This is a genomic window from Nesterenkonia sp. LB17, from assembly GCF_022565915.1.
Classification (GTDB): Bacteria; Actinomycetota; Actinomycetes; order Actinomycetales; family Micrococcaceae; genus Nesterenkonia.
On sequence record NZ_JAJOYX010000002.1, the window covers coordinates 173,015 to 285,309 of the forward strand.

Genomic DNA, 112,295 nt, shown 5'->3' on the forward strand with positions numbered 1-112,295 from the left:
GGCTGGGACTCCTTCGGCCTGCCCGCCGAGAACGCCGCGATCAAGAACGACGCCCACCCCGCGGACTGGACCTACGCCAACATCGAGACCCAGGCGGCCTCCTTCAAGCGCTACGGGATCAGCACCGACTGGACCCGCCGGCTGCACACCTCGGATGAGTCCTACTACCGCTGGACCCAGTGGCTGTTCCTGCAGTTCTACAACAAGGGCCTGGCGTACAAGAAGGACTCCCCGGTCAACTGGTGCCCGAAGGACCAGACCGTGCTGGCCAACGAGCAGGTCGTCGACGGCGCCTGCGAACGCTGCGGCACCGCGGTCATCAAGAAGTCGCTGAACCAGTGGTACTTCAAGATCACCGACTACGCCGACCGGCTCCTCGAAGACATGGACGAGCTCAAGGGCCACTGGCCTGACCGGGTGCTCTCCATGCAGCGCAACTGGATCGGCCGCTCCACCGGCGCCTCGGTGCGCTTCGACATCACCTCCGCTCAGGGCGCCGCCGAGCACCCGCCGGTGGAGGTCTTCACCACCCGCCCCGACACCCTCTACGGGGTCACCTTCATGGTGGTCGCCGCCGATGCCGACCTGGCCATGGAGCTGGTCACCGAGGAGAAGCGGGCAGAGCTGGAGGCCTACCGGCAGGCGCTGGGCAGCGTCTCCGACATCGAGCGCCAGTCCGCCGAGCGGGAACGCACCGGCGTCTTCCTGGGCCGCCACGCGATCCACCCGGTCACCGGTGAAGAGCTGCCGCTGTGGGCCTCTGACTACGTGCTCGCCGACTACGGCACCGGCGCCGTGATGGGCGTGCCCGCCCACGACCAGCGCGACCTGGAGTTCGCCCGCACCATGGGGCTCAAGGTCCGCGTGGTGGTCGACACCGGCGCGGAGGACCCGGCCGAGACCGGGGTCGCCACCGCCGGTGAGGGCACCGCGATCAACTCCCCGGCATGGGAGGGCCTGAACAAGGACGCCGCGATCGCCCGTGCCATCGAGGTGCTCGCGGAGAAGTCCGTGGGCGAGGCCAAGGTCAACTACCGACTGCGCGACTGGCTGCTCTCGCGGCAGCGCTTCTGGGGCGCCCCGATCCCGATCATCCACTGCGCCGGCTGCGGCGAGGTCCCGGTCCCGGAGGACCAGCTGCCGGTGAAGCTGCCGACCGGCATGCGCGGCGAGCAGCTGGCGCCCAAGGGCAAGTCCCCGCTGGCCGGTGCCACCGACTGGGTCAACGTGGACTGCCCGTCCTGCGGCGGCGCCGCCACCCGGGACACCGACACCATGGACACCTTCGTGGACTCCTCCTGGTACTACCTGCGCTATATCGACCCGAACAACGACGCCGAGATCTTCCCCAGCGAAGAGATCAACAAGTGGCTGCCGGTCGATCAGTATGTGGGCGGCGTCGAACACGCCATCCTGCACCTGCTCTACTCCCGGTTCTTCACCAAGGTGCTCTTCGACCTGAACCTGGTGAACTTCACGGAGCCGTTCAAGGCGCTGCTGAACCAGGGCCAGGTGCTCAACGGGGGCAGGGCCATGTCGAAGTCCCTGGGCAACGGGGTGAACCTCGGCGAGCAGCTCGACATCTACGGGGTCGACGCCATTCGGCTGACCATGGTCTTCGCCTCCCCGCCGGAGGACGACGTGGACTGGGCCGACGTGTCACCCTTCGGCTCGGCGAAGTTCCTGGCCCGCGCCTGGCGGCTCGCCCAGGACGTCAGCTCCGACGCCGGGTCTGACCCTGCGAGCGGGACCAAGGCGCTGCGTACGGTCACCCACCGGACCATCCAGGACGCCGCGCAGCTGATCGAGGACAAGAAGTTCAACGTGGTGATCGCCCGGACCATGGAGCTGGTCAACGCCGCCCGCAAGGAGATCGACGCGGGCGCCGGCGCGGCTGATCCTGCCGTGCGCGAGGCCGCAGAGGTCACCGCGCAGATCCTCTCCCTGGTCGCGCCCTACACCGCCGAGGATATGTGGGCGATGCTCGGCCACGCCCCCTCGGTGGCGAACTCCGGCTGGCCCGCCGTGGATGAATCGCTGCTGGTCCAGGACACCGTCACCGCGGTGGTCCAGGTCAAGGGCAAGCTGCGCGACAAGCTGGAGGTCGCCGCAGACATCACCGAGTCGGATCTCGAGGCGCAGGCGCTCGCGCTGCCCCGGATCCAGAAGTACATCGCCGACGGCGGCGGGGTGCGCAAGGTGATCGTGCGCGCACCGAAGCTGGTCAACGTCGTGACCGGCTGATGACCGACCGGCCCGCGGAACGCTGCCAGCAGAGTCTGGCCCGATGGCGCAGCGCCATCGAGGCCGACCTGCTCGCGCGGCGCGCCGCGGTGCCGGGGCGCAAGCCGAATCTGCGCCGCAAGAAGGGGCGCATCGCGGTGGTCACCGACTCCTCCTGTTCGCTTCCGGTGGACCGCCGGACCCAGGAGGTGCTGCTGGGCCAGATCGGGGCGAACATCATCTCGGTGCCGATCCCGGTGATGATCGGTGAGCAGATCTACCCGGAGACCAGCGAGGAGCTGGACCGGGACCTCCCGCTTGCCCTGGCTCAGGGGACCACGGTGCGGACCTCACGGCCCTCGCCGGGACGACTGCTGGAGTCCTATCAGTCGCTGCAGGACCAGGGCTACGCCGGGGTGGTGTCCATCCACCTCTCCGCGAAGCTCTCCGGCACCGCGGAGGCCGCCCGGCTGGCCGCCGGTCAGTTGGACTTCCCGGTCACGGTCGTCGATTCCCGCCAGGCCGGGCTGGGCCTCGGGCACAGCGTGATCGACGCGGCGATGACCGCGCAGCTCGGCGGCTCGCTGGCGAGGGTGGCCGCAGCCGCGACGACCAGCGCCGAGCGGGCAGAATCGTTGTTCGTGCTGCCCAACCTGGACCAGCTGCGCCGCGGCGGCCGGATCAACGCGATGTCCACGCTGATCGGGGGACTGCTCTGGGTGAAACCGCTGCTGCAGCTCATCGAGGGCGAGATCCAGCCGGTGGAGCGCCCACGCACCATGCCGCGCGCCCTGGAGCGACTCCATGCCCGGGTCGCGCAGCACGCCCACGGCATGGACGCCCCGCGGCTGGGGGTCCACGGATTCGGCAATCCAGCACAGGCCCTGGAACTCGCCGAAGCTCTGGCCCCGCTCTCGGCGGCCCCGGTGCCGGTGGTGGATCTTCCTCCCGCCCTGGGCGCCCACCTCGGGCTCGGAGCGCTTGCGGTGTCGTTGAATCCCGCCCTGCCCGCCGGCTCCTGACGCTGCGGAGGGGACCGTTCCGCAGAACGGTTTTCCCCAACTCCTGCCTGACGACGACGCCGCGGCCCGCTGCGCACAGCAGGTTCTCCACCGCGCAGCAGAGCTGAGAACGGCTCTAGCGTGGCCTCCATGGAGGTCTGGGCCGAGGATCAGCTGACACGGCGCGAGCGGCTGCGCGCGGAGCGCGAACTTGAACACGCCGCCCCGGCACGGATCCGGCTGAAGCTCGCCGGATTGCTGGTGATCGTCATCGCGCTGCTGACCTGGCTGGCCGTGTCCTGGCTCAGCAGCACCAGCCCGGCGGGGGCGCCCGTGCCGGAACCTCCGCCGCTGCAGGGGGTGGCGCAGACCGGAGGCGGCCCCACGGAGATGTCAGGGCAGGCCGAGGGGCCAGCGCCCCCGAACCCCTCCGGTGCCCCCGCCGACCCAGGGTCGGCAGATACGCAGCAGGGTGCCGCGGAATCGATTCCAGTCGTGGTCCATGTGGGCGGAGCGGTCGCGTCCCCGGGCGTGGTGGAGCTCCCCTCTGGTGCGCGCGTGCATGAGGCGATCGAGGCCGCAGGTGGGATGACCTCGAAGGCGGATCCGGGTGGTCTGAATCTGGCCGCTCCGGTCCAGGACGGCACGGTGATCTGGGTGCCGACGCCGGAGGAGCTCGAGGCCGGGACGGGTCCACCGACCGCCGGGCAGGACCCCGCCGGCCCGCCAGGGACGGCACCCGGCGCCGAAGCTGGCACAGGAGCGGGCGCGGCACCTGGATCGGCGGCCGGAGCAGCGCCTGGGTCGGGCACCGGAGACCTGATCAACCTCAACACCGCCGATGCCACGGCTCTCCAGGAGCTGCCCGGAATCGGTCCGGCGCTCTCGGAGCGGATCATCAGCCACCGCGAGACCAACGGCCCCTTCGGCTCGTTGGAGGAGCTCGCCGGAGTCAGCGGCATCGGGCCGGTGATTCTGGCGGATGTAGAAGGTCTGGTGACCTGGTGACCACCGCGAGACCGCTGGATCTGCGGCTGCTTCCCGCCGCGCTGACGGCCTGGGCCGCAGCCCTGCTGGCGGTGCATCTTCCCTGGCAACCAACGTTGCAGCTGGGATGGTGCTTGCTCGGCGCAGGAGTGCTGCTGACCATGATCGCCTCGCTGCTGAATCGACTCGTGACCGCTCCAGTAGCGCTGCATGTGCTGCTCTGCTGCGTCCTGGCGGGAGTCGTCGTTCTCCAGGCCGGGACAGATGCCCGAGCGCACCAGATGAGCGGATGGGCGCAGGCGGTGGCGGGTGACACACCGGTGATGGTGACGCTGCGGATCTCTGGGCAGCCCGAGATCCTGGCCACCCCGGGGTTCGACGGTGCCGACCGGGTCATGGCCCACGCGATGGTGGAGGCGGCGACCATGCCGGGGGAGCAGCGCCCGGTCCCCGTGGACGCCCCGGTGGTGATCATCCAGGACGCCGCAGCGCAGTCGGATCCTGAGACCGGAGAAGAAGCTGCGGGGGAGTCCGGTGAACGCCCTGCCCGGGGGTCCGGCGCGAGGTCCGCAGCGGAGGTGCTGCCCCTGATCACGGGTCAGCGCTACCAGGGACTGGTGAAGCTCAACCCGACCGACCCAGGTCAGCGCGAGACCGCAGTGGCCTTCCCCTTCGGTGGGGCCCTGGAGCGGCTTCGCGCAGATGGTCGCGCCGAGTTCACACAGATCTTCAACGGGCTGCGCTCTGCCACGGCGGACGCATCGTCACACGCCGTCGGCGACGCCCCCGGGCTGCTGCCGGGGCTGATCCTCGGTGACCGGACACACCAGGAAGAGGAGCTCAGCGAGGCGATGCGCGCCGCCGGACTGAGCCACCTGACCGCGGTGAGCGGCGCCAACTGCGCTTTGGTCATGGGTGCGCTGATGGGGCTCGTGCGTCTGGTGCGGGCTCCGCGATGGACGACTGTTCCGGTCGCGGTCATCGGACTGGTGCTCTTCGTGCTGCTGGTGCACCCCGAACCCAGTGTGATCCGTGCCGGGGTGATGGGCAGCATCGCGGCGGTGTCGCTCTTCGCCGGGCGCGGACGGGCGGCGTTTTCGCTGCTCTGCCTCTGCGTGCTCGGCCTGCTGGTCTTTGATCCGTTCTACGCGACAGAGCCGGCGTTCCAGCTTTCCGCGGCCGCCACGGCGGGGATCGTGGTGATCGGGACCCGGATCCGGGAGCGGCTGGAAACGTTCCTGCCGGCGATTCTCGCGGCACCGCTGGCCCTGGCGTTCTCCGCGCAGCTCTTCGTCACCCCCGTGCTGCTGCCGCTCTCGGCCGCAGTCAACACCTACGCGGTGCCCGCCAATGTGCTGGCCGCCCCGTTCGTGCCGTTCATCACCGTGCCGGGTACCTTAGCTGCGGTGATCTCCACGACCCTGCCCTGGGTCGCGGTGCCGATCCTGTGGTGCTGCGGGTTGGCGGCGGCCTGTCTCGGGATGATCGGCAGGGTCGCGGCGGGGCTTCCGCAGGCCGCTGCTCCGTGGCCGGAGGGTTGGGTGGGCTGGGGTCTGGTGGTGCTCTATATCTTCGCCGCACTTGTGCTGGCCTGGGGGCTGGTGGATCGGTTCCGCCGTTGGCATGTGGTCCTCTTGGCGGTAGCTGCGGCGGCGATGCTGGCCCTGGTGCTGCCGGTGACGGCGCTGGTGCCTTCACGTGGGGTTGATCAGTGGCGGGTGGCGTTGTGTGATGTGGGGCAGGGCGACATGCTGGTGGTCCGCACCCAAGAGTCCGCCGGCGTGGTGGTGGATACGGGGGAGGACCCGCTGCTGGCAGATGAGTGCCTCAGGAAGCTGGGGGTGGAGACGGTCGAGGCGCTGCTGCTCACTCATGAACACCGCGACCATTACGGCGGGACCCCAGGGGTCATTGAGGACCGTGCGCCGGGGCTGATCCTGCATGCCGGCAGCACCGGCTGGGACGTGGAAGCCGAAGTGGAATCGGTCGGAGAGCTGCCCCCGAGCATCCCGGTGCATCGGCCCCAGGTCGGGGAGAGCTTCGAGTTCACCCGGGGGCTCAGTGTGCGGCTGACCATATGGGCCGCCGAGGCGCATCACGCCGAGGCCAATGACAACTCGCTCGTGGCGCTCATCGAAACCGTGGACCCTGATCTGCCGGAAGGGACGGTCGGGTCCGTCGATGAGCCGCTGCGGGTGTTGACACTGGGGGATCTCGAGGAGGAGGTGGCTGCCTCGTGGCTGCGCCGGACGGGAGCCCCTGAAGGTGTTCATCTGCTCAAGGTCGCTCATCATGGGGCGGCCAACGGCGGCACCGAGGTGCTGGAGGCCACCCGGCCGGCGCTGGCGTTGATCGGGGTGGGGGAGGACAACACCTATGGGCACCCGTCTGCGGAGATCATCCGCACGTTGGAGGCACTTGGCGCCGCGGTCTACCGCACTGATCTGCACGGGACGGTGGTGTTCACCTTGGATGCTGGTGGCTTGGACGCGACTGCTGTTCCTTGATTCGAGCCGAGATCGGATGGGCTTGGGAAGCCTTCGGATCTGCACCTTCCTGCGCCCTGTGATCCCGTTGAGCTGAATCCCCAGTGGTCCTGCGGACGAATCGATGTTTGATGCCCCCACCAATCTTGGGGTCTGCTCAGCCTTGTCTGCAGCGCTTCCCGAATGGGTGAGGGTCTGTGAGCCGGGGCCGATCACGGACGTTTCCGCAGTGGGCCGAGTTCAGCGCCGGACACCGGCCAGGTGGGTGCCGGCCGGCCTCTCTGATGAATGGACAAGTCTTCTGAAAGACACACGAAGCCGAGGGTCATTGGGTGTACGAGTAGCACGCGGTGGACGCTTGCGACGTCATGAGTCTCGGCTTGGCCTCGCGGCGGGCAGGCCGCCCTGTGGGCTGAGTCGCTGACGCCGGCGATGACCGGCCCCGCCATTGGAAGGAAGGTTGCTCACCTCGCCTTCGGTCGCGTCTGCTCCGACGTCCTAGGGGACTCAGATCCGGCGGCCCCCGCGGCCATCAACCTGGGTACCAGCACGGGGAGTACAACGTCCAGGGACTCGGTAAAAATCAGGTGCTCGTCGCTGTCGATGACGAGCAACTCTTTGTTCGGGGCCTCGATCCGTTGGAACACCTGGCGGGTATAGGAGATGTCGAACAACGGGTCGCCGGTCGCGGCGATGACGACGACAGGGCAGCGCGCCGGGCCGGGCAGCTCGCTGGTCATCATCTCGGCCAGCAGGCTGAGGGGGTAGGAGCGCAGACCGAGGGGGTCGGTGTAGAACCGTTTGATGACCTCGGGGTTGCCACAGACCCGACGCGCGTCAAGGTAGGCGTCGAACGGCACGGGTGCCCCGGGAGCGACCCGGCCCAGGACGCCGATGCCCCGCCTTAGGGCGCCGTACACCGGGGACAACCAGGTCGGTGCCCGGGTGACCCCGAGAGTGGCGGGCAGAGCCGGGTCCAGGACGTTGTGAGCGAACACAGCTGCCACGCCGGGTGCGCGAGCTGCCACTGCCAGAGCCAGCACTCCGCCTTGAGAGGATCCGAGCACCATGACGGGTGCACCCGCGTACTGGCTGTGCATCCATGTGATGGCGTCCACAGCGTTCATAATGAGGTCACCGAAGGTCAGGTGTCGGCGGTGAAGCCGGGGGCTCTTCCCGTGCCCGGCCGGGTGAAGCCCAACGACGGTGACACCGGCGCGGTTCACTGCGTCCAGGAACTCCTCGTAGAACAGCGGGTGAGTCATCGTCCCAGGAAGGAAGAGAACCGCGGGCGCACCGGGCCCTGCGTCCCAGACCGACAGCGCGACCGGGAGCCCACCGGAGTCGATGAGGACTTCGCGGTACGCCTCAGTGCGCTGAACTGCATTCAGGCTGCGTTGTTCTGCTGTGCGCATCTGACACCTTTTCCACATTGGCGCTCCGCCCCTTCGGGTCGACGCGAGCCACCAGCGGCGCTACCCACTGCAGCGCCTCCTCGTACCGACCTTGGAGTGAGCAGCGTTGCCGAGGTGTCAGGCCGAGCAAGCCCGTGAGCAGGCGCCGTTCATCGGCCGTGCCGACCCGCCAACCACTTCCGGAGCCGAGGCTACCAAGTCAGCAAGGCGCCCGGCTAGAACCCACGGGAAGGTGACCTCCACCGAAGTCAACCGGCCTCGGTTCCCTGCAACAGCCTCGGACCGGTGCCGGATACCGGCCGGGTCTCTGACCGACGGGCTCACCGGATGTCCGTCGGCGGGCACGAGGTCCACGTCCTGAGTCAGTACCGCTCCGGCACGTCGTAATTGACATCGGTGATCGTCAGCCGGATGTAGGAGAAGTCACCGTTCTCGCGGGAGTAGGCCGCCTCGCCTTCGGTTGGTACGCGGACGCCGTCGAACTCTCCATAAGCATTCATCGGCGTCGACCACGGCAACACCGCCCCGTAGTCACGGTCGTACCGATCAGCGATCATGTTCGTGGGCCGACCCTCCCGGTCGAAGAAGAAGGTGGCCGTGCCACTGACGCCGCAGTAGGACATGGTGGCCCGGGCGGCGCCGTCGTCGATGGGGTCCCAGGTGATCTCGGGGATCAAGGAGCCGGCTGGGAACCACAGGATCTCGTTCAGGTACCGCAGCAGGTCGCCCTCGTCCATCTCGGGCCCGGCATCACGGGCCACCGGAACCAGACCCAGCACGCGCATCTCCAGCGCGCCGCGACCGTCGAGATAACTGTCCTTCCCGATCACCGGTAAGCCCGGTGCGATGCGGGTGTTGGCCTTCCAGACGAAGGCCGGCGGCTGCGTCGAGTAGTACTCCTCGGCGGTGAACGGGAGCCAGCCGAGGTCACCCACGAGCAGCTCGCCTTCCTGCTGCAGCCGGACCGTGGAGGGGATCGGCTTGCCGACCACCCCGGACCACCGCAGCCAGCGTTGAACAGGCCCGGGGAGGCCCACGAGGTCTTCCTGGCACACTAGATCGAAGGTGACCGCAGCACCGGGCTCCAGCACCTCGTCGATCTGGCCGTTGATCCGTCGCTCGAAGGTGTACCTGCCGAGGCCGATGACCGATGCCCCCACCAGGACGACAAGGGTCAGGCCGCCGTAGACCATCAGCGTGCGGTTGTGGATTCTGGCCACCCGTCTCACCTCTCATCGAGCCAGTGCGGGACGGACCCAGGACCTCCGTCACTGACGGTACTCAAGTTACCGCGCCAGACGCGCTTCGGGCGATCCGCTGCACGCTTGACCCTGCGATGAGATGCGGTGGGCGACCGGGCCAGCGGGGCCGGGGAGACGGTGGTGATCAGGGCGTCCAGGTGGGTCGATGTCACGAACTGGGAACCGTGCGGTCCGTCAGGGTGCGCCCACCCATGTCGTCTGTGCGCGGTCTGACCAAAGGCCCTTCACGGCGCGAGGAGAGATCCTTATGATCCAGAGCCAAGGGCTCGCGCCTGGCGCTGAGGATTCGACCGCGGAAGGGGTTGTCATGAAGGGAGCGTGGTGGTGGGTGACCGCGGCGATCATTGGGTTCCATGGCCTGATCCACCTTCTCGGCGCGGTCAAGGGATTCGGTTGGGCCGACGTAGAGGCGCTGAGCTCCTCCATCTCAGTCCTGGCTGCAGCGTTCTGGTTGCTCGCGGCCACACTTGTCATTGCGTCGGCCGTGACGCTCGCCCTTGGTCCACCTCGCTGGTGGGCGGCGCTTGCGGCGCCCGCTGCGATCGTTTCGCAAGTCATGGTCATCTCTTCCTGGTCGGACGCCAAGGCAGGCACCGCCGCCAACGTCGTCCTCCTTGGTGCCGCCATCTGGACAACTGCCTCGCAGGGGTCACGCGGACTGGGGGCAGGAGGCCGGCCCCGCACTCGGCGCGTCACAAGAACAGGTGCTCCCAAAAGCTGAATCCGTGCCGGTCGTCAAGTAACACACACGGCCGTTCAGTGTGTTTGCGAGCAGCGCCGCGGCGGGCCGATGCCAGGTTGTGGCGGGTCGCCGGTCGGAACGCTCTGGGCTAGGTCCCAGCCCGTACGTGGGTTACCCGTCGCCGGCCGTCGTTCACTCGCAGTACGCCACGGCCCCGGACGTGCTGAGGTAAGCACTCGTGCCCGCGATGGCGCTCGCCGTCGCACCGGCGGTCAGGGGCAGCTGTGGCGCGCCCCGATGGAGGGGGTGCGCGGGGCTGGTCAGCATGTGCCACCCCTTAGACGGGTGATCTCGCCGTGGACCCATCTTGGGGACCAGGTCTCGTGCCGTCGGCTCGTAGGGTGCGGCCTTGGAGGAAGGCGAGCGTGGCGATCGGTAGCGACATCACGGCGCTGGTGAGGCTGACGATGCCCGCGAGGGGGCCCGTCCCTGCGGCGTACAGCACGAATGCCGCGATGGAGAGCGCACCCATCCCCGTGAGCCAACCAGCCAACCAGCGTCGACCGTGTTCGGCCAGGAGGCTGGCCAGGAGCAGTGCGGCGGCACCAAGGAGTGCGTAGCCGGCGAGGTCGATGGCGTAGGGGATGGACTCGACGTCGTGGAAGTACCATTGCGCGGCGGTTGTGGGGTCGCGGTCGACGAGGTCGGGGAAGAACGTGTACTGGGAGGTGTAGGCGAGCGTCGCGAACGCGACGTAGGCGCCCAGGAGCACACCGGCTGTCGACCGGCGCACCGAGGACGGGGGTACGCCCGCCGCGGCTGCCAGAAGCAGCACGATGGAGACGAACGCGGGTGCGAGCAGCGAGGCACCGACGAACCCCCACTGGTATAGCGCGCGGCCCTGCTCGAAGTCGTACATTCCCTCGAGCAGCCGCGGCGGTGGGGAAGAGGCGAACACCAGGCCCATCATCGAGGCTGCAACCACATAGACGGCGCTCGCTACGACCAGGCCCGTGCCGACCCGGCGCCCCCAGGCAGCGCCTTCGTGCTGCTCGCGGGCCGAAGTTGTGTGCGGTGGGTTCATGGTTCCTCCCTGGTCCTGTGTCCGGACCGCACGTTCACGAGTTCCGGAACCATCGCGATGTCCACCCGGAGCTCGTGGGTGCGGCGCGATCCAGCGTCGCCAGCCAGCGGTGGCTCATCGGCCACCGGCGGAATATCGGTAACCGGAACAGCGCCGTGAGCAGCGGGCGGCGCTGCCGTGTGCGCCACGCTCCGACCCGATCGAGCGTGAGCGTCACCCGGTCCTCGGTACGTTCGAGTTCGCAGCGTCCGCGCAGTTCGGGGCTGCCGTCGGCGTGCAGCGCGATGGTCCCCTTGAAGCACGCAGGCGGGGACCGACGGCGAGGGGCCGCGCAGTGGCGGATCCAGCCGAACCCCGGCAGCCAACAGTCCGGCGGTGGCCGGTACGAGCACGGCCATGACGACCGACACAGCGGTCGACGGCTGGCCGTCCCGGACACCATGAGCTGGCGGCGTGGAAGCGCCTACGACTGAGGCGACGTGGGGCTTGCGCTGCCGTTTCGGCCCCTCAGTGACCCACATATCAGTCATGGCAATCCTCCATCTTCGCGCCCCGCATCCTGGGCGACTTCGACTGACACGACCACCGTACGACGGCGCACAGACGACCACTAGTGGCGAAGGCCCGACCAGAAGTGACCAAAGGCCCTGTCGTGCGGACCGAGACGAGGCGCATGCTGAGATCGGCTGTCACCTTGACCGAAGGAACGCCGACCCCTTACCTGAAGGTCCGCGACACCGCCATGCACAGCCTCGGGATCGGCACCACTCACGACATGAGGTCTGTCATCTCCGGCATCTTTCTGGCCTCTTGGCGCTTCCGCGGCTACACACCGAAGGAGAAACTGAACCTGTGGCGCGGCCGAGTGTTCTCGCGGGGCTTCGGACTGTGGGACCAGTTCATCAGGACCGACTTACGCAGCACCGTCCCAGCACTGCAGATCCCGGTGTACTTCCTCGAAGGCAAATACGACTACACCTGTGCCACCTCTCTGGCGAGGGACTACTTCGAGCAGCTGCGAGCCCCTGTCAAGGGCTTCTACGTCTTCGACGACTCGGCACACAGCCCTCTTCTGGAGGAGCCCCGCAAAGCCCATCGCGTCGTCGAGCACGACGTACTCACCGGCACAACGGCCCTCGCAGATGGCAACGGTGCCTGAAGAGATGACTCTCGGCCGAGATGGGGCCATGCCCCTGTGGGGGAGTTGCCGACGGCCGGGTCCATGGTGACGAGCCAGAAGGTCGCGGGGGCCGATGCCGGTCCAGCTACCGGTCCTCACCGCTGCGATCGGTCGCGGGGAAAGAGTCTTGCGCGGCCGACCAACCGAGTGCTTGACTAGTTTCACAAGCCGCTAGAGAGTGAGGCGTCGTGTACGCCCGCATGGTCCTCCGAGATTACCGTCGCAACCGCGGGGTCACCCTGATCCTCGTTCTGCTGATGATGCTCGCAGTGGTGCTGGCGACCGCGAGCGCCGGGACCCTGGTCCGGCTGGTCGGAGCGTCGGACAGTCTGATGACCCAGGCCGATGCTCCCCACGTGGCGCAGCTGCATGCGGGCCTCCACGACCAGGAGCAGCTTGACGCCTGGGTGGCCGGCCGGGAAGAGGTGGCCGACCACCAGACCATGCTGCTGCTGGGCATCGGTGGGTCGGACCTGTTCTTCGACGGGGTGGCCCAGACCGACAACATCCAGCAGAACTCGCTGGTGGTGCCGAACCAGGAGCGGGACCTGCTGCTCGACCTGGACAACGAGCCGATCCTCGAGGTGGAGCCGGGCACTATCGTGCTGCCGGTCATCTACCAGGTGGAGGCGGGGCTGGATGTGGGAGACCCCGTGCGGATCACCGGTTCGGACGGCTTCGCCACCGAGCTGGTGATCGCCGGCTTCGCCCGCGACTCGATCATGAACCCTGCGGTGACCAGCTCCAAGCGGCTGGCGGTGTCACCGTCAGACCTGGAGGAGGTGCGTGCGCACACCGGGCAGGTGGAGCAGCTCATCGAATTCTGGCTGCACGACCCCGAAAGCCAGAGTGCGACCTTCCAGAAGGCCTACCAGGACTCGGGGATGCCGGCGGCGGGTCAGATGGTGGACGCCGCAGCGTTCCGCATGTTCACCATGGTCGGTGACGGGATGGTGGCTGCTGTCATCATCCTCGTGGCTGCGCTGCTGCTGGTCGTGGGGATGCTGTGCCTGCGGTTCTCGTTCCTGACCGCGGCCGAACAGGACTACCGCGAGATCGGGGTCCTGAAGGCCATCGGTGCCCCCGGGCGCGGCATCAAACGGATCTACCTGACCAAGTACGCGCTCCTGGCGGGGGTCGCCACGGTGCTGGGCCTGCCCGTCGGGTTGGTGCTGACGCCTGTGCTCACCCGCAACATCACCCGCTACATGGGCTCGGTCCCCAGCGTCTGGAACTGGGTGGTCCCCGTATTGGCCGCACTGGCGGTGCTGACCCTGCTCGTGCTGTTCGTGGTCCTGCTGCTGCGCCGCTTCGACAAGATCAGCGCCGTGGCCGCGCTCAGCGCGGGGTCCGCCGGCGGGCGGTCCAGGTCGAGTATGCGGCTGCACCGCTCGAGGATGCCGGTGCAGCTCCGCCTCGGTGTGATGGACGTCGTGAGCCGCGCGCCGACCTACCTGCTGCTCTTCCTCGTCTTCGCCGTGAGCACCTTCATCATCATCGTGCCTATCAGTTCGGCCGCGACGGCCAGTGCCCCCGGTTTCGTCAACTACATGGGTACCGGCCAGGTCGACATGCGCATTGAGCTGCGGCAGGCGGACCCCGCCTCGGCGGAGCAGTTCGCACGGATCGTCGAGCGGCTGGAGTCCGACCCCGAGGTGAGCGCCGTCGCCCCGATGGTCACCACCCGCAACGACACCATCGACAAGGACGGGAACACAGCGAGCCTCTACGTGGAGAACGGGAACCACACCCTGCTCCCGCTGACGTATGCCGAGGGTCGGGCACCGGTCGACGGCACCGAGATCGCGCTGTCACTGCTCGCGATGAACCAGACCGGGCGCCAGGTCGGTGACACCCTCCCGGTCCAGGTAGGAACCCAGGAACGGGAGCTGGCGGTCGTCGGGAGTTACCAGGACATCACCAACGGGGGGACGACGTCGAAGTCCGTGCTGCCCACCGGTGAGGGCGAGGTCATGTGGTACATGGCCGGTGTCGAGCTGGTGCCAGGCACCGATGCCGGTGACAAGGCCGCCGCCTTCGCCGACGAGTTCGCCCCGGCCACGGTCGCGGACATCGAGCAATGGCGGATCCAGACCCTGGGCCCGATCGCCGAGCAGATCACCATCACCGCGCTCGTCTCCGCCGCCGTGGCGCTGGCCCTGGCCGCTCTGATGACCGCCCTGTTCGTGCGGATGCTCCTGGCCCGCGACGCCGGCCAGATCGCCGTGCAGCGCGCGGTCGGTGCCGACGACGCCGGTCTGCGGCGGCAGTACCTCACCCGGATGCTGCTGGTGCTCCTGATCGGCGTCGTCGTCGGGACCGTGGCGGCCACCACCCTGGGCCAGGGGATGTTCAACCTCATGTTCGAGTTCGTCTACGGCGGCATCGAGTCGCTCGGACAGGGCACCAGCCGCATCGACTTCATGGTCAACCCCCTCCTCACCTACCTGGCCCTGCCCGCCGCCCTGCTCGCGACCGTGGCCCTCACCACCAGCGCCAGCTCCCGCTCCATCTCCGAGGCCAGCATCTCCACCCTCACCACCGAATAGGCGACCGCGATGAACACCGACACCCCCCTCCTGCAGGCGACCGGACTGACCAGGTCCTTCTCCGGACGGACCGTGCTGCACAGCGTGGACCTGCAGGTCCGCGCCGGCGAGTACCTGTCCGTGATGGGACCCTCGGGGTCGGGCAAGTCCACCCTGCTCTACACCATCAGTGGCATGGACACCATGAGCGCCGGCACCGTCACCTTCTCCGGTCAGGACCTGGCCTCGATGAAGCAGAAGGACCTGGCCCGCCTGCGGTTGACCAGCATGGGGTTCATCTTCCAGCACGTCCACCTGCTGAAGAATCTGTGCCTGCTCGACAACATCATCCTGCCGGCCTACCTTGCCGGACTTGCACCACGCACCGAGCTCAACGACCGCGCACTGGCGCTCATGCACCGGACCGGTGTCGCGGACCTGGCCGACCGCGACGTCTCGCAGGCCTCCGGCGGACAGCTGCAGCGCATCGGCATCTGCCGCGCCCTGATCAACTCCCCCACCATCCTGTTCGGCGACGAACCCACCGGCGCGCTCGACTCCGCGGCAGCCACCGAGATCATGGACATCCTCACCGAGCTCAACGACGACGGCATGACCCTCATGATCGTGACCCACGACCCCCGGGTCGCCGCCCGCACCGAGCGCGTCCTGTCCATGGTCGACGGCCGGATCATCGGTGACCGACGGCAGGGGCGGTACGACGGCACCCACCTCGACCAGCGGCAGACCGACCTGAGCCAATGGCTGATGGCTGGCGAACCGGTCCGCGCCCGATGAGACAGATCTTGACAACCGACAGGGCGTCCGCGGGAAGAGCTGTGAGGGTCGCGGCCAGACCTGGGGCACTGTTCGCCGGGGTGGGGAGGTCATGACCGTCCGAGTGTCTCGGTTCTGGCTGAGGGTGCTGACCGCGGTCGCCGCCGCGCTGCTGTTGATGGTGCCAGCGCCGACATCTGTCGCCGTGTCGCAGGGAGGGGTGCGTGACACTGCGGATGAGGTTGCGCGCTCGATCGAGCGCGCTGAGGACGTCCTGGGCGAACAGCTGGAGGAGGTCGGCATCCCCGGAGGTGCTGTGGCGGTTGTCTCTGGTGGACGGGTGCACGCTCGGGGTGTGGGTGATGCCGGTGCGGGTCGTGCGGCGACTGGGGCCACCCCGTTCGTGATCGGGTCGGCGAGCAAGTCGTTCACCGCGTTGGCGGTTCTGCAGCTGGTCGACTCTGGTGAGGTCGAGCTCGACGCGCCGGTTCGTGAGTATGTGCCAGAGTTCGAGCTGGCGCCGGGGGAGCCCGTCGACGAGATCACGGTGCGTCACTTGCTGCAGCAGACCAGCGGTCTGGACGACCTGACGGGCGGGCCGTTGCTGGCGTCTGCCGCGGACGGGACGCCGGAGGAGGCGGTCGCCGAAGTGTCCGGGGCGGTGCTGGTGTCATCGCCGGGGGAGCGGTGGGCGTACGCCAACGTCAACTTCGTGCTTGCCGGGCTTGTGGTCGAGCGGGTTTCCGGTCTGACCTATGGGGACTACGTCCAACTGCGAATCTTCGACCCGCTGGAGATGACTCACAGCCACGTCGCCTCCGCGCCGGCGGCGGCCGACGGGTTGAGCAGCGGGCACCGATTCTGGTTCGGACTGCCGGTGGCGACCGACCCCACCCAGCGGCAGGCGACCCTGGCGGCCGGTTATCTCATCTCGTCGGCCAAGGACCTCGGCCGGTACCTTGCGATGTACCTCGCCGGTGGGCTCGCTGCGGACGGCACCCGGATCGTGTCCGCCGAGGCACTGGAGACCATGCTCGCGCCGGCCATGGACGCCCACCTCGGCCCGTGGGCCGACGGGCAGGCCTCGCAGTACGCGATGGGTTGGTTCCGTGGCGGCCCGTGGGGAGACGACGTGGTCTTCCACCCCGGGAACACCCCGGACACTTCGACTCTGCTGCTCTTCTCACCGGCCGAGGACGTCGCGGTCGCGACCGTGGTCAACGCCTCCAACGAGAGCCCCGTGCCCGGGAACCCGTTCATCTCCGACCGTGTGACGCGCAACGTCGCCCACGCCGCCCTGGGCCAGCCTGTCCTGGAGCTGCCGTCCTTTCAGCGCTTCTACCTGTTGTTCGACCTCGCGGTGCTCATTCCCCTCGGTCTCGCCCTGTGGGGGCTGCTGCGAGCCTCCCGGGCCGTGGGCACCTCCAGCCGTGAACGACGCCGGGTATGGCGGGGAGTCGGGGTCGCGACCAGGACGGTGACGGCTGCGGCCCTGGTGCTCCTACTGATGACCCTCGGCTGGGCCAGCGCGTGGACCTGGGCCCCCGACCTCGCTCTCGTGGTTGCTGCCCTGGCGGTCATCCTCTTCCTCACGGCCGTGCTGCGGCTCCTCCCACTCCTCCGACGCCGTGATGACGCGCACGCAGCGGCCGGACCGGCTTCACGGGATCGACTGCCTGCCCGCCAAGGACCTCGCTCATGACGATGGCGTGCGATCACGCTCCTGGCGGCGAGTTCCAGACGTGGGGCGAAGAGCCGACAAGACTCCGCTACGAGCACGAGAACGACCCCGCGCGCCAGGCAGGTCGGCGAGATGAGCACGTCCCGGCGTCCAGCGTGTCAGTCGACGATCACCTCCCGAGGTGGACGGCGAAGGCTGTACGGCGCCCTGGAACCGTGTCCGAACCGGACCAGGAGCTGTGGCTCCTCAGTGATGTGAAGGAGGGCCCTGAGTTCGTCGCGCAGCGCAGGCACCTCGATTGGCTGGTTCAGGAACGCCGAGCGGATGTCGAGGAGCTCGGCCTGCAGGGCGAACCGCTCGTAAGCGCGACCGGTCTCGACCCATGCCTCCTTGGTGTCGGTGGAGGCGAGGAATATCGCCACCCCTGCGGAGGACGCCAGCCGGGCGCTGTCAGCCTTGGCTTGCGCGGCCGCGTTGATCAGCACAGGAGCCATGGTCTTGCCGATCGCCGTGGGCAGCGGTGGTTGCCGGTTCACCCGGCCCGTCAGACCATCACGTTGCCTCAGGGCCGCCGCTGGGTTGAACCTGAGCCAGCTGAGCAGCTCTTCGCGGAAGGCCCCGTCAGTCAGTTGCGCAAGGTTTCCCCGCTCGACCAGTTCAGACACGGCGGAGATCTCGGCTGTCTCGGTGAGAATCAGGCAACGCACCTCTCGACCGGTGCCGGCTCCCATAAGGAGGGCGATATGCTCGGGAATGACCGGAGTCCCGTCATACATCCCCCTGTTGCATTGGCGGGTGACCAACGCCCTCGACAGCTCCGTCGCCGGTACACCAGGCGCCGCATCTATCGAAACCACCACCGCGTCGGCTACGTCGTCGTAGTTCACCGTCGCGGCATAGCCCTGGAGCGAAGCGGCATGTACCAGGTTTTCTGCGGCACAGCCCAGGCTTCGGTACAGGTGTGCGTCTGCTGGATCCACCACTGGGCATCGGCGGGTGCGGTCGGGTTGGATCGAGATGAATTGCTCACCGACGCGGAAACGCCATGGTTGAGTGTTATGGCTGGAGGCGGCGAGCGTGGCCAGGCGGACCAGCTCCAGATTGTCACGGTTTCCAACGCGACCAGGTTGCCGCGACATGGCCGCGACGCGATCATAGGTAACGGACTTGAACATCGCGGCCCACCCTTCGCCGTAAACGTGACCGAGCCTGCGGTTCCATCCTGCCTAGACCGGTGGGAGCGTCGCAAGGGCGGACAAGCTGGGCTCAGCCACGAGCTTGTTGACACCGCGCGATGGGCGGGCGGCCTCCGATGCCGCTGTGTCGGCGCTGGACTCTTCTATGTCTGTCAAGCAACGTCCGTGAGTCCTTTAGCCCGCCGTCCGGCAACGTAGGTGCGCGTCTGGGGGCCGTGGGCCATGAGAGTAACGGTGGCCATGTGAAGTGCGCGATTGAGTCTTCGGTCGCCTCCGCGATTCAGCCTATGGCGAGTGGTGTTGCCTGATGGCGCAGGGATGGCAACCGCCGCGGTCACCGGGCCTGTACCAGCCTGGTCCAGCAGTGCAGCGACCTTGCTGCAATGAGAGGCAAGGGTTCTCGCAGAGGGTCTCCAGCGGATGAACCAGAGAACCCTGCCACTGCTAGTTCGCAGAACTAGGAGGAGTAGGAGGAGCGTCTAGGCATGACCAGGTCAGAATTTCTCGGCATCTGAATCACTCAGGGAGCGTTGGCTCTGGGAGCCCTCATCGCGCAAGTCATCGTGGTTCCACGCATCGCCGCGGGCCTCGCCGAGGAGTACCCGCAGGTGGCACACCTGGAATCCCCTTGCTTGGCTGCCGTGACGGTTGCAATCGTGGGATTCGAGGTTGCACTGCTGGCGGGCTGGATGCTGGTCACGGGAGCCGTGGCGCAAGAACGCTTCGGCGGGTCGAGTGCGGTGGTGGGCGAACGGCATGACGGCGTCGCTGGGCATTGCGTTCCCTTCCCACGACGGTCCACGAACCTGTCTCGTGAGCAGTATGAGCTTCACCGCCATCTGGGGTGTGTAGCGCACCCCGCAGATATCCGTCGGGGACCGAATCGTCATGGACCCCATGCAATGGCGATCGCTACGGACCGGAGACCGTATAGGACAGGGATCCGTCGAGACCGTCTTTCCTCCAGCGGGGGCGACATCCAGCGATGCGAACAGACCACCGTTTACCGCTGTGATGATGCGCCAGACCGATGTGGCCGCCGGCAGATTGAGCAGACTAGGGTGAGGCCATGTCTGCACCTCAATCCGGTTCGTGGCAACGCCTGAGGGCGATGTCGGTCCATGCCTATACCGCGCTGGGTGTGGTCCTTGCGCTGCTGATGGTGCACATGTCCTATGCCGGTGAAGTCGAGGTCGTGCTGTGGCTCTTCCTCGCCGCAATGATCATCGACGGCTCTGACGGTTTTCTGGCACGCCGATTCCGCGTCAAGGAGGTGGTGCCGGGCTTCGACGGTGCGCTGCTGGACAACATCATCGACTACATCACCTACGCCTTTGCACCGATGGTGCTTCTGTGGAGCGCAGGCTATCTGCCGGGCGGCTGGCTCGGCGGCGTTGTGGCCTCCGTGCCTCTGCTCGCGTCCTGCTATCAGTTCTGCCGCAGCGACGCGAAGACCGACGACCACTTCTTCGTAGGGTTCCCCAGCTACTGGAACATTGCGGCGTTCTACCTCATCGTGCTCGGCGCCAGCACTGCCGCGACCACCACCGCGCTGCTTGTCCTGACAGTGCTCGTCTTCGTTCCGATCAAATACGTCTACCCCTCCCGAACCGAGACCGCGTGGTGGTTGACCATGACGCTCACCATGCTGTGGCTGGGCCTGTACGCGCTGATTCTTGTGCAGTACCCCTCACCGAGCCTGTGGCTGATCGCCTTGTCCGGCGGCTACATGCTCTACTACGCAGCCCTGAGCCTGCGCCTGACGCTGAATCGACGAAATCAGATCGGGGGCGCGGCGGACTCAGCCAGTGCGGCGGACAGCTCCTCAGCTGTGGGTGGCAATGTGGCTGTTCGGCACTGCACGCACTGTGCTGCAGAACTCTGATCAATCGGGGGCGTACCGCGGCACTTGCATGAACTGGTAGACGTAGGCCGGGCGTTCCATCGTCGGGCTGCTGACATCCTGGCCTACTTCGAGAGGCCGGGGACTTCCAACCGGCCCACAGTCATCAACGGCAGGCTCGAGTACCTGCGGGCACGGGCTCTGCGGATCCGGAATCTCGCCCGACGCATCACCAGATCGCTGCTGGATACTGAACGATTCAGGCCGTTGCTACACCCTGACCTGAGCTGGGATCGGCCGTCCTGCTGCACGGAGGGTTCTGGAAGGCACATGTAGACCGTCAGCACGCCAGTCACATGGCACACGCTCTGGCCGCCGACGGCTGGAAGGTGATCTCAGCGGAGGACCCGCGCGTACCGGGGCAGCCAGATCAGACGCATGACGCAGTAGAGCATGCACTGAGTGAGCTGATGAACCTCCACATCGCGGATGCCCCCAGGTGGCACTGGCTCCGATAACGTCACTTCGTCGAGCCGAAGAACTCCGTCTGGGCGAAGGAGCCGTCCAGAGTTTCTTGGGCGGCCCAGCGTGGTTGAGGCCCGATTTGGACCAGAGCACCCACTGGCCAGTGGTCCAGGACGTGATTCGGCGGGCCGGAACTCCCGATATGAGGATCCTCGACACCGTGACGTGACCTGACAAGCCTTCGACGCAATACCCAACCTGCCACAGATAGTGCTCGGAAGGCGTCTTGTGCACCGGTAGCCAGCTAAGGTACACCGGTGATTCCAACGTTTTAGGAGAGCAGATGATGACCGTCGCAGAACAGGTCGGCGCCTACCTGGCGCGCCTCGGTGTCGGCCACGCCTTCGGTGTAGTTGGCAGTGGCAATTTCGTCGTCACCAACGCTTTGCGTGACGCGGGGGTTCCGTTCACCGCTTCCAGGCATGAGGGCGGTGCAGCGACGATGGCGGATGCTTATTCGCGAATGAGCGGACAGGTCAGCGTCTTGAGCCTCCATCAGGGGTGCGGCCTGACCAATGCCGGCACCGGAATCAGTGAGGCCGCCAAGTCACGCACTCCCATGATCGTGCTGGCAGCTGAGACCGCCGCTGCCCAGGTCCATTCCAATTTCGCAATGGACCAGCGGGACTTCGCTCGCGCTCTGCTCGCAGAACCCGACCGGGTCCATTCAGCAGAATCTGCTCTCACCGACACCCTGCGGGCCTATCGGACAGCCGTGAGGGACCGTCGCACGGTGGTCTTGAACCTGCCCCTGGATGTCCAGGCATCCGAGGCGATCGGAGAGATTCCCCACCTCACCGTTGAGCCACGACCCGAGACCGCGCCTTCCGAGGGGGACCTCGAGAAACTCATCGAGGCGATATCTCACAGCGAGCGGCCGGTATTCGTGGCAGGGCGCGGCGGACGCGGCGCGAAGAGGGACATCGCAGCGCTGGCCCAGGCGACTGGAGCCCTGCTGGCCACCAGTGCCGTGGCGAAAGGGCTGTTCCATGGGGACGACTTCGACCTCGGCATCTCTGGCGGCTTCTCCTCGCCCTTGACCGCAGAGTTGATCAGTGATGCCGACCTGATAGTAGCGTTCGGCTGCGCGCTCAACATGTGGACGATGCGCCATGGGAAGCTCATCGGTCGTGACACCGTGGTTGCTCAGATTGACGTGGAAGACTCCGCACTCGGTGCACAGCGTCCTGTCGACATACCGGTCCTTGGGAGTGCTGCCGGCGTCGCCCAGGCACTGTTGGGAACGTTCGATGGTCGGGAGAGGACCCGCTACCGCACCACTGAAGTGCGACAACGCATTGCGACTCTCTCGCGTTGGGATCAGACGCCGACCGAGGTCTTGGGCACTCCAGGACAGAGTGTCGATCCGCGCGAGCTCTCCAAGGAGATCAATCGGATTCTTCCTGCTGAGCGCATCGTCAGCATCGACTCCGGCAACTTCATGGGTTACCCAAGCCAATATTTCGACGTCCCCGACGAGTTCGGTTTCTGCTTCACGCAGGCTTTCCAATCGATCGGGCTGGGCTTATACACCGCTATTGGTTCAGCACTGGCGCAACCTCACCGGATGCCAGTTCTGGGAACAGGTGACGGTGGGTTCCTTATGGCCGTCCAGGAATTGGAAACTGCCGTGCGCCTGCAACTGCCACTGGTGGTGGTGGTCTACAACGATGCTGCCTACTCAGCTGAGGTACACCACTTCGGAGAAGACCAGGACCTGACAACGGTGACTTTTCCAGACACAGACATTGCTGCCATTGCGCGAGGATTCGGCGCCACAGGTATCACCGTACGCTCCACAGAAGACCTCGAACCCCTGCGTGAATGGGTTTCGTCTGACCCCAATTGTCCGGTGGTAATCGACGCGAAAATCGCAGACGATGGAGGTTCCTGGTGGCTGGCAGAAGCTTTCAAGGGGCACTGAAGCTCCGATACACTCACCGCAGATCAACTCTCGAGAATAAGGTATAGCCAAGTGACTGCAGTCAATGCTCTGATCGCCGGTTTGTTCGACAAATCCGTCAGCATCGTCGATCTCACAAATCCGCTGTCCGCCTCAACTCCTACCTTGAAGCTGCCTGAACCCTTCGTCAACCTGATCGACTTCAGCTTGGACAAGGTCGCTGAGTACGACGCACAGGGGCCGTTCTGGAAACACCACAACATTCACACTGGTGAACACGTCGGCACCCATATCGATGCCCCGGTTCACTGGGTGTCAGGACGAGGAGGTCACGATGTATCCTCTATCCCGCCTGAACGGTTGATCGGCCCTGCCGCGGTGCTGGACGTCAGGGCGCAGGTCGAAGATGACCCGGACTTCCTGCTCCAGATCAATGATATTCGTGTCTGGGAGACAGAGAATGGGCCGTTGCCACATAACGGTTGGCTGCTCCTGCGCACCGGGTGGGACCGATTCTCTCAAGATCAGGAGTCGTTCCTCAACGCCGACGACACCGGCTCACACACTCCTGGGATCTCGGCAGAGGCGGCCCTTTGGATCGCAGAGGAGACTTCGCTCTCCGGCATCGGAGTAGAAACGGTCGGAATCGATGCCGGTCGCGGTGCGGAACTGGACCCGCCATTTCCTGTCCACTATCACTTGCTGGGCAATGACAAGTATGGAATCACCTCGCTGCAGAACTTGGACAAACTTCCAACCGTAGGAGCGATGCTGGTGGTAGCTCCTTTGCCCATCGTGGACGGGACAGCGAGCCCGTCACGGGTCTACGCGCTCATCTGATCACCGTCTAGTGGTTCAAGGTCGGCGCGACTAGCCGAATGCGCAGGTGTGGCCAGACGACGTCTACAAAGGACCGTCCAGGCGATGATCTCGCCGCGCCACCGACAGTGCTCCCGAAGTCAATGAGGCTCACTTCAAGGGCAATAGGTACGCCCCGTTCGACGAGGCAGACCGGACTTGGTGCACCGAGCTGGTATCAAGCATTCCGCGCAAGTCGGACGGTTCCTACTGCACGCGCCAGGCTGCCGCCGTCCACCCGTCCTTCCCCATGGTGGCAGTCCCAAGATTCTGAATTCTGAGGTTCAGGAGAACACCTATGGGCATCCCGCTGCGGAGATCATCCGCACGTTGGAGGGCCTCGGTGCCGCGGTCTACCGCACTGATCTCCACGGCACAGTGGTCTTCACCTTGGATGCAGACGGCTTGGAGGCGACCGCTGTTCCTTGATTCGAGCGACATCGGATGGGCTTGGGAAGCATTCGGATCTGCGGCGGGAACCTTCGCGGCGTCAGATTCGGCCGGTCTCGTGGGCCCACATGGCGACCTCGACGCGGTTTCGGGCGCCGATTTTTCGCATGAGGCTGGCGAGGTGGGCTTTGACGGTGCTTGGGGTGATGTAAAGCTCGCTGGCGATCTCGTTGTTGGTGTGACCTTGGGCTACAGGCACGAGGACCTCCTCCTCGCGGGCGGTGAGCGGTTCTATCGGCTGCCTCGGTGGTGAGGTCTGTGCGTGCGCGAATGCTGCGAGCAGTCGGACGGTCACGCTGGGAGCGATCAGTGCGTCTCCGTCGGCGGCGGCGTGGATGGCCTGGGTCAGCAGGGCGGGTCCGGCGTCCTTGAGCAGGAACCCGCGGGCGCCGGCTTTGAGCGCCCCGTGGACATACTCGTCGAGGTCGAAGGTGGTGATGACCACGATCGGCAGGGGGTCGGTGACGTCGGGGCCGGCGAGGCGTCGAGTGGCTTCGATGCCGTCCATCAGCGGCATGCGGATGTCGAACAGGCCGACGTCGGGGCGCAGCTGGAGGGCCAGGCGGACTGCCTCGCGCCCGTCGGCGGCCGCGCCGACCACTTCGATGTCGGGTTGGGCGTCGAGCAGCATCGTCAGCCCGGTGCGCACGATCGGCTGGTCGTCGGCGATGAGGACCCTGATGCTCATCGTGGCGTCCCGGTTCGGGGCAGGACCACTTCTACCCGCCAGCCCCGCTCGGCGGCGGGGCCTGCGTGGAAGGTGCCGCCGAGCAGTGAAGCGCGTTCCCGCATGCCCACCAGGCCGTAGCCCGCTGGGGCGCGGCCGCCAGCGGCGGAGCCGTCGTCGTCGATGGTCAGCCGTACCTGGTCAGCGTTGCCTGAGACGGTGACGGTGACCTGGGTCGCGTGGCGGGCGTGCCGTCGAGCGTTGGTGATGGACTCCTGGGCCAGGCGGTAGATCGCGGCCCCGACCGCCGGGCTGAGGTCATCGAACTCGCCGGAGAGCGTCACCTTGACGCAGGGACGCGTCTGGCCAGCGGTGGCGAGCTGCTCGACCTCGGCCAGGCCTGGCTGCGGCGCGAACTCGGTGTCCTGTGAGGCGCGGAGCACGCCGACGATGGCGCGCAGCTCGGTGAGGGTGCGGGTCGCTGCGTCCTCGATGATGGCCAGGGCCTCGATGGCACGCTCGGGGTGGGAAGCCGCGATGGCACGCCCCGCTTGGGCCTGAATGGCGATCCCCGAGACGTGGTGGGCGACGGTGTCGTGGAGTTCACGAGCGAGCTGTTCGCGTTCGCGGCACTTGGCTTGGTCGATGTCGCGGATGTGGATCTTCGTGCGATAGCGGATCGCGGCGCCGAGCGCGGCGGCGAACAGGAAGAACGCATACCCTGCGACCGTCTCCGCCAGGCTCATCGGGTCGGCGACGTAGGTGATGGCCAGCCAGAGCAGGATGACGCCGAGGCCGCGCGCGGCTTCCCGGCCGGAGCCCCACCGGAACAGGGCGTAGGCCAGGATCAGCACCGCCGACATGCTGTTCAGCAGGCCACCTTGCGACCCGGTGAGGATTCTGACGATGTCGACGATCGTCAACGTGCCGAAGGAGATTGCAACCGCGACGAGCGGGTGCGTGCGTCGCCACAGCAGGGGGCCGAGGACCGCGAGCACCGCGAGCAGCAGCAGCGGGAGCGGCGCCAGGTCCTGGCGAAGCACGACTTCCACCAGGGACCAGCAGATCAGTACAGCGACCAAGGCCCAGTCCCGCGGCCCTCGGTCCGGGGCATTCGTGGGTCGAGGTTCGGCCCACAGCGAGCGGAGTGCGTTGGTGGCCATCTGATCAGCCTAGGCAGCCCGAGTGCTCGGTGCATCCGCCGAAAGTACAGGAGCTCGGCTGTACCAACGGCCAGGTCGAATCAGGCTCCGGGGCTGATGTGCCCGCCGCCGGCATCCGTGAAGGTGGAAACACCCACCCAATCTAACCAAGGAGCATCGTGATGAGAACGTCTCAATCCCACATCCCACGAGAGAATCCGCCGTCCCGGAGCAGGTTGGAAGATCTGCGCATGCCCGTGCAGGCCAAACTCGCAGCAGCATGGACGAGCTTCATGTTCCTCTACATCTACGTCGACTACCTCGCCCTGTACAAGCCCGGCGTCGTCGATGACATCCTGGCCGGCATCGTCTACGAGTTCGACATCGGCCCAACCTTTGTCGCAATTTCGCTCACGCTCATGGCGATCCCGATCCTCATGATCCTGGTTTCGACGACACTGCCTGCCCGTCTCAGCCGCACCATCAACCTCGTCGTGGCAGCGCTCTACATCCCCGTCTCGATCGTCAACGCAGCAGGGGAGTCCTGGACCTACTTCTACTTCTACGGCCTCTCCATCGGACTCGAGGTGCTGCTCCTGGTCTTCATCCTGCGTTCCGCCTGGACCTGGCCCCGCCGCACCGCATCACCGGCAACCCTGGCGGCCAGCCTCGACAGCGAGCCGCTCCGCACACCCCGGCAGGCATGACTGCCCGCACCGCGCACGAGCTCACTAGGCGCTGCGGCGAGACCGCCGCCGTGCACTCCTTCACCTTCACGATCGCGCCCGGGACCGGCCTGGCCGGGGTAGCGACGACGCACGTCGGAGGGTTCTCCCTCGGCCCTCCAAGCCCAGCACGGGGATGCCCACGCCGATAGTCAGACGGCTGCCGAAGGGAATCCATGCTGGAGACCATCCCCCCGGTGATTTTCTGGGCGGTCCTGCCCCGGGCTGGGGTCGCAGCCATGCGCTCAGGTCGCGGCAGGCTAGGTCCAGGTCCCTTTCGGTCACTGCGCAATCCAGTGAAGGAGCGGTCAGGCGCCCCCGAGCCCATTGAGCAGGAACCAGAAGATGAGTACGCCGACCATGCCCGCGAGCAAGCCCCATCCGGCACCGATGAGCGCCCGTACAGCAGTGAAGGCGCCGGTCGGCGCCAGGGCTGGTAGGGCAAGGCCACACGCCGCACCGATAACTGCCATGACACCCGCCTGCACTGGGAGAATCCAGTTCTCAGTCCCCGGACCGTCCAGGAACGCTGCCGTCACCGGGAGACTCAAGGCCCCCGCGCCGAGCAGAATGGCGACACCGATGACGCGTTGGAACGTCTTGGACATGACGTGCCTCCGAATGAAGAAGGAACTTACGAGCGTCACGCCGTTGACGCCTAGGTGGCACCAACACTACCGTGCAGGCAGCGGCATCTCAGTGCATCACGCCCGGCCTCGGCCATTTCAGCACCCGCCGCGGTCTTTCTTGATCGAGGACAGCGACCCTTCCGTGGAAAGGTCCCAGGAGAGTCCTGACTGGTTCTCAAGGTGAGGCGGTGAGGGCGCGGCCGCTGCCCCCGAGTTCTCTGGCGAGCAGCTGGACACGCCGGTCGACGTCGTCTCGGACCAGGCGCATGCGCTCCGGCCTGGTGGGAACGTGGATGGGCCCGAACGCTGCGGGTGACCTATGACCTCACGGGCGACGCTGCCTACGCTTTCCTGGGCCCCGAGCTGGAAGTGGCCGGTGTGGCTCGAACCGTTCCCGTGGACGGCGATGACGACCCGTGAACGGTGAACCTCGATGCAGTCAGGGTTGGTCCGATCATCGGCATAGAAATGCCTGATACGAGCAAGAGGCTGCCCATCGAGCTACTCGGGAACCTGACCTGATGCGGCATGACCGCGAGTTTCAAGGCTGCCCGGTCCATGCGACGAGGTGCTTGACCTGACCCGCCGTGATGGGTGGCCAGGGGGTAGGTAGTCGGGTTTCAGCACGTCGGTTTCGGGGCTCATCACAATGCATGGTGTGTACCTCGACGACGAGCAGGGCTCGCATCTTCACGACCTGGTGTCGCCGACCGCTGGCCCTCGGGAGGACCCGTGCAGAATCAGCGCCACGCCGCTGAGCAGTGACACCGCGGCGGTGAGGACGAGCAGGGCACCCAGGCCCAGGCCAGGGATCACCGCACCAGCCACAGCCGGTGCTGCGACAGAGCTGAGGGCTCCTACGACCAGGCAGGCCGTGAACGCCGCGCCGGCGCGCTCGGGCACCAGCTCGGCGGTCCAAACTGCGAGCACCGCCGATCCTGTCATGTACCCCACGCCGAAGATGCACGCCGAGACCGCCGTTGCGATCAGGGAGTCGCTGGCCAACCCCAGCAACGCCAGCGCCACACCGACCGTTGCCAGGCACAACGCGGCGACCCGCACGCTGCCGATCCGCCGCGCGAAGGTCCCGGTGGCCACGCCCACCATGCCGCAGAAGCCGATGGCGGCGTAGAGCGCCGGGACGGCTGCCGCCGGAAGGGTGCCGTGCTCGAGGACGTCGGAGGCGTAGGTGAAGTAAATGACGATGACCGCGAAGTAGACCACGGAGTAGGCGCCCGGGACGCGCAGCGCCCGGACCAGCGAGGAGGCACCGCCGCGTGCGACCGGGCGCGAATCCGGCCTGGTTTTCGGCACCAGGCTGAGGTTCACGAGTGCGGCGGCCACCGCAGCCAGAGCGATGCCGACCCAGACCAGGCGCCAGGAGCCCAGCAGTGCCAGGGCGGCGAGCCCGCCCAGCAGTACGAGTCCGCCGCTGGTGCCGGTCGTGATGATCGCCAGCGCTCTGGGCTGCTGCCGCAAGGGCACCGAACGGGTCACGATGTCGGAGTAGGGCGCCCAGACCCAACCGCCGGCACTGCCAGCCAGGACGACACCGACGGCGAGCAGCCAAGGCGACGGCGCGAGTGTCACGATCACCGCCCCCAGAACGCCGCAGACCCCGCCCACGGTCGTCGGGGCACGCGACCCGTGCCGCGCGGCGAGCCGTCCCGCGAGCAGCAGGCCCGCCAGGTAGCCCGCGAAGGTTGCGCTGGCGATGAGGCCGAGCACCAGCTCGGAGAGCCCCAGGTCCTCCCGGATGCTGGGCAGCGTCAGGCCGTAGGCGTAGCGGGCCATGCCGAAGGCGACCCCGACCACCGCCGCACCGGCCAGACCGATCCGGCCACCCGCGGAGAGCGTCATGAATTACTCCTTATCCTGTGACATGCACAGGCGTCGTTGCCGGCCTCAGCGGGATCGGCATCAAGATGCGCTCAGCCCGACTGCCAATCGGTGGGCTGCGGCGCGAGAACTGACGGAGCCGCTTGTACCCTCGGCCCGAGCGTGGGGCCACATCGATGGCCCATCAGAGCCCGGGGCTGCAGCGCACGAGTCCGGCGGTGGTCGCGATCAGCTGCCATGTCGCGGAGCACCTGAGTTCGCATCGCACCTCTCCCCGAGAACCACTAGAACGGTCGTAATGTTACACCACAACGCCCGTTCTGAACCGGTGGTCCCTACACTGGTGTGATGACCACGGCCCAGCGAATCCCTGCGCGCACCCGGTTGCTGGAGGCGGCCGATCGCGTGCTGTTCGAGCGCGGCATCCGGGACACGCCTGTCGATGAGCTGCTGCGTCAAGCGGAGGTCTCGGCGGCCACCTTGTACACGCACTTCGGAAGTAAGGATGCCTTGGTTGCCGAGGCGCTGAGGGTTCGACTGGCGGACTGGCGGGCGGTCTGGGACCAGTACATCGTTGCGGCCGACAATGACCTGGATCGGTTGCTCGCGGTCTTCGACGCCCTCGCCTCCTACCGGGGGGACCGGCGTCATCCGTCACGGTGGTGCGCCTTCCTGGCCGCGGCCAGCGAGCTCCCCGAGGCCGCGGAGGAGATCAGCGACGTGCTGGCCGGGGACACCGCCCTGCTCGCCGACCGACTCCTGCACCTGTCTCGTCCGCTTGCCGGGGGACATGCTCAGGACCTGGCCGATGAAGTGCTCCTGGCCTACAGCGGGGCCCTGGCCGGATTCCTCCGCGGCTCCCCCCGGTCACCGATTGATGTCGGCCGCCGTCTGGCCCACGCAGCAGCTCGAGCCCACAGCCGCGACTGAGGCTCTCAGCTGCGGCCTGCGGCACCGGGCAGTCCCGGGAGACAGGACGGCCGTCCACGGAGGTGAACCAGCTCATCACAGGTGAGGATGCAGTCGGGAGCCGCGCGTCGGACGAGCTCTGCCTGGAGGCCGTTGGGCAGCGTATCGAACCTGACCATGCGGTACTGGCCTGCCGGATCGTGGATCCGGATCAGTGGTGCCGTCGCTGCGGAAGTGAGGGGACACCCCGGAAGACGGTGGTGCGGCGGTTGGCGCACGAGCCACTGGGCTGGCGTCCCATGAGGTTGGAGATCGGCTCTTAGAGTCTTTCTGAAAGCATCCGGAGTCTATTTCGGTCCGCAACTATAGCGGTCCATCACCTCGCACGAGTAGGGTTCGCAAGCGGCGCTCATCGGGCAATTACACCCTCCCGAAAGAAGAGTCATGAGCAGCGGGATGATGGTCGGCAAGACCGCGCTGGTCACAGGCGCAACGGCTGGAATCGTCAAGGCGACCGCAGTGGGTCGGGCCAGAATGGGTGCGCATCTCGCGATCACCGGACGGGACCACGGGCGCACCGAGAGTCCGGCGTGCGAGATCCGGGTGGCAGGTAGGGAAACGGTCGATACCTTGCTCGCGGATCTGTCTTCGCAGCGAGAAGTGCGGTGCTTGGCTGAGGAAGTACTCCAGAGCCCTTCTCGGAATGATGTGCTGATCAACTATGTCGGCGGTTATCGGGACACTCGGGATGTCACCGTTGACGGGTTCGCGCACACCACAGGGCCTATCGGCTTCAACGGCCTGCAGTGCGAACGGTCCTACTCCGGATCGCGGGCCTACAGTCAATCCAAGCTCGCTGATTTCCTGTTCACCTATGAGTCTGCCAGGAAGCTGCAAGGCACGTTGGTCACTGCCAACGCACTGCATCCTGGCGTGGCGAGCACGTCCGCCACATCGATCTATGTGGCTTCGGTTCCCGATCTTGAGCAGGTCACGAGCCGCTTCTTCGCCCACCGCAAACCCAAGAGATCATCACAGCTCAGCTACGACGAAGCCACCGCCGATCAACTAGGGAGGGTGAGTGCCAATTTCGTCGGATTGCCACAGTGATTGCCCCAGTATCAGCGTTAGGAAAACATCATGTCATCTCAAAAAGACCACGCCACGACGGGCGGCGCACCACACGGTTCGCACAGGGAAGAGGTCTTGATGCAAGCCATCGTGCAGAACGGGTACGGCTCCACCAACGTCTTCAACCTCGCGAAGATCCCCCGCCCCAAGATCGCCGAGAATGAAGTGCTTGTGCGCGTCCGCGCAGCGGGCCTCGACCGCGGAACCTGGCACATGATGGCTGGCCGACCTTATCTGCTGCGGGTCATCGGCTTCGGCTTCCGCAGACCGAAGAACTCGGTGCCGGGAATCGATGTCGCCGGAACGGTCGCCGAAGTCGGTTCCGCTGTGACCAAGTTCGCCGTTGGAGAGCCGGTGTACGGGATGTCCCGAGGCTCCTTCGCCGAGTACGCTCCGGTTTTAGAGACCAAGTTGGCCGACAAACCGGCGAACCTCACCTTCGAGCAGGCCGCGGTCGTCCCCATCTCCGCCGGTACCGCCCTCCAGGCGCTGTGTGACTCAGGCCATGTGGAGCAGGGGCAGAAGGTGCTGGTACTCGGTGCCTCCGGCGGTGTCGGCAGTTTTGCCGTGCAATTGGCCAAGGCACTCGGCGCGGAGGTGACAGGCGTCTGCAGCCCCGGAAAGCAGGGCTTCGTGCGATCCCTCGGCGCCGACCACGTCATCGACTACACACGGGACGACTTCGCCGACGGTTCACACCGCTACGACCTGATCCTCGACATCGGAGGCAATCCCACTCTCGCCCGGTTGCGGCGCGCCCTGGCTCCTACGGGGACAGCCGTCGTCGTCGGCGGTGAGGAAGGCGGTGACTGGACCGGTGGGTTGGGGAGAAGTCTGCGGGCGCCGCTGCTGTCCCGGTTCGTGAGCCAGCGACTCACGATGCTCGCCTCCAAGGAACGCGGAAGCGACCTGGAACGGCTTTCCGGACACTTCCAGAGTGGGACGGTCACGCCGAGTCTGGACCGGACCTTTTCGCTGGCGGAGGTTCCAGAGGCGATACGGTACCTTGCAGCCGGAGACGTGCGCGGCAAGGTCGCGATTACCGTTTCCACCGCAGAAGGACGCTCATGATCACTTCCGGCACAGAACAGAAGCGAGCGATATCGGCAACTACGAATCATGATCGGGTCTCTCGCACAGCTGGGGCAGGTGCAGTTGCGCGCCGCGAGAGCGGCGCCGCTGTTCATGATTGCTTCGTAATCCACTGGGGTTCTCCCAACAGCCACTTCTGCCTGCGAACTCAGAAAAGTGCAGGGCAGTCGGTGGGCGGGTCATGATCGGCATCCACGTGAGAAAACAAGCACTCAGAACCGTTGACGGCGCTGGGGCGTCCTGTGTCTATTGACGATCCATGCTCCGCCGCGACCAGTCCTCGGGTGACAACATCACTCATCCTGCCGGAGAAACGGTCTCCTTAGAAGCTAGCGGGGGAGCCGTCATCGACGTGACCAGTGACCGCCACCGGAATCGACTTCTGACTCGGGGCATCGCACCTTGGGCCCTCGACCAACAAGGTGCTGCTGGCCGTCGAGTCTATGGGGTCTCCGGCATCGCTTATGGGCCGAAGCGACTCCCGCTGCGCCGCTCTGAGCTGAGCGAGGCACGTCGTGCGTCAGATCGCGTTTGGTGTCGATAGTGCCGGGCCTGATGCGGTTGACACGTCCAGGCTCCGGGCGCCGCGGATGAGCAGGTAGCCAACAAACCAGAATTCGCCCAGGACCGCGGGGATCGTCAGAGCGTCAGCAGCGGCGCCGACGTCGGGCAGGAGAAGTGTCACGAACGCGCTGAGGATGTACCCGACGCCGCCGACGATCAGGAGCCAGCCCAGGGGTCGGGGCATCCACCCCGAGTGCAGCACCAGCAGGCCCATCGGGATGAGCCAGAGACCGAAGAAGATCGCCGCCGCGCCCCACAGGTTCGCGCTGATGGCGTAGGCGAACTGGACTGTTGCCTCGGCATCGCCTCCCGGTGCCAAGCTGGGGTCGCCAGCGACAGTCTGCGCCGTCGCCAGCATCGCCGCGCTCGTGAGGATCGCAACGGCGTTCACGAGTCCGAAGGCCAGGACGGCTCCCGCTGCGACAACGTCGACGGAGCGGAAGAGCCGGAACAGCCACAGCGCGACGAGAGCCTGGCTGAGGGCGATCCCGAGCTCCAGCGCGATGCCGACGCGAGCCAGGGAGTCGTTGGTGATCAGCTGGCTGAGGGTCGCAACGGGGTCGGTGACGTCGTACAGGTGCGGGCGGATCAAGAGGAATCCGCACACACCGATGAGGACGAAGATCAAGTACAGGGCGCCGGTGGCGCGGGCGACGCGGCGGTCGGGCGCAGGCGCGGTACGACGGTCCAACATGACAGCTCCCTCTCGAATCTTACAGGGTAAGGTTACCTTATCGTGTAAGGTTGGTGCGGTGCAAGGGAATACAGAGGACAAGATCGGAACGCCAGAGACGACAGCGCGGCGCGCGCGTGGCGGCCTAGACCGTGGTGTGATTCTCAACGCAGCGGTGGCCCTGGCGGACGCCGAGGGCCTGTCGGCCGTGACCATGCGCCGAGTCGCCAGTTCGCTCGGCGTAGAGGCGATGTCGTTGTACCACCATGTCCCCAGCAAGGCCGCCCTGCTCGAGGGGATCGTGGAGGCAGTCTTGGCCGAGGCCGAGGCCGAGGCCGAGGCCGAGGCCGAGGGCGAGGGCGAGCTCGGCAGGCTGGAGGGGACCGGTCCAGACGAGTGGCGGTTCCTGGTGCGTGAACGCTGCCTGGTCTCGCGCGAGGTCATGATGCGACATCCGTGGGCCCCGAGCCTGATGGTTTCGGGTTTGAGCGTTCCGTTAGGCGCCCTCGCCCGATACGAGGCCGTTCTGGCAGTGTTCGTCGGGGGTGGCCTCAGTTATCACTTGGCCCACCGCGCCCTGCATGCGCTGGGAAGCATGATCCTCGGTTTCGTGCAGGAGCCTTTCAGCCCTTCAGCGGGCCAGGCCGACGGTGCGGACAACCCTGGGCAGTCGGACAGTTTCGCGACGCTGATGCCCCACCTCGCGGCGATGGTGGAGGCAGAGGTCCATACGTCGCACGACCCGACCCTGGGCTGGTGCGATAGTCAGGCGGAGTTCGAATTCACACTCGACCTGCTGCTGGACGGGCTGGCTCGGTTAAACGCTGCCGAACAGCATGCAGAGACTTTGAGTGAGACAGCACCATGAGGTCGTCGGCGTATGGCATGGACCGCGTGTGCAACCGGCAGTTCAACGAGCACCGCCCTTCTCGCCTGCCTGTCCATAACCGCTGTGCTGACGAGGACAAGACGAGCTGAACCCTGATGTGCACCCGCCGCTCCAGCACTTCGGCCCGAATCCTGGTCAACCCGTTAGTCGCAGCCTCACATCCATTTCGTGCCGTTACGCCTTGATGCTCATTGCCGCTACAGCCTGCTGCAGGTTCAGCTAGCCTCGTACACGGACCTGCCGCATGTCGCCCTCGAAACCGGTGCCTCCGTCGCTGGATGGACCGCGGCGGGCTCCACTAACTCGGTGAGGGGCGCTCCGGCTCCAGCATGCTTCCAAGCTGCTGCATGACAGCCAGGTTGTCATACAGGTCCCACAGCTCAGCCAGTTTGCCGTCCTTGAAGTGATAGAGGGTGATGCCCTGGATCACCACCTCCCTGCCAGTGGGAGGACCGTACTCATCCGTGACTCCCTTGTGCGTGCCGCGAACCGTGTAGCGGCTGACCACCTTGTCCCCTTCGGCGACGACGTCCTCGATCGTCACACTCGTGTCCGGAAAGGCAGCGAGGTACGTCGTGAGGTACTGCTTGAAGTCTTCGGCACCGCGGACGTCTCCGTCGGGTTCGTGGGCGACCACGTCATCCAGGACGAGCTCCCCGATCGAGTCCACACAGCCCTTGCCGTAGACCTCGTCCCACGCACGACGCAACAGGGCCACGTTCGCTTCTGTAGACATCGGTTGCCTCCATCGTCTCTGTGCTCAATCCCTCGATCTGGCGTGCAGAAAGATGCCTCGTGGCGCTTGACGCAGACCCGCAGAACAGCCACGGCGATTTTGCCTATCCGTCACGGCCGCAGCGCGTGCGGTGCCTTTGAGCCCCCGAATTAATCGACGCCTTCCGGCCAGCGTCCTGACTCCTGACTCCTGAAGAATGGCCATGTATTGCCTAGCGCTCATGCGACTCTGCGCAGCACCAATGTGTGCCCTCGGCGGCGGGAAAAGTGACCTGGATGGTCCTGGTCCGACCAGGTTCCCTGCTCATGTACACCGTGAGGTCTGTCATTGGGCTAAGCGGGACTTCATGCTGCGCTCCTTCGCTGGCCCTTCCAGGTATGACACGACTCAGACGCGCATGTCTAGTTGTACTGATCTGACAGGTTAACCAATCTGGTGATGGGAGCCTTGTTCCTGCAAGCGGTGTGAGGCCGGCGATGATTATATTCGTGAAGCCATCCCGCCAAAGCGTCACGGTGCTGTGTCTCACTGGCGTAACAGCGGGCGTAACTGACCGATCTCGACTCCGACTGTCACCGAGATGCTTCCAGCAGGACCTGGGCGCGAGAGGATCGACGCGTGGTTCGACCACGGCGATGACGCTGGCGGTGACCACATGTGCGACGCGCAACTCTTTCCCACCATGAGAACTACGCGCAAAGCCTTCGGCGCGTCATCTGGATGCACCGCGGAATGATGGCTGCCGTGGGCGGTCTCATGTTTGAGTCCACCGCCCTCGTTCTGGGACTCGTGGTTTGAGGCTGCGTATGGGAGTGGATACTCAGCCATCGCAGCGCCCCGCGCCGCCGAAACCGCACGCTAAGCAGCAAAGACTGACACGGTCCCGGCTGGCGAGAACCCGTGCCGAGGCTCGCCGTCTGACGCACGCTCCTGCCGCATCTCGCGCAGGTCCAACCCCGTGCGGGGGAGGTGGCCGGACTAGACTGCGGGTATGAGCCTCCTCGAGGTCAACGGTATCGAGCTGGAAGTCAGCGACGTGGGGTCAGGGGATCCGGTCGTGCTGGTGCAGACAGCGCTGACCAGTGACGAACTGGTGCCACTGGCCGAGCACCTCAGTGGCCTTGGGGCGTATCGAATCATCGTCTACCACCGGCGCGGTTACGCGGGCAGCCACCCGGTGAAAGGACCGGGGTCAATGGTCCGTGATGCCGCGGACTGCCGGAACCTCATCGACGCGCTGCAGCTGGGACAGGTCCACATCGTCGGCTACTCCTACAGCGGCGCCGTCGCGCTGCAGCTTGCCTACGACGCCACGGAGCACGTCCACACCCTGACCCTGATCGAACCCCCTCCGGTGCACGTGCCCAGCGCGGGTTCGTTCCGGTCGGCGAACGCCCGACTCCAGGAGGTCAGACGGGTGCGTGGGCCTGATGCGGCGCTTGGTGACTTCATGACCACGCTGATCGGGCCGGACTGGCGAACGGAGGTCGAGCAACGCCTTCCCGGGGCGGTCGCCCAGATGCACCGCGACGCCACGACGTTCTTCGACACTGACTTGCCGGCGTTGTTGTCCTGGCGCTTCGACGCCGAGGACGCCCGGCACATCGCCTGCCCGGTGCTGCACGTCGGCGGTCTCGAAAGCGGACCTTGGTTCGCTGAAGTGCGGGAGCTGATCCTCACGTGGTTCCCCCACGCCGAGGACGTCCTGCTCACCGGGGCCGATCACTCGCTGGCCTTGACGCACGCCCGCCAGATCGCTGGCGTGCTCGCGGACTTTCTCAACCGCCACACGACCCCGACCCGTCGTTGCTGAAGCGCATCGGGCATCGAGAACACGGGGAACTGCCGCGAGCCTCGTGCTTGGTTGGTGCCGTTGGGTCAGGGAGCGAGCAGCAACCTGTTGGTCGGTGTGACCGCTGGCGACGGCGACGACCAGGTCGTAGGCGTCGTCCGGTGTCTGGAGGTCGACGTTGTTCAGTCTGTAGAAGACGACGACCGCAAGCCACACCACTCGCTCGTTGCCATCGATTCTTCTGGGTCAGCGTGCACATGGGGACGTAATCGCAGTCCTGAGTCCGAGCAAAGGGTCCGCGCTGTGATCGGTGGCTGATCAGAGATCAGACGGTCTCAGGCATGTCCTCTTGTTTGTTCTCCTCACTGCTGCCGCCGGCGGGACCGTCCGCCGCACGCTCCAACCGGATGATCACACCCTTCGATACCGGAGTATTGCTGCCCTGGACGGTGTCATCGAGCGGCACCAGAACGTTGCCCTCGGGATAATACACAGCGGCAGAGCCCCGGGCCGTAGGGTACGACACCGCACGGAACTTCCGCAGCACACGGTCTTTGCCGTCTATGTACTCGCCGTGCACGTCCACCAGGTCACCATCACTGAAGCCAAGCTGCGCGAGATCCTGTGGATTGACAAGGATGACGTGTCGGCCCTTCTTGATACCGCGATACCGGTCGTTGTAGCCGTAGATGGTGGTGTTGAACTGGTCGTGTGAGCGCATGGTCTGCAGAATCAGTCGATCAGGCGGGCAATCCATCGGGTCCAGCTCATTCACAGTCATCATGGCTTTGCCGCTGGGGGTGTCGAAGGTACGGGAATCGCGTGGCCCGTTCGCCAGCAGGAATCCATCCTTCTCCCGAATGCGACGGTTGTAGTTCCCGCAGTCGGGCACAACACGCGAGATGTGGTGACGGATGAGATCGTAGTCAGCCTCAAAGCCTTTCCAATCAGCTGCGACGCGGCTGTCCAGGGTCGCTCGTGCAAGTCGGCTGACGATGGCGATCTCGGAAAGCAGGTTCGGCGCTACCGGCCGGACCCTGCCTTCGGAGGAATGGACAGCGCTGACGGTGTCCTCGACCGAAACGAACTGCGGACCAGACGCCTGCATGTCGATCTCGGTGCGGCCCAAAGTCGGCAGTATGAGCGCTTCCTGGCCGACCACGGTGTGGGATCGATTCAGTTTCGTGGAGATCTGCACGTTCATCTCGAGCTTCTGCATCGCCGCCTCGGTTGCTGCGGTGTCAGACATCGCGGCCACGAAGTTTCCTCCCAGGGCGAGGAAGAACTTGATGCCGCCGTCGCGCATTCCCCGCACAGCCGCGACCGCGTCGACACCGTGCTCACGCGGAGGTTCGAACGAGAACTCTTTGCCGAGCGCATCCAGGAACGACGCCGGCATCTGCTCCCAGATTCCCATCGTTCGGTCCCCCTGCACATTGGAGTGCCCGCGAATCGGTGACGCACCCGCTCCCGGTCGGCCAAAGTTTCCACGCAGGAGGAGTAGATTGATGATTTCCTTGATCGTCCCTACACCATTCTTCTGCTGCGTGACACCCATCGCCCAGGTGATGATGACCGATTCAGCGTTGATATAACGGTCGGCGAGTTCGTCAATCTCGTCCGAACGCAGCCCCGTCGCCTCCAACACTGTCTGCTCATCCAAGTGAGACAGGTGCTCGCGCAGCTCGACCAGCCCCTCACAGTGTTGATCGATGAATTCATGGTCGAGCACGCTGCCAGGGCTTCTGTCCTCCGCTTCAAGCACACGCTTGGATACTGCCTGAAGCAGCGCCATGTCTCCGCCCGCACGGATTTTCAGGAACTGATCGGCGAGTTCCGTTCCACGGCCAACAACGCCCTTCGGCTTCTGCGGGTTCTTGAACCGGCGCAGTCCAGCCTCGGGCAAGGGATTGACCGCGACAATCTGGCCGCCATTCTCCTTCTGCTTCTCCATTGCGCTCAGCATGCGCGGATGGTTGGTGCCAGGGTTCTGGCCTATCACGATCATCAGATCGCAGTTGAGGAAGTCGTCGTAGGCGACCGTCGCTTTGCCGACCCCGATCGTCTCGCCCATCGCCACGCCGGATGATTCGTGGCACATGTTCGAGCAGTCGGGCAGGTTGTTGGTTCCGAACCCGCGGATGAACAGCTGGTAGATGAACGCTGCCTCGTTCGAAGCACGGCCGCTGGTATAGAACGCCGCTTCATCGGAGGAAGAGAGGCTCTTGAGCTTCTCCGACACGATTTTGATTGCCGTGTCCCAGTCAACGGGTCGGTAGTGTTCGTCACCCGCAGCCTTGTAGACGGGTTCTGTGAGTCTGCCCTGCATCCCGAGCCAGTACTCGGAGCGTCCACGCAGATCGCTGATCGGGTGTTCGGCCCAGAAGTCAGACGCCACCGTGACCGGTGTGGCTTCCCATGTGACCGCCTTGGCCCCGTTTTCGCAGTACTCGAACTTGCTCCGGTGACCGGAAGGGTCCGGCCACGCGCAGCTCATACAGTCGAATCCCTGTTTCTGGTTCATCGCGAGCAACGTACGTGCACTCCGCTCGATGCCCATGTGCTTCAGCGCCGGCTGCATGGAGTGATACACGCCTTGCATTCCGGCAGCCCAATCCTTGGGCTTGTCGACTTCGAGATCGTTCTCGTCGGCTTCCTCGACGGACGGGTTGGAGCGAGTCATCGGGCATCCCTTCTAGGCTGCGTCTCGATATTCAGTGGTCCTGCTCGTGCCATTGTGACTCAAGAGCCACGTCAGGGTCCCTGGGTGCCGTCCCCTTCTAGGCCGAACTTCGTGCCTGGAATAGATCCCGCCCTGAAGAAGCGCACTGTCTGATTCATGTAGAACCTCCAGTCAAGATACTCCGCCCGCACCGAGGGGATGTGATCACCTCCTCCGCCCGGGTCGGACCAGAGTCTCCTTCAAACCCAGTCGCCGGCAATGAGATGCTCCCGACGCATCGCGTGATCCCTCGCAGGCGTCGACCTACGTGAGTCGCGGTGGCACTGGTGGCTTCGGCCCGTAGTTCAGGAACACTGCATCGAGACCTGTGCTTCACCAGATGGTAGCGGGTTGACCGCCGGCGGGTGTCCCCTCCGCCGCCGCCTGCGCCTCGGCTGTCCTAGAGGTGATCCGGACACCACAACGGATCAACACTTCACGTGCACTGCCCGGGGCAGTGTCACGGTTCGCGGGCCTTCCTGCATGAGCACCCAGATCGTTCGGGTGCGCGACCGCGTCATGGCGTTCAGCGTCTCGTCCTCATCTGGGTGCCGTGGATCTCGAGGTTCACCACGTCGGTGCTGGGCGCTCTCGTGCGGCTCGTCCACCCTTGCGTGAGGGAGATCAGCGGGTCACGATGGATTCAGATTGCAGACTTGGATGCCGGTGCAGTGACTCTCGTCAGGTTGCCCCAGTCGTGTCTAGGAGGATCGTATGCCTGAGTTCCATTCAAAAGTGACCATTGACCTACCGCGTGAGGAGGTGTTCACGTATATCGTGAACTCTGAGACTCAGGTGATTTGGCAGTCAGGACTGCAGGAGTTCGATGCGGACTGGAGTGGTGAACCCACGGTGGGTGATCGCTCTAGAGGAACCGTCAAGGTTGCGGGTAAGAAGCTGCAGTGGGAGACGGAAGTCGTGGAGATCAAGCGACCGGAAACATTCGTCTTCCGCAGCGTCAAAGCACCTTTCCCGTTCCATATATCCTTCTCGCTTCTGCAGGTCGGCGACTCCACGGAGGTTCGCTACGACGGGTCCACAGAGGCGATGGGTGGCTTCTTCGGTAAATTGGCCGATCCTCTGGTGGCGCACATGTACCAACGCGATATGAACAGCAACCTCGCCAACCTGAAAGCTATTCTCGAAGAGACATGATGGCTGTGCCTGGATCAGCATGGGTCGGGCTTATTGCCGAGGCTTCTGATCTCCCGGAATCCGAAATGAATGCCCGAAGGGGCGCGAGGGATCGCCGCGGAAGGTCCTCAACCGCCGGGTGGGGGACTGCTGCGCACGGTCGGCGCGATTCCTGCGGAGGAAACCAGGAGGTCCGCGGTTCTGAAGTCCTAGTCCACGACTTCGGTGAGAATTCTGCCGGCGGTCCTGACTCCGATTGAAGGGCATCGAGGTCAGGACCTCGTAAAGGGCGTGGACCTCGATCGGGGCCAGGACCCGGCCCGCTGGCGGCTCAGGGCTTGCTGTTGCTCCAGCGGTCTTCAGTCGCTGCGGTGTGGGTCAGGTGGCCAGCGCGTCGAGAACCCCGATCTGGTGCAGGAGCGGGCCGCGGTCGCGTTGGACTGACGTGGTCCCCTTGTCAAGGCGTCAAGGCGTCAAGGCGTCAAGGCGTCAGGGTGAGGGGCAGCGGCGAGCATCTCCGGACCCGGTCAGCAGATGACCGAGGCGACGGACGCCGGCGACCATCTCCTCCTGCTGCACGCTGGCGTAGCTGAACCGGGCGTAGTGCGCGGCCTGGGTCATGGGGAAGAACGTCCCGCCTGGGACGTAGGCGACCCTGGCCTGAGGCAGCGAGTATTCGGCCATGAACCGTGCTGAGTCGAAGTCTTCTGGGAAGGTGACCCAGGTGAACAGACCGCCTTGGGGCCGGGTGTATTCCACGTCGGCGGGGAAGGTTTCAGCCATGGTGCTGAGCATCGCGTCGCGCTTGGCGCGATAGACCGGACGGACGGCCTCGAGGTGGGCGTCCAGGTCGAACTCGGTCAAGAACCGGGCCGTAGCCGTCATGTTCAGGGTGGACGATTGGGTGTCGGCGGCCAGTTTGAGCAGCTCGAGCTTCGTCAGGATTGTAGGGCTGGCCACGGCATAACCCATGCGCACGCCCGGGGCGAGTGTCTTGGAGAAGCTGCCCAGGTGGATGACTCGACCCTCGGTGTCAAGGGATTTCAGGGTCGGGAGCTGCTCGCCTTCGAACCGGAGCTCGCGGTAGGGGGTGTCTTCCAGGACGATGATGTCGTGCTGGTTGGCCAACTCGAGCAGACGGTGGCGTCGCTCCAGGCTGAGTGTGACTCCGGTGGGATTCTGGAAGTCCGGGATCACGTAGATGAATTTCGCCCGCGGGGTGTTCGCCAACACCCATTCGAGCGAATCCGCATCCATGCCGTCCTTGTCCATGGTCACCGGGGCGTAGTCCGGCTCGTAGGGGGCGAAGGCGACGAGGGCGCCCAGGAATGTGGGGTTCTCTGTGATGATCACGTCGCCGGAATTGATCAGCAGCTTGGCCACCAGGTCGAGACCCTGTTGAGCGCCCTGGAGCACCAAGACGTCTTCGGCGCTGCAGTCCACGCCGTCGCGGCCCATTCGATCTGCGATCCTCTCGCGCAGTTCGGGGATTCCGGCGGTGGCCGTGTATTGCAGAGCGGTGCGCCCCTGCTCGCGGAGAACATGTTCGTAGACGCTGCGAAGCTGGTCGAGGGGGAAGAGGGTGGGGTCCGGGTAGCCGCCCCCGAATGACGTGATCGAAGGGTCATCGCCCAGCTGCAGCAACTGGCGGATGGCCGAGGGTCGGACTCTTCCGATCCGCTGCGCGAAGTGGTGTTCCATGGTGTCCTTTCGAAAGCAGAGCCGAAGGTTGAAATCAAAGAGAGGAAGTGTCTTGTCCCGTTGAAGCGCTGCAGTCATGCGGCGTTCGGCGGCTGCCTTTGGCTCCTTGTCCGAGGCGTCATCCTCGGCACGGGGCGTACTGCGCCAGGTTCCCGTGGGGCCTGACTCACGAGGTTGCGGGATAGGCAAGATCCTGATCGCTGATTCTACGGAGCAGACCCGCTGTTCACTCGAATGAAATCGACCATGCCGCCGCCGCTTCCTGACTCACCCGGTTCGGTTGACGCCCTCGGCCTGGGCGACCCACTCGGGGAGATCGCCGCGGAAGGCGTTGGCGATCTCCTGGTCGGTGCTCACCGACCAGCGAACAATGCGGGCGACCTCGGGTTCGTCCTTGAACCAGTTGAACCAGTTGATCAGGCGCAGCTGCGGGAACTCCGAGCGAAGATCTTCGTTGAAGATCTGCTGCCACCATCGCCGCTTGATCTGCAGGGACAGCTCGGGGTCCGCGTCCGCGGTGACGAACGCCGCGGTCTCCGGGATGGCCAGCGGCTTGTCGCGGTTCGCCGCATAGAGCTCATAGAAGTCTGGAAGCATGCTTTCGTCGCCGGCGAGTCCGGAGTAGGTCCCGCGCAGCTGCTCGGCGAACTTCGCGGGCTCGGGCAGGTCGTTGCTTCCCCATGGATACGAATCTCCCCAGTGGTGGAGCGACATCCCGACCCAGTCCACGACGTCGTCACCGGGATAGAAGGGGGCGTAAGGGTCATCCATCTGCGTGAGCTCGCCATCGGCGTCGGTGTCCAGCAGCTCGAACGCTTCCGTTCCGGGATCAGGGGCGTACTGACCGCCGACGAAGGGATATCCGCCGCCGTAGTTCGGGGCCCAGATCATCTCGGTGGCCGTGGTCTCCTCGCGCACGGCGGCGGCGACCTGCCGGAAGGCCTGCACATAGGCCTGGGGCTGCCATGCCCCAGGGATACCAGGAGCCGTTCATCTCGTGGGCGAAGCGCAGCAGGACCGGGACTTCGGAGGCGTTGACTTCCCCCAGGAGATCCGTCAGCTCGGCAATTGACTCCTCGGTGACGGCGCCGAGTCCTTTGTGCGGTTCCAGGGTGAGCATGAGCACCCCGCCCATGCCGGCCACCTGTTCCGCGGCGCCGAGCACATTCCGTGCGTCGGTGGAGGAGAACGGCATGTCGATGAATCACACGGCTGCACCGGGGGAGACCCCGGTGGTGGTCGCGAACTGCTCCAGCGCCTCCACGCCCCAGTCTGGGTTGAGTCCGATGGTGAGACGGTCCATGGGAAGGGCCTGAGTCGGACCGGCGAGACGCTGATGGGCGACCGGGGAACCCTCTGCGTCGGTCTCCGCCCCGGCAGGGACCGAGCATCCAAGCGTCAGCGGGCAGGCGGTGGCAGTGGCCAGCAGGGGAGACAGGCGGTCGGATCGCAGACGTGGACGCACGGGTCTCCTGCGCTCGGGTGGACAGACAGCTAGGGGGGCGTCAGCTAAACGCTGACGCCCCCCTAGTGGTGTGCCTGGCGGCACAAGTTGAATCAGCCCGCGGCGGGCAGCTTCAGCTGATCGCCGACGAAGATCAGGTTGGGATCCTGGACGGTATCGGTGTTGGCGTTCCAGATGTCGTTCCAGTCGAGACCCAGAGCATTGGCGATGCTGGACAGCGAATCGCCGGCCTGCACGGTGTAGGTCTCACCGGAGACCTGGACCTCGGCCTGCTGTGGTGCCTGCTCCACTGGAGCCTGCTCCACGGGTGCCTGCTCGACAGGTGCTGGCTCGGGAGCGGGAGCGGGTGCTGGCTCGGGAGCGGGTGCTGGCTCAGGTGCCGGTGCTGGCTCGGGAGCCGGCGCGGGGGCCTCCTGCTCAGGAGCGGACTGCTGAGGGGCCGACGCAACGGCAGGAGCGGAGGAGCCGCCGCCGCTGCTCGGGGTGCCGGAAAGGCCGAGCTGTGAGGTGCAGGAAGGCCATGCGCCCCAGCCCTGGATCTCCCAGAGAGCGTGGGCGCGGTTGATCTGCTCAGACTTGCTGGCATCGCTGGGGAGACCGGAGCCGCCCACTGCCTGCCAGGACTGCTGCGAGAACTGCAGGCCACCGTAGTAGCCGTTGCCGGTGTTGATCGACCAGTTGCCATTGGACTCGCACTCTGCGAGCTGGTCCCACTGGCCGGAGGCGCTTGCGGCAGGAGCCTGGGCGACGACGGCTGCGCCGGCGAGCGTGGCAGCAGCGAGTCCGCCGCCGAGAACCTTCTTGAAAGTCTGCTTGGTCTGCATGAGAGTTTGAATCCCGAAGTCCCTGCACTCGTGACCCTCCCGGGCCGTCCTCGTGTCACCGTCCGCCTTCATTTTGTGTGGCGGTCAAATTTCACCCGAACCGGCATGGACGGTGGTGGGTAGCCGGTTCCGGTGCTTCTGGATGCTGTGTGCGGGGCCTGGGAACGGAGGCCCAGTCGTTACAGCGGCATCACAGAAGATGTCCGTTAACCAGTAAAAGGTCTCGGTTTGATTGCGTCAACCGGGGTTTCAGCGCCGTCGCGCACCCAAAAACCCCGGAATCACGGCGTTGACACAGCGTTACCCTCTCGTTATCAATGTTCCTGTGAATAACATGTGAGTACCAGATTCTGGTTGAGTCGCCGTCGCATCGCCGTGATGTCGCTCCGGGGCCCCGCTTCCACATTGTGGGAATTTTGAGGCCGGAACCGGCATCGAGTCAGATCTGGTGCAAGAATCAGATGATGGACGGTGTGGATCGCGCAATTATTTCCGCGCTGCGTGAAGATGGACGAATCTCTAACGCGGCGTTGGCCCAGAAGGTCGGACTCACCGCGGGACCTTGTCTGCGCCGAGTCCAGCGGCTCGAGGCTGAAGGCGTCATCCTCGGGTACACCGCAGACATCAACCCCGCATCGCTGGGACAGTCCTTCGAGGTGGGTCTGGACATCGAGCTCAAATGGGGAGACCGGGAGACCGTCGAACGCTTCGAGGACACGATGGCTGGTTACGAGGAGGTCCTCGAGCTGCTTCGACTCTTCGGCTCACCGGATTACTTCGCCCGCGTCGCGGTGGCTGACCTGCATGCCTATGAGCGGTTCCTGACCAAGAAGGTGCTGACCATCCCCGGGGTGCAGGGCACGGACTCCGCCTTCCCGATGAAGATCATCAAGAGTCAGCGCCCGCATCTGGACACCGGGAAGTCCTTCGACGAGTGAGTCGCGCATGAGCGCGGCGCCCGCGTCTCCTCCGGGGCGTCATCCACAGCTGCTGATGATCGTCACCGTGCTGATCGTGGCGGCCAATCTGCGTCCCGCGATCACCGCGGTAGGTCCGCTCATCGAGCGGATCGGCGAGGACACCGGGCTCGGTCCGGCCGCACTGGGGCTCCTCGGCGCCATTCCAGCCCTCGGCTTCGGCGTCGTCGCACTCTTCGTCGCCGCGCTCGGGCGCCGATGGGGCTTGGAGCGGACCATCTTCGTCTCGCTGCTGCTGCTCGGACTCGGCACGCTGCTGCGGTCCCTTCCGCTGGGAGCCTTCTCGCTCTTCGCCGGCACGGTGATCCTCAGTGCCGCCATCGGGGTGGGCAACGTCCTGGTTCCTGCGGTGGTCAAACGCGACTTCCCGGCCCGGGTCCCGGTCATGACCGGGCTCTACACCGCGGTGCTGGTCGGCTGCGCGGCGGTGGCCTCAGGCACGGCGGTGCCCTTGGCGGCGGCCAAGGGGTGGGAGTTCACTCTCGGCGTCACGGCAGTCTTCGCCCTGGTCTCCGCCGCCCTGTGGGGGGTCCGGTTCAAAGACCCGCGTGCCGGCCGCGCCGAGTCAGCCCCCACGCCGGCCGGGGCAGACCTCGCAGCCTCAGAGGTATCGGCCTCAGAGGCATCAGCCCCGGAGGTGCCGGCGCTGGGGGCTGCGCCTGCGCCGGGGTCTGCGGGTGGGACGATGTGGCACTCCGCGGTGGCGTGGCAGGTCACCGCCTACTTCGCCCTGCAGTCGGGGATCTTCTACCTGATGCTGACCTGGTTCCCTGCCATCCAGACCTCCCACGGCGTCACCGAGGCGGCCGCCGGCTTCTGGCTGGGGGCCTATCAGGCCATCGGGATCGTCGCGAGCCTGGTGGTGGGCCCGATCATGCAGCGCGCACAGGACCAGCGCGCGGTCGTCGTGGCCCTGGCGGGCATCATGCTCGTCGGAGTGCTCGGGATCCTGTTCCTGCCTGAGGCGATGCCGGCCTGGGCGCTGATCGTAGGCTTCGCCTCCGGCGGGAACCTCCTTGCGGGGCTCACGTTGATCAGCATGCGCGCCCGCACCTCGGGGGAAGCAAGCCGCCTCTCCGGCATGGCCCAGGGCGTGGGGTATCTGCTCGCCGCCGTGGGTCCGCTGCTCGCCGGCACGCTGTTCGAGCTCACCGGCTCCTGGTCCCCGGTGCTGTGGATCATCGTGGCCGCCATCGTCGTGATGGCGGTGGTGGGACTCTTCGCCGGGCGCAGGGTGGACGTGCTCTGACGCTGACCTCGACTTGGGCGCGCAGACCTCAGTCCGAGCGGGTCTCACGGCTGCGGTTCACGTGGCTGCGGGCGTGTTCAACCGCGGGCCCCAGCTCGGCGAACAGGTGCTTGTGGTGCCGCAGGGACTCGAGGACCCCGACCCGAGTGACCAGGGCCAGGTGTCGCTCCTGGATCCCCTTCACCAGCACAGTGATGCCACGCCGCTCCAGCGCCGTGATCATCTCGGACACCACACGGGCTCCGGTGGCGTCCAGAACCTGAAGCTGAGACATCCGGATGATCACCACATCGACGTTCTGGATCTCGGTGACCTTCTCCAGGACGCGTTCAGCGGCGCCGAAGAACAGCGCCCCGTCGAGGCGGAAGACCGCGATATGGGCATCCCCGGAGTGCGCCGGCCCAGGAATCACCTCGCGATGCACTCCGCTGGTGGCGACCATGGAGCGCAGCGCGAAGAAGGCAGCGATGACGACGCCGATCTGTACGGCCTCGATCAGGTCCAGCGACACGGTGATCACCGCGGTGACGAGAAAGACCAGGGTGTCCGCCCGGGTGGAGCCCACGATCGCGCGGACGGTGGCCGTGGAGACCATCCGCACTGCGGTGACCATCAGCACCCCGGCCAGGGCGGCCAGCGGGATCTGTGAGACCGGGCCGGTGGCGAGATAGACGACGCCGAGCAGCACCGCCGCGTGGATGATCGCGGCCAGCCTGGTGCGGGCGCCGGAGCGGATGTTCACCGCCGTCCGGGCGATCGCCCCGGTGGCAGGCATGCCGCCGAAGAAGCCCGACGCCACCGAGGCCAGACCCTGGCCGACCAGCTCGCGGTCGGCGTCGTAGGGGCCGGTGTCGGAGATGGAGGTCGCCACCCGAGCCGAGAGCAGCGACTCGATCGCCGCGAGAGCTGCGATGGTGGCTGCCGGGGCGGCCAGCGCCATGAGGGTGGCGCCGTCAAAGGCTGGCAGCACCGGAGCGGGGAGGGAGTCGGGCAGGGCCCCGATCCGGGCCGTGGGCAGGTCCAGCATGGTGGCCAGGAGGGTGGCGGCGATGATCGCCAGGATCGAACCGGGCATCTGCGGGTGGATGCGAGGGGCGCCGATCATGATCACCGCGACCAGCACGACGAGCCCCACGGGTGCTGCGATCTCCTGCCAGGGCACGGTGGCCAGGCTCTGCGCGGCGGACACCGCGGCGTTGGCGCTGGGACCAGCGAGCACGCCGAAGGCGGCGGGCACCTGTTGCAGGAAGATGATGACTGCGATGCCGAGGGTGAAGCCCTCGATCACCGGCCAGGGCAGGAAGGAGACCACCCGGCCCAGCTTCAGCGCCCCGGCCGCGATCACCATCAGCCCGGCCAGGACGGTGACCACGGCCAGGGCGACGACGCCCTGGGAGGCGATCACCGGGCCCAGGACGACCACCATGGCTCCCGTGGGGCCCGAGACCTGCACGTTGGATCCGCCGAACACCGCGGCGACGAATCCGGCCACCACTGCGGTGATCAGGCCGCTCGCCGCCCCGGCGCCGGAGCTGACCCCGAAGGCCAGCGCGAGCGGCAGGGCGACGATGCCCACGGTGACCCCGGCGACGAGATCCCCCTTCCAGGTGCGGGGGACTTCCGTGTAGTCGCCGCGCCTGGGCAACAGCGCCCTGATGGACGCCACGGCCTTCATCGGGTTCCGCTGCTGGTGGCGGAGGCCGCGGATGAATCTGTGACAGTCGCCGGTGACGCTGTGGCGGCTGCTGATGGTTCCGCGGACAGCGCGCTGGCCAGGTCCCGCTCGGTGGTGCGAAGAATCTCCTGGAGGAGCTCCTTCGCCACGGCGAGCAGCTCCGCCACCTGGGGGTGTGCCAGCGAGTAGAACATCTGCAGGCCGCGCCGCTGGGAGACCACCAGATCGTAGCGCCGCAGCACCGCCAGGTGCTGGGACAGGTGTGAGGCCTCCAGTGTGGTCTCGGCGAGCAGCTCGGTCACCGAGACCTCTGCCTGCACGGAGAGCAGCTCCAGCACCCGGATGCGCACGGGATGGGAGAGCCCCTTGAAGAGGTTCGCCTTGACCTTGTTCAGCGGGCCCCGTCCATTGACATGATCGTCCACGATCGTCTCCTTGCAGCGGCCAGGTAGTTTACTGAATTATAAATCCATCATATAGCGCTGGGGTGACGAGAGGGAACGGCCGGTCTCCCTTGACCCGAGACGGCCCGACTCGCAGTCTGGCCTGGAACCCAACTCCCTCGAATTCGACACTGCCTCGGACACAGACACGGAGCGGACCATGGCCAAGCTGATCTATTCGATGATCACCTCACTCGACGGCTACGCCGAGGCCGCAGAGGGGGATCTGGGCACCGGAGCGGAGAGCCCGGAGGTGCACACCTTCATCGGGGACCTCTTCCGCCCGGTGCGCACGTTCCTCTACGGCCGCCGGGTCTACGAGACGATGCTCTTCTGGGAGACCGCCCACACGTTGCCCGACATCCCGCCGCACATCCGCCAGTACGCCCTCGACTGGCAGGCGGCCGAGAAGATCGTGTATTCGACCACGCTCGAGTCGGTCTCCAGTGCGAAGACCCGACTCGAGCGCAGCTTCGACCCCGAGGCGGTGCGCCGGCTCAAGGCCGAGTCAGATCACGACCTCAGCGTGGACGGCCCGAACCTCGCCGCCCAGGCGATCAAGGCGGGCCTGGTCGATGAGTACCACCTGTTCATCACCTCCAGCGTGGTGGGCGGAGGCAAGCGGTTCTTCCCCGACGGCATCCGCCTGGACCTGGAGCTGGTGGAGCAGCGCAGCTTCGACGTCGGGCTCATCTACGCCCGCTACCGGACCCGCTGACCTGCCCCGCTGCCGGACCTGCTGACCTGCCCCGCGGACCCGGTCAGCTCCAGGGGATCAGGCCGAGCACCAGGGCGAGCACCAGGGCGACCACCGAGAAGATCCACATCGGCACGAAGGAGTAACGGATGTGCTTGCCGATGTCGCAGCCTGCCAGCCCGAGCGCCAGCCACAGCGCGGCAGAGAACGGGCTGATGAAGGTGCCGATGATGTTGCCCACCAGCACCGCATAGACCACTGCGATGGTGCTCACGCCGGCCTGGGTGGAGACGCCCTCCACCACCGGCAGCAGTGCGAAGTAGTGGGCGTCGGTGCTGAGCAGCAGCTCCAGCGGCAGGCCGAAGACTCCGACGATCAGATGCAGGTAGGGGACCAGGGCGGCGGGAAGGATCGCGACGGCGTCGGTGGCGAGGGATTCCAACATGCCCGACTCCTCGAGGATGCCCAGGAAGCAGCCGGCGGCGAGCACGATCGCGCCGGTGGTGACGGCGGCCCCGCCGTTGACCTTCAGCGCCTCCATCTGGTCGCTGACCTTGGGGTGGTTGATCACCAGGGCGGCGCTGAGGCCGAGCATGAAGGCCAGCGGGGCCGGCAGCAGGTCCGAGACCAGCAGGGCGAGCATGCCCAGGACCAGGACCGTGTTCACGATCATGCGCCACCGCGGGGTCGTCACGCCGGTCTCGTTCCCGCCCCAGAGGTCATCGGCCTCGCCGCTGTACTGATCGGCGGCCGTGCCGGCCGGTGGGGTGCTGCTCGTGCGGCCCGAGGTCGTGCCCCGAGGGGTTCCACCGGCGGTGCTGCTGGTGCTGGAGGTCGACGCGGAGACGAGCTCGCGCTCCTCGACCCGGTCCTCGCTCTGTCCACCGGAGCGGGTCTCGGCGTCAACCGGGGCTCCGCCGCGGGCGGCGATCCGGCGCTGCTCGCGCAGACCCAGCAGGACCGCGGTCACCACGAGCATCACCAGGCAGAGGATCTGCACCGGGATCAGGCCGCGCCAGAGTTCGATCGGATCCATGTCGACGACGGCGGCGGAACGCGCCACAGGTCCGCCCCAGGGGAGCATGTTCAGCACACCCATGCTCATCCCGGCCAGCAGCAGCAGCAGGTAGGGGCTCATGCCCAAGTGCCGGTAGAGCGGCAGCAGGGCCGGGATCACGATCAGGAAGGTCGAGGCGCCAGCACCGTCGAGGTGGCAGACCGCTGCAAGCAGGACCGTGCCCACGCAGATGGCGATCACGTTGCCGCGGGTCAGGCGCACGGTGAGCCGCACCAGCGGGTCGAAGAGCCCGGCCTGGTTCATGATGCCGAAGAACAAGATCGCGAAGATCAGCATCACCGCGACGTCGAGCACCGAGCCGATGCCTTCGCCGAAGAAGTCACCGATCTCGGTGAAGGTGAAGCCGGCCAGGAGCGCGCCCGCAAAGGGGATCACGGTCAGTCCGACGATCGGGGCGATGCGCCCCATGATCAGCAGCGTCGTCATGGTGACGATCACTGCCAGGCCGATTAGGCTGAGCATGATTTTTCTCCTCGATGCGGGTGTGGGGATCGATCAGCGGCAGAGATGTGAGCCACGTGACAGCATGGAACGGATGTGATCGGGCCCACAGTTTTGTGCATGTCCACGCAATATTGGTCATATTGGTCTCATGGATCGGTGTTGCGCGGCACCATCAGCGCAACGATCAACACAGACCCGCAGCGCCAGGAGGGAGCAGTGCCCATGGAGTCATCGCCCGCGCCCGCTGCCACCCGTGAGGTCTCCCTGGCCCACCGGCTCTTCCGCTGGAACATCATGCTGCTCGTCGGCGCGGTGACCCTGGTCAGCCTGCTCTGGGGGATCAACCAGTACCTGGAGGTCCGCGCGCAGTACGAGGAGCGGGTGCTCACCATGGCCGAATCTGTGGCAGTCATGGCCACGGTTCAGGACGCGCTGCAGACCCAAGACCCCGCGGAGATCCTGGCGCCCTGGGCGGAGACGCTGCGGGTCGCCAGCGGGTATGAATACATCATGATCGCTGACGCCGACGGCATCCGGCAGTCCCACCCGGACCCTGAGGCGATCGGCGGACGCCCAGAGCTGGATCCCACCCCCGTGCTGGCCGGGCAGACCTGGACCGGTGTGGAGCACGGCCACGCCGGGCTCACCATGCGCGCCCGGGTGCCGATCACCAACGACGCCGAAGAGGTCATCGGCTTCGTCTCGGTGGGCGTGCTCGCCTCCGAGGTGCGGCTCGCCTCCATCCAGGAGCTCCCGCTGATCCTCGGGGCCGCGGCGCTCGCCGTCGGCATCGGCGCGGTCGGCGCCCGAATGCTCGCCCGACGGCTTCGCGCCGACACCCATGGCCTGGAGCCGCGTGAGATCACGGCGCTGCTCGACGGCCGGGAGGCGCTGCTGCATGCCATCGGCGAAGGTGTGATCGGCCTGGACCGCGACGGACGCGTGGTGCTGGCCAACACCCCGGCCCGCGAGCTGCTTCGCCTGCCCCCCGATCACCTCGGCCGCACCCCCGCGCAGCTGGGCCTCAGCGCCGAGGCCCAGGTGGTGCTGACCGGTCCGGAGCCGGGGGAGGACCTGCTGCTGAGCGTGGACGGGCTGATCCTGGTCTGCAACCGCAGGCCGGTGCGGGTGCGCGAGGACGACGGCGGCGTCGTCGTCACCCTGCGCGACCGCACCGAGCTCACCCGGCTCAGCGACCAGCTCGACGGCGCCCGCACCGTCACCGACGGGCTGCGCGCCCAGCGGCACGAATTCGCCAACAGGCTGCACACCGTCGCAGGGATGCTCGAGCTGGGCGGCGTGGACCAGGCCCAGGAATACCTCTCCGAGCTCTCCCTGGCCACCTCCGGCGCCGACGCGGAGATCGCCGCCCGGATCGAGGACATGACCGTGGCGGCGCTGGTGCTTGCCAAATCGGTCCAGGCCGCTGAACGCGGAGTGCAGTTCAGCCTCTCTGAGCTTTCCCAGCTGCCCTCGGATCAGCCCCAGGATCTGCGTGATGACCTGCTGCTGGTGATCGGCAACCTGATCGACAATGCCATGGACGCGGCCGGCGCGGACGCTCGTGCGGATGCTCGGGTGGAGCTGATGGTCCGGCGCCACGGCGGGGTCACCGACGGGCTCGTGGAGGTCAGGGTCATCGACTCAGGTCCCGGCCTGGCCCCTGAGATCGCCGAAGAGGTCTTCAGCATCGGACGTTCTACCAAGGACCCCTCCGGACGGCGCGGCCTGGGCCTGGCGCTGGTGCACCAGGCCTGCATGCGACGCGGCGGGTCGGTGACGGTGGAACACGAGGACGAGACCACCTTCTGCGCCTACCTGCCGGTGCGAGCGGAGGTGATCAGCGCATGAGCACCTCCACCGGCATGACCTCCGGCGGGCCTGGGTCAGCCGCCCCGATTCCGGTGCTGATCGTCGATGACGACGTGCGCGTGGCCCGGAACCACCGCGACCTGGTCGACTCGATGCCCGGGTTCACCGTGGTGGCCACCGCGCACACCGCCGCGGAAGCGCTGGAAGCGGTGCGTCGGCACCGGCCAGGCCTGGTGCTGCTTGACCTCTTCCTGCCCGATCGCACAGGGCTGACGGTGCTCGAGGAGCTCAGGAGCTCCGCATGGCTGCGCGAGGTGGGCGTCGTCGACGTCGTGCTGATCACTGCGCTGCGCGACGTCGAGCATGTGCGCACGGCCATGGCGCTGGGTGCGCTGCATTACCTGATCAAGCCCTTCCCGCTGCGCCAGCTGCGTGATCAGCTCGAACGATACGCCGCCGCGCGCAAGCGGATGGCGGCGATGTCCACCGTCACCCAGAACGACGTCGACGCGCTCTTCGGGATGACACGGCCCATGGCCTCACGGTCCATGGCCAAAGGCCTGACTCCCGCCACCGCCGAGCGGGTGGCGGAGGCGCTGCGCTCGCGAGACGGCGACGTCTCTGCCGTCGAGGTCTCCGAGATCACCGGGATCGCCCGGGTCACCGCCCGCCGGTACCTAGAGCATCTGTGCGCGGAAGGCCGGGCGGAGCTCGCCCTGCGCTACGGCCAGGCCGGGCGGCCGGAGCACCGCTATACGTGGGTGCCCTGAGGGTGTCGCTGCTCCGAGGTGTCTGAGTTGATCCCGGGCTGACTAGGCTCAAGCCATGGACATGCAGAGCTGGACCGCGGCAGACCTTCCGGTGCTTCACGGGCGCACGGCAGTCGTGACCGGTGCCACCAGCGGGGTCGGGTTCGCGACGGCGACCGCCCTGGCCCAGGCCGGGGCCCATGTGGTGCTGGGGGTGCGTGACACTCAGCGCGGGCGCACGGCTGCGGCGACCATGTCCGGCAGCACCGAGGTTCGCCATCTCGATCTGGCCGACCTGTCTTCGGTGCGGGCCTTCGCTCGATCCTGGAACGGCCCGCTGGACCTGCTGATCAACAATGCGGGGGTCGCGGGAGGTCGAGGTGCGGTGACCAAGGACGGCTTTGACCTGCAGTTCGGCACGAATCATCTGGGGCATTTCGCGCTGACGAATCTACTGCTGCCGCATCTGCGCGACCGGGTCGTCACCCTCGCCTCCGGGGCGCACCGGGCCGGCGACATCTACTTCGAGGACCTCGCGCTGCGCACCCGCCGATACTCGCTCGCCGAGACCTACGGTCAGTCGAAGCTTGCGAACCTGCTCTTCACCCTTGAGTTGGAGCGTAGGCTGCGCCGGTCCGGGTCCGCGGTGCAGTCGCAGGCCTCGCATCCCGGGTATTCCGACACGAATCTCGGCATACAGGGGCGCAGCAGGCCGCTGGTGGCCACGGTCAATCTCGCCGGACGGCTCTTGGCGCAGACCAGTGAACAAGGTGCTGTGCCCACGTTGTTTGCCGCGACTCAGGACCTGCCAGGGGCCAGCTACGTCGGTCCCGACGGGCGATGGGAGCTGCACGGCAGTCCTTGCCTGGTCGGGCGCTCATCGAAGGCCAGCGACCCCGCTTTGGCGCACAGGCTCTGGGAGGCCTCAGAGGAGCTCACCGGCGTCGGCTTCGGTCTGGACCCGGAGTAGCGGATCAGAGCACCGGCCGCAGCGGGATCAGCGCCCACTCCGTCGCGCGCGCCATCGGGTGGCGTTCCCGCCAGGTATCAGCACTCACGACCTCGCAGTGCTCGCTGTCGCTCTGGAAGACCTTCTCCATCTCGGCGGCGAACCCTGGGTCGATGACTTCGACGTTGGACTCGTAGTTGAAGGACAGCGACAATCTGTCGATGTTGGCCGTGCCGATCGTTGACCACTCGCCGTCGATCGTCGCGGTCTTCGAATGCATCATGCTGCTCGCGTAGAGCAGGATCGAGATGCCGGAATCGAGCATCTCCCCGAAGAAGCCTCGGGACACCCAGTCCGCGAGCACGTGGTTCGAATCCTTGGGCACCATGACCTGCACGTCCACGCCGCGCTCCGCGGCGAGCTTCAATGCTCGCAGGATCTGCTGGTCCGGGATGAAGTAGGGGGTCGAGATCCAGATCCGCTCGTTGGCTCGCTCGATGGCCTTCAGGTACATGTTGCGGATCGGGTACACCAGGTCCACCGGCAGATTGGCGACGACGCGGACCGACGGATCCCAGCTGTCCGGGGCGATCCAAGAAATCCGCTCCGCCGCGGGTCGATCCTCGTTCCACAGTCGCGCGATGGTCTGGCGGAGCCCCCAGACGGCGGGGCCCACCTCGCGGAGGTGGGTGTCGCGCCATTTCTTCGCGTAGAGAGAGCCGATGTTGTATCCGCCGACGAAACCGACCGCGTCGTCGACGACGAGGATCTTGGAGTGATTGAAGCCTGTGGACCGAATGGGAGCCTTCCAGAAGCTTCGTCCCGCCGCCGGCATGCGATAGACCCGGATGTCCTCATCGAGCTGCGCGTAGAAGGAACGCGGCACCACGAGGTTCGCGAATCCGTCATAGATGATGAACACCTCCACTCCGCGACGAGCCGCCGCGTTGAAGGCGTCGATGAACTGCTGGCCGACCTCATCGTTCTTCCAGATATAGGTCTTCATCAGAACCGAATCTTCTGCCGCGCCGATGGCCTCGAGCATGTCCCCATAGAGCGCTTCACCATCGGTGTAGATGCGCATCGGGGACTCTTCGACCTCGGTGTGGAACGTTCCTGGGCGGGGAGCGTCCCGATCCTTGCGCTGGCCGTGCTTGAAGAGATCCACCGCCACCACCGAGAGTGCCGCCACCGTCGGAACCGCCAGGGCGGAGGCCGCGACCGCAAGCGGAAGAGTCTTGCGCGGAGACCGACGGCTGACGAGGTGTCGCTTGTGCATCAGGAAGCTCATGGAGCCACTCTAATTGGCCGGAGCATTCACACACGTGGTGGACGCGTCACACTGGATGCCCCGCCAGCCGACACCTCTTGACCTGGTGGCCGCCAGGGTCTCTCATGGAGTCATCGACTGGGTCCGTGTCACCTTCTACACAGGGTTCCGGCCAGTTGGACCCAGCCGGCCGCACCCGGAAGAGAGCCTGTCATGGTGCGCATGTTGCTTCAGGCCGCGATCAATGTGGTGATGGCCGCCGTCGCAATGCTGGTGGCCGGAACCTTGATCGATGGTGTGACCCTCCAGCCGGCGGGATTCGTCACCGCCGTCGTCGTCTTCGTCCTGGCGCAGGCCATCCTGGGTCCGTTCGTGTTCAACATGGCCCGCCAGTACGCCTCCGCAATCCTCGGCGCGGTCGGCCTGGTCTCAACCCTTCTGGCCGTATGGGTTGCGACCCTCGTGACGGACGGTCTCACGCTCTCTACGCCGATGGCGTGGATCTTGACGCCTCTGGTGGTCTGGATCATCACGGCTCTGGGCACATGGATACTCGGGTACCTCGTGCTCAAGCGCTGGTGGGACAAGCGCGCTGAGGAGAAGAACATCCGCCAAGCCCTCGCATGAGCCCAGCGGCCGGTGGCACCGGTGGTCCTGAACAGAAGGAGCCCGGAGCGATGCCCGGTGTGAACAGCCAGGCGACGCCGACCGCGACCACGCTGCTGAGACTGTCGGTCCCGGCGATCCTCATCGGTGTCGTCTCGGCGCTGGGGCTGTTCCTCGTGGAGGGAACAGCTCACCTGCTTGAACACGTCCTATGGGTGGACCTCCCCGGCCTGTTCAACCTTGATCCCGACTCGGGTTGGTGGATCTTTGCGGTCCTGAGCGGGGTGGGTCTGGCGGTCGGGGTCGTCTGTACCTTCGCCCCTGGTCGCGGCGGACGTGACTCTGCCACCGTGGAGCTGCTGGCGCCGCCGCTGCCGCTCGCCGCCGTGCCGGGACTCATCCTCGTGAGCCTGCTGGTGCTGGCCGGAGGCGTCAGCCTCGGTCCAGAATCGCCCATCATCGCGATCAACACGGCCATACTGGTGGCGCTGATCGTGAGATTCTGGCCGCGCATCGACGTGAAGCTCGTGATGCTGATGACGGCTGCGGGAACCATCGGGGCCCTGTTTGGAACGCCGGTGGCCGCCGCGCTGGTATTGACCGGAGTAGTGGCGGCTGCCAACACCGGGGGCGCGCTCTGGGACAGACTCTTCCTGCCGCTCCTCGCCGCGGCGACCGGCTCCCTGACGGTGCGCATGCTCGACGGCCCCCAGTTCGGGGCCACGGACATGCCGCCCCTCGGGGCGCCGCATCCGTCGGATCTCCTGACCGGCGCGCTCGTCGCCTGTGCCGCCGCGCTGGTCATTCTCGCAGGGGCCTCCGTCTTCAGGGCGCTGCATGAGAGTTTTCGCAGGCTGCGGAGCCCGCTGCTCTACACCACGTTGGGCGGAGTCATCCTCGGGGGACTCGGCGCGCTCGGCGGGCCGGTGACGCTGTTCAAGGGCGGCCAGCAGATGGCAGATCTCATCCGAGGTGCCGAGGACCTGACCACCGCAGAGCTGCTGCTCATCGTTGCGGTCAAGCTGACGGCGCTGCTCGTGGCAGCCACGGCCGGATTCCGCGGAGGCCGCATCTTCCCTGCGGTCTTCATCGGAGCAGCGGTGGGCCTCGTGGCTCAGTCGCTCATGCCCGAGGTCCCGCTGGGTCTGGCGCTCGCCTGCGGGATCCTCGGGGCCGTGCTCGCCGAATCCCGCGACGGGTGGATCGCGCTGTTCATCGCCGTCGTCGTGGTCGGGGACATCTCGGTTCTGGCCGTCCTGTGCGTGGTGGTCCTGCCCGTGTGGCTCCTCGTCATGGGCGCACCGAAGATGCTGGTTCCCACGGCGGATCATCAGGTATCCGCGTGACTCCGGTCTCGTCTGGTGAGTTCCGTTGGTCGGAACTACTCACGGGGCAATAAGGTAGTGCTCCGTGAGCACTCAGACCCCCGCCTCCCAGACTTCCGCGCCCCGGCAGCTCGGGACCCTCGACCGGTATTTCCACATCACCGCCCGCGGCTCGAGCATCGGTCGGGAGGTGCGCGGCGGACTGGCCACCTTCTTCGCGATGTCCTACATCATCGTGTTGAACCCGCTGATCATCGGTGCCTCAGCCGACTCCACCGGGAACTTCCTCGGCGGCGGCTCGGAACCGAACCTGCCCGCCGTCGCCGCCGCGACCTCACTGATCTCTGGTCTGATGACCATCCTGATGGGCGTGATCGGCAAGTTCCCGATGGCCGTCTCCTCCTCGCTGGGGCTCTCGGCCTTCATCACCTACGGCATCGTCGTGCTCCCGGGCATGACCTGGGCCGATGCCATGGGACTGGTGGTCATCGAAGGTGTGATCCTGCTGGTCCTGGTGCTCACCGGCTTCCGCTCCGCCATCTTCAACGCCGTCCCCGGCGCGCTGAAGATCGCGATCAGCGTGGGCATCGGGCTCTTCATCGCCCTGATCGGCATGGTCAACGCCGGCTTCATCCAGAACAATCAGGGCACCGGACTGGAGCTCGGCGTCGGCGGCTCCCTCTTCGGCTGGCCCATCTTCATCTTCCTCATCGCGATGTTCGCCCTGTTCGCCATGTGGGCCGCGAAGGTTCGCGGCGCGATCCTCTACTCGATCGTGGGCGCCACGGTGCTCGCGATCACCCTGGAATCGGTGTTCCGCATCGGTCCGCAGACTGCCGCAGACGGCACCGAGAACCCCTACGGCTGGGGCCTGACCGTCCCGACGCTGAACCAGGACTGGCTGACCATGCCGGATCTGAGCCTGATCGGTGACTTCAACCTGCTGGGCTCCTGGCAGAGCATCGGCGTGGTCGCGGCCACCCTCGCGATCTTCACCCTGCTGCTGGCCAACTTCTTCGACCTGCTGGGCACGATGGTGGGCGTCTCCAACGCCGGCGGGATCAAGGACGCCGACGGCGAGATCCCGCACTCCCGCCGGATCATGGTCGCCGACGCGGTGGGCACCATCGGTGGCGGCGTGGGCTCCACCTCGGTGAACTCAGGGTTCATCGAGTCCACCGTTGGCGTGGGCGACGGCGCGCGGACCGGTCTGGCCAACGTGGTCACCGGCGTGCTCTTCCTGGCCACCATCGTGCTGGCCCCGCTGGCCGCCGTGATCCCCACCGAGGCGGCCTCAGCCACCCTGGTGCTGGTCGGCTTCCTGATGATGCAGCAGATCGTGCGGATCGACTGGACCGATGTGGAGATGGCGATCCCCGCCTTCATGACCATCGTGGTCATGCCCTTCTCCTACTCGATCACCAACGGCATCGGCGCAGGATTCATCAGCTACGTGGCGATCAAGGTCTTCCGCGGCAAATGGCGTGAGGTGCACCCGCTGATGTACGTCACCGCGGCGCTGTTCGTGCTCTATTTCATCTCCGGGCCCATCCAGGAGGCTCTGGGAGTCGGCTGACCCCGCTGCAGAACGGGCATGCGTGCAACGTGGTCCTGCGGCGTGCGGCTCGCCTGGCATGTGAGCGTGGCACGGGTCACGGGAAGCATCCGGATCAACGCGTCGGTGGATCGCGTCTTCGACACGGTCGCTGAGGCTCCGGCACCAGATCCGAGCCTCCCGAAGTCCCGACCGGGCACAGCGCCGCGTATCCGCAGCTGTCACGGAACATGGGACTTAAGGTCCTGGTGCCCTCCTGAGCGGCGGCGAGAAGATGGGCCCTGAAAGGAGAACGACATCATGGATGCTGTCATCGTCTACGAGTCCGCGTGGGGAAACACCAAGATCATCGCCGAGGCGGTGGCGGAGGGACTGGCCGCCACCATTGATATCGGGATGGTCCTCGATGTCAGCTTCGCCCCGCCTGCCGACATGGTCAAAGCCGACCTGCTCGTCGTCGGCGCCCCGACCCATGCCTTCGGGCTGAGCCGACCACAGACTCGCGAGGAGGCCGCTAGGCGTGGCGGACACCCCGGGGAGACGGGACTTCGGGAGTGGATCAGCGCCGCCGGCGACGTCCACCTGCCGGTCGCGGTGTTCGACACCCATGTCCGCCATCCGAACCTCCCAGGTGCGGCCAGCAAGAAGGCCGCGAAGCTGCTGCGCAGCCGCGGCGCCTCGCTGCTTGCGAAACCAGAGAGCTTCTACGTCGAGGGCTATGAGGGCCCCGTCCTGCCCGGGGAGATCGACCGAGCCACGAAATGGGGTGCCGAGCTGGCTCAGCGGCTGCCGGAGAGCTCCCGTGTGGCCTGATCGGAGCGTCCCTCGCGCTTCTGGTCCCGGTGAAGCCTGAGGTCTATTCGATGCTCGGGACCTGGCTCGCGGACCTCTCGCCCTGGAGGTTCGGCGTGCTTCACGATCTGTGGGACCGCACCTTTGGTGCGCACCCGCAGGTCTGGGGCGCTGTGCTGGGCGTGGGTTATGAAGCCGTGATCGGAGTATCGGCGCTGTCACGGAACCCACGCCGCAGGCTCTCCTCGGCCTCAGCGGGGTCGTACTCTTCAAACTGGGACTGCTGGCCCTGGGTCTGTGGTGGTGGGCCCTGCCGTGGCTGGCCGTGCTCATCCCGACGATCGTCTTCACCGCTGGTTCGCCAGCTCGCCTGCTCGCGGGCCCGGTGAGTGGCTCAGGCCAGGTCCATGCCGGGACGATGACGTCAATACCAGGCGGCTGAGAACTCTGCGTGGTGCTTCTCCGGGGCGGAGGCCCGCATGAGGAGGACCAGCACCACGAACCATCCGACGATGGGAATGAACCCGAGGAAGAACATCGACCCGGGGAGCCCGGAGTCGTGGAGTCGGCGCCAGGTGACAGCGAGCAGCGGGGGGATGGTGAGCGCCGCGATGAGCAGATGCAGGCAGAGGATGGCGGCTGCGAAGACCGCGCCGAAGCCTTCGAGCCAGACGCTGGGGGAGAAGCCAGCGATCCCGAAGAGGTTCTGCGCGTCGGTCACTATATCTTGGGCGAACAGTGTGCTGATGGTGATGATGGCCGTCATCCCGATGGCGGCGTGGACGAGGATCAGGAACAGGAAGGGCCACCAGAACTCCGGGCGGGTGGAGTAGCCCCTGAACTGGACGTAGTTCTCGAAGAAGGACGAGAGTGTCGCGTCTGGCCCGTAGACATCGCCCACTGGCCACGTGGTCTGACCGGCGTATGACTGCATTGCACCTCCTCGATCTGCTCATGCGGAGAAAGGGTCGAGAGACCGTCTCGATTGAGCACACTCTGATCGTTTTTTGTCATGAAATAAAGAGTCTTTGGTCCTATTGACTTTTTTGGCCGATCTCATGCGGGACGGCTGCCGTGCAGTGACCCGTGTCCGTGCCCGGTCCTAGGCTCACCTCTGTTGCTATCGAATGTATGTTCGAATACGATGAGGCTTCCGGGCTTCCCATCGGCTTCGTCATACCTCTTGGAGACATGAAAGAGGGAGCATGCCCATGTCCACTGTTATTCGTCCCGAAGCCGACCGAGCACCCCGCCGCGGAGCGGTGACGCTCACCGAATCCATCGATGTTGAATGCGACGAGCAGTTCCTGCCCCATCGGGTGATCTGGAAAGAGCGGAGGCACCTCGTGGTCGAAGCCCCTGTCCGCTGGTATCAGCGGCGCAGCTGGTGGCTGGAGGAGCCCCGTGCCGAGCGAGGTCGCCCCGGACTGGTGGCTCATGAGATCTGGCGGCTGCAGGTCCAGCTTGAAGCCACATCCCGCACCGAGGCCGCCGAGGTGCACACCATTGATGTCAGCCGGCATCTGGCCTCCGGGCGCTGGCGTCTGGTGCGGGTCCATTGACCTTCACCCACCTGAATGTGGCCAGCTCCTTCAGCAGCCACTACGGCACCAATCGGCCTGAGGAACTGGTGGCCGCCGCCGCGGCGGATGAGATGACGGCGCTGGCCATCACCGATCGTGACGGGCTCTACGGGGCGGTCAAGCACCTCGGCGCCTGCATCGACCTGGGCATCGCACCGATCCTCGGGGTCAGCCTTGCCGTGGAGGACCGCGGCCGGGCCGTGGTCCTCGCCAGCAATGCCTCCGGAGGGTATGCGGCGCTGTGTCAGCTGATCTCCCGCGCCCACGAACGCCCGCAGGGCGAGGCCGCCCGGGTGACCCTGCAGGATCTGGCCGAGTGCGGGTCACCCGGGGAGGGCCAGGTGCGCCGTCGGCTGTTCGTCCTGGCCGGGCCGGAGAGCGAGATCGGTGCCGCCGCGGCCTCACGGGATTACCGCAGCACCCGGGCACTGCTGCGCCAATGGCGTGAGGTGCTCGGCGAGGCGCTGCGGGTGGAGGTCGTCTCCCATCTGGCGCCTCCGGGGGAGCCGCTGTCCACCGCCCATGCGGTCCGGATGCTCAGCGCGGCCCAGGTCAGCCGGGTCACCCCGGTGCTGACCAATGCGGTGCGGCTGCTGAGCACCGATGAGGCCGCCACCGCTGATGTGTTGGACGCCGTGCGGGTGCTCTCGGACCTGCACAGCACCTCGGCGCTGCAGCCCACCGATCAGGGCTGGCTGAAACCGGCCGCGGAGATGAAGGCACTGGCCGCAGAGATCTGCGCGGCCAGCAGCACCCCGATCCCGGCCGAGGAGCTGCTGATCAACACCGAGGCGCTGGGGCGCCAGTGCCAGCTGGATCCGGTCACGGACATGGGCTGGGGCCAGCCCAAGGTGCCCGAGACCTCCGTGATCGGGATCGAGGGAGATCCGGATGAGGAGCTGCGCGCCCGCTGCGAAGCAGGCCTGGCGGAGATGCTCGCCCAGGAGAGCGCGGCCGAAGCGAGCGCTGGCCAGAGAAGCGCGGGTGTGGCCCGGGCGCGGCTGGAGCACGAGCTGAGCATCATCGCCGACCTCGGCTTCGCCCCCTATTTCTTGACCGTGGCCGAGGTGGCCCGGCTGATCCGCGAGATGGGGGTCCGTGCCGCGGCCCGCGGCTCGGCGGTCTCCTCGCTGGTGGTCCACGCGCTGGGGATCAGCCCCATCGATCCGCTGCAGCACGGACTGATCTTCGAACGCTTCCTCTCCCGCCGGCGCTCCACCCTTCCCGATATCGACATCGACGTGGAGTCCTCCGAGCGGCACCGGATCTACCGAGCCGTGTTCAGACGCTTCGGGGCCCAGCGGGTCACCCTGATGAGCATGCAGAACGCCTACCGGATCCGCGGCGCGGTCCGGGACGCCGGGCTCGCACTGGGGCTCCCCGAGGAGGAGATCGACCAGCTGGCGGAGATCATGTGGCGCTTCCCCGCCCGGGAGTTCCGCCGCGCCCTTCAGGAGAAGCCCGAGCTGCAGAGCCTGGCCGAGCGGATCGAGACCGAACGCAGCTCCGGACGCCAGCAGCTGGACCTGCTGGTGGACCTCTCCGAACGCCTGGACCGGCTGCCTCGGCACATCTCCACCCACCCCTGCGGCGTGATCCTGGGCAACGACAACCTGCTCAAGCTCACCCCGGTGGAGCGCTCGGGCGTCAACGGGCTGCCGATGAGCCAGTTCGACAAGGACGATATGGACCCGATGGGGTTCATCAAGCTCGACATCCTCGGGGTGCGGATGCAGTCGGCGATCGCCTATGCCCTCACCGAGCTCGAACGCACCACCGGGGAGGTGATCGACATGGTCAAAGACGTGGACTATGCCGATCCCGCGACCTTCGCGATGATCCAATCCACCCATACCCTGGGCTGCTTCCAGATCGAGAGCCCCGGGCAGCGCGAGCTGATCGGCAAGCTGGTGCCCAAGACGCTCAATGACCTGGTGGTGGACATCTCGCTGTTCCGCCCCGGGCCCATGGGCTCTGGCATGGTCAAGCCCTACCTGGAACGCCGCCACGGCTACGAGACGGTGGGCTACCCGCACCCCGATCTGGCCGAGATCCTCGACGAGACCTACGGGGTGGTGGTCTTCCACGAACAGGTGCTGCGGATCTTCGACACCATGACCGGCTGCGGCCTGGACGTGGCCGATGAGCTGCGCCGCGCGATGAGCAAGGACAAGTCAGGACCCGTGGAGATCTTCTTCCGCGAGGAGACGGTCAAGCGCGGCTACTCCGCCGCGGTGATCGACCGGGTCTGGGAGATCCTGCTCAGCTTCGGCAGCTTCGGATTCTGCAAGGCCCACGGGGCGGCCTTCGCCGTGCCCACCTACCAGTCGGCCTGGCTGAAGACCCATCACCCCGCGCACTTCCTCTGTGGACTCTTCGAACATGACCCGGGCATGTACCCGCTGCGGCTGCTGGTCTCCGAGGCCCGCCGGCTGAAGATCCCGCTGCTGCCGATGGACGTCAACCGCTCCACCAGCAGCTACCACGTGGAGGCGACCTCGGTGGCGGGGCTGCCGGTGTGGGGTATCCGGATGTCGCTGATCGGGCTGAAGGGGATCTCCAAGGCCGAGCTGCGCCGGATCGAGGCGGAGCAGCCCTTCGCCTCGCTGGCGGACCTGCGCGACCGGTCCCGGTTGAAACGCTCCACGCTGCGCGATCTGGCCAAGGTGGGCGCCCTGGACTGCCTGCTGCCGGAGGGTCGGAAGAACCGCAAGGACCTCATCCAGTGGGTGGAGTCCACCAACCTGGAGTACGCCAAGAAGCTGCCGGTGCGCCAGGTCCAGGGTCAGCTGTCGCTGCCCATCGGGGACGTGGAGATCGCGAACATGCCCACCGGTGCGGGGGAGCTGGAGGCCCGGGAGATCGTCACCACCGAGCTGGACCTGACCTCGCTGGACACCAGCGGGCACGTGATGGACTTCCATCACCCGGTGCTGCAGGCCGCCGGGGTCACCTTCGCCGAAGACCTGCTGTCCCTGCGCAACGGCGCCACCGTCCGGGTCGCCGGGATCCGGGTGGCCACCCAGACCCCGCCGATGGCCTCGGGCAAACGGGTCGTGTTCATCACCCTCGACGACGGCACCGGCTGCGTGGACCTGAGCTTCTTCGAGGAGGCCCAGCGCAACACCGGGGAGTGTCTCTTCGCGGCGAAGATGCTGATCGCCGAGGGCACCATTCGGCGCACCGGACCGCGGGCGGTCACCGTGCAGGCGACCCGCGCCTGGGATCTGCGTGGGGAGACCGTGCCGGGGCGGCTTCCCGCTGCAGCAGGCTCTGCTTGATCTGCACCCCGTAGCGGAAGCCGCCGAGCCCGCCGTCGGTGCGGATGACCCGATGGCAGGGCACGAACAGCGCCGCCGCGTTCATCGCGCAGGCCCCGGCCGCCGCTCGGACCGCCGCAGGACGTCCCGCTCGCTGGGCGTACCCGGCGTAGGTCAGCGGGGCTCCCGGCGCCACCTGGCGCAGCACCTCCCAGGCGTGTTCACGGAAGGGTCCCGAGCGCTGCTGCACCGGGACGCTGTCCACGGCGGAGGTGTCACCGGCGTAATAGGCCTCCACCGCCTCGACCGCCTGGTCCAGCACCGAAGGACCAGGTGGCTGCGGAGTCTCAGCATCCGGTGCGGGATTCCTGTGGCCGGTGCGTTCCCGCAGCTCGGGATGGATCAGCTCAACCAGGGAGGTGATATCCCAGGTCCATCCGGAGGCCAGGACGTGACTGTCATCAGACACCACGCTGAAAGGTCCATCGGGAGTTGTGAGACTGACATGCTGCAATCTTGTGTCAAGGATTCTCATGCTGAAGAGTCCTTTCAGGCATGACGTGGTGGGTGTGAGCTGGTGGGGTGGCTGCCGCCTGCCACAGATGCATCGCGGCGTAGGACCGCCAGGGCGACCAGCGCCGGGCATGAGACTCCAGAGTTCGATGCGCGGCAGCCTTGTTCAGCCCCGGCTCCAGCAGGCCGAGCTTCTTGGCGCCGTTGAGCAGGACGACGTCGCCGGTCATCCAGACATCAGGGTCGCCCAGCACGCGCAGCATCAGGTAGGAGGCGGTCCACTGCCCGATGCCCGGCATGGCGGTGAGCTGATCATGCAGCTCCCGGGTGTCTGCCCCCTGGTGCACGCCGAGCGCTCCGCTGGTCAGGGCCGCCGCCGCGGTGCGCACGGTGGTGATGGAGCGGGCGGGCAGTCGCAGCGGCCGTTCCGGGTCCAGGGCTGGCGGGGCGGAACCGGCGCGCGACGGCGGCGCCGAGACCCCGGCGGAGATCTGCTCCGCGGTGGGGAACAGCCGGGACAGCCCCGCGAAGGACGACGCGTGCTCGGTGCCCAGCGCGTCGACGAGCCGGCTCAGATGCGTGCGGGCGGCCGCCACCGAGATCTGTTGGCCCACGATGGCGCGGATCAGGTATTCCGGGCCATCGGCGGTGCCAGGGATCCGCAGCCCGGGGGAGCGGGCGACCAGGGGAGCCAGCGCGGGGTCGGTGGAGAGTGCGGCGCCGACGGCGAGCGGGTCGGCGTCGAGGTCGAAGAGCCGACGCGCCACGGCGACGGCGGCGGGAATATCCGCCCAGGCGCTGAGTTCACACTCCAGGTGCAGTCGCCAGTGCACGCATGAGGGTGCAGGGTCGTCCCGGGCTTGGCCTGGGCTGGCCGGGGTTGCGGTGACCTGGATCGCGGCCGGTCCGTGGGCCAGCCGCAGGGTGCGCGCGTAGACCAGCGCCTCGCCGTCGAGCTGGGTGAACTCCACACCGGGGATCGCACGTTCAGCCAGGAAGGTGAAGAGCGCCACCGCGTTGAAGGGGTCCCGCACCGGCAGGGCGAGGCGCAGGGCAAGGCGCTGAGCAGGAGGCGAATCGGCGCCGAACGGGCGGACCAGACTCGATTCGGTGAACCCGCTGGACCCGCCGGCTTCTGCGGACTCCCGGGCGGTGCCGGCGGACCGGTGGGCTCGCTGGCGGATCTCCCGGGGCGCCGCGCCGAGGACACTTCGCGCCGTGTCGTTGAACTGGCGCACCGAGGAGAACCCGGAAGCGAAGGCGATCTCGGTGATCGGCAGGGACGTGCCGACCAGCAGACTGCGAGCCAGGTGGATCCGGTGGGCCCGGGCCAGCGCCAGTGGTCCCGCCCCCAGTTCGGCGCTCAGGGTTCGGTGCAGGTGACGGCTGCTGTAACCGAGCCGTGCACTGAGGGCCTCCACTCCGCCGTCGTTCATCGTGCCTTCGCGGATCAGCCGCATGGCGCGGCCGGCCAGGTCTTGGCGAGTGTTCCACTCCGGGGTGCCCGGGGCAGCCTCGGGCAGGCACCGTTTGCAGGCCCGGTAGCCGTGCTCGTGTGCGGCGGCGGAGGTGGAGTAGAAGGTGATGTTCTCAGGCTTCGGGGTCTGCGCCGGGCAGGAGGGGCGGCAGTAGATCCTCGTGGAGGAGACCGCGGTGTAGAACTGCCCGTCGAAGCGGCGATCCCGGGACCTCACGGCCCGGTAGCGGCGCTCGAATACTTCCTCCTGGTCCATGTCTTCCATTCCACCTCTCGCGCACGCGGAAAGCTAGCGGGAATCGGACCTGGCCGTGGCCTTGCCCGATCCTGCGCGGAGGAACACGCGGGGCAGCGCCGTGAGGGCCAGGCAGCTCACCGCATCGACGAAGGGACTGACCTCGAGACACCCCTCGGAGAGCACCGCTGGACTGAACTGCATGACGTAGAAGACGGTGAAGAATATGCCCACCACTGCGCCTGTCGGAGCGTCGCCTCCTGTCCCTGCCCCGCCCCAGCTCCCGCGCGACGCAAAGGCACAGGCTCGCTGGAAGCCTTGGGCGAGGCCAGCTGCTGCGGCGACTTCGGAGCCGCTTCGGAGAAGGTCCGATCATCTCTGCGGTCGCTGTTGGTCATGTTTGCTCCTCTGGTGGTCTGAAGGTTTCACGCAGTCCCTCGCGGCTGCTGGGATGCGCCAGTCTGTGAGTCCGGCTCCGCGAAAGGGGTGGGCGCCTGCCCGCCCGGGTGGTGATGAAGACCCCCAGAACGACGACGAGCGCACCGGTGATCTTGGGCAGCGTCAGCTGGGCGTCGAGCCACAGCACCGCGCCGGCCATCGTGGCGACCGGAAGGAAGTTCAAGAAGATGGAGGCGCGGGAGGCACCGAGCTGCTGGACCGCGCGGTTGTAGAAGAACAGGGCGAGCAGGCCGGGAAAGACTCCCAGGTAGATCAGACCCGGAAGGTGTTCGGCCGCGCTGAAGGCCGGCACCCCGAGCACCGCCCATTCGATGACGACCAACGGCGCCAGGATCACCGCGGCGAGCCCGGTCATCACCAGAAGCACGCTGAAGGTGGGAAACAGACTGAGGTAGCGCGTGACGGCCAGCGAATAGACCGCCCAGGACGCGACCGCCCCGATCATGATTCCGTCACCGATGTTCCACTCCAGCTGTGCCAGGGCGAAGATCTGACCATCGGTGATCACCCACAGCGCCCCGAGGATCGACAGCGCCAACCCTGACCATTGCAGCGCATACAGCCTTTCCCGCAGCACCAGGGCGCTCAGCGCCAGAGTCAGCGCGGGAATCAGGGTCTCCAGCACCGAGACATTCGTCGAGGAGGTGAACTGGAGAGCGGCGTAGATGAAGGTGTTGAAGAACGCGACGCCGGTCAGGGTGAGCAGCAGCAGCGGCTTCCACTCGTGGAGGAACAGGCCTCTGGATCGCCACGCCGTCCTGGCCGCCAGAGGCACGAGGCAGAGAAAAGCGACGGCCAGTCGGGAAAACGCGATGGTCAGCGGCGGCAGATCGTTGAGCGCCTCTCCGACCAGAATGTTTCCCGCGTAGAAGATCACGACCATGACCATCAACAGGTAGGGGAGCATCAGAGTGGTTCCTGGTCGATGATCGAGGGCGGAGGCGTGGTCCGGTGTCGGAACACCGGCGAGGTCAGGTACTCAGACTATCGCCGTGGTGACCTTCAGCTCGCTGTCACGAGGCGCCGGCGAATCTCCTCCGCCACGGCCTCAGAGTCATGGGCGCTCAACAGACAGGTCTTGCGCGCATCGCGGACTTCGATGAATGGCCCACCGACGAGGAGCCCTGCTTTCCCATCTGCGAGAACGCGATACCCGGCTCCCTCGGCGAATCCTGTCTCAGGACCCTCTTCGACCGAGAGGATCTCGACCCAGGCAATGCTCACACGGGAGATCTCCATGCAGCGGGCGGTCAGTCCCTCATCACGGGCTGTGATCGTGACCCGCCAGCTGAGCTACCGGCGGAGCCTTCTATAGACTTTTCCGACGATCTTCCGAAGTCCTGGCGGAAGTTGTGGACGGCGCGCTAAGGCCCGCCGTCCGGCGGAGCTGTGTGCCTCGGACAGGTAGTCATTGATCGCCTTGTCTCCACCGTCTTCCATCAAGCTCTTCTGCGCCTGTGCCAGCCGGAATCCTCCGAGGCTGCCTCGGTGATAGAGAAACTTGGCGAAGCGCTGGTACTGCTGAAGGCTGATCCGTGGATGTGCAGCCAGGACCTCAGCGTTGGTGGACTGCAGCAGAGTGCTCCAGCTTCGCCGGGGTTCGACGGCCTCCCCCTTCAGGGTCTTCTCCGCATCGGCGAACAGCGCATCGAAGTAGTCGAGCACCTCTTGGCTGTAGGTGATCGTGCGTTTGAACTCCGCCCCTGATGAGAACGTGAATTCGCCGAAGTACGGGCCGTCGTCGGTGTCGTAGAGGTCGACTCTGACGAACGGGGCATCGGTCATCTTCGCGAGCTCGATGGCCCACCGGGAGAGCATCACCGCAGAGCGCGGGACCACCGGAACTCCTGGCTGCAGGTCCTTCGGCTTGAAGATGTAGTCCCGCCCTGCGACGAGTGGCTTCAGATCTCCGTCCAGCTTGACCATGCGGGGCGGTGAGTAGTTCCGGTCGATCTGCGCGACCATGCCGATCTGTCCCTGGAACATGTAGAACTTGTAGTCGAAGGGCACCGCACCGGGCTGGGCTCCGCGAAGGAGCTCCTCCACGATCCATTCGGCCTTCTTGCCTGGGAATGCTGTCGCTACCGAATCCTGCTTCTCCCGAATTCCCTCAAGCGTCCATTCGCGCAGAGCCATATGGTCGTAGTACAGGTCCGCGTCGATGCGTTCGAGCAGCATGACTCCCTTGGCTGACCAGCCATTCGCGAATTTGAGCGCCACCCGGTCCCCGAGGACGTCTGAGGTGATCTGATTCGTGGAGGTGAGGACCGCGTGCTGCTTGGGCAATCCGATTCGTTCCCCGCCGAGAGTCTTCTCCGCGAGAAGCTGATGAACGTAGGTCTTGTTCGATAGGTCACGACGATGCTGGGAGCCGCGGTTCCAAAACTCGGCCGTCACGAAATTCAAAAAGGGTGATTTCGTATCGGTTATGGCGGATGTCATGTAGGGGTACCGGTTCTTTGCGCGTCGTGATGAGTCAGCCCTGAGAGCTGCTGGTCGATTTCCACCACCGAAGTGGTGCATGGGCCGCGATCCTGCCCGCGCGTGATCTGAGGATCAGGTTGTCAGGGGTTCTAGGATGCAGCTCCCGCTTTTCTGCGGTTTCAACCGTATATGTGAGTGGGCTCATCTGCGTTTCTGTGACGCCGAAGTACACGTTGTGGTCGCGATTAGTGATCCCGTAGTGGGGTCATTTCCAACAGCGAGTCCTGTTCCGTGCTTCAGAAGTCTAGATCGGCTTCTGCGGCTGCTTGTTCATTGCGGTCCCGACGGCGTCGAAGCTCAGAAGGGCAGACGCGCAATCTCGATCTGGGACTGAGCGGCCAGCCGCTTGGTGGTTCGTGTCTGAGTGTCTGGGCGCAGTCGTCAGGAGACCAGCCTTGCAGCCCATCTGGCTGGGCCTTCGCGCCCCGCGAGCCGGCCCCCTCCTCCGACAGGTTGCGGTCACCGACGGGGTAGACCACATGTTCGTGGATCTACCGGACGGGCGCATGCACTTCGCCGCAATCACCCGGACCCGCCGCGGCCAAGACATCTTGGCGCGGCTCGACACTCTCGAGCCTGAGCTCCTTGCGCTCTACGTGGCACTGTCGCGCGATGCAGAGCTCTCGAAGGCTGCGGCGCCGCGGGCGTCGGATTTCCTCCCCACGAGACCCGCCGGCTCTTCGCAGACCCCATCGCCATCGGTGCGGACGCGAGGTCGGCGGTGGTCGAGGGCGCGGGTCCCTTCAACGTCGGTGAAGACCCGGAGGCCACGACAATTGCCCTCCGAACCCCCGATCTGGAAAGCTCAGAGCATGTGTGGACGCTACGTCATGGCCAAGGACACCGGTGATCTGGCCGATGATCTGAACCGGGCGCGGCTCGGGCCGGTGCAGCCGCCGGCTTTCGAGATCGCGCCGAATTGGAACGTCGCCCCGACCTCCACGGTGCCCATCCTGGTGGAGCGCTATGACGACGCCGGGGAGCTCTTGCGTGAACTCCACCCTGCTCGCTGGGGACTGCTTCCGGTCTGGGCCAAGGACATGACATTCAGCTCCCGGACCTTCAATGCCCGTTCCGAGACTGTCGCTTCCAAACCCAGCTTCCGCTCGGCGGCGAAATCTCGGCGCTGTGCGGTCCCCGCCGAGGCCTACTACGAGTGGAAGGCGCAGGGAGCGAAGAAGCGACCGCATGCGATCCGTTCCGCTGATGGCTCACCTCTGGTCTTCGCCGGACTCTACGAATGGTGGAAGGACAAGAACGCCGAGGCCCGCGGCGAGTCCGACCCCTGGATCCTCTCCTGCACCATCCTCACCGGGCCCTCCCCGGAGACCACCGACGACGGTGTGCTCAGCGAGCTCGCCGCGCTGCATGACCGCATCCCCCTGGCGATGACCGAGGAGTTCGCCGCTCAGTGGATCCACCCGGGGGAGAAGACGCCTGAGGAGCTCGAGGTGCTGCTTGAGCAGCTGCGCGGGGAGATCCCCGAGGCCGCCTCGGGCTGGGAGATCTACGAGGTGGACCCGGCGGTAGGCAACGTGCGCAACAACGGACCCCAACTCTTGGAACCTACACCGACTCTGTGGAGATGAACGTGCGGTGATCCGCCTTGGCGTCACCACGGCTCCGCCGCAGCGACAAGCACCCCCGGGAACAGCAGGAGCAGACCATGATTGCGTTGGACCTCACCGGCAAGACAGCCTTCGTGAGTGGTTCCACTCAGGGCATCGGCTTCGCAATAGCGAAGCGGCTCGCCGAGGCCGGAGCTCGCGTGGGGATCAACGGCCGCAGCGCCCACAAGGTGGAGGCCGCCATCCTCATTCTCGCCAAGGACGGTCTGCCCGAAGAGCTTCTCATCGGCGCACCCGGGGATGTGACCACGGATGAGGGGTTGACCGAAGCCCTCGGGGCCGTCGGCGAGGTAGACATTCTGGTCAACAACCTCGGCATCTTCGGCGCCCAGCCGGCCCTGGAGATCCCCGATGCCGACTGGCAGCGGTTCTGGGAGGTCAACGTCCTCTCCGCGGTTCGGCTGATCCGCGCCACACTGCCGAAGATGATGGCCCGCGGCTGGGGCCGAGTCGTGAACATCGCCAGTGATTCCGCCGTCGTGATCCCCGCCGAGATGATCCACTACGGAGCCACCAAATCGGCGCTGCTTGCCGTCTCGCGCGGTTTCGCGAAAGAAGCTGCCGGATCTGGTGTGACGGTGAACTCGGTGTTGGCAGGGCCCACCCTCACTGCAGGCATCGAAGACTTCGTCTACCAGCTGGTGGATTCATCCAAGTCCTGGGCCGAAGCGCAGCGAGAGTTCATGCAGGAACACCGCGCCCAGTCGCTGCTGCACCGACTCATCGAACCCGAGGAGATCGGGAACATGGTCGCCTATCTCGCCTCACCGCTGGCCTCGGCCACCACCGGTGGCGCGCTGCGGGTCGACGGTGGTTACGTCGATTCGATCCTGCCGTGACCGGGGCGGAAGGCGGTGGCACCAGCACCCCTGGAGGAGTCGCCCAAGGTTTCGCGCAGGCGTGGAAGGCTGCTGACGCCGACGGCGCCTGGCTCGCCGTCAGCGCGCAGAACACCGATCGGGTCCCGGGTGCGGAGACGATGACCGCCGATAGCGAGTCACTCCAGGCCACGGCCGATCAGGACCTCAGCGTGAATCTGCGCAGTTGAGGTGGGCGCGCCAGCCCAGCTGACTCTCACCCGGGTGCTCAGCCTCGACGGGGAGCTCCCGATACCGCTAGGCCCCTATCTCGCACAAAGACGCCCAGATTCTGACGTTTGACCTGGAACAGTTCTGTCGCCTCGATCAGATCGCTCAGTTTTCGATAACCGTAGTTTCTCGGGTCCAGCGATGCCTGGTTGCTGATCTGTTGCCCCACGGCACCGAGATTCGCCCAACCGTCGTCGCCGCGGGCAGCTTCGACAGCATTGCGCATCAGGAGGACAAGGCCGGCATCACCGCCCACGGACTTCGCGACGCTTGGACCACCCGTCGAGGCGCGTGTGCTGCCGGAGAGCTGCCTCAGGCTTTCCACGTAGATGAACTGAGAACAGGCATTGACGAACGGCTTGGGAGTCTTATTCTCGCCGAAGCCGTACACTTTCAGGCCGTCCGCCAGTATCCGCATCACCAGCGGCGTGAAGTCCGCGTCGCTCGACAGGAGGGCGAACGCGTCGATCGAGCCCGCACGAAGCAGATCCATCGCATCAATCACCATCGCCATATCGGCAGAATTCTTCCCGGTGCTGTAGGCAAATTGCTGCATCGGTCGGATCGCGTATGGATGGAGGGCGGCCTCCCACTGCTGGAGCCGGGGACTCTTCCAGTTGCCGTACGCTCGTCGGACGGTGGCAACGCCATGGCGCGCGACTTCTGCGAGCACAACGTCAACCTTTGAGGCTGGCGCGTTTTCGACATCTATGAGCAACGCGATTCGCTTCTTGTCACTATTCACTTGTTGATCATGGAGCTCCACCTTCTGGTGGTCAACTTCTCACACGAGTTAACATGCTTTCAGGATGGAAGAAACTAACCATCTTCACTCTCTTGAACCACCGGATCCTCCCCGCGCAGGAAGTACGCGCCGACGGACCCGGCAAGTGTCGCGAAGACGCCTACGGAGTACGCCGCCAGCACCAGGTGTACCACTTTGGAGAACGGGTCCTCGGTGGTTATTCCGGTGCCGGTCACGGTGGCCAGCGCCGCCTCGTAGAGCGCGGTGGTGTAGTCGGTGTGGGATTCGAAGGCGTAGAGCAGCTGACTCGCCGCCAGGATGACGACGGCGGTCACCGCGGCGAGCCAGCCGATGCGGCTGGAGAGCAGCCGCCCGGCTGACCGGGAACCGCGCACCCCGGCGGAGAGGATCCCTCCCACCCGTGCGACGCGCGTCACGCGCAGCACCCGCACTGCCTGCAGCGCGCGGACGAAGCGCAGGAACGGCACCAGCAGGAAGATCACCTGCCACCAGTTCCGCCGCCAGAACGCCCTCTGGAACCCGGCAACATACGCGCGCAGAAGGAATTCCGCGACGAAGACGGCCCAGAACACCCAGCCGGCGACGCTCAGCGCCCGGCTCCATCCGGGCTCGGTGACGAGCATCTGGCCCAGAAAGACGAACAGGAACAAGATGCCGAGCATGCCCATGGGTCGGTCCAGCTGTGCCGCGAGGCGTTCGGCGGCATTCTCCCGCTCTGCCTGCTGCGCCGGTGCGCGCGTGGATCGGCTTCTCACGGTCTGCTGACCTCCATAGGTGATGCGGTGGGTTCCCTCCCGCCACTCTACGAGGGCGGCCGGAGCTGTTCTGGCCGCGAGGAAGATTGACGGGAGCAGGCCTGGGCGATGGAATGATCCGATGGAGCTATTCGCGATCATCCTCTGGGTTCTGGCAGCGGTGCTCTTCACCGCGTCCTTCGACATGCTCCGGAGAGTGAATCCCGACTCCCGGCTGCCGTTCTTCTTCGGCAAACCGCCGATCAATCCACCACAGGTCGCTGTGGTGCGGCTCCTGGCGTTCGTCTGCTTCCTCGCAAGTGCCTGGATCTTCAGTGACGTCTACGGTCGCTCGGCCGGTCCGATCCTGATCCTGCTGGGCACGCTGCCGGGCTGTCTGCGGAACCTCTTGCACAACCGCCGGGTCACTGCAGCCGCCGCCGAAGGTGCTTCATGATCGAGATCCTCAGCGCCACCGGACTTGCCCGCGCGCGAGTCACCGGCGCACTGGTCGCCGACATTCTGCAGACCATGAAGCGCCGCGCGACGGTGGGCACGAACCTGCTGGAGATCGACGACTGGACCCGGGAGATGATCTTCGAGGCCCGCGCCACCTCCTGCTACGTGGCCTACGAGCCATCCTTCGGGCGCGGACCCTTCGGCCACTACATCTGCACCTCGGTGAACGACGCGGTGCTCCACGGCAAGCCGCATGACCACACGCTGGCCGACGGTGACCTGCTCACCCTCGACCTCGCAGTGTCGCTGGACGGGGTGGTCGCGGACTCGGCGATCAGCTTCATCGTCGGGAACTCTGCGCCGCCCGAGGACGTGGCGATGATAGAGGCCACCGAACGGGCGCTGGCTGCGGGGATCGCCGCCGCCGGCCCGGGAGCCCGGATCGGGGACCTCTCCCACGCCATCGGCATGGTTCTCACAGAGGCTGGGTATCCGATCAACACTCAGTTCGGCGGACACGGCCTGGGATCGACCATGCACCAGGACCCGCACGTCGTGAACACCGGCCGCCCAGGACGCGGATATCAGCTCCAGCCCGGCCTGCTGCTCGCGCTGGAGCCCTGGATCATGGCCGACACCGATGAACTGCGCACCGACGCCGACGGGTGGACGCTGCGCAGCGCCACCGGAGCCCGCACTGCCCACAGCGAGCACACCATCGCGATCACCGAGGACGGAGCCGAGATCCTCACCCTGCCGACACCTGGCAGGTTCGACTAGTTGCACTCAGCCACGGGTCACTGCCACCAGAGTGGTTGGGCTCCAGGCTCCCGTTCAATAGTCGAAGGTCAGTCCGGCATTCACCTGTGATGGCGCGATGGTGAGTCGCGGCTGTCTGCTCTCAGGGCAGAGCCGTCGGGCGGTTCTGGGAACTCCACTCGTTCATCCCACCTTGCATGCTTGCAACGGTGAACCCTGCGTCTTCCAGCGTCTGGGCGGCGGTCAGGCTTCGCTTGCCGCTGCGACAGACGGTGATCGTCTCACGCGCCGGATCAAGTTCGGCCAGACGCGCACCCAGCTGTCCGAGCGGAATATGGAAGGCCCCAGGGATCATGCCGCCCGTGACTTCCGAGTCTTCTCGCACGTCAACAAACTGGGCTGTTCCCAGACGATCGAAGGCCGCCGAGGGTGCAACTTCCTGCATAGTGAACTCCTAAGTTCCAAGTATGGCTCGTCGTGGGTCTACATCCGGATCTGAGAGGTACTCAGCCCAGAGCCAGTGATCTGTTACAACTTCCTCGCCACGATGACCAGGTCTTCAAGCATCGCGTCTTCACCGTGCGGTCCGACCACGTTTCGGTGGCGAACCTCGCCCACCTCTACTTCCCAGGCCTTCCGCGGCTCCAGTGCGGCCAGGTCACCGCCGAGGGTCGGCATCTCCGCGGGTCCGTGGCCGTGCTCTGCCCACGGGGGCGCTGTGGCGTGGGAGACCAGGACGAGGTGCCCGCCGACCGAGACCCGGTCGGCGGCGGCACGAAGAATCTTCCGCCGGTCGAGTGCCACCGGGGACTGCAGGAAGGAGGCGGTGATCAGATCGAAAGGCCCCTCCGGCATACCCTCGGGCAGATTCGCGGCCAGGAACTCCGCGCTGCCGCCCCCGAGCCCTTCTTGCTCCGCGTGTGTCCGCGCCCGCAGGACGGCGGTCTCCGAGATGTCGACGCCGAAGGCCTGCCAACCCTGTTTCGCGAGCCAGAGGACATCGCCGCCCTCTCCACAGCCCAGGTCCAAGGCGCGTCCGGCAGGCAGATCAGCGACCAACGAGCTCATGGTCGCATTGACGCGACCGGACCAGACCCGGTCCGAGTCGGCATAGCGGGTCTCCCAGAAGTCTCTCGGGTTGTCATCACTCACGGTAGGACCTCTCGTCTGTCGACATCGTCACGGTCGGTCTTCAAATGGATCCCCCTCGCCCGCATAGTCTTCCGCAGAACCTGGCACTTCGGTGACCAGGAGGATCTGCGTCCCCGTGTCGACGACGCTGGCGCCAGTCTCCGTGAACGCGAGCGGAATGGCAGTTGCACCATCCTCAAGCGGATCGTAGACCCGGGCGGTGTTGCCGGTGACCACGTTGTAGATGTCCAGGTCCTCTCCGTCTGCAAGGAGATAGGCCATCACTCCGCCCACGCCGAGAAGTGTGGGTTCTGCTTCGAGGTCCACGGACCAGAGTTCCCCGCCTGCGGAGTCGAATCCGGCGAGTTCATCCTCGCGGATCGCGACCCAGGTCTCGGACATCGCATCGAACATCGCGTCATCCAGGCCGCCGCTGAGGGGCTCGCCGTCGGTGAGGTCCCATAGGTCAAAACCATCCTCCGATGAGCCGATGAGGGCGCTGCCAGGGGGAAGCCGGTTCGTCGCCGGACTGACCGGGACTTCCCCTTCAGCGGCGGTCGCGGCGCTCGGTGACGCCGCGCGCCACAGCTCGCCGGAACGTCCGCTGGCGAAGGCGGCGAGCTCTCCATCGTCGGCGATGACCGTCGTTCCGAAGAACTCCCCGATGACCTCAGCGCCCTCCGGGCTGCGTTCTCCGGTGGCGGCGTCCAGGGCGACTCGCTGTCCGGTGCCGCCCAGTGGTTCGTCACCGCGTTCGGCAAAGACCAGCCCAGGGCCTTGATGCGGTCCGGGGACCTCCACTGGACCCCAGACTTCCTCCCCGGTGTTCAAGTCATAGGCCGTCGCGGTGGTGGTCCCGAATGAATCACCAGACCCGGTCGGGTCGGCGAGATCGGTGAGCACCGCGAGAGAACGGTCACCCGCGCTCGTCAGGGCGAAGCCGGAGCAGCTCAACGGGCGTTCTGCGGTCCACAGCACGGTCCCATCGGCGGACACGGCGCTGAACACCAGTCTGCCGTCCTGCTCGCCGGGGGCGAGAAAGACGCCGTCGTGAACCTGCGGGGGAGTGTCCCACTGGGGATCCACACTGACGAGACCTGTCAGGCTCACTGGGAGGTGGATGGCGTCAAGGTCAGCTTCCTCGGCCGATGACTGCACCTGGACTGGGTCTGCATCGATGTCGACCGGCGGCGCCGCTGGTTCATGCTCCACGGAGGCTTCCTGGTTCGGTTCAGTCGAACAGGCTCCCAGGGTCAGTGCGAGGACACCGAGGAGTGCAGCTGCCCGAGGCTGTGGGCGACCACGGTGACCGGCGCTCATCGCAGTGTCTCCTTCCGGGTGTCTGGAGCGCGCTCCTGAGCGCGGACGCTGGAGCGACGGTTCACCGCCCAGACGAGAAGGATGGCTGCTGAGATCCCGAGGATCAGAAGGATGTCTGCCACCGGCCCGGAGACCGAGGAGCTCATCGCCTGCAGCCACCCCTGGGTTTCACTGGGGACCAGGGAGGGCGCGGTCACCAGGCCGTTGGTGGTCCAGAACAGGACTCCGACGCCGGCGATCAGGGCACCTGCGATCACGGAGGTGGTGTGGAGCTGACGCCCGAGCACGGTGAAGCCACGTCCGCGGATGAACCTCATCGAACGGGTGCCGATGCGTCCCCAGAGTGCGGCAAGAATGATCAAGGGCACCACCATTCCGGCGCCGTAGACGGCGAGCATGAGACCCGCCAGCGGGACGCTTCCCTGAGCCACAGCCAGGGTGAGGATCGCTCCCAGGATCGGTCCGGCGCAGAAGCCTGCCACGCCGCTCGCAGCGCCGAGCAGGAAGGTGCGGACCAGACCTTTTCTGGTGTGGGCCTGCTGCTGCAGCCGCTGAGTCCCTGGCAGCGCCTTGGAGAAGTCGAAGCCCAGGCCGACCATCTGGGCCAGACCCAGGAGGATGAGGATCACCGAGGTCCCCACGATCAGCGCCTGACGGTGGTCGATGAACAGGGTGCCGACCGCGCCTAGTCCCAGTCCCAGCGGGACCAGCGTGAGGATGAGGCCCAGGTAGAAGATAGACCCGTGGACCAGCAGCTTGAGTCGTGCTCCGACGGTGGAGGCGAAGAACGCTGGCAGCAACAAGGCGCTGCACGGGCTCAACAGCGCCAGCATTCCTCCGAGGAATGCGGTGACCAGGCTGATCTCCATCAGCGGTCCTGTGCCAGTGCGTCATCGACGGCGGTGACGAAGACCTCGGTGGGCTGGGCGCCGATGATCGGTTCCCCCGCCACGATGAAGGCCGGTGTGGAGTACGCTCCGATGTCGAGGCCCTCCTGCGCATTGGCGGCGATCTGCTCGGTGACCTCAGGGGAGTTCATGTCCTCTTGGAACTGCGCGGTATCGAGTCCCGCCTGCTCGGCGAGATCCAGCAGACCCTCATCGGTGAGCCCGGACTCGGGAAGCGTCTCCCCATCTGCGAAGAGCAGCCCGTGGTATTCGGTGAATGCGTCCTGCATCGCCGCTGCGTAGGTGGCCCGGGCCGCGCGTTCGGAGGCTTCGCCGAAGACGTTGACGTCGCGCCACTCGATGCGCAGATCGCCCTCCTCGACGTACTCCATCATCGTGGGCAGCGTCTGGTCGTGCCAGGCCGCGCAGAAGGGGCACTGGGCGTCGGTGAACATCACGATCGCCACTGGAGCGTCCGCGGGACCGACCGCCAGAAGGTCCTCGGGATCTCGGCGTTCGATGTCGCTCATATCTGACTGCTCAGGCTGGGCGCCTTCCTCAGGCACGGCGACCGGCCCCTGACCTTGGGACTCGCCTTCCACACCACTCTGTTCCATGCCATCCTGCGTCGACTCAGGAGTGTCGTCGCCGATGCTCTGCCAGATCACGAAGCCGATGAGCGCGGCGGCGATGATGATCACGAACAGCGGCAGCAGGGTGTTCTTTCTTGAGCGGGTTTTCGGTTCTGCGGGCAAGGGGTGGGACATCGTGGCCTTTCAAGGACGGACAATCTACTACGGACCATAGTAACTACGAAACATAGTAACTATGCAAGATAGTCGATCTGCGGCATAGTGGTCCCATGACTTCCCTCTCGATCCGACTTGCCCGCTGGAAGGCGTCCACCGCGCTCGCGGTCCAGGCCCTGCGCTCCTGGACGCCCCGGCAGATCATCATTGCCGCGATCGCCGCCGTCGTCGTCGGCCTGCTGGTGGGAGTCGCGACCGTGCTGATTCCCAACTCGTTCTTCGCCCGGGAGATCCCGCCGGTGTGGTGGAACTACCCGGTGTGGATTCTGACCTCGGTGCTCAGCGGCATGCTCATGGCCACCTATGTGCGGACGTCGAGTCCGGTGGAGTCCGGGTCGGAGGATGATCCGGCGACCGCCGAGGCGCAGGACGGCATCTCGCCCGCCGAGGATCGGCGCAGCAGCCGTTTCGGAATGATCGGCATGGTGCTGGCCTGGTTCGCAGTGGGCTGCCCGGTCTGCAACAAGATCGCGCTCGTCGCCCTCGGATACTCTGGAGCCATCACCTACTTCACACCGCTCCAGCCGATTCTCGCGCTCGGCGCCATGCTGCTCACCGGCGTCGCGCTGATCTGGCGACTCAAGGGGCAGGTCGCCTGCACCGTGCGCCCGCGGAAGGACCTGGTCAACACATGAGCGAAGAACGCCCGCCCGGGACGCCCGCCGAACGACTCGGCCCCTTGGAGCAGCAGGTCATGGACCTGCTCTGGGACCATTCCGGGCACACCGTCCGTGAGGTCATGGACCAGCTGCCCAGCCGCCCGGCCTACACCACCATCGCCACCGTGATGGGCAACCTCGAACGCAAAGCTCTGGTGGCGCCGACCCGCGTGGGACGCTCCGTGCGCTACCTCCCGCAGCGGACCCGCGAGGAACACACCGCAGGCCTGATGCGCCACGCACTGGGCGTCAGCAGAGACAGAACCGCCTCCATCCTGCATTTCGTGGACACCATGCCGGACGAGGAGCGAGATCTGCTGCGCGCCTATCTCGCTGGTGAGAATTCCCAGGACTCACCGTGAACCCCCTGCTGCTCTCCCTGCTCATGGTCTTCGCGGTGCTCGCCGCAGCCGTGCTGGGTCGTCCGCTGATCCGCGCCGCGGCACCGGCGCTGGTCCGGTTCCCACGCCTGGCTGTGCTGGGTCTCGGGGCGAGCCTGGTGCTCTGGCTGACATCGGTGATGGCGGCTGGACTGTTCCTGGCCTGGGCGCTGACCGGACCCAGCCCGCTGCCCGCCCCGGTTGCGGAGGTCTGCCAGCGCTGCCTGGAGGCGTCGAACCCCTTCTCCACCGGCTTTGCGATGGAGACCGGCATCCCCACAGCCGCGTTCCTCTTCGCGCCCGCTGCTGCGGTGCTGCTCGTCGCGGCACTGGGTCTGCGGGCTGCGGCCAAGCGGAAGTCCTTGCTGCGCGAGACCTGCCGCTCCCTGCTGCCAGTGGGACGACGCCAGGTCATCGACGGTCATCTGGTCACCGTGGTCGAAGATCCCCACCCCTCGGCGTTCGCGCTGGGCAGGGACCGCTGGGGCATCGTCGTCTCCACGGGCCTGCTCGCGGCGCTGAACGATCAGGAGCTGCGCGCTGTCCTCGCCCACGAGGCGGCGCATCTGCGTGAACGCCACCACCTGGTCCTGGACTTCATCGGCAGCATCACCGGACCCCTGCGCTGGGTGCCCTTCGCGGGCGCCATCGCGGACGCGGTGCCGCACTACCTGGAGGTCTCGGCTGACAACGCGGCCCAGCGCCGCGCAGGCACCCGGGCGCTCGCCTCGGCCCTGCTGGTCATGGGGGAGGCGAGCAGCGCCCAGCGCACCGCCAGCAGCCAGACAGGAGCGCAGCGCATGATGCTGGCAGCGGGACCGGAGCGCGTGCGCCAGCTGATCTCCCCGGTGAGCCCCCGCCAGGGGATACTGGGGGCGGTCGCGATGACCGCGATCATGGCGGTGCTGATCGTCACCAGCGCCACCGCCCACGGCGCCGCGCTGGCCGCCGTCGTCTCGGGATGCGTCATCTGAGAACCGAAAACGTGCCGACCCCGCCAGGGGTCGGTGAACTGTGAGTCGAAGGAGCAGGCCATGAGCTACACCCACACCACGACCGTCCCGATGCCCTATACCCAGGCGGTGGAGGCCACCCGCGCGGCACTGGCCGAGCAGGGCTTCGGGATCCTCACCGAGATCGACGTCAAAGCCACCTTCACCAAGAAGCTCGGCGCCGAGTCCGGTGAGGCGGTCGGAGACTACATCATCCTGGGCGCCTGCAACCCCACGCTGGCCAGCAAGGCGCTGGCGGCAGAGCCCGAGCTCGGGGCGCTGCTGCCCTGCAACGTGGTGGTCCGCCGCGGCGCCAACGAGGACCACGCGACCATCGACGCGATCGACCCGCAGACCATGGTCCAGCTCAGCGACTCAGCCGCCGTCCGAGAGGTGGCCGAGGACGCTGAGCAGCGCCTGCGCGCAGCCTTGGACGCGATCAGCGCCGCCGCGAAGGACTGAACGCAGAAACTGACCGCAGGAGTGGTCGCAGGGCTCAGCCTCGCCGTGGGCTGAGCTCCGCGCCCTGACTGCTGCGAGGACGCGTGGTGGAATACCAGCCGGCAAAGAGCAGCACCAGCAGGCTGATGTCCACGGCGTCTCCGCCGTAGTACATCAGCTGCGCGCCGGCCTGCGCGTCACCGGGTGCCACACCCTCGGGCGGGTGCGCATAGAGCCACTTGGCCAGGATGGAATGCGCCGCGATGAACAGGATCAGCACTGTCGACCGCATCGGCATCGACGCCCGGTGCGGGTCCGGATCGACGCCCACCAGCGAAGCTGTGAACACATAGCCGGCCACGAAGATGTGCAGATGCACCAGCGCATAGGCCACCGGGGAGACGTGCATGACCTGGAACAGGTCCGTGGTGTAGAGCAGCCAGAGTCCGCCCGCGTTCAGCACGCCCGCGACCACCGGATGGGTGAGCACCCGCACGCCGGGACTGCGCAGGACCCGGGTCAACCCTCGGGCGGCATGCACCGGAAGCGCGCGCAGGGCGAGGGTGACCGGTGCGCTGAAGACCAGCAGCAGCGGGGCGATCATGCCCAGCAGCAGGTGCCCGGCCATATGCGCGGTGAAGCTGGTGTGCGCCGCGGTGGCGACAGGCCCGAGCAGCCCGGTGGCCGCGCAGCCCAGCCCGAGGTAGAACAACACGCTGCGGTGCAACGGCCAGGGAGTACGTCGGCGGGAGGCCCAGAGTGCCGCGGCATGACCCAGCGCCGCGGTGAGCAGCATGAGAACGACGACGACGTCGAGCGCGGCCCAGACCGAGGGGTCCGCCGGCGCGAGACCCGTCGGAGCACCGAGGTGATCCTCCTGGTGACCCATCAGCGGCTCATCGGCTTGTCCGTCCCGACGTTCAGGCCGGGACCGCGGCTGGACGGGTGCGGCGCAGCATGACCAGACCGATCACCAGCAGCACCACCGCGGAGCCGATCCAGGTCAGGTCATAGACGAACAGGTCCACCCCGTAGCGGATCTGGTGGATCCCGAGCAGCTTGTGGAAGACCACCCCGTCGAACAGCTGGAACGCTCCCACCCCGGCAAGCACCGCCCCGGCCCAGCGCTTCCACGCGACCTCGGTCCGGCGTCGCACATCGGCGAGCAGGAACAGGCCCCAGACGGTGATGAACCAGCCGAAGGCGTGGAAGAAGCCATCGGCAGTCAGGGCCACCTCCGTGGTGGAGAGGTCGTAGAAGTGATGCCACTGCAGCGCCAGGTGAAAGATGAACAGGTCGATGATCGAGGCCGCGATCCCGGACCCGAACAGCACCCCCGAGAGCACCGTTCGCCGGTCCAGCTGCGCCTTCGGATCTGTACTCACAGGGCCCAGCCTAGACCTCCACGTCACCTGGGTTCTACGACGATCGCGGCCGCCGAAGCGGAAGAACGTCTGACGGGCTGGCGGATGATGGTGCGCAGCTTCTCAGGCGCGACCCTGCGCGGGTCGCTGAGATAGACCTCGTGGTGCTTACCCGTGGGTTCAAGACCATGGCTCGGCATGAATTCGCTGTGCATCGGTTCGATGGTCCTGGGCTCCTCATCGAAGGGGCCCACGTGCAGGGTCTGTACGCAGTGGCCCTCGGTGAGGGCCTCCAGGCGGACGGCGTCCAGGCGTGCGGGGGAGGACTTCGCCCGGACCGCGGTGACCGCATGGGCGAACATCTCTTGGTCGATCCACTCAGGAACCAGGAGCATCAGCGTCCACTGCCACTTCGACTTGTCCCGCGCGCTGGTGAACACCGACATGTCCTCGGCCCACCACAGGCCTTCCAGCGGCGGGACCACATAGTCGCGCTCAAGCTCGCGCTTGCTGGAGAACTTCAGCGCAAAGGCCAGCGGATACAGCGCCTCCAGCGAGCCCGCGTACTCGGGCGAGGTGTTCGGGTCACCGTGGCCGTCGATCATCAGGTACTGCATCTCGGGCAGCTCGAGGACCTGGTGCATTCCGGGCCTGGCCCGATAGCTGGGCAGCGTCTTCTTGAAGTCGATCTTCTGGATCATGACGGCTGTCGGGTTGACCACACGGCGAGACCGATGAGCGCAGGCTGGAAGGAGAGCCGCACCAGGTGTCTGCGGGAAGCCAGAAGTGCCGTGCCCAGTCCGATCCCGACCAAGCCGGATGCCGGGCCGGTGGTGCGTGCGATGGACGCCATGGGATCAGATTAGCGCCGGTGCCAGCTGCCTGGGAATCGACTCAGGCTCCAGCGTCGTCGTCCTTCTGGTCTGCGAAGTCGGACTGATCCGGCACACGGGCCGCGGCGATTCCGGTGTCCCACCCGGGAGCGTCTCCCCCCTCCGGCGGAGCGAGCCGACCGGCATCGATTCCGGAGGACTGGAGGAGCCAGGAGATCAGCGAGTTGGAGTTCCACATGTCTCCGATCCCATAGATGTCGCGCCCCCAGGTCAGCTGCGGGGTCGTGGGGATTCGTCCGATCAGCGCGTCGACTTCGCCGGGAGCGAGCAGGAAGCGAACCGGCGGGCCGATCGCCCAGTCTCGATCGGGTATGGATCCGCCCTTCCAGCATCGGATCTCATAACGAAAGAAGCGGGAGGCGCCCAACCAACGGATACCGACAGGCCCCTGGCCCACCACGCCGCGAGGTCCGGAGGGCTGGCCCCATACCGGAGTCATCTCGATCACGTACTTGCTGGTGCCGTCGAACACCTCGAGCGCGGCATGGAACAACCGACAGGCTCGACGGCGGGCCCTGAGCGCGCGCAGCGACTCCCACCACCTGCTTGTATGGACGACGACGTGCCCACCGGCGCCTACCGGAATCCACCACAGGTCGAGGTGAGGGCCGGTCATGGCCGGACGGGCCCTGTGGTCAGGCTCCGTGACGAGAGCGCCATATCTGTAGGATAAACGTCCCCACAGCACCCGCTCCAGAGCCCGGTTCGCCGAATCCGAAACCGGGTGCCCTGCGCCGCCGCCCCTGGTCGCAGCCAGGTCGCGGGGAAGGCGTGGCGTGTGAACATCCACGGTGGGTGGGCCCTGTCGGGATCGAACCGACGACAACCGCGGTGTAAACGCGGTGCTCTACCAGCTGAGCTAAAGGCCCGTGCCCAGTCACCGCCGTGACGGCGCGATCTGGTGCAGCAAGAAGTGTAGCAACCTGTGCGTGAGGCTCAGGACCGCCCGCGGGACTGGTTCAGCCGGGTCTGCTCGGCGGCGTAGAGCGCCGCCCCGACGATACCGGCGTTGTTCTGCAGCGCGGCGACCTCGACCTTCGCCCGCAGGTCCTTGATCTCGGGCAGGAAATCCTCGCTGCGCTTGGAGATCCCCCCGCCGATGATGAACAGCTCGGGCGACTGCAGCCGCTCCACATGCTTGAGGAACCGGTTCAGCAGCTGGCCGTATTCATTCCAGGGCATGTCGGTGCGCTCACGCGCCGCGGCGGAGGCCTTCTTCTCCGCCACCTCGCCCTCGAACTCCAGGTGACCCATCTCGCTGTTGGGGACCAGCACGCCGTCGTGCACCAGGGCTGACCCGATGCCGGTGCCCAGGGTGATCGTCATGACCGTGCCCTCGAGCCCCTTGCCCGCGCCGTAGCGGGCCTCGGCGAGACCGGCGCCGTCGGCGTCGTTCAGGGTGTGGATCTGCCCGGGCAGGTGGCGCAGCAGCTTCGCGGCGTCGGTGTTGATCCAGGACTGATCGATGTTCGCCGCAGAGAGCACGATGTTCTTGTCCACGATCGCCGGGAACAGCACGCCGACGGACAGCTCTTCCAGCGCCGGGGCCTTCTCCCGGCTGAGCAGCTCATCGAGGATCTGACCGATCACCTCGGCCACCGCCTCCGGGGTCGCAGGCTTCGGGGTCGGGATCCGGAACCGTTCACCGGTCAGGGTGCCCTTGTGCAGGTTGACCAGACCGCCCTTGATCCCGGTGCCGCCCACATCGATGCCGATGGCCCGCTTGGGAAGATCCGTGATGGTCTCGCTGGCGGAACCGAGGGACTGGGCAGCCAGTGGCTGCTCGTGAGAAGAGCTCATAGTGGTGCAGTATCTCCGTGCTGTGGGGGAGGGGACCGGACTCAGGAGCCCGAAGGCAGCGTGAGGATCTCGGCGCCGTCATCGGTGACGACCAGAGTGTGCTCGAACTGCGCGGTGCGCTTCCGGTCGCGGGTCACGGCTGTCCAGCCGTCCTCCCACATGTCCCAGTGGCGCGTGCCCAGGGTGAGCATCGGTTCGATGGTGAACACCATTCCCGGCTCCATCAGGCGCGCGTGGTCCGGTGCCGCATCGAAGTGCGGGATCACCAGGCCGGTGTGGAACGCCTTGCCCACGCCGTGGCCGATGAACTCGCGTACGACACCATAGCCGAAACGCCTCGCATAGGACTCGATGGCGCGACCGATCACATTGATCGGCCGGCCCGGCTTCACCGCCCGGATGGCACGCATCATCGCTTCCTCGGTGCGTTCGACCAGCAGCCGGGTCTCCTCATCGACCTCGCCGACGAAGAACGTGCGGTTGTGGTCCCCGTGCACGCCGTCGATATAGGCGGTGATGTCGAGGTTCACGATGTCACCCTCGGCGAGCACTGTGGAATCCGGGATGCCGTGGCAGATGACCTCGTTGACCGAGGTGCAGATGGCCTTGGGGAACCCGCGGTAGGACAGGCAGGACGGGTAGGCCCCACGGTCGGTCAGGTACTGGTGCGCGTAGGCGTCAAGCTCTTCGGTGGTGACCCCGGGGCGGATCAGCTCGGAGGTCGCGACCATGGCGTCGGCGGCGAGCTGGGCCGCCCGTCGGATCCGCTCGACGGTCTCGGCGTCGTAGACGTCTTCACCGGTGTACTCCGGCGGGGCCTCGAGGCCCACGTAGTTGGGCCGATCGATGTGCGCCGGGACCGGACGTTGAGGGGACACCGTGCCCTTGGTGAGCGTGCCCACGGGGGCACGGGAAGACAGGGGAGCGGACTGCGGGGTAGCCATGAGGTTCATCCTATCGGTCTGCTGCTGCCCGGGGCTCGGGCTGCAGCTGGGGTCGCGGCCGCAGCTGCAGCGCCAGCGCCAGCGCCGCGATGCCCACGATCACGCTGATCGCAACCGGCAGCGAGGACCCCTGGGTCATCACTCCGATGGCCGGGGAGAGGCTGAGCATCACCGCGCGCATCGCCCAGCTGATCCAGGTCACCCCGCTGTGCGCGGGCAGTCCCGGCACCCGGTCCGCCCGGGCGAAGGCCAGCGGCACGGTCACCGCGCAGCCCAGACCGGCCACTGCCAAGCCGACGAGGGTCAGCGCGACTCCCGGTGCCCAGGCGGCGCCGAGCAGACCGATGATCACCGCCGAGAGGCTCAGGATCAGCGAGGTCCGTTCCCCGAGCCGGTCGATCACCCGGTCACCGATCATCCGCCCGATGAACTGGGCGGCAAGCAGCACGGTGAGTCCGACGCCGGCCGAGGCCGCGTCCATGCCGCGTTCGGTCGAGAGCAGCACGGCGGACCAGTTGTTGCCCACGTCTTCGACCGAGATCCCGGCCAGCGCGATCAGCGCAAGCGGCAGCAGGATCTTGACTGTGGACCACCCGGAGGGCCTGACCGGGGGCTCGGCGTCCTCCGGTTCCGCGTCAGGTTCGGGCATGAACGCGCGTGCTGAGAGGGTCATCGCGGCCACACAGATCAGCGCCCACACCGCCATATGGGTGGCCAGCGGCACGCCGAGCACCGCGGCCAGGATCCCGACGGCGCCGCCGAGAGCAGCGCCGATGCTCCAGCCCGCGTGCATCGAGTTCAACAGCGACCGTCGATACGCCGTCTGGACACGCAGCCCCTGGGAGTTCTGCGACACATCCACCGCGGCATCGCCGAAGCCCGTGATCAGCAGGCCCGCCACCACCACCCAGGGGTTGCCCAGCGCCACCCCGGCCGCGGCGAGGGTCAGTCCACCGCCCATCAAGAGGGTGCCGAAGCTCGCGGTGCGCGCGACTCCGAGCCACCGGTTGATCACCCCGGGCATGTGCAGCGCCAGTGCGCCGCCCAGCCCGAAGCCCACCACCACGAGTCCAAAGATCGCCGGGCTCAGCTCCAGTGCGTCCTTGACCTCGGCGTAGCGGGCCAACAGCGAGGCAGGGAGGGCCCCATTGGTGGCGAAGGCGGCCATGGTCGCGGCCCGGCTGCGCCGCAGGGAGGGGGCGCGCCGTCGTCGTGCTGATCCGGAGGTCGCCGTCGGCGGGGTGCTCTCGTGCATGGGCAGAAGTCTGACACGCTGCCGCCGCGCTGAACTTCAGGATGTGTCAGCCGAGGCCGGGGCGTATTCTGGGGCCATGAGCACCGAATACTGGTTCAACGTCCGCACCGGCCAGGTCGAGGAGGGCGCGCAGTCCTCCTGGAGTCAGCTGCTGGGCCCCTATCCCACTCGCGAAGCCGCCTCCGAGGCGCTCAAACGCGTGCAGGAGAACAACGAGGCTTGGGATGAAGAGACCGAGAAGCACGAGAAGCGCTGACCGTCAGAACTGACCGCCGACGCCGGCCCTCGATCCACCTGGGTGGCCAGCTCGGCGGGCAGCATCTCCGGTCGATCTGAGTCGTCACCATGCGCCCCGGAGACTGCAGCTGTCTGTGGTGCCTCCAAGAGACCCCGGGGCGCATGTTCTGACGTCGATGGTTCGGTCCTGGGTCGGCGGCTCAGGTGAACTTAGGCGCGCGCCGCTGCTTGCTCTGCGCCTCGAACGCGGCAGCGATCCGGAAGCCGGACGCCTCATCATACGGGCGGGTTACGAGCTCGATGCCCGCGGGGATGCCGTCCTCGGTGAATCCTGCTGGCACTGTCACCGACGGCAGAAGCGCCTGGGAGGCGATCAGTGTGTTCGTCGGGAAGCTCAGCACGGTCCACTCATCGCGTTCTGTGTTTGAGGGCGCAGGAACTCGAGTTACCGGGTAGGTGAGTGCATCCAGTGAATTCTGTGCCATCACGTCCAGAATCACCCGCGTGAACTCCTCCCGCACGACGAACCGGCGGGAGTAGTCTGGGTCGTCTTCGGGCTGTTCAGGGCCTTCGACAAGTGCTTCGAGCAAGTCAAGCTGCTTGTGGTACCTGCCCTCAGCGACGATGTCCGCGATCCGCAGGTGGTTGAGTGGCTCACGCTCCCGCAGATAGACGTCGACGTCGTGGCGCGAACACGCGACGTACTGACTGGTGTCGATCAGATAGTCCATGAGATTGGGAATCTGGACGTCGACGACCTCGGCCCCAGCGTCCTCCAGATCCTCGACCGCTTTCCGCATGAGCAGATTCATGGCTGCTCCGCGCGGATCAGATTCGTCACCCAGAGCGTTGGTGACCAGTCCCACCCGCGCATTCTGCATGCCACCGTTCACCGACTCCAGGTAGGAGGTCGGCGGATTCCCGACTGTCGCGGAGACGGAGAAGGGGTCGCCGTTGTCATAGCCCGCCATAGCGTCGAAGATCGCGACCGCGTCTTGAACCGACCGTGCAAGCGGCCCGACGGTGTCTTGGAAAGCGACGAGGAATCCGGTGCCGGTGCGTGGTACGACCCCTGGAGTGGAACGTATGCCAACGAGATTGCAGAAGGAGGCCGGGATTCGGACTGATCCGCCACAGTCGGTTCCGAGTCCGGCGACAGCCAGGTTGGCCGCGACCGCTGCCGCAGATCCAGCACTGGAACCGCCAGGATCGTGATCCAGGGCGTATGGATTCTTGGTCTCGCCGCTGACCGAAGAGTAGGACCACCAGGAGGTTGCGAAGTCTGGAAGGGTGGATTTCGAGAGGATGACAGCCCCAGCCTCTCTCAACCTGGCAACAGCGACAGCGTCTTTCTCGGGACGGAAGCCCAAGAGGGCCTCGCTTCCACACGTCGTATCCATCTCCGCAGTATCGATGTTGTCCTTCACCACAATGACAACTCCGTGCAGCGGACCTGCAAGGGTGTTCGTGCTTCTCAGGTGTTCGTCGAGCTCTTCGGCCCGAGTGAGGGCGAAATCATTGGTGGTGATGATCGAGTTCAGGCTTGGTCCAGAACGGTCAATCGCTTCTATCTGGTCTAAGTAGTGCCGTACGACATCTTGGACCTTGATGTCCCCTGAGGAGTAAGCATCGAGCAGTTGAGGAATTGAGATTTCGTGCAGCGAGAAAGAATCTTCCGTGGACATCGATCGGGCTCCTTAGAAGTGGGAAGTGTCGCGAGTGCGTCGTCGAGGTGCAGGCGAGGATGAGACTCTCTGCCCCATGTGAGGTCTAGCACACCACCCAACAGCCTACCCAGGACGCGGTTGTTTCTTCGCAGAGGAGTGCCGATGGCTGTCCGGTGCACGCCACGAGTCTAGGATCAGGAGTTCCGTGGGGAGCGGGCAGGTGGAGCTCGCGGGTAGGCTCCCAAGGAGCTCTGGAAAGGAGGCTGTGATGACCGGAACTATAGATCTCAACGTAGACGGTGGAGAAAGTCTTGGACGATGGCGGCTGGGAGCGGACGAGGCCCTGGCCCCGCTGGTCTCTTCTCTGAATGTCGCCTGCGGCTGGCATGCTGGCGACGCAGGGACTATGGCAGCTTCTGTTCGACTGGCGAAGCACCACGGCTTGGCGCTCGGATCCCACCCTGGCTTCCCGGACCTGATCGGGTTCGGCCGTCGCGAAATGGCGTTCTCGCCAGACGATGCCGCGCAGGCGGTCCTTTACCAGACGGGTGCACTGCGAGCTTTCGCTGATCAGCAGGGAGTAGCCCTGGCCCACGTCAAGGCCCACGGAAGTCTCTATGGGTTACTGATGAGGGATGACAATGTGTCGGACGCCGTCGCTGATGCGATTGGCGAGATGGATTCCACGTTGATCCAATTTCTCCCGGCTGGCCACGCGGCCGATCGACAGCGCAGACGGGGCCACCGGGTCGCGGCAGAGGCTTTCGCGGACTTGGAGTACGCCGATGATGGGCGGATAGTCATAGACCCGGAGAATCGTCGCAGGGATCCTGAATGGTGCGCCGAGCAGGTCCAAGCAATCCTCGGCGGGCATGTTCGTACCGCAGATGGCTCAGTGATACCCATTCAGGCAGACACTGTCTGCCTCCACTCGGATCGACCAGGAGCCGAGGCAAACGCCCACGCTGTGACCAGGACAGTCGCTGCTCTGGGGATCGCTGTGCGTCCCCCAAGTCCGTGAAGCTGGCCCGTTCTCATATGCCCCTGCCGTGATGCCGCAGCAAGGAGGTCACCGTATCGGGCAGCTGTGTGCCGAGCCTCGTCAGGCCCTGACTCTCTATGCGGCGAACTGATTGATGATCTTCCGATAGAGATTCGTCTAGACCTGTTAGAACTACACGAGGCGAACTCAACGGTAAAGCCATTCAGATACGTCTTTTTAATCGATCTTGGATAATCTTCATCATGATTCGATAAATGCCATCTGATGGGAGTTCTTCAATTCGGAGGAATTCGCCTCTGCGCACGAGCGGGTGGCCCTAATCCTCGAAGCTGTGCTCCGGCGCCGGGAAGCTTCCGGCGCTGACGTCCTTGCGGTACGCCGCAGCCGCCTCGGTCACCACCTCGCGCAGGTTCGCGTACTGCTTCACGAAGCGCGGCACCCGACCCGAGCCCAGGCCTAGCATGTCCTGCCAGACCAGCACCTGACCGGTGGTGCCGTTGCCGGCACCGATGCCGATGGTGGGCACGCGCAGCGCTCGATCCACCTGGGTGGCCAGCTCGGCGGGCACCATCTCCATGAGCACACAGAACGCTCCGGCGGCCTCCAGCGCCAGTGCGTCATCGATCAGTGCCTGCGCGGTCTCCCCGCGACCCTGCACCCGGTACCCGCCGAGGGCATGCTCGGACTGCGGAGTGAAGCCGATATGGGCGATCACCGGGATCCCCGCGGCGACCATCGCGCGGACATGACCGGCCATCGCCGCGCCGCCCTCTACTTTCAGAGCCTGGGCGCCGGCTTCCTTCATGAACCGGACTCCCGTGGTCACCGCCTGCGCCGGGGAGCTCTCATAGCTGCCGAAGGGAACATCGGCGACCACCAGCGCGCGGTTGGCGCCGTTGACCACTGACTTGGTGAAGACCAGCATCTCTTCGACGGTGATCGGCAGCGTTGACGAGTGGCCCATCATCACGTTGGAGGCGGAGTCGCCCACCAGGAGCAGCTCGATCCCGGCCTCGTCGAAGATCGACGCGATCTGCGCGTCATAGGCGGTCAACATGGAGAATTTCTGGCCGGCATCCTTGAACTGCTGAAGGTGCACGGTGCGGACCCGTTTAGGGTTGATCGGCTCGGACATGTGATCAGGCTACCCAATTCCGCGCAGGCCCAGGCTTAGGAGCAGGAGGAGTTGGGTAGAGTGGTTCCGGCGACACCCACTGCATTTCAGGAGGCTTCAACGTATGGATCGACAGCAGGAATTCGTACTGCGCACCATCGAGGAGCGCGACGTCCGCTTCGTGCGCCTCTGGTTCACCGATGTGGTGGGCTCGCTGAAGTCCGTGGCGCTGGCTCCGGCCGAGGTCGAGGGAGTCTTCAACGAAGGGCTGGGCTTCGACGGCTCCTCGATCGAAGGACTCTCCCGGGTCTTCGAATCCGACATGCTGCTGCGCCCGGACCCCTCCTCCTTCCAGATCCTGCCCTGGCGCGGTGAGGAAGAGCCGACGTCGCGGATGTTCTGCGACATCCTCACGCCCGATCAGGAACCCGCCGCCGGGGATCCGCGCAACGTGCTCCGCCGCCAGCTCGACGTCGCCGGGGAGATGGGCTTCACCTGCTACACCCACCCCGAGGTCGAGTTCTACGTGCTCGAGTCCCAGAACCTCAACTCCGACGGCGAGCCGATCCCGGTGGACCGTGCCGGTTACTTCGACCACGTCACCGGCAGCGTCAGCCAGGACTTCCGCCGCCACACCGTCAACATGCTCGAAGCTGTGGGCATCTCGGTGGAGTTCAGCCACCACGAGGCCGGCCCGGGTCAGAATGAGATCGACCTGCGCTACGCCGACGCGCTGACAACCGCAGACAACATCATGACCTTCCGCACCGTGATCAAAGAAGTGGCGATCATGCAGGGCAAGTACGCAAGCTTCATGCCCAAGCCCTTCTCCGAGCACCCCGGCTCCGGCATGCATACCCACTTCGGGCTCTTCGAGGGCGACACCAACGCCTTCTTCGCCCCGAACACCGAGTACAACCTCTCCACCACCGCGCGGCAGTTCATCGCCGGGATCCTGCGCCACGCGCCGGAGTTCACCGCGGTGACCAACCAGTTCGTGAACTCCTACAAGCGCCTCTGGGGCGGGGGAGAAGCCCCCTCGCACGTCTCCTGGGGACACAACAACCGCTCCGCCCTGGTCCGGGTGCCGCTGTACAAGCCCACCAAGGGCGGCTCCGCACGAGTGGAGTTCCGCGGGATCGACTCCGGCGCCAACCCCTACCTGGCCTACGCCGCCGTGCTCGGCGCCGGACTCAAGGGCATCCGCGAAGGCTACGAGCTGATGGAGCCGGTGGGTGAGGACGTGTGGTCGCTGACCACCTCCGAGCGCAAGGCCCTGGGCATCAAGCCGCTGCCGGGCACCCTGCACGAGGCGCTGCGCCAGATGGAAGACTCCGAGCTGATGGCCGAGATCCTCGGCGAGCAGGTGCTGGAGAACTTCCTGCGGAACAAGCAGCAGGAGTGGGACGAGTACCGGGTGAACGTCTCGCCCTTCGAGATCAAACGGTACCTCGGCCTGATCTGATCGTGGCCGACACTGCGCTGACCCGCCGGGAGCTCATCGCTGCCGGGTTCCAGGAGCTGGAGCGCGCCTCCGGGTTCCTGGCCGACGAGCACCTCGCCGGGTTGGAGCCGGCCGTGCTGCTCAAGACCCTGCACTATGCACCCAACCCGGATCAGGCGCTGCTGCTGCTCATCCGGCTGGTGGAGCGCGCCGGCGACGTCTGTGACCTCTTCGAAGTGGTCACCGACGGCGTCTATCTGCGCGCGGTCCCGCTGATCCGGCTGCTCGGCGCCTCCCAGGCGCTGGGCGAGTTCCTCGTCCGCCGCCCAGAGAACTGCGACCTGCTGTTCAGCATCGCCGACACCCTGGAGGCGGACCGTGATGAGCACCAGCACAACCACGCCCCCGACGACGCCGCGGCCATCGCCCTTCCGGAGGTCACCGAGCCCGAGGTGCTGCGCACCCGGCTGATCCAGGCCGTCCATGCCGACCCGACAGCGGAGCTGCCCACCGCGGCGCTGGACTCCGAGTTCAACGCAAAAGCGGCCGGCGTCGCGCTGCGCCGAGCCTACCGGCGCGAACTGACCTCCCTGGCGCTGCGTGACCTCAGTGCCGCTGATCCCGCCGCGTATCAGCCGCTGGCCTCCCGGCAGCTCTCCGATCTGGCCGGCGCGGCCATCGACGCAGCCCTGGCAGTCAGCCGGGCCGAACTCACCGACCGCAACGGGCGCACCGCGGAGATCGTGGAGCTCGCGGTGATCGGCATGGGCAAATGCGGCGCCCGCGAGCTGAACTACATCTCCGATGTGGACGTGATCTTCGTCCACCGCGCCTCCGAAGACATCGACTCCGCGGCTGCCCGCAACACCGCGGTGGCCATGGCATCTGGCATCTCCAAGGTCATCAACGGCACAGGTCCCGAGCCCGGACTCTGGGAGGTGGATGCGAACCTGCGCCCCGAGGGCCGCGAAGGCGACCTCTCCCGCACCCTGGAATCCCACCTGGAGTACTACAAGCGCTGGGCCCACGGCTGGGAGTTCCAGGCGCTGCTCAAGGCCCGGCCCATCGCCGGCAGCCGCAGCCTGGGCAATGACTACATCGAGGCCATCTGGCCCCAGGTGTGGACCTCCTCAGCCCAGGAGAACTTCGTGGAGAACGTCCAGCGGATGCGCCGGCGGGTCTTCGACAACATCCCCGCCGACGAGGTGGACCGAGAGATCAAGCTCGGCCGCGGCGGGCTGCGCGACGTCGAGTTCACCGTCCAGCTGCTGCAGCTGGTCCACGGACGGGTCGATGAGTCCCTCCGGGTGCGGGACTCGCTGACCGCCATCGAGATGCTCGAGGCCGGGGAGTACGTGGCCCGCGCAGACCGGGACGCGATGTCCCGCTGCTACCGGATGCTGCGCCTCTATGAGCACCGGATCCAGATGAGCAACATGCGACGGACCCATCTGATGCCGGTGAAGGCCGATGAGATCCGTGCGCTGGCCCACGCGGTCCACCCGCCGAACCGGCGTCGTCGTCCTGCCGGAGAAGAGGTGCTGACCCAGTGGCGCGAGATCGCCAAGGAGGTCGCCAGCTTCCACGAGCGGATCTTCTACCGCCCGCTGCTCTCCACCACTGCGGTGCTCTCCGACGAGGAGGTCCGACTCACCGCCAAGGCCGCCCAGGACCGTCTCGCGGCGCTGGGCTATCACGACCCGGCCGGCGCGATGCGGCACATCTCCGCGCTGACCTCGGGGTTGTCGCGTCGGGCGAAGCTGCAGCGGCGGATCCTGCCGATGATGCTGGGCTGGTTCGGCGAAGGGGTGGACCCCGACGGCGGGCTGCTGGCCTTCCGCCGGCTCAGCGAGTCATTGGGTCAGAGCCCCTGGTATCTGACCATGCTGCGGGACTCCTCGGTGGCCGCGGAACGTCTGTGCCTGGTGCTCTCCGGCTCCCGGTTCATCTCCGACATGCTCGAACACTCCCCGGAGTCCACCAAATGGCTCGGAGACAATGCGGCGCTGACCCCACTGAGCTACGAGGCGCTGTGGAAGGAGATCAGCAACAAGATCACCCGGCACAAGGGCGACCTCGAGACCGCCATGCGGCTGACCCGCCTGGTGCGCCAGCGCGAGACCCTCCGGGTGGCGATCGGCGACGCCGTCGGGCTGCTGGAGATCTCCGAGGTCGGCAACGCACTCTCCGATGTGGACCGCGCCGCAACCCTGGGCGCGATGCGCGTGGCAGAGTCCGAGGTCTGGGAGACCGAAGGTCGGCACGCCGATCTGGCGGTGATCGCCATGGGACGCCAGGGCGGACGCGAGATCGGGTACGGCTCTGATATGGACGCCATGTTCGTCCACGACGTCGCCGAGGGCGGGGATCCGAAGCTCGCCGATGCGCAGGCGCAGAAGCTCGCGATGCGGATCAGCGCCCAGCTCTCCAAACCGCTCAAGCCCGCGATCCGCGGCGAGTTCCCGCTCAAGCTCGACGCCGATCTTCGCCCCGAGGGCAAGCAGGGTCCGCTCTCGCGGTCGCTGGACTCCTACGCCGAGTACTACCGGCGCTGGATGGATGTCTGGGAGCGCCAGGCGCTGCTGCGCGCCCGGCCCATCGGCGGGGACGACGACCTGCTGGACGGGTTCATGGAGCTCGCCGACTCCGTCCGCTATGGCGCCCCGCCGAGTGCCTCGCAGACCCGTGAGATCCGCCGGATCAAGGCCCGGGTGGAGTCCGAACGGCTGCCCCGTGGGGCCGATCCGTCCCGGCACGTGAAGCTCGGCCGCGGCGGTCTCAGCGATGTGGAGTGGCTGGTGCAGCTCTTGCAGCTCCAGCACGCCCATGCGCTGCCGCGCCTGCGCACCAGCTCCACGCTGATCGCGCTCGACGCGATGGTCGATGAGGAGCTGATCAGCCCGATCGACGCGGAACAGCTCACCCAGGCGTGGAAGCTGTGCACCCGGGTGCGTTCCGCCACCACGGTCTGGAGCGGCAAGACTGCCGACGTGCTGCCTTCAGCGCGCCGGGATCTCGACGCCGTCGCCCGCTGGTGCGGGTTCCCCTCCGGCGGCAGCGCGGACTTCGAGGATCACTACCTGCGCACGACCCGGCGCTGCCGACAGGTCTACGAGCGATTGTTCTACGACGAGGCGTAGCGAGGGAGCCGAGCATCGCTGAACTGGCGGGGAGGCCCCGTGGCGCCCGCCCGGCAAGGGGCAGGTGCCACCTCGCTCAGGCTGCGAGCTTGGCGATCAGCGCCTCTGCGGTCTCCGCGGAGGACTGCGGGTTCTGACCGGTGATCAGCAGGCCGTCCTCGACCACGTAGGAGCTCCAGTCCTCACCCTGGGAGTACCTGCCGCCGAGCTTGGTCAATTCGTCCTCGACGAGGAACGGCACGACATCGACCAGGTCGACCCCGACCTCCTCCGTGTTGGTGAACCCGGTGACCAGCTTGGCGTTCACCAGGGGAGTTCCGTCTTCGTTGGTGGCATGGCGCAGCACTCCGGGCGCGTGGCAGACCAGCGCGAGAGGCTTGCCGGCACGCAGCGTGGTCTCGATCAGGCGGATGGACGCCGGATCCTCGGCGAGATCCCACAGCGGGCCATGGCCGCCGGGGTAGAACACGGTGTCGTAGTCAGCCGCTGAGACCGTGTCCAGGCGCACCGTGTCTGCGAGGGCGGCGGTGGCGTCGGCGTCGGCCTCGAACCGGTGGGTGTCATCGGTCTGGAAATCGGGCGTGTTGCTCGCCGGGTCAAGCGGCGGCTGGCCGCCCTTGGGTGAGGCCAGGGTGATCTCGTAGCCGGCCTCCTTGAAGCGGTAGTACGGGGCCGCGAGCTCTTCGAGCCAGAAGCCGGTCTTCTTGCCGGTGTCACCGAGCTCGTCGTGTGAGGTGAGAACGATCAGGACCTTCATGTGGATCTCCTTGATGTAGACGATCTTGTGGCGTGGTATGCCGCGCGGCGAGTGCTCAGGCGACCCGGGCGGGGGACTCCTGGGCGGCGGCCATGCTGGGCGCGAGCAGCTCCAGCGTGCGGTGCTGGACCGCTTCCTCGGGGGCCAGGTTCACCAGCATCAGCTCATCGGCCTGGACCTCCTCGGCGAAGGCGTCGAGCCAGGAGACGACGTCGGCCTGGGTCCCGACGGCGACGCGGGAGAGCATGCTCAGCACCTGCTGACCCGCTGGGTGGTCGCGCAGCATCACCACATCCTCGTCGGTGATCTGCCGGTTCCGGCCCAGGTGGTTCTTGATCCAGGCGTTCTCCGCCAGGGTCTTCTGTTCCTGGGCGACCGCGGCGTCGTCGTGGGCGATGACATTGGCCGCGGCGATGAAGTGGGGCTGCGCGTCCGGGCCCAGCAGGGAGTTGGTCGCGTCGAAATGTTCGCGGTAGATGTGAGCCGCCTGGTTGAGCATCTGCGGCGCGAAGTGTGAGGCGAACGCGTAGGGGAGACCAAGCTGCGCGGCCAGTTGGGCGCCGAAGAGCGAGGACCCCAGGATGTAGAGCGGCACATTGGTGCCCAAGCCGGGGTAGGCGTTGACTCCGGGGATGCGGCTGTATCCGGTGAGGTAGCCGCTGAGCTCCATGACGTCGGCCTGGAAGCGGTCGGCCTCGGTGCCGTCGCGGCGCAGTGCGCGCATGGTCGGTCCGTCGGTGCCGGGTGCGCGGCCCAACCCCAGGTCGATCCGATCTGGGTAGAGAGTCGCCAGGGTGCCGAACTGCTCGGCGATCATCAGCGGTGCGTGGTTGGGAAGCATGATGCCTCCGGAGCCGACCCGCAGGTTCTCCGTGGCGGCGGCCACATGCTGGATCAGCAGGGCGGTGGCGCTGGAGGCGATGTTGGGCATGTTGTGGTGCTCGGCGAACCAGATGCGTGTATAGCCCAGCTTGTCTGCGGTCCTGGCCAGCCGGACGCTGCGGGCGATGCCGTCGGCGACTGTCTCTGGTGGGCGCACAAACGCGAGGTCAAGCAGGGACAGCGGGCGCGAGGCGGTGTTGGGCATACCTGGTGCAACAGCATGAGGGAGCGATCTCATTCCGCGAGGTGTGCACCGGCACAGGTTCGGGACCTGGCCACGGGGGCAGAGGCGCCCAGAATTGGTTGACACTCTGAACGATGATGATATGTTCGAGTCCCAATGATCAAGCAGGACCGAGCGTGGCAGATGTGACGATTCCGTCTGCGGAATGCAGGACCAGGCCCATTGCTCCCGCCTGGCATCAGAGACATGAAGGGGGAGTCCCGCCGTGGCGCAGGCCGAGCAGCCCCTTCCGGAGGGCGAGAACCCTGCGAGGTCTTTCCGCATCTCGTTGGCGATAGGCTCTCTGCTTCTCACGGCGCTGGTCTACGGATTCCTCATCTGGTCGAACTGTGCGACCGACGGTATAGCTGCGTTCTCGAGTGACGTTCGGAGCTTCCACACAGCCGAGGGGTGTTGACCCTTCATCCCGGCTCGGTCACAGACTCACGGGGGCTGAAGAGTCTCCGCGTGCCCCCACGGGCGAGCATCAGCACGACGATCAGCGCCGTGACCAGGAAGAAGCCGCCGAGCTGGACCTCGCCGCGGAAGATCAGAGCAGTCAGCTCCAGGACCAGGAACTTGCTGCCCGGCAGCACCAGGATCAGCATCGCCACGTTGAGGGCTCGACGAGCGCCGCGCCGTGCCCGTAGCCGGGCCACCAGTGACTTCTTCGCCCAGGTCACCAGCTCGAGCACGAGTTTCAGCAGCACTGCGGTGAGCAGCGTGATCGAAAACGACTCCGAGATCACTGCCGGGAAGAACTGGACGAAGAGCCCCAGCACCACCGTGTAGACGAAAACGTCGATCACATCCAGGGGTCCCAGCCGTGTCATGGATGTATTTTAGTGAGCAGAGGCTGGTCAGGTAAGGGTGTCCGGGTTACGGTGAGGCCATGGCTCTCATCAACAGCAATGGGTTGGCACATGTCCGGCTCACCGTCACCGACATCGCGCGATCAAAGGCGTTCTACGACCAGGTCTTCGGCTGGCCCTCCGTGGTGGACACCTCGGCCCACGCCGATGACCCCGCGGTCCTTGCCTCTCAGGAACAGTTCTACGGCGGCGTCATCTACCAGACGCCTCAGGGCACGCTGGTGGGTCTTCGGCCGGTGGGGGAGGCCTCGTTCAACGCCGACACCACAGGACTCGATCACCTGAGCTTCGCCGTGGACTCTCGCGCCGCGCTCCAGGACGCCGCCCAGGCGCTGGCCGGGGCCGGCATCGAACATGGCGAGATCAACGACCTGCACGACACCGGGCTCGCGATCCTCTCCTTCCAGGATCCCGACGGGATCAACCTGGAGCTCACCGCGCCCCTGGGCTGATGTCCCGCCCTCTCCAACACGCCTGTCCCGGGCGAACAAGTCCCGGACGCAGGATGCCCGGACACAGCAAGCGGCCCCTCACCGATGACTCGGTGCGGGGCCGCTTGCTGTTCAGGCTCGGTGAGTGATCAGACCGAGTAGTAGAGCTCGAACTCGTACGGGTTCAGCCGCAGGTTCAGCGGTGCGATCTCTTCTTCGCGCTTGTATTCGACCCAGGCCTTGACCAGGTCCTCGGTGAAGACGCCGCCCTCGAGCAGGAACTCGTGGTCAGCCTCGAGTGCCAGCAGGGCCTCTTCCAGCGAGCCGGGAGCCTTCTGGATGCTGGCGGCCTCTTCGGCGGGCAGCTCGTAGAGGTCCTTGTCGATCGGATCTGCGGGCTCGATCCGGTTGCGGATTCCGTCCAGGCCAGCCATCAGCTGCGCCGCGAAGGCCAGGTAGGGGTTGGAGGAGGGATCCGGTGCGCGGAACTCAAGCCGCTTGGCCTTCGGGTTCGCTCCGGTGATCGGGATGCGGATCGCGGCGGAGCGGTTGCCCTGCGAGTAGACCATGTTGACCGGGGCCTCATAGCCCTTGACCAGGCGCTTATAGGAGTTCACCGTCGGGTTGGTGAAGGCCAGCACGGCCGAGGCGTGCTTGAGCAGACCACCGATGTACCAGCGGGCGGTGTCGGAGAGGTTCGCGTAGCCCTTCTCGTCGAAGAACAGCGGGGTGCCGTCGGTCCACAGCGACTGGTGGCAGTGCATGCCGGAGCCGTTCTCACCGAAGATCGGCTTGGGCATGAAGGTAGCCGACTTGCCGAACTGATCCGCGGTGTTCTTCACGATGTACTTGAACTTCATCAGGTCATCTGCGGCGTGGGTCAACGTGTTGAACTTGTAGTTGATCTCCTGCTGACCGGGGCCACCGACCTCGTGGTGGGAGCGCTCGACCTCCAGGCCGACGGCGTCCAGGGCCACGCAGATCGCATCGCGCAGATCGGCGCTCTTGTCCTGGGGGCTGACCGGGAAGTAGCCGCCCTTGGTGGCCATCTTGTGACCGAGGTTGCCGCCCGGGATCTCCTCGGAGGACTGCCAGGAAGCCTCATCGGAGTCGAGGGAGTAGAAGGAGGTGTCCGGGCTGGACTGCCACTTCACATCGTCGAAGAGGAAGAACTCGGCCTCGGCGGCGAAGAATGCGGTGTCAGCGATGCCTGAGGCCTCGAGGTACTCCTCGGCCTTCTGGGCGACGCCGCGGGGGTCACGGGCGTAGGGCTCGCCGGTGCGCGGGTTGACGATCGAGAACGTCATCACGAGGGTCTTCTCCACGCGGTACTCATCGATGTACGCGGTGGTCACATCGGGGATGAGCTGCATGTCAGACTCGGCGATGCCCTGGAACCCGCGGATGGAGGAGCCGTCGAAGAGCTGTCCGTTCTCGAAGAAGTCGAGGTCAACGGTCTTTGCCGGGAGGTTGAAGTGGTGCTGAAGGCCGGGAAGGTCGGTGAAGCGGACGTCGACGAATACGACATCCTCTTTCTCGATGTACTTCAGAACTTCGTCAGGGCTTTTGAACATACGTCCGTGCTCCTCGTCAGGTGTCTGGGCTTGCGTGCGTAACTGGGGTGAACGCTCGGTCCCACGCTATGGGCCGGGCATTTCCCGGCCATCACGCAAATGTTTCCGTCATGTAACTTAAGTTGCTCATGGGCCTGTGACAAGGCGTCCCCGGTGGAAGGAATAGACTGACCGGGGCCGTGCTCGCACGGCCACATGTTCTACATCACTCTCTCATATCCGAGGCAGAAGGAGATCTGTGGCGAAGAGCGACGGCGCATCCCCCAGCGGCTCCGCGGCGGACTCCGGAGAGCCTCGGTGGGCCGGTGAACACCTGGGCCTGCCGGAGTCTGGGCCCGGCAGCATGGCGCCCTGGAGTCGACGCATCCTGGCCCTGTTCATCGACTGGGGGATCGCCACCCTGATCTCGATGGCCTTCTTCGGCGGCGACGAGCTGGTGACCTTTGGGATCTTCGTGGCCAGCCACATCATCCTGATCGGCCTGCTCGGTGTCACGATCGGCAAGCGGCTGATGCGGATCCAGGTGGTCCGCGGCCAGAACGTCCCGGGACCGATCTGGTCCACGGTCCGCACGCTCCTGCTGCTCCTGCTCCTGCCGGTGATCCTCATCGGCGCCGACGGTCGCGGAGCCCACGATCGGGCGGCAGGCACCGTCCAGCTGCGCATGTGAGTGCCCCCGGACCCGCGCGGGTGAGCCGACTCGCCGATCACCCCGGCCGCGGCCTGGCAGTCATCTGTGCCAGCGCGCTGAGCACCCAGTCCGGCGCCGCCGTCGGATCGCTGGCCTTCAGCAGCCTCACCCCGGTCGGTGTGGTCGCGGCCCGTCAGCTGGTCGCCGCCACCGTTCTGCTCTCGATCGCCCGCCCGAAGTTCTGGCGCTTCACCCGCAGCCAGTGGTCGCCGGTGCTGCTGCTGGCCTTCTTCTTCGCCGGGATGAACACCGCGCTCTACGCAGCCCTGGAGCGGGTGGGCCTGGGCACGGCGGTGACCATCGAGTTCCTCGGTCCGCTCGCCGTCGCCGTGCTCTCCTCGCGGCGCCCCCGCGACGGGCTCTGCGCGCTGATGGCGCTGACCGGGGTGGTCCTGCTGACTCGACCCGGACCCACCAGCGACCTGCTCGGACTGGGCTTCGCCGTGCTCGCGGCAGGTTGTTGGGCCGGTTATATCCTGACCAACAGGGTCGTGGGTCAGCGCCTGGAGGGCGTCCAGGGGGTCGCCGTCGGCACCGCGATCTCGGCGCTGGGGCTGCTGCCGATCGCTGCCGTGATCGTGTGGCACATGCAGCCGCCGCTGGAGGCCTTCCTGTTCGCCGCCGTCGCCGGGGTGCTGGCCTCCGCGGTGCCCTACTCGCTGGACCTGATCGTGCTGCGTCACATCAGCCCGGTGGTGTTCGGCCTCGGCATGTCTCTGCACCCGCTCTTTGCGGCGCTGATCGGGGCAGGCTTCCTCGCGCAGCACCTTCCGCTGGTGGCCTGGGCCGGCATCGTGCTGGTGGTGCTGAGCAACGCACTCACGCTCAGCGGCCCATCCCGGCGCCTCCCCTCTCGTTGAGAAGCGGCGCACCTTCGCGTTGCGGGGCGGAGCCTCCGGGTGGTGAGGGCGTCTTCGGGTCCAGGTGATCGGAGAATCCGCCCCTCAATGCAATCTGTTTCCAGGTTGTAGCCTTGAAAGTAGCTTTTGAAGGCTGTAGCCTGCATCTATGTTCGTCGTCACCGCTGATCAGCATCGCAGCACCGAGATGGGGGAGCGGGTGGACGAGCTCCTCGCTGAGCTCGCGCCCTGGAACGCCCGGTGGGAGGCTCAGATCGTGCTGCCGCTGGAACGCACCGTGGGCGATGAGGTCCAGATCTTGCTGGGCAGCGCGGAGGCCGCGGTGGATCTCGCGCTGACCCTGTGTCGCACCGAACAGTGGGCCGTGGGCATCGGGGCCGGAGCCGTGGAGCATCCGCTCGGCGCCAGCGCCCGGGCCAGCTCCGGGAGCGCCTTCATCCAGGCCCGCTACGCCGTGGAGCGTGCCCGCAGCCGCACCGAACCCGTCCCGCTGGTGGTCCAGGGTGATCACCCGGAGGCAGCGGTGGCCGCCACTGCGGTGCTGCAGCTGCTCGGCGGGGTGGTGCGACGCCGCGCGGACACCGGCTGGGAGGTCAGCGACCTCACGGAGCAGGGACTGACCCGGGCCCAGATCGCCGCAGAGCTGGGCATCACCGTGTCAGCGGTCAGCCAGCGCGCGCGCTCTGCGATGCTTGAGGAGGAGCGGCGCAGCCGTCCCGTGGCGGCGGCCCTGATCTCCGCCGCCGCCGGGGAAGGCAGCTGGAAGGTCGCCCCGCCCCAGGACCAGGAGGACTGACACCCATGACATGGCTCGCGATCACCGCGGTGGTGCTGCTCGCTCTCGCCCTCTCGGCATTCCTGGGCGCGGTGCTGGTGGGCTGGCTGCTGCGTCGGGTGGAACCTGAGGGCTATGGTCCGGGCATCCTGCGCGGGGGCACCTGGATCGGGATCCTGGAACGACTCGCGATCACCGGCGCGGTCTTCGGCGGCTACCCCGAAGCCATCGCGGTGGTGCTCGCCGTCAAGGGCCTGGGCCGCTACCCAGAGCTGCGCTCCTGGCAGGCTGACCAGCGCGCAAAGGCCACCGAGCGGTTCATCATCGGCACCCTGGCCAGCTATATCTGGTCCGGAGCGCTGGGCCTGATCGGTCTGGCCGTGATCCGAGCGATCAGCTGATCGATCGGCCCCTTCCACTCGGCGACTCCGCGCCGACCGCCAGCCGGTGATCGATGGCGCGAGCCAGCTCATCGGCGGCCCAGGGCGCGCGGTGAAGGTTCAGCGCCGGTTCGAACAGCTCCGCCTCGAGCAGCACCGTCCCATGCTCGGCGGATCGGACCAGATCGATCCGGCCGTAGAGCGGCAGCTCGGTCTCGGTGGTCTTCGTCGCCGTCGCCCGGGCCGCGGCGGCCAGCGCCCGCTCTCCGAAGCTGACCTCGTCGGCCGAGGCCTGCACCAGCTGCGGGTCCTCCAGATAGGTGCCGCCGCGCAGACCCCCGCCACGGGCCAGCAGCGCGCCCTTGGAGATCGTGTGCGTATGGTGGCCATCGATGAAATAGAGCGCCTTCTCCCGGCCCTCACTGAGCTCGGGAACCTCGGGCTGGATCATCACGGTGAGGCCGCGGGCGAGGATCCGCTCCCCCAGGGTGACCGCCCCCGCGGAGTCCGCGCGCAGCAGCTCGGTGTCGAAGGAGCCGGCGGAGATGGTGGGTTTGATGACCACCCAGCCATCGCCGTGCTCGGCCAGCCCGCGGCGAAGCGCGTCGTCGTCGTCGGCCCAACTGGTGGGGACGCTGGCGAGCCCCTGGGCTTCGAGCTCGCGCAGGTAGACCTTGTCGAGGTTCCAGCGGATCAGCTCGGGGCTGTTGAGCACGCGGACCTGCGCCTGCGCCCGCTCCAACCACCCCAGGAACGCCTGCGCGCGGGCAGGGTAGTCCCAGGGGGTGCGGATGACCAGCAGGTCGTACTCCGGGGCCGGTTCCCAGCGGTGCCAGATGACCGGCTCCGCGAAGATGCCCAGCCGCTGCAGCGCAGCGATCAGCGGATCGGTGTCCCGGTCAGGGGCCAGCGGGTAGTCGTCGGTGACCACGATCCCGACCCGGCGCGGCCGCGGCGTGGGGACCAGGCTGTGTTCGGGAAGCCAGCGGAACCGCTCGACGACGATGAGCTCATCCTCGCCCAGGCCCGGCTTCTGCGACCCGCCGTCGCCGCTTTCGCCGGTGCTGCGCCAGAAATCTTCATGTGCTTCACGCCAGGCCGCCACGGAGGCGTAGCCCTCACCTTCTCCGCGGGCGACCACCTGGGTGATCTCACCCAGCGGCACCAGGGACACCTGAACCACCTCGACGACGCCGAGGTTCTCATCCTCGACGCCCAGCAGCCGCTGGAGCCCGGGCGTCGGCAGCGGATCGGCGTCGGCGACGTAGGAGCGGTGCAGGCTGGTGGTCATCGTCTTGACCCCGGTGATGACGGCGCCGGTGAGGCGCGCGCGCAGCTCCCCGGAGGCGAGGTCCATCGCAGGCAGGGAGTTGATCTGTTGCGGAGTCAGGGTCTGTTGAGGTGTCACGGCTTCATGCTTCCGGTGCGCTGGTAGTTCCCGTGCCAGCTCAGCGCCTCGCCCAACAGGTGAGGGGTGTGCCGTCCGCGGACGTTCTGGGCCACTGCGCGGTCGAAGTAGTCCTGGAGCAGGTCCTGGAAGTCCGGGTGGGCGCAGTTGCGGATGATGGTGCGGGCGCGGGCCGCGGGGGAGAGGCCGCGCAGGTCCGCCAGTCCCTGTTCGGTGACCAGGATCTGGGTGTCATGTTCGGTGTGGTCGATGTGGCTGGCGAACGGCACGATCGCGGAGATCGCGCCCTCCTTGGCCGTCGAGCCGGAGACGAAGAAGTTCAGGTAGGCGTTGCGCGCGAAGTCGCCGGAGCCGCCGATGCCGTTGATGATGGAGCTGCCCATGACGTGGGTGGAGTTCACGTTGCCGTAGATGTCCGCCTCGACCATGCCGTTGATCGAGATCACGCCGAGCCGTCGGATGGCCTCCGGGTGGTTGGAGACCTCCTGGGTGCGCAGCAGGATCCGGCCCTTGTACTCCGCAGCGCGGGCGTTGAACTGCGCGGCGCGCTCGGCGGAGAGCGAGAAGGAGGTCGCGGAGACCGCGGTCAGCTTCCCTGTGTCGATCAGGTCCAGCATGCCGTCCTGGATGACCTCGGTGTAGGCCAGCAGATCCTCGAACTCGCTGTGCGCGAGCTCGGCCATCATCGCGTTCGCGACGTTGCCGATCCCTGACTGCAGCGGCAGCAGGTTCTCCGGCAGCCGCCCCTGCTTGATCTCGTAGCGCAGGAAGTCCACCACGTGCGCGGCCATGGCCTTGGACTGCTCATCGGCGGGCTTGAAGGGCAGGTTCCGGTCCGGCGCGTCGGTCTTGACCACCGCGACCACCTTCTCCGGGTCCACGCGCAGGTAGGGATCTCCGATGCGCTGCATCGGGTCGGTCAGCTGGAGCGGGCGGCGCTCCGGGGGCAGCTTGGTCCCGTAATAGATGTCGTGGAAGCCCTCGTAGGCTCGCGGATGCCAGTCATTGACCTCCAGGATGACCTTGTCCGCCAGCTGCAGCCAGGTCTTGTTGTTGCCCACCGAGCTGCCCGGGACCAGAAGTCCGTTGGGCAGGATCGCGGCGACCTCGATGACGGCGACGTTGAGCTTGCCGTAGAAGCCGAACCAGGCCTGCTGGGCGGAGTGGCTCAGGTGGGTGTCGACGTACTCGGTCTCGCCGGTGTTGATGGCCTCACGCATGGTGGGATCTGACTGGAAGGGCAGCCGACGGCGGACGGCGCGGGCCTCGGCGAGCACGCCGTCGAGCTCAGGCGCGGTGGAGGCACCGGTCCAGAGGTCGATGCCGAACTCCTCGCCACGGTCGTGGGCGTCCTTGGCCCGCTCCGCCAGCGCTGCTGGGACCGCTTTGGGGTATCCGGCGCCGGTGAATCCGCTCATCCCGACCCGGTCGCCGTCATTGATGTGGGTGGCGGCGTCAACGGCGGAGGTGACCTTGGCGGCCAGCGTGGGACAGGTGATTCGACTTGGAACAGCGTTCATTCACCCCAGCCTAGGCGACCGCTGGCCCTGCCGGGATTCGGGGCCTGGCGCTAGGCTGGGTGACACGACGCAGGTTCATCCCTGCATCTCAAGTGGGAGGACGCACTATGAATGGATTCGTGCCCTATCCGGTCCGAGACACCTACCGGCTGATCGAGCCAGGACCCACGGTGTTGATCTCCACCTCCGACGGTGTCCGGGACAACATCATGACCAACGCGTTCAACATGCCGGTCCGCCACGACGGGATCCTGGCAGTGATCGTGGGCACCTGGGACGCCAGCTTCGCGACGCTGCAGTCCACCCGGCAATGCGTGATCGGCATTCCCGGCGCCGAGCTGATGCGCACCACGGTGCAGCTGGGCAACTGCTCCGGCGACGACCTCGACAAGTGGGAGCACTTCGGACTGACCCGAGTGCCCGGAGTGAGCGTCGCGGCGCCGCTGATCGGCGAGTGTGTGGCCAACATCGAGTGCAAGGTCGAGGACGACTCGCTGGTGGAGGACTACTCGCTGTGGCTGCTGCGCACCACCGCGGCATGGATCAGACCCGACGCTGCACCCACCCCGGAGTTCCACCACCGCGGCAACGGGACCTTCTCCACCAATGGCGAGCTGCACGACCTCAGCGACGAGATGACGAAGTGGAAGTACTTCACGAACTAGAGCCGCTCCATGAGTCGCAGCGACAGGGTGGGTCGGCCTAGCGCTCCTCAAGTCCCCACGGTGACCCGTAGCCGACCGGCGCGTCTGCGGCGAGCAGCTCCAGAAACGGCCGGGAGTCGAAGGCCTCCGGACCCAGGACGCCGGTGCCCTGCCAGGTTCCCTTCGCGAGCAGCTCCAGAGCGATCACAGGATTCACCGCCGTCTGCCACACCACCGCCTGCGAGCCGAACTCGGCCATCGACCATTCGTTGTCCACCACGTGATACAGGTACACGGCCCGGGGGTCACCGTCTTTGCCGACCCCCGTCACATACAGGCCTGCGCAGGTCTTTCCCGTCATCCGGTCGCCCAGGGTGGCGGGATCGGGCAGTGCCGCTGCGACGACGTCGCGCGGCGACACCGGCACTCCCTTCACCATCAGCGGGTCGGTGGAGTCGAGTCCAAGCTTGTGCAAGGTCTTGAGCACGTCGATGAACTCGTCGCCGAGCCCGTACTTGAAAGTCACCCTCCGGGCCTTGGTCCAGCGCGGCATGAGGATGACCTCCTCGTGCTCCACGTTGACACACTCCACCTCCCCGATCCCTTCGGGGAAGTGGAAGACCTCCATTTCACTGAACGGCTCGGTGGTGTACCAGCCGGTTTCACGTTCAAAGATCACCGGGGGGTTCAGACACTCCTCGATCGTGGTCCAGATCGAGAAGGAAGGCGCGAACGCCGGCTCGCCATCGGCTCCTGCCACAACGAGGTTGGCGCCGTCACGCACGCCCAGCTCATCTATCGAGCTGAACAGCTCATCCTCGGCGTAGCGGGCAAAGACGTCCGACAATCCCGGCTCCACGCCCATTCCCACCAGAGCGAGCCGTCCGGCGTCCTCCCACTGCTGGGCCAGGGCAAACTGTTCATCTCCCAGCATCACCCCGGTCTTCGAGTACGGCTCCTCCGGGTGCTTGACCGACAGGCTCATCGCCATGTCGAGGTAGGTCGACCCCGCGGCGAAGCAGCCATCGAAGATCGGCATCACGAACCGCGGATCCACAGCGTTGAGCACATGGGTGATCCCGTATTCGCGGACGACGGCGGCCACCGCCTCCGCCGATGAGGCGTCCACCTGCGTGGCCACCAAGCGGTCGTCGTCGAGGGATCCCACCAGGGCCTGGGGCCGGGCGGGGTCGTAGTCCGCGACCACCAGCAGGTCGAAGAACGTGCGGCGGACCGCGATCCGGACGGCGGCGGATCCCACGCCGCCGGCTCCGACAATGAGAATGCGCATCAGGTCAAGCCTCCATCGATTGAGCGTCGGTCGTCAGTGGGGGAGTCGGGCACCAGCACGGCGGTGTCGGCGTTCAGGCTCTCCCCGCGGAAGAACGGCAGCGACCCGGATCGGGTCCGCCAGAGCAGCATCAGCACGAGGCCCAGGGCCAGGGAACCGATGCCGACGACGAAGGTGCCGCCGACGCCGAGGAGCACGCTGTACCCGTAGTCGACGTCGGCCATGTCGATCGCTGACTTGATGAACGCCGCGGTCAGCAGCAGTGCGCCCAGCAGGGGGAGCAGGAAGCGGAAGATGAAGCTGTGGCGGGAGGTGAACAGCTCCCGGCGGAAGTACCAGACGCAGGCGTACCCGGTGATGGCGTAGTAGAAGGCGATCGCCAATCCGAGCGACAGAATCGAATCAGCCAGAATGTTCTCGCTGATCAGCGTCATCACCACGTAGAACCCGATCCCTGCCACTCCCATGACCAGCGTGGAGAAGGAGGGGGTCTTGAACCGCTGGTGCACCGTGCTGAACCGGCGCGGGAGCGCCTGGTAGACGGCCATGGACAGGGTGCCCCGGGCGGTGGGCAGGATGGTGGTCTGGGTCGAGGAGACAGCAGAGACGAGCACCGCCACCACCAGCAGCCAGGCGGCAGGGCCGAGGACGACATCCTTCAGCGCGAAGAACACGTCCTCAGCGTTGCCCTCGTTCCCGAGGCCGACCCCTGCCTCGCCCACCCCGGCGTACATCATCGCTGCGACGGTCACCCCCACATAGGTGATGAGGAGCAGCACCGTGGAGATCAGGGCGGCCAGGCCGGGAATGCGACGGGCATCGCGGGTCTCCTCGTTCAGGGCCAGGCAGGCGTCCCAGCCCCAGTAGATGAACAGGGCCAGCAGCACCGCCTCGGTGAAGCCCTCGATGCTCTCGAAGGCGAACGGGTTGAACCAGTCCAACGACGGCGTGGTGGCGTTCTCGGCGGATCCATTGGCGATCCCGATCAGCGAGAACACCACAAACAGGCCCAGCGCGAGGTACTGGATCCCCAGGAGGACGTTCTGGAGCTTCGCGCCGATTTCGACCCCGCGGTAACTGACGTATGTCATGGAGGCGATGAAGAAGACCCCGGTGGCGGTCACCAGCAGGGAGTTCTCGGCGAGGGACCCGTCACCGATCAGCAGCCAGAGGTAGATCCCGGCGATCTGCGCCAGATTGGCGAGCACGATGATGCCCGCGACGGCCACACCCCAGCCGGCCATCCAGCCCACCCACGGGCCGAATGCCTTCGTGGCCCAGGTGAAGGACGTGCCGCAGTCGGGGATTTCGCGGTTGAGCTCTCGGTAGGCGAAGGCGATGAACAGCATGGGAATGAACGCCAGGATGAACGCGATGGGCGCCTGTGCTCCGACCGCGAGGACCACAAATCCGAGGGAGGCCGCCAGCGAATAGACCGGGGCCGTAGACGCGAGCCCGATGACCACCGATCCCCAGACGCCGAGTGTGCCGGTGGAGAGGCCCTTCCCCTGGCCCGACCGCGAGCCGCGGGGATTCTTCCCGAGGGTGGCATGGCTCATGGTGCTCCTCCGATGTCCGGCCGGGTCGGCGTCGGCGACCCGAAGCGATGTAACGCACGTCACTATACCGACTAGTCGGTTTTTCGGGTAGGCCCTACACTCGCTCTCATGGGTCATGCTCCGAGCACCGTTCAGCGGCTGATTGACGCGTACCAGGACATCCTGGTGTCCGACGGCGAACGCAGCGCCACCCTTGAAGCCATCGCCCAGCGCGCGGGCGTCTCCAAGGGTGGGCTGACCTACCACTTCAAGTCCAAGGACGAGCTGGCGGCTGCGCTGTTTGATCGGCTGCAGAGCCTGGTGGAGGCCGATCTGGCGGTGATGCGTGCGGAACCTGCACAGGCTGCCGATTACTACGTCAAGAGCTCACTCGACGTCGAAAGTCCGCTGGAACGCTGCAACATGGCGGTCACCCGCCTGGCCCAGGGGTCGCATCCGGAGGCCAACGAACTCCTCGCCAGATGCCGCACCCAATGGTTCGACGTGTTGATGGACGCCGTGGGAAACGAAGACATGGTCCACCTGGTGATGCTGCTGGGGGACGGGATCTACTTCAACGCCTCGCTCACCGGCACCGGCGCCATGCCTTCGGAAACCGATCCGGCCACGATCGACCGGATCGTCGGTCTGATCGGGACGATCGAATACTGAGACGATTGAACACGCTCTCTGTGGCGGCCCGATTCAGTGCCGACCGACCTTGCGGGCGGCCTCCACTGCGGCCTCCGCGCCGTCGGACCACACCGCTCCGTGGCCGGGCAGCAGGTGGTCGGCTTCGGTGAGTGCGATCGCGTCCAGAGAGCTGATCGCCTGCGCCGTGTCCTTGGTGGCCGCCCCCGCGACGATCTGCGGACCGGTCTGACCGGTGTAGGGGTCCAGGGTCACCAGCGCGTCTCCGGTGAAGACCGCCCGGCGGTCCGGGAGATGCAGGATGCAGTGTCCGTCGGTGTGACCCGGGGTGTGCACCGGGACCGGAAAGCCTGGCACCTCGAGCACGGACCCTGCCGTCATCAGCTGGACTCCGTGGACCCCTTTGACGGCCAGTGCTCCGGAGGCCGCCATCCGGCCCAGCAGCGGCAACGATCGAGGGTGGCCCAGCGGGTAGAGCAGCCGGTTTCGTTCGGTCGCGTAGCGGTAGGGGTTGGCCGCCAGCCATGCGTCGTCGTG

Annotated in this window: 103 protein-coding genes, 1 tRNA gene and 4 pseudogenes (2 of these 108 running past the window's edge); 53 read left to right on the forward strand and 55 right to left on the reverse strand. The window is 66.4% G+C overall.

The window, feature by feature from the left end; all coding sequences use genetic code 11:
• From leuS to LTH96_RS04605, 4 genes are all read left to right on the forward strand, one after another.
• Positions 1-2,244, forward strand: the 3' portion of a protein-coding gene (leuS, locus tag LTH96_RS04590) for a leucine--tRNA ligase (RefSeq protein WP_370644388.1). 312 nt of this gene lie to the left of the window's left edge; the window shows 2,244 of its 2,556 coding nt (coding positions 313-2,556); its start codon lies beyond the left edge, outside the window; its stop codon occupies positions 2,242-2,244.
• Positions 2,244-3,245, forward strand: a complete 1,002-nt coding sequence (locus LTH96_RS04595) for a DegV family protein (RefSeq protein WP_241464581.1) — start codon at positions 2,244-2,246, stop codon at positions 3,243-3,245. The genes leuS and LTH96_RS04595 overlap by 1 nt, the downstream gene beginning before the upstream one ends.
• A 129-nt stretch (positions 3,246-3,374) precedes the next feature.
• Positions 3,375-4,232 (forward strand): ComEA family DNA-binding protein, encoded by an 858-nt coding sequence (locus LTH96_RS04600; protein ID WP_241464582.1) that lies wholly within the window; start codon positions 3,375-3,377, stop codon positions 4,230-4,232.
• A complete protein-coding gene (locus tag LTH96_RS04605; protein WP_241464583.1) occupies positions 4,229-6,718 on the forward strand; it encodes a ComEC/Rec2 family competence protein in 2,490 nt (829 codons plus the stop codon). Before LTH96_RS04600 ends, LTH96_RS04605 begins: the two co-directional genes overlap by 4 nt.
• 443 nt (positions 6,719-7,161) lie before the next feature.
• Here LTH96_RS04605 and LTH96_RS04610 read toward each other — a convergent pair whose 3' ends face one another.
• Positions 7,162-8,112, reverse strand: a complete 951-nt coding sequence (locus LTH96_RS04610; protein WP_241464584.1) for an alpha/beta fold hydrolase — start codon at positions 8,110-8,112, stop codon at positions 7,162-7,164.
• A 362-nt stretch (positions 8,113-8,474) separates the two neighbouring features.
• Complete coding sequence (locus tag LTH96_RS04615) at positions 8,475-9,332, reverse strand: DUF6544 family protein (RefSeq protein ID WP_241464585.1); 858 nt, start codon at positions 9,330-9,332, stop codon at positions 8,475-8,477.
• Between the two features lie 289 nt (positions 9,333-9,621).
• Here LTH96_RS04615 and LTH96_RS04620 point away from each other — a divergent pair, with 289 nt between their 5' ends.
• Complete coding sequence (locus LTH96_RS04620; protein WP_241464586.1) at positions 9,622-10,095, forward strand: hypothetical protein; 474 nt, start codon at positions 9,622-9,624, stop codon at positions 10,093-10,095.
• Positions 10,096-10,393: 298 nt separating this feature from the next.
• Here LTH96_RS04620 and LTH96_RS04625 read toward each other — a convergent pair whose 3' ends face one another.
• Positions 10,394-11,140: a hypothetical protein gene (locus LTH96_RS04625; RefSeq protein WP_241464587.1), complete on the reverse strand. Its 747-nt coding sequence runs from the start codon at positions 11,138-11,140 to the stop codon at positions 10,394-10,396.
• Between the two features lie 673 nt (positions 11,141-11,813).
• On the opposite strand from LTH96_RS04625, the gene LTH96_RS04630 reads away from it, so the two are divergent.
• The 4 genes from LTH96_RS04630 (at position 11,814) to LTH96_RS04645 (ending at position 17,327) form a co-directional block, all read left to right on the forward strand.
• Positions 11,814-12,299 (forward strand): alpha/beta fold hydrolase, encoded by a 486-nt coding sequence (locus tag LTH96_RS04630; protein WP_241464588.1) that lies wholly within the window; start codon positions 11,814-11,816, stop codon positions 12,297-12,299.
• A 221-nt stretch (positions 12,300-12,520) separates the two neighbouring features.
• Positions 12,521-14,869 (forward strand): ABC transporter permease, encoded by a 2,349-nt coding sequence (locus tag LTH96_RS04635; protein WP_241464589.1) that lies wholly within the window; start codon positions 12,521-12,523, stop codon positions 14,867-14,869.
• Positions 14,870-14,878: 9 nt separating this feature from the next.
• On the forward strand, positions 14,879-15,646 hold the full coding sequence (locus tag LTH96_RS04640; protein WP_241464590.1) for an ABC transporter ATP-binding protein: 768 nt from the start codon (positions 14,879-14,881) through the stop codon (positions 15,644-15,646).
• A gap of 91 nt (positions 15,647-15,737) precedes the next feature.
• Entirely contained in the window at positions 15,738-17,327 is a 1,590-nt protein-coding gene (locus LTH96_RS04645) for a serine hydrolase (RefSeq protein ID WP_241464591.1), read from the forward strand.
• A 137-nt stretch (positions 17,328-17,464) separates the two neighbouring features.
• Here the strand turns inward: LTH96_RS04645 and LTH96_RS04650 are convergent, their stop codons facing one another.
• The gene (locus LTH96_RS04650) at positions 17,465-18,481 is read right to left on the reverse strand and encodes a hypothetical protein (RefSeq protein ID WP_241464592.1); all 1,017 of its coding nucleotides are present in this window, start codon (positions 18,479-18,481) and stop codon (positions 17,465-17,467) included.
• 185 nt (positions 18,482-18,666) lie between these two features.
• A pseudogene (locus LTH96_RS04655) lies at positions 18,667-18,882 on the reverse strand (transposase); the annotation flags it as partial.
• Between the two features lie 689 nt (positions 18,883-19,571).
• Here LTH96_RS04655 and LTH96_RS04660 point away from each other — a divergent pair.
• The 4 genes and pseudogenes from LTH96_RS04660 (at position 19,572) to LTH96_RS04675 (ending at position 23,613) form a co-directional block, all read left to right on the forward strand.
• On the forward strand, positions 19,572-20,387 hold the full coding sequence (locus LTH96_RS04660; RefSeq protein WP_241464593.1) for a phosphatidylcholine/phosphatidylserine synthase: 816 nt from the start codon (positions 19,572-19,574) through the stop codon (positions 20,385-20,387).
• A gap of 9 nt (positions 20,388-20,396) precedes the next feature.
• A pseudogene (locus tag LTH96_RS04665) lies at positions 20,397-20,681 on the forward strand (hypothetical protein); the annotation flags it as partial.
• Positions 20,682-21,156: 475 nt separating this feature from the next.
• Entirely contained in the window at positions 21,157-22,794 is a 1,638-nt protein-coding gene (locus tag LTH96_RS04670; RefSeq protein WP_241465080.1) for a thiamine pyrophosphate-binding protein, read from the forward strand.
• A gap of 51 nt (positions 22,795-22,845) precedes the next feature.
• Entirely contained in the window at positions 22,846-23,613 is a 768-nt protein-coding gene (locus LTH96_RS04675) for a cyclase family protein (RefSeq protein WP_241464594.1), read from the forward strand.
• A gap of 508 nt (positions 23,614-24,121) precedes the next feature.
• Here the strand turns inward: LTH96_RS04675 and LTH96_RS04680 are convergent.
• Together LTH96_RS04680 and LTH96_RS04685 are read right to left on the reverse strand one after the other, a co-directional pair.
• Positions 24,122-24,769: a response regulator transcription factor gene (locus LTH96_RS04680; RefSeq protein ID WP_241464595.1), complete on the reverse strand. Its 648-nt coding sequence runs from the start codon at positions 24,767-24,769 to the stop codon at positions 24,122-24,124.
• Positions 24,766-25,911, reverse strand: a complete 1,146-nt coding sequence (locus LTH96_RS04685) for a sensor histidine kinase (RefSeq protein ID WP_241464596.1) — start codon at positions 25,909-25,911, stop codon at positions 24,766-24,768. The genes LTH96_RS04680 and LTH96_RS04685 overlap by 4 nt, the downstream gene beginning before the upstream one ends.
• 230 nt (positions 25,912-26,141) lie before the next feature.
• Here LTH96_RS04685 and LTH96_RS04690 point away from each other — a divergent pair, with 230 nt between their 5' ends.
• On the forward strand, positions 26,142-26,597 hold the full coding sequence (locus LTH96_RS04690) for a DUF6326 family protein (protein WP_241464597.1): 456 nt from the start codon (positions 26,142-26,144) through the stop codon (positions 26,595-26,597).
• Between the two features lie 326 nt (positions 26,598-26,923).
• On the opposite strand, the gene LTH96_RS04695 is transcribed toward LTH96_RS04690, so the two are convergent.
• Positions 26,924-27,223, reverse strand: coding sequence for a hypothetical protein (locus LTH96_RS04695; RefSeq protein WP_241464598.1), 300 nt, complete (start codon positions 27,221-27,223; stop codon positions 26,924-26,926).
• 711 nt (positions 27,224-27,934) lie between these two features.
• Positions 27,935-29,104, reverse strand: a complete 1,170-nt coding sequence (locus tag LTH96_RS04700) for an MFS transporter (RefSeq protein ID WP_241464599.1) — start codon at positions 29,102-29,104, stop codon at positions 27,935-27,937.
• Between the two features lie 327 nt (positions 29,105-29,431).
• Here LTH96_RS04700 and LTH96_RS04705 point away from each other — a divergent pair, with 327 nt between their 5' ends.
• The 4 genes and pseudogenes from LTH96_RS04705 (at position 29,432) to LTH96_RS04720 (ending at position 32,194) form a co-directional block, all read left to right on the forward strand.
• On the forward strand, positions 29,432-30,013 hold the full coding sequence (locus LTH96_RS04705) for a TetR/AcrR family transcriptional regulator (protein ID WP_241464600.1): 582 nt from the start codon (positions 29,432-29,434) through the stop codon (positions 30,011-30,013).
• Positions 30,014-30,075: 62 nt separating this feature from the next.
• A pseudogene (locus tag LTH96_RS04710) lies at positions 30,076-30,306 on the forward strand (hypothetical protein); the annotation flags it as partial.
• Between the two features lie 130 nt (positions 30,307-30,436).
• The gene (locus LTH96_RS04715; protein WP_241464601.1) at positions 30,437-31,102 is read left to right on the forward strand and encodes an SDR family NAD(P)-dependent oxidoreductase; all 666 of its coding nucleotides are present in this window, start codon (positions 30,437-30,439) and stop codon (positions 31,100-31,102) included.
• Between the two features lie 30 nt (positions 31,103-31,132).
• On the forward strand, positions 31,133-32,194 hold the full coding sequence (locus tag LTH96_RS04720; RefSeq protein WP_241464602.1) for an NAD(P)-dependent alcohol dehydrogenase: 1,062 nt from the start codon (positions 31,133-31,135) through the stop codon (positions 32,192-32,194).
• Positions 32,195-32,735: 541 nt separating this feature from the next.
• Here the strand turns inward: LTH96_RS04720 and LTH96_RS04725 are convergent.
• Positions 32,736-33,473, reverse strand: a complete 738-nt coding sequence (locus tag LTH96_RS04725) for a DUF4386 domain-containing protein (RefSeq protein ID WP_241464603.1) — start codon at positions 33,471-33,473, stop codon at positions 32,736-32,738.
• A gap of 136 nt (positions 33,474-33,609) precedes the next feature.
• On the opposite strand from LTH96_RS04725, the gene LTH96_RS04730 reads away from it, so the two are divergent.
• A complete protein-coding gene (locus LTH96_RS04730; RefSeq protein ID WP_241464604.1) occupies positions 33,610-34,320 on the forward strand; it encodes a TetR/AcrR family transcriptional regulator in 711 nt (236 codons plus the stop codon).
• A 319-nt stretch (positions 34,321-34,639) separates the two neighbouring features.
• Here LTH96_RS04730 and LTH96_RS04735 read toward each other — a convergent pair whose 3' ends face one another.
• Positions 34,640-35,077 (reverse strand): ester cyclase, encoded by a 438-nt coding sequence (locus LTH96_RS04735; RefSeq protein WP_241464605.1) that lies wholly within the window; start codon positions 35,075-35,077, stop codon positions 34,640-34,642.
• Positions 35,078-35,478: 401 nt separating this feature from the next.
• Positions 35,479-35,625: pseudogene (locus LTH96_RS04740) on the reverse strand (integrase core domain-containing protein); the annotation flags it as partial.
• 443 nt (positions 35,626-36,068) lie between these two features.
• Here LTH96_RS04740 and LTH96_RS04745 point away from each other — a divergent pair.
• A complete protein-coding gene (locus tag LTH96_RS04745; RefSeq protein WP_241464606.1) occupies positions 36,069-36,890 on the forward strand; it encodes an alpha/beta fold hydrolase in 822 nt (273 codons plus the stop codon).
• Positions 36,891-37,194: 304 nt separating this feature from the next.
• Here LTH96_RS04745 and LTH96_RS04750 read toward each other — a convergent pair whose 3' ends face one another.
• Positions 37,195-39,552 (reverse strand): FdhF/YdeP family oxidoreductase, encoded by a 2,358-nt coding sequence (locus LTH96_RS04750; RefSeq protein WP_241464607.1) that lies wholly within the window; start codon positions 39,550-39,552, stop codon positions 37,195-37,197.
• A 753-nt stretch (positions 39,553-40,305) separates the two neighbouring features.
• Here LTH96_RS04750 and LTH96_RS04755 point away from each other — a divergent pair.
• A complete protein-coding gene (locus LTH96_RS04755; RefSeq protein ID WP_241464608.1) occupies positions 40,306-40,746 on the forward strand; it encodes an SRPBCC family protein in 441 nt (146 codons plus the stop codon).
• A 468-nt stretch (positions 40,747-41,214) separates the two neighbouring features.
• Here the strand turns inward: LTH96_RS04755 and LTH96_RS04760 are convergent, their stop codons facing one another.
• The 5 genes from LTH96_RS04760 to LTH96_RS04775 all read right to left on the reverse strand — a co-directional run bounded on the left by LTH96_RS04760 (position 41,215) and on the right by LTH96_RS04775 (position 44,715).
• Positions 41,215-42,426, reverse strand: coding sequence for a PLP-dependent aminotransferase family protein (locus tag LTH96_RS04760; RefSeq protein ID WP_241464609.1), 1,212 nt, complete (start codon positions 42,424-42,426; stop codon positions 41,215-41,217).
• Between the two features lie 267 nt (positions 42,427-42,693).
• The gene (locus LTH96_RS04765) at positions 42,694-43,374 is read right to left on the reverse strand and encodes a hypothetical protein (RefSeq protein WP_241464610.1); all 681 of its coding nucleotides are present in this window, start codon (positions 43,372-43,374) and stop codon (positions 42,694-42,696) included.
• Positions 43,256-43,621, reverse strand: a complete 366-nt coding sequence (locus tag LTH96_RS13210; protein ID WP_370644390.1) for a glycosyl hydrolase — start codon at positions 43,619-43,621, stop codon at positions 43,256-43,258. Before LTH96_RS13210 ends, LTH96_RS04765 begins: the two co-directional genes overlap by 119 nt.
• A gap of 9 nt (positions 43,622-43,630) precedes the next feature.
• Positions 43,631-43,891, reverse strand: coding sequence for a hypothetical protein (locus LTH96_RS04770; RefSeq protein ID WP_241464611.1), 261 nt, complete (start codon positions 43,889-43,891; stop codon positions 43,631-43,633).
• Positions 43,892-43,983: 92 nt separating this feature from the next.
• Positions 43,984-44,715: a transglycosylase family protein gene (locus tag LTH96_RS04775; RefSeq protein ID WP_241464612.1), complete on the reverse strand. Its 732-nt coding sequence runs from the start codon at positions 44,713-44,715 to the stop codon at positions 43,984-43,986.
• A 464-nt stretch (positions 44,716-45,179) separates the two neighbouring features.
• On the opposite strand from LTH96_RS04775, the gene LTH96_RS04780 reads away from it, so the two are divergent.
• Both LTH96_RS04780 and LTH96_RS04785 read left to right on the forward strand, forming a co-directional pair.
• The gene (locus LTH96_RS04780) at positions 45,180-45,653 is read left to right on the forward strand and encodes an Lrp/AsnC family transcriptional regulator (protein WP_241464613.1); all 474 of its coding nucleotides are present in this window, start codon (positions 45,180-45,182) and stop codon (positions 45,651-45,653) included.
• A 7-nt stretch (positions 45,654-45,660) separates the two neighbouring features.
• Positions 45,661-46,941 (forward strand): MFS transporter, encoded by a 1,281-nt coding sequence (locus LTH96_RS04785; RefSeq protein WP_241464614.1) that lies wholly within the window; start codon positions 45,661-45,663, stop codon positions 46,939-46,941.
• A gap of 28 nt (positions 46,942-46,969) precedes the next feature.
• On the opposite strand, the gene LTH96_RS04790 is transcribed toward LTH96_RS04785, so the two are convergent.
• Both LTH96_RS04790 and LTH96_RS04795 read right to left on the reverse strand, forming a co-directional pair.
• Positions 46,970-48,616: a SulP family inorganic anion transporter gene (locus LTH96_RS04790; protein ID WP_241464615.1), complete on the reverse strand. Its 1,647-nt coding sequence runs from the start codon at positions 48,614-48,616 to the stop codon at positions 46,970-46,972.
• Complete coding sequence (locus LTH96_RS04795) at positions 48,613-49,041, reverse strand: metalloregulator ArsR/SmtB family transcription factor (RefSeq protein WP_241464616.1); 429 nt, start codon at positions 49,039-49,041, stop codon at positions 48,613-48,615. Before LTH96_RS04795 ends, LTH96_RS04790 begins: the two co-directional genes overlap by 4 nt.
• A gap of 178 nt (positions 49,042-49,219) precedes the next feature.
• On the opposite strand from LTH96_RS04795, the gene LTH96_RS04800 reads away from it, so the two are divergent.
• Positions 49,220-49,777 (forward strand): dihydrofolate reductase family protein, encoded by a 558-nt coding sequence (locus LTH96_RS04800; RefSeq protein ID WP_241464617.1) that lies wholly within the window; start codon positions 49,220-49,222, stop codon positions 49,775-49,777.
• A 43-nt stretch (positions 49,778-49,820) separates the two neighbouring features.
• On the opposite strand, the gene LTH96_RS04805 is transcribed toward LTH96_RS04800, so the two are convergent.
• The gene (locus LTH96_RS04805) at positions 49,821-51,296 is read right to left on the reverse strand and encodes a CitMHS family transporter (protein WP_241464618.1); all 1,476 of its coding nucleotides are present in this window, start codon (positions 51,294-51,296) and stop codon (positions 49,821-49,823) included.
• A 204-nt stretch (positions 51,297-51,500) separates the two neighbouring features.
• Between LTH96_RS04805 and LTH96_RS04810 the strand changes: the two genes are divergently transcribed.
• Genes LTH96_RS04810 through LTH96_RS04820 form a run of 3 tightly spaced genes read left to right on the forward strand, consistent with a single transcriptional unit; the run spans position 51,501 to position 54,809 of the window.
• Positions 51,501-53,129: a sensor histidine kinase gene (locus LTH96_RS04810; protein WP_241464619.1), complete on the forward strand. Its 1,629-nt coding sequence runs from the start codon at positions 51,501-51,503 to the stop codon at positions 53,127-53,129.
• A complete protein-coding gene (locus tag LTH96_RS04815) occupies positions 53,126-53,860 on the forward strand; it encodes a response regulator (protein WP_241464620.1) in 735 nt (244 codons plus the stop codon). The genes LTH96_RS04810 and LTH96_RS04815 overlap by 4 nt, the downstream gene beginning before the upstream one ends.
• A gap of 55 nt (positions 53,861-53,915) precedes the next feature.
• The gene (locus LTH96_RS04820) at positions 53,916-54,809 is read left to right on the forward strand and encodes an oxidoreductase (protein ID WP_241464621.1); all 894 of its coding nucleotides are present in this window, start codon (positions 53,916-53,918) and stop codon (positions 54,807-54,809) included.
• Between the two features lie 4 nt (positions 54,810-54,813).
• Here the strand turns inward: LTH96_RS04820 and LTH96_RS04825 are convergent, their stop codons facing one another.
• Positions 54,814-56,079, reverse strand: coding sequence for a phosphatidylserine/phosphatidylglycerophosphate/cardiolipin synthase family protein (locus LTH96_RS04825; protein WP_241464622.1), 1,266 nt, complete (start codon positions 56,077-56,079; stop codon positions 54,814-54,816).
• A gap of 192 nt (positions 56,080-56,271) precedes the next feature.
• Between LTH96_RS04825 and LTH96_RS04830 the strand changes: the two genes are divergently transcribed.
• The 4 genes from LTH96_RS04830 (at position 56,272) to LTH96_RS04845 (ending at position 60,357) form a co-directional block, all read left to right on the forward strand.
• Complete coding sequence (locus LTH96_RS04830) at positions 56,272-56,685, forward strand: phage holin family protein (protein ID WP_241464623.1); 414 nt, start codon at positions 56,272-56,274, stop codon at positions 56,683-56,685.
• Positions 56,686-56,735: 50 nt separating this feature from the next.
• Positions 56,736-58,010: an ion channel protein gene (locus LTH96_RS04835; RefSeq protein WP_241464624.1), complete on the forward strand. Its 1,275-nt coding sequence runs from the start codon at positions 56,736-56,738 to the stop codon at positions 58,008-58,010.
• A 64-nt stretch (positions 58,011-58,074) separates the two neighbouring features.
• Complete coding sequence (locus LTH96_RS04840; protein WP_241464625.1) at positions 58,075-59,565, forward strand: NCS2 family permease; 1,491 nt, start codon at positions 58,075-58,077, stop codon at positions 59,563-59,565.
• Positions 59,566-59,844: 279 nt separating this feature from the next.
• On the forward strand, positions 59,845-60,357 hold the full coding sequence (locus LTH96_RS04845; RefSeq protein WP_241464626.1) for a flavodoxin domain-containing protein: 513 nt from the start codon (positions 59,845-59,847) through the stop codon (positions 60,355-60,357).
• Between the two features lie 403 nt (positions 60,358-60,760).
• Here the strand turns inward: LTH96_RS04845 and LTH96_RS04850 are convergent, their stop codons facing one another.
• A complete protein-coding gene (locus LTH96_RS04850) occupies positions 60,761-61,270 on the reverse strand; it encodes a DUF805 domain-containing protein (protein ID WP_241464627.1) in 510 nt (169 codons plus the stop codon).
• A gap of 277 nt (positions 61,271-61,547) precedes the next feature.
• Between LTH96_RS04850 and LTH96_RS04855 the strand changes: the two genes are divergently transcribed.
• On the forward strand, positions 61,548-61,898 hold the full coding sequence (locus tag LTH96_RS04855) for a hypothetical protein (protein WP_241464628.1): 351 nt from the start codon (positions 61,548-61,550) through the stop codon (positions 61,896-61,898).
• Complete coding sequence (locus tag LTH96_RS04860; RefSeq protein WP_255727998.1) at positions 61,895-65,200, forward strand: DNA polymerase III subunit alpha; 3,306 nt, start codon at positions 61,895-61,897, stop codon at positions 65,198-65,200. The genes LTH96_RS04855 and LTH96_RS04860 overlap by 4 nt, the downstream gene beginning before the upstream one ends.
• Here LTH96_RS04860 and LTH96_RS04865 read toward each other — a convergent pair.
• From LTH96_RS04865 to LTH96_RS04890, 6 genes are all read right to left on the reverse strand, one after another.
• The gene (locus LTH96_RS04865) at positions 65,118-65,714 is read right to left on the reverse strand and encodes a methylated-DNA--[protein]-cysteine S-methyltransferase (protein WP_241464630.1); all 597 of its coding nucleotides are present in this window, start codon (positions 65,712-65,714) and stop codon (positions 65,118-65,120) included. The two genes, LTH96_RS04860 and LTH96_RS04865, sit on opposite strands and share 83 nt — an antisense overlap.
• On the reverse strand, positions 65,701-67,425 hold the full coding sequence (locus LTH96_RS04870) for a DNA-3-methyladenine glycosylase 2 family protein (RefSeq protein ID WP_241464631.1): 1,725 nt from the start codon (positions 67,423-67,425) through the stop codon (positions 65,701-65,703). The genes LTH96_RS04865 and LTH96_RS04870 overlap by 14 nt, the downstream gene beginning before the upstream one ends.
• Positions 67,426-67,458: 33 nt before the next feature.
• Complete coding sequence (locus LTH96_RS04875) at positions 67,459-67,638, reverse strand: hypothetical protein (RefSeq protein ID WP_241464632.1); 180 nt, start codon at positions 67,636-67,638, stop codon at positions 67,459-67,461.
• 160 nt (positions 67,639-67,798) lie between these two features.
• Positions 67,799-68,770, reverse strand: a complete 972-nt coding sequence (locus LTH96_RS04880) for a DMT family transporter (protein ID WP_241464633.1) — start codon at positions 68,768-68,770, stop codon at positions 67,799-67,801.
• A gap of 95 nt (positions 68,771-68,865) precedes the next feature.
• Complete coding sequence (locus tag LTH96_RS04885) at positions 68,866-69,102, reverse strand: hypothetical protein (RefSeq protein ID WP_241464634.1); 237 nt, start codon at positions 69,100-69,102, stop codon at positions 68,866-68,868.
• A gap of 54 nt (positions 69,103-69,156) precedes the next feature.
• Positions 69,157-70,386, reverse strand: a complete 1,230-nt coding sequence (locus LTH96_RS04890) for an ATP-grasp fold amidoligase family protein (RefSeq protein ID WP_370644391.1) — start codon at positions 70,384-70,386, stop codon at positions 69,157-69,159.
• A 773-nt stretch (positions 70,387-71,159) separates the two neighbouring features.
• On the opposite strand from LTH96_RS04890, the gene LTH96_RS04895 reads away from it, so the two are divergent.
• The 3 genes from LTH96_RS04895 to LTH96_RS04905 all read left to right on the forward strand — a co-directional run bounded on the left by LTH96_RS04895 (position 71,160) and on the right by LTH96_RS04905 (position 73,023).
• A complete protein-coding gene (locus tag LTH96_RS04895) occupies positions 71,160-71,936 on the forward strand; it encodes an SOS response-associated peptidase (RefSeq protein ID WP_241469511.1) in 777 nt (258 codons plus the stop codon).
• Positions 71,937-72,016: 80 nt separating this feature from the next.
• Positions 72,017-72,814: an SDR family oxidoreductase gene (locus tag LTH96_RS04900; protein WP_241465081.1), complete on the forward strand. Its 798-nt coding sequence runs from the start codon at positions 72,017-72,019 to the stop codon at positions 72,812-72,814.
• Positions 72,811-73,023, forward strand: coding sequence for a hypothetical protein (locus tag LTH96_RS04905; RefSeq protein ID WP_241464637.1), 213 nt, complete (start codon positions 72,811-72,813; stop codon positions 73,021-73,023). Before LTH96_RS04900 ends, LTH96_RS04905 begins: the two co-directional genes overlap by 4 nt.
• 38 nt (positions 73,024-73,061) lie before the next feature.
• Here LTH96_RS04905 and LTH96_RS04910 read toward each other — a convergent pair whose 3' ends face one another.
• Both LTH96_RS04910 and LTH96_RS04915 read right to left on the reverse strand, forming a co-directional pair.
• Positions 73,062-73,829: an NYN domain-containing protein gene (locus LTH96_RS04910; protein ID WP_241464638.1), complete on the reverse strand. Its 768-nt coding sequence runs from the start codon at positions 73,827-73,829 to the stop codon at positions 73,062-73,064.
• A gap of 53 nt (positions 73,830-73,882) precedes the next feature.
• Complete coding sequence (locus tag LTH96_RS04915) at positions 73,883-74,584, reverse strand: ion transporter (RefSeq protein WP_241464639.1); 702 nt, start codon at positions 74,582-74,584, stop codon at positions 73,883-73,885.
• Positions 74,585-74,705: 121 nt separating this feature from the next.
• On the opposite strand from LTH96_RS04915, the gene LTH96_RS04920 reads away from it, so the two are divergent.
• Positions 74,706-75,020, forward strand: a complete 315-nt coding sequence (locus tag LTH96_RS04920; RefSeq protein ID WP_241464640.1) for a hypothetical protein — start codon at positions 74,706-74,708, stop codon at positions 75,018-75,020.
• A complete protein-coding gene (map, locus tag LTH96_RS04925; protein WP_241464641.1) occupies positions 75,017-75,802 on the forward strand; it encodes a type I methionyl aminopeptidase in 786 nt (261 codons plus the stop codon). The genes LTH96_RS04920 and map (LTH96_RS04925) overlap by 4 nt, the downstream gene beginning before the upstream one ends.
• Before the next feature lie 121 nt (positions 75,803-75,923).
• Here the strand turns inward: map (LTH96_RS04925) and LTH96_RS04930 are convergent, their stop codons facing one another.
• From LTH96_RS04930 to LTH96_RS04950, 5 genes are all read right to left on the reverse strand, one after another.
• The gene (locus LTH96_RS04930) at positions 75,924-76,226 is read right to left on the reverse strand and encodes a rhodanese-like domain-containing protein (RefSeq protein WP_241464642.1); all 303 of its coding nucleotides are present in this window, start codon (positions 76,224-76,226) and stop codon (positions 75,924-75,926) included.
• An 83-nt stretch (positions 76,227-76,309) separates the two neighbouring features.
• A complete protein-coding gene (locus tag LTH96_RS04935; RefSeq protein WP_241464643.1) occupies positions 76,310-76,933 on the reverse strand; it encodes a class I SAM-dependent methyltransferase in 624 nt (207 codons plus the stop codon).
• A gap of 27 nt (positions 76,934-76,960) precedes the next feature.
• Positions 76,961-78,232 carry a hypothetical protein gene (locus LTH96_RS04940; RefSeq protein WP_241464644.1) on the reverse strand — a complete coding sequence of 424 codons (1,272 nt, stop codon included), beginning with the start codon at positions 78,230-78,232 and terminating at the stop codon, positions 76,961-76,963.
• On the reverse strand, positions 78,229-79,101 hold the full coding sequence (locus tag LTH96_RS04945) for a cytochrome c biogenesis CcdA family protein (protein ID WP_241464645.1): 873 nt from the start codon (positions 79,099-79,101) through the stop codon (positions 78,229-78,231). The genes LTH96_RS04940 and LTH96_RS04945 overlap by 4 nt, the downstream gene beginning before the upstream one ends.
• Positions 79,101-79,886 (reverse strand): thioredoxin domain-containing protein, encoded by a 786-nt coding sequence (locus LTH96_RS04950; protein ID WP_241464646.1) that lies wholly within the window; start codon positions 79,884-79,886, stop codon positions 79,101-79,103. Before LTH96_RS04950 ends, LTH96_RS04945 begins: the two co-directional genes overlap by 1 nt.
• 95 nt (positions 79,887-79,981) lie before the next feature.
• Here LTH96_RS04950 and LTH96_RS04955 point away from each other — a divergent pair, with 95 nt between their 5' ends.
• From LTH96_RS04955 to LTH96_RS04970, 4 genes are read left to right on the forward strand one after another with little or no spacing between them, the layout of a single operon-like run.
• A complete protein-coding gene (locus LTH96_RS04955) occupies positions 79,982-80,563 on the forward strand; it encodes a hypothetical protein (RefSeq protein ID WP_241464647.1) in 582 nt (193 codons plus the stop codon).
• Positions 80,560-80,949 (forward strand): BlaI/MecI/CopY family transcriptional regulator, encoded by a 390-nt coding sequence (locus LTH96_RS04960; protein WP_241464648.1) that lies wholly within the window; start codon positions 80,560-80,562, stop codon positions 80,947-80,949. The genes LTH96_RS04955 and LTH96_RS04960 overlap by 4 nt, the downstream gene beginning before the upstream one ends.
• Positions 80,946-81,941: a M56 family metallopeptidase gene (locus LTH96_RS04965; protein WP_241464649.1), complete on the forward strand. Its 996-nt coding sequence runs from the start codon at positions 80,946-80,948 to the stop codon at positions 81,939-81,941. The genes LTH96_RS04960 and LTH96_RS04965 overlap by 4 nt, the downstream gene beginning before the upstream one ends.
• A gap of 60 nt (positions 81,942-82,001) precedes the next feature.
• Complete coding sequence (locus tag LTH96_RS04970) at positions 82,002-82,421, forward strand: DUF302 domain-containing protein (protein ID WP_241464650.1); 420 nt, start codon at positions 82,002-82,004, stop codon at positions 82,419-82,421.
• Positions 82,422-82,455: 34 nt separating this feature from the next.
• Here LTH96_RS04970 and LTH96_RS04975 read toward each other — a convergent pair whose 3' ends face one another.
• The 8 genes from LTH96_RS04975 to LTH96_RS05010 all read right to left on the reverse strand — a co-directional run bounded on the left by LTH96_RS04975 (position 82,456) and on the right by LTH96_RS05010 (position 88,656).
• Positions 82,456-83,289, reverse strand: a complete 834-nt coding sequence (locus LTH96_RS04975) for a cytochrome c oxidase assembly protein (protein WP_241464651.1) — start codon at positions 83,287-83,289, stop codon at positions 82,456-82,458.
• A gap of 31 nt (positions 83,290-83,320) precedes the next feature.
• Positions 83,321-83,785 carry a DUF2243 domain-containing protein gene (locus LTH96_RS04980; protein ID WP_241464652.1) on the reverse strand — a complete coding sequence of 155 codons (465 nt, stop codon included), beginning with the start codon at positions 83,783-83,785 and terminating at the stop codon, positions 83,321-83,323.
• A 23-nt stretch (positions 83,786-83,808) separates the two neighbouring features.
• Positions 83,809-84,465, reverse strand: coding sequence for a GyrI-like domain-containing protein (locus tag LTH96_RS04985; RefSeq protein WP_241464653.1), 657 nt, complete (start codon positions 84,463-84,465; stop codon positions 83,809-83,811).
• 193 nt (positions 84,466-84,658) lie between these two features.
• Positions 84,659-85,273: a hypothetical protein gene (locus LTH96_RS04990; protein ID WP_241464654.1), complete on the reverse strand. Its 615-nt coding sequence runs from the start codon at positions 85,271-85,273 to the stop codon at positions 84,659-84,661.
• A gap of 180 nt (positions 85,274-85,453) precedes the next feature.
• Positions 85,454-85,526, reverse strand: a tRNA-Val gene (locus LTH96_RS04995).
• A 67-nt stretch (positions 85,527-85,593) separates the two neighbouring features.
• The gene (gene ppgK / locus LTH96_RS05000; RefSeq protein ID WP_241464655.1) at positions 85,594-86,457 is read right to left on the reverse strand and encodes a polyphosphate--glucose phosphotransferase; all 864 of its coding nucleotides are present in this window, start codon (positions 86,455-86,457) and stop codon (positions 85,594-85,596) included.
• Positions 86,458-86,498: 41 nt separating this feature from the next.
• Complete coding sequence (gene map / locus LTH96_RS05005) at positions 86,499-87,401, reverse strand: type I methionyl aminopeptidase (RefSeq protein ID WP_241464656.1); 903 nt, start codon at positions 87,399-87,401, stop codon at positions 86,499-86,501.
• 10 nt (positions 87,402-87,411) lie between these two features.
• Complete coding sequence (locus LTH96_RS05010) at positions 87,412-88,656, reverse strand: MFS transporter (RefSeq protein ID WP_241464657.1); 1,245 nt, start codon at positions 88,654-88,656, stop codon at positions 87,412-87,414.
• 76 nt (positions 88,657-88,732) lie between these two features.
• Here LTH96_RS05010 and LTH96_RS05015 point away from each other — a divergent pair, with 76 nt between their 5' ends.
• Positions 88,733-88,912, forward strand: coding sequence for an SPOR domain-containing protein (locus tag LTH96_RS05015; protein ID WP_241464658.1), 180 nt, complete (start codon positions 88,733-88,735; stop codon positions 88,910-88,912).
• A 181-nt stretch (positions 88,913-89,093) separates the two neighbouring features.
• On the opposite strand, the gene LTH96_RS05020 is transcribed toward LTH96_RS05015, so the two are convergent.
• A complete protein-coding gene (locus tag LTH96_RS05020; RefSeq protein ID WP_241464659.1) occupies positions 89,094-90,578 on the reverse strand; it encodes an amidase in 1,485 nt (494 codons plus the stop codon).
• A 250-nt stretch (positions 90,579-90,828) separates the two neighbouring features.
• Between LTH96_RS05020 and LTH96_RS13215 the strand changes: the two genes are divergently transcribed.
• Positions 90,829-91,581, forward strand: a complete 753-nt coding sequence (locus LTH96_RS13215) for a LamB/YcsF family protein (protein ID WP_241469467.1) — start codon at positions 90,829-90,831, stop codon at positions 91,579-91,581.
• Between the two features lie 298 nt (positions 91,582-91,879).
• Here the strand turns inward: LTH96_RS13215 and panB are convergent, their stop codons facing one another.
• Complete coding sequence (gene panB, locus LTH96_RS05030; protein ID WP_241464661.1) at positions 91,880-92,698, reverse strand: 3-methyl-2-oxobutanoate hydroxymethyltransferase; 819 nt, start codon at positions 92,696-92,698, stop codon at positions 91,880-91,882.
• A gap of 103 nt (positions 92,699-92,801) precedes the next feature.
• Here panB and glnA (LTH96_RS05035) point away from each other — a divergent pair, with 103 nt between their 5' ends.
• Entirely contained in the window at positions 92,802-94,142 is a 1,341-nt protein-coding gene (gene glnA, locus LTH96_RS05035) for a type I glutamate--ammonia ligase (RefSeq protein WP_241464662.1), read from the forward strand.
• 2 nt (positions 94,143-94,144) lie between these two features.
• A complete protein-coding gene (locus tag LTH96_RS05040; RefSeq protein ID WP_241464663.1) occupies positions 94,145-97,261 on the forward strand; it encodes a bifunctional [glutamine synthetase] adenylyltransferase/[glutamine synthetase]-adenylyl-L-tyrosine phosphorylase in 3,117 nt (1,038 codons plus the stop codon).
• A 76-nt stretch (positions 97,262-97,337) separates the two neighbouring features.
• Here LTH96_RS05040 and LTH96_RS05045 read toward each other — a convergent pair whose 3' ends face one another.
• From LTH96_RS05045 to LTH96_RS05055, 3 genes are all read right to left on the reverse strand, one after another.
• Positions 97,338-98,018: a type 1 glutamine amidotransferase domain-containing protein gene (locus tag LTH96_RS05045; RefSeq protein ID WP_241464664.1), complete on the reverse strand. Its 681-nt coding sequence runs from the start codon at positions 98,016-98,018 to the stop codon at positions 97,338-97,340.
• Between the two features lie 55 nt (positions 98,019-98,073).
• On the reverse strand, positions 98,074-99,105 hold the full coding sequence (locus LTH96_RS05050) for an LLM class flavin-dependent oxidoreductase (RefSeq protein WP_241464665.1): 1,032 nt from the start codon (positions 99,103-99,105) through the stop codon (positions 98,074-98,076).
• A 440-nt stretch (positions 99,106-99,545) separates the two neighbouring features.
• Entirely contained in the window at positions 99,546-99,956 is a 411-nt protein-coding gene (locus tag LTH96_RS05055; RefSeq protein WP_241464666.1) for a hypothetical protein, read from the reverse strand.
• A gap of 59 nt (positions 99,957-100,015) precedes the next feature.
• Here LTH96_RS05055 and LTH96_RS05060 point away from each other — a divergent pair, with 59 nt between their 5' ends.
• Positions 100,016-100,447, forward strand: coding sequence for a VOC family protein (locus LTH96_RS05060; RefSeq protein ID WP_241464667.1), 432 nt, complete (start codon positions 100,016-100,018; stop codon positions 100,445-100,447).
• 128 nt (positions 100,448-100,575) lie between these two features.
• Here the strand turns inward: LTH96_RS05060 and glnA (LTH96_RS05065) are convergent, their stop codons facing one another.
• A complete protein-coding gene (glnA, locus tag LTH96_RS05065; RefSeq protein WP_241464668.1) occupies positions 100,576-102,000 on the reverse strand; it encodes a type I glutamate--ammonia ligase in 1,425 nt (474 codons plus the stop codon).
• A 238-nt stretch (positions 102,001-102,238) separates the two neighbouring features.
• Here glnA (LTH96_RS05065) and LTH96_RS05070 point away from each other — a divergent pair, with 238 nt between their 5' ends.
• From LTH96_RS05070 to LTH96_RS05085, 4 genes are all read left to right on the forward strand, one after another.
• Entirely contained in the window at positions 102,239-102,670 is a 432-nt protein-coding gene (locus LTH96_RS05070) for an RDD family protein (protein WP_241464669.1), read from the forward strand.
• Positions 102,667-103,551 (forward strand): EamA family transporter, encoded by an 885-nt coding sequence (locus tag LTH96_RS05075; protein WP_241464670.1) that lies wholly within the window; start codon positions 102,667-102,669, stop codon positions 103,549-103,551. Before LTH96_RS05070 ends, LTH96_RS05075 begins: the two co-directional genes overlap by 4 nt.
• A 148-nt stretch (positions 103,552-103,699) precedes the next feature.
• The gene (locus LTH96_RS05080; protein WP_241464671.1) at positions 103,700-104,347 is read left to right on the forward strand and encodes a hypothetical protein; all 648 of its coding nucleotides are present in this window, start codon (positions 103,700-103,702) and stop codon (positions 104,345-104,347) included.
• 5 nt (positions 104,348-104,352) lie between these two features.
• The gene (locus tag LTH96_RS05085) at positions 104,353-104,727 is read left to right on the forward strand and encodes a hypothetical protein (RefSeq protein ID WP_241464672.1); all 375 of its coding nucleotides are present in this window, start codon (positions 104,353-104,355) and stop codon (positions 104,725-104,727) included.
• Here LTH96_RS05085 and LTH96_RS05090 read toward each other — a convergent pair.
• A complete protein-coding gene (locus LTH96_RS05090) occupies positions 104,720-106,114 on the reverse strand; it encodes an ASCH domain-containing protein (protein WP_370644392.1) in 1,395 nt (464 codons plus the stop codon). The two genes, LTH96_RS05085 and LTH96_RS05090, sit on opposite strands and share 8 nt — an antisense overlap.
• A complete protein-coding gene (locus LTH96_RS05100) occupies positions 106,111-107,634 on the reverse strand; it encodes an acetyl-CoA hydrolase/transferase family protein (protein ID WP_241464673.1) in 1,524 nt (507 codons plus the stop codon). Before LTH96_RS05100 ends, LTH96_RS05090 begins: the two co-directional genes overlap by 4 nt.
• Before the next feature lie 107 nt (positions 107,635-107,741).
• On the opposite strand from LTH96_RS05100, the gene LTH96_RS05105 reads away from it, so the two are divergent.
• The gene (locus LTH96_RS05105; protein ID WP_241464674.1) at positions 107,742-108,299 is read left to right on the forward strand and encodes a flavin reductase family protein; all 558 of its coding nucleotides are present in this window, start codon (positions 107,742-107,744) and stop codon (positions 108,297-108,299) included.
• 37 nt (positions 108,300-108,336) lie between these two features.
• On the opposite strand, the gene LTH96_RS05110 is transcribed toward LTH96_RS05105, so the two are convergent.
• The gene (locus LTH96_RS05110; RefSeq protein ID WP_241464675.1) at positions 108,337-109,569 is read right to left on the reverse strand and encodes a saccharopine dehydrogenase family protein; all 1,233 of its coding nucleotides are present in this window, start codon (positions 109,567-109,569) and stop codon (positions 108,337-108,339) included.
• The gene (locus tag LTH96_RS05115) at positions 109,569-111,128 is read right to left on the reverse strand and encodes an APC family permease (RefSeq protein ID WP_241464676.1); all 1,560 of its coding nucleotides are present in this window, start codon (positions 111,126-111,128) and stop codon (positions 109,569-109,571) included. Before LTH96_RS05115 ends, LTH96_RS05110 begins: the two co-directional genes overlap by 1 nt.
• Positions 111,129-111,236: 108 nt before the next feature.
• On the opposite strand from LTH96_RS05115, the gene LTH96_RS05120 reads away from it, so the two are divergent.
• Complete coding sequence (locus LTH96_RS05120) at positions 111,237-111,779, forward strand: TetR/AcrR family transcriptional regulator (protein ID WP_241464677.1); 543 nt, start codon at positions 111,237-111,239, stop codon at positions 111,777-111,779.
• Positions 111,780-111,812: 33 nt separating this feature from the next.
• Here the strand turns inward: LTH96_RS05120 and LTH96_RS05125 are convergent, their stop codons facing one another.
• Positions 111,813-112,295, reverse strand: partial view of an MBL fold metallo-hydrolase gene (locus tag LTH96_RS05125; RefSeq protein ID WP_241464678.1) — the 3' portion only. It continues 261 nt past the right edge of the window; only the last 483 of its 744 coding nucleotides appear in the window; its start codon lies beyond the right edge, outside the window — the gene reads right to left on this strand; its stop codon occupies positions 111,813-111,815.

Bases quoted from the DNA above. Each gene is read 5' to 3' on its own strand.
- LTH96_RS04700 (WP_241464599.1), bottom strand. From the start codon at position 29,104: ATGACGCTCTCCGCGGGTGGCCGGATCGGTCTGGCCGGTGCGGCGGTG.
- LTH96_RS04790 (WP_241464615.1), bottom strand. From the start codon at position 48,616: ATGAAGGCCGTGGCGTCCATCAGGGCGCTGTTGCCCAGGCGCGGCGAC.
- LTH96_RS04650 (WP_241464592.1), bottom strand. From the start codon at position 18,481: ATGTTCAAGTCCGTTACCTATGATCGCGTCGCGGCCATGTCGCGGCAA.
- LTH96_RS05120 (WP_241464677.1), top strand. From the start codon at position 111,237: ATGGGTCATGCTCCGAGCACCGTTCAGCGGCTGATTGACGCGTACCAG.
- LTH96_RS05100 (WP_241464673.1), bottom strand. From the start codon at position 107,634: ATGAACGCTGTTCCAAGTCGAATCACCTGTCCCACGCTGGCCGCCAAG.
- LTH96_RS04630 (WP_241464588.1), top strand. From the start codon at position 11,814: ATGCTGAGATCGGCTGTCACCTTGACCGAAGGAACGCCGACCCCTTAC.
- LTH96_RS05020 (WP_241464659.1), bottom strand. From the start codon at position 90,578: ATGTCCACGGAAGATTCTTTCTCGCTGCACGAAATCTCAATTCCTCAA.
- LTH96_RS04885 (WP_241464634.1), bottom strand. From the start codon at position 69,102: ATGGAGATCTCCCGTGTGAGCATTGCCTGGGTCGAGATCCTCTCGGTC.
- LTH96_RS04835 (WP_241464624.1), top strand. From the start codon at position 56,736: ATGCCCGGTGTGAACAGCCAGGCGACGCCGACCGCGACCACGCTGCTG.
- LTH96_RS04705 (WP_241464600.1), top strand. From the start codon at position 29,432: ATGACCACGGCCCAGCGAATCCCTGCGCGCACCCGGTTGCTGGAGGCG.
- glnA (WP_241464668.1), bottom strand. From the start codon at position 102,000: ATGTTCAAAAGCCCTGACGAAGTTCTGAAGTACATCGAGAAAGAGGAT.
- glnA (WP_241464662.1), top strand. From the start codon at position 92,802: ATGGATCGACAGCAGGAATTCGTACTGCGCACCATCGAGGAGCGCGAC.
- LTH96_RS04750 (WP_241464607.1), bottom strand. From the start codon at position 39,552: ATGACTCGCTCCAACCCGTCCGTCGAGGAAGCCGACGAGAACGATCTC.
- LTH96_RS13210 (WP_370644390.1), bottom strand. From the start codon at position 43,621: ATGCCGTTCTCCTCCACCGACGCACGGAATGTGCTCGGCGCCGCGGAA.
- LTH96_RS04735 (WP_241464605.1), bottom strand. From the start codon at position 35,077: ATGTCTACAGAAGCGAACGTGGCCCTGTTGCGTCGTGCGTGGGACGAG.
- LTH96_RS04950 (WP_241464646.1), bottom strand. From the start codon at position 79,886: ATGTCCCACCCCTTGCCCGCAGAACCGAAAACCCGCTCAAGAAAGAAC.
- LTH96_RS04815 (WP_241464620.1), top strand. From the start codon at position 53,126: ATGAGCACCTCCACCGGCATGACCTCCGGCGGGCCTGGGTCAGCCGCC.
- LTH96_RS04640 (WP_241464590.1), top strand. From the start codon at position 14,879: ATGAACACCGACACCCCCCTCCTGCAGGCGACCGGACTGACCAGGTCC.
- LTH96_RS05105 (WP_241464674.1), top strand. From the start codon at position 107,742: ATGAATGGATTCGTGCCCTATCCGGTCCGAGACACCTACCGGCTGATC.
- LTH96_RS04945 (WP_241464645.1), bottom strand. From the start codon at position 79,101: ATGGAGATCAGCCTGGTCACCGCATTCCTCGGAGGAATGCTGGCGCTG.
- LTH96_RS04785 (WP_241464614.1), top strand. From the start codon at position 45,661: ATGAGCGCGGCGCCCGCGTCTCCTCCGGGGCGTCATCCACAGCTGCTG.
- LTH96_RS04690 (WP_241464597.1), top strand. From the start codon at position 26,142: ATGCCCGTGCAGGCCAAACTCGCAGCAGCATGGACGAGCTTCATGTTC.
- LTH96_RS04720 (WP_241464602.1), top strand. From the start codon at position 31,133: ATGTCATCTCAAAAAGACCACGCCACGACGGGCGGCGCACCACACGGT.
- LTH96_RS05015 (WP_241464658.1), top strand. From the start codon at position 88,733: ATGAGCACCGAATACTGGTTCAACGTCCGCACCGGCCAGGTCGAGGAG.
- LTH96_RS04595 (WP_241464581.1), top strand. From the start codon at position 2,244: ATGACCGACCGGCCCGCGGAACGCTGCCAGCAGAGTCTGGCCCGATGG.
- LTH96_RS04810 (WP_241464619.1), top strand. From the start codon at position 51,501: ATGGAGTCATCGCCCGCGCCCGCTGCCACCCGTGAGGTCTCCCTGGCC.
- LTH96_RS04985 (WP_241464653.1), bottom strand. From the start codon at position 84,465: ATGATCCAGAAGATCGACTTCAAGAAGACGCTGCCCAGCTATCGGGCC.
- LTH96_RS04625 (WP_241464587.1), bottom strand. From the start codon at position 11,140: ATGAACCCACCGCACACAACTTCGGCCCGCGAGCAGCACGAAGGCGCT.
- LTH96_RS04670 (WP_241465080.1), top strand. From the start codon at position 21,157: ATGACCGTCGCAGAACAGGTCGGCGCCTACCTGGCGCGCCTCGGTGTC.
- LTH96_RS04955 (WP_241464647.1), top strand. From the start codon at position 79,982: ATGACTTCCCTCTCGATCCGACTTGCCCGCTGGAAGGCGTCCACCGCG.
- LTH96_RS04855 (WP_241464628.1), top strand. From the start codon at position 61,548: ATGTCCACTGTTATTCGTCCCGAAGCCGACCGAGCACCCCGCCGCGGA.
- LTH96_RS04725 (WP_241464603.1), bottom strand. From the start codon at position 33,473: ATGTTGGACCGTCGTACCGCGCCTGCGCCCGACCGCCGCGTCGCCCGC.
- LTH96_RS04870 (WP_241464631.1), bottom strand. From the start codon at position 67,425: ATGGACCAGGAGGAAGTATTCGAGCGCCGCTACCGGGCCGTGAGGTCC.
- LTH96_RS04635 (WP_241464589.1), top strand. From the start codon at position 12,521: ATGGTCCTCCGAGATTACCGTCGCAACCGCGGGGTCACCCTGATCCTC.
- map (WP_241464656.1), bottom strand. From the start codon at position 87,401: ATGGCTACCCCGCAGTCCGCTCCCCTGTCTTCCCGTGCCCCCGTGGGC.
- LTH96_RS04805 (WP_241464618.1), bottom strand. From the start codon at position 51,296: ATGCTCAGCCTAATCGGCCTGGCAGTGATCGTCACCATGACGACGCTG.
- LTH96_RS04685 (WP_241464596.1), bottom strand. From the start codon at position 25,911: ATGGCCACCAACGCACTCCGCTCGCTGTGGGCCGAACCTCGACCCACG.
- LTH96_RS05050 (WP_241464665.1), bottom strand. From the start codon at position 99,105: ATGCCCAACACCGCCTCGCGCCCGCTGTCCCTGCTTGACCTCGCGTTT.
- LTH96_RS04920 (WP_241464640.1), top strand. From the start codon at position 74,706: ATGGAGCTATTCGCGATCATCCTCTGGGTTCTGGCAGCGGTGCTCTTC.
- LTH96_RS04715 (WP_241464601.1), top strand. From the start codon at position 30,437: ATGAGCAGCGGGATGATGGTCGGCAAGACCGCGCTGGTCACAGGCGCA.
- LTH96_RS04940 (WP_241464644.1), bottom strand. From the start codon at position 78,232: ATGAGCGCCGGTCACCGTGGTCGCCCACAGCCTCGGGCAGCTGCACTC.
- LTH96_RS04960 (WP_241464648.1), top strand. From the start codon at position 80,560: ATGAGCGAAGAACGCCCGCCCGGGACGCCCGCCGAACGACTCGGCCCC.
- LTH96_RS04970 (WP_241464650.1), top strand. From the start codon at position 82,002: ATGAGCTACACCCACACCACGACCGTCCCGATGCCCTATACCCAGGCG.
- LTH96_RS13215 (WP_241469467.1), top strand. From the start codon at position 90,829: ATGACCGGAACTATAGATCTCAACGTAGACGGTGGAGAAAGTCTTGGA.
- map (WP_241464641.1), top strand. From the start codon at position 75,017: ATGATCGAGATCCTCAGCGCCACCGGACTTGCCCGCGCGCGAGTCACC.
- LTH96_RS04660 (WP_241464593.1), top strand. From the start codon at position 19,572: ATGTCTGCACCTCAATCCGGTTCGTGGCAACGCCTGAGGGCGATGTCG.
- LTH96_RS04975 (WP_241464651.1), bottom strand. From the start codon at position 83,289: ATGGGTCACCAGGAGGATCACCTCGGTGCTCCGACGGGTCTCGCGCCG.
- LTH96_RS04820 (WP_241464621.1), top strand. From the start codon at position 53,916: ATGGACATGCAGAGCTGGACCGCGGCAGACCTTCCGGTGCTTCACGGG.
- LTH96_RS05045 (WP_241464664.1), bottom strand. From the start codon at position 98,018: ATGAAGGTCCTGATCGTTCTCACCTCACACGACGAGCTCGGTGACACC.
- LTH96_RS04610 (WP_241464584.1), bottom strand. From the start codon at position 8,112: ATGCGCACAGCAGAACAACGCAGCCTGAATGCAGTTCAGCGCACTGAG.
- LTH96_RS04755 (WP_241464608.1), top strand. From the start codon at position 40,306: ATGCCTGAGTTCCATTCAAAAGTGACCATTGACCTACCGCGTGAGGAG.
- LTH96_RS04880 (WP_241464633.1), bottom strand. From the start codon at position 68,770: ATGCTCCCCTACCTGTTGATGGTCATGGTCGTGATCTTCTACGCGGGA.
- LTH96_RS04760 (WP_241464609.1), bottom strand. From the start codon at position 42,426: ATGGAACACCACTTCGCGCAGCGGATCGGAAGAGTCCGACCCTCGGCC.
- LTH96_RS05110 (WP_241464675.1), bottom strand. From the start codon at position 109,569: ATGCGCATTCTCATTGTCGGAGCCGGCGGCGTGGGATCCGCCGCCGTC.
- LTH96_RS04780 (WP_241464613.1), top strand. From the start codon at position 45,180: ATGGACGGTGTGGATCGCGCAATTATTTCCGCGCTGCGTGAAGATGGA.
- LTH96_RS04680 (WP_241464595.1), bottom strand. From the start codon at position 24,769: ATGAGCATCAGGGTCCTCATCGCCGACGACCAGCCGATCGTGCGCACC.
- LTH96_RS05115 (WP_241464676.1), bottom strand. From the start codon at position 111,128: ATGAGCCATGCCACCCTCGGGAAGAATCCCCGCGGCTCGCGGTCGGGC.
- LTH96_RS04830 (WP_241464623.1), top strand. From the start codon at position 56,272: ATGGTGCGCATGTTGCTTCAGGCCGCGATCAATGTGGTGATGGCCGCC.
- LTH96_RS04620 (WP_241464586.1), top strand. From the start codon at position 9,622: ATGATCCAGAGCCAAGGGCTCGCGCCTGGCGCTGAGGATTCGACCGCG.
- LTH96_RS04865 (WP_241464630.1), bottom strand. From the start codon at position 65,714: ATGAGAATCCTTGACACAAGATTGCAGCATGTCAGTCTCACAACTCCC.
- LTH96_RS04745 (WP_241464606.1), top strand. From the start codon at position 36,069: ATGAGCCTCCTCGAGGTCAACGGTATCGAGCTGGAAGTCAGCGACGTG.
- LTH96_RS04895 (WP_241469511.1), top strand. From the start codon at position 71,160: ATGTGTGGACGCTACGTCATGGCCAAGGACACCGGTGATCTGGCCGAT.
- LTH96_RS04645 (WP_241464591.1), top strand. From the start codon at position 15,738: ATGACCGTCCGAGTGTCTCGGTTCTGGCTGAGGGTGCTGACCGCGGTC.
- LTH96_RS04800 (WP_241464617.1), top strand. From the start codon at position 49,220: ATGGCCAAGCTGATCTATTCGATGATCACCTCACTCGACGGCTACGCC.
- LTH96_RS05080 (WP_241464671.1), top strand. From the start codon at position 103,700: ATGTTCGTCGTCACCGCTGATCAGCATCGCAGCACCGAGATGGGGGAG.
- LTH96_RS05060 (WP_241464667.1), top strand. From the start codon at position 100,016: ATGGCTCTCATCAACAGCAATGGGTTGGCACATGTCCGGCTCACCGTC.
- LTH96_RS04890 (WP_370644391.1), bottom strand. From the start codon at position 70,386: ATGCACCACTTCGGTGGTGGAAATCGACCAGCAGCTCTCAGGGCTGAC.
- LTH96_RS04775 (WP_241464612.1), bottom strand. From the start codon at position 44,715: ATGCAGACCAAGCAGACTTTCAAGAAGGTTCTCGGCGGCGGACTCGCT.
- panB (WP_241464661.1), bottom strand. From the start codon at position 92,698: ATGTCCGAGCCGATCAACCCTAAACGGGTCCGCACCGTGCACCTTCAG.
- LTH96_RS04850 (WP_241464627.1), bottom strand. From the start codon at position 61,270: ATGCAGTCATACGCCGGTCAGACCACGTGGCCAGTGGGCGATGTCTAC.
- LTH96_RS04825 (WP_241464622.1), bottom strand. From the start codon at position 56,079: ATGAGCTTCCTGATGCACAAGCGACACCTCGTCAGCCGTCGGTCTCCG.
- LTH96_RS05085 (WP_241464672.1), top strand. From the start codon at position 104,353: ATGACATGGCTCGCGATCACCGCGGTGGTGCTGCTCGCTCTCGCCCTC.
- LTH96_RS04600 (WP_241464582.1), top strand. From the start codon at position 3,375: ATGGAGGTCTGGGCCGAGGATCAGCTGACACGGCGCGAGCGGCTGCGC.
- LTH96_RS05055 (WP_241464666.1), bottom strand. From the start codon at position 99,956: ATGACACGGCTGGGACCCCTGGATGTGATCGACGTTTTCGTCTACACG.
- LTH96_RS04845 (WP_241464626.1), top strand. From the start codon at position 59,845: ATGGATGCTGTCATCGTCTACGAGTCCGCGTGGGGAAACACCAAGATC.
- ppgK (WP_241464655.1), bottom strand. From the start codon at position 86,457: ATGAGCTCTTCTCACGAGCAGCCACTGGCTGCCCAGTCCCTCGGTTCC.
- LTH96_RS04695 (WP_241464598.1), bottom strand. From the start codon at position 27,223: ATGTCCAAGACGTTCCAACGCGTCATCGGTGTCGCCATTCTGCTCGGC.
- LTH96_RS05010 (WP_241464657.1), bottom strand. From the start codon at position 88,656: ATGCACGAGAGCACCCCGCCGACGGCGACCTCCGGATCAGCACGACGA.
- LTH96_RS04930 (WP_241464642.1), bottom strand. From the start codon at position 76,226: ATGCAGGAAGTTGCACCCTCGGCGGCCTTCGATCGTCTGGGAACAGCC.
- LTH96_RS04990 (WP_241464654.1), bottom strand. From the start codon at position 85,273: ATGACCGGCCCTCACCTCGACCTGTGGTGGATTCCGGTAGGCGCCGGT.